This window comes from Citromicrobium bathyomarinum (genome assembly GCF_021021475.1).
GTDB classification, from domain to species: domain Bacteria; phylum Pseudomonadota; class Alphaproteobacteria; order Sphingomonadales; family Sphingomonadaceae; genus Alteriqipengyuania; species Alteriqipengyuania bathyomarina.
On record NZ_JAINWL010000001.1, the window covers coordinates 55,322 to 165,433 of the forward strand.

General features: G+C 65.8%; 117 protein-coding genes, 1 tRNA gene and 1 pseudogene (1 of these 119 running past the window's edge). 46 read left to right on the plus strand and 73 right to left on the minus strand.

Annotated elements, in window-relative coordinates; translation table 11 throughout:
- On the plus strand, positions 1-1,259 hold the 3' portion of the coding sequence (locus K7H93_RS00295) for an ammonium transporter (RefSeq protein ID WP_230781839.1). Its footprint begins 43 nt before the window's first position; 1,259 of the gene's 1,302 nt are visible here — the last part of the coding sequence; its start codon lies off the left edge, out of view; it ends in the stop codon at positions 1,257-1,259.
- On the opposite strand, the gene K7H93_RS00300 is transcribed toward K7H93_RS00295, so the two are convergent.
- The 6 genes from K7H93_RS00300 to K7H93_RS00325 all read right to left on the minus strand — a co-directional run bounded on the left by K7H93_RS00300 (position 1,256) and on the right by K7H93_RS00325 (position 8,884).
- Positions 1,256-1,999, minus strand: a complete 744-nt coding sequence (locus K7H93_RS00300) for a lipase family alpha/beta hydrolase (RefSeq protein WP_230781840.1) — start codon at positions 1,997-1,999, stop codon at positions 1,256-1,258. The genes K7H93_RS00295 and K7H93_RS00300 overlap by 4 nt on opposite strands.
- 4 nt (positions 2,000-2,003) lie before the next feature.
- A complete protein-coding gene (locus K7H93_RS00305) occupies positions 2,004-3,410 on the minus strand; it encodes an NAD(P)H-dependent flavin oxidoreductase (RefSeq protein WP_010237511.1) in 1,407 nt (468 codons plus the stop codon).
- Positions 3,411-3,441: 31 nt separating this feature from the next.
- Positions 3,442-4,203, minus strand: coding sequence for a class I SAM-dependent methyltransferase (locus K7H93_RS00310; RefSeq protein WP_010237509.1), 762 nt, complete (start codon positions 4,201-4,203; stop codon positions 3,442-3,444).
- Positions 4,204-4,252: 49 nt separating this feature from the next.
- Complete coding sequence (gene prfB, locus K7H93_RS00315; RefSeq protein WP_230781843.1) at positions 4,253-5,380, minus strand: peptide chain release factor 2; 1,128 nt, start codon at positions 5,378-5,380, stop codon at positions 4,253-4,255.
- Between the two features lie 68 nt (positions 5,381-5,448).
- A complete protein-coding gene (locus K7H93_RS00320) occupies positions 5,449-7,941 on the minus strand; it encodes a penicillin-binding protein 1A (RefSeq protein ID WP_230781845.1) in 2,493 nt (830 codons plus the stop codon).
- A gap of 73 nt (positions 7,942-8,014) precedes the next feature.
- On the minus strand, positions 8,015-8,884 hold the full coding sequence (locus tag K7H93_RS00325) for an N-acetylmuramoyl-L-alanine amidase family protein (protein WP_230781847.1): 870 nt from the start codon (positions 8,882-8,884) through the stop codon (positions 8,015-8,017).
- A gap of 490 nt (positions 8,885-9,374) precedes the next feature.
- On the opposite strand from K7H93_RS00325, the gene K7H93_RS00330 reads away from it, so the two are divergent.
- Both K7H93_RS00330 and K7H93_RS00335 read left to right on the plus strand, forming a co-directional pair.
- The gene (locus K7H93_RS00330; protein WP_230781848.1) at positions 9,375-12,332 is read left to right on the plus strand and encodes an Rne/Rng family ribonuclease; all 2,958 of its coding nucleotides are present in this window, start codon (positions 9,375-9,377) and stop codon (positions 12,330-12,332) included.
- Between the two features lie 69 nt (positions 12,333-12,401).
- The gene (locus tag K7H93_RS00335) at positions 12,402-13,298 is read left to right on the plus strand and encodes a haloalkane dehalogenase (RefSeq protein WP_230781849.1); all 897 of its coding nucleotides are present in this window, start codon (positions 12,402-12,404) and stop codon (positions 13,296-13,298) included.
- Between the two features lie 131 nt (positions 13,299-13,429).
- Here K7H93_RS00335 and K7H93_RS00340 read toward each other — a convergent pair whose 3' ends face one another.
- Positions 13,430-14,161 carry an SDR family NAD(P)-dependent oxidoreductase gene (locus tag K7H93_RS00340; protein ID WP_230781850.1) on the minus strand — a complete coding sequence of 244 codons (732 nt, stop codon included), beginning with the start codon at positions 14,159-14,161 and terminating at the stop codon, positions 13,430-13,432.
- 178 nt (positions 14,162-14,339) lie between these two features.
- On the opposite strand from K7H93_RS00340, the gene K7H93_RS00345 reads away from it, so the two are divergent.
- Genes K7H93_RS00345 through zapE form a run of 3 tightly spaced genes read left to right on the plus strand, consistent with a single transcriptional unit; the run spans position 14,340 to position 16,714 of the window.
- Positions 14,340-15,125, plus strand: coding sequence for a succinate dehydrogenase iron-sulfur subunit (locus tag K7H93_RS00345; protein ID WP_010237493.1), 786 nt, complete (start codon positions 14,340-14,342; stop codon positions 15,123-15,125).
- Positions 15,126-15,593, plus strand: a complete 468-nt coding sequence (locus tag K7H93_RS00350) for a PaaI family thioesterase (RefSeq protein WP_230781851.1) — start codon at positions 15,126-15,128, stop codon at positions 15,591-15,593.
- 8 nt (positions 15,594-15,601) lie between these two features.
- A complete protein-coding gene (zapE, locus tag K7H93_RS00355) occupies positions 15,602-16,714 on the plus strand; it encodes a cell division protein ZapE (protein WP_054525736.1) in 1,113 nt (370 codons plus the stop codon).
- A 24-nt stretch (positions 16,715-16,738) separates the two neighbouring features.
- On the opposite strand, the gene K7H93_RS00360 is transcribed toward zapE, so the two are convergent.
- The 13 genes from K7H93_RS00360 to K7H93_RS00420 form a co-directional block, all read right to left on the minus strand.
- Positions 16,739-17,662: a crotonase/enoyl-CoA hydratase family protein gene (locus K7H93_RS00360; RefSeq protein ID WP_230781852.1), complete on the minus strand. Its 924-nt coding sequence runs from the start codon at positions 17,660-17,662 to the stop codon at positions 16,739-16,741.
- Between the two features lie 135 nt (positions 17,663-17,797).
- Positions 17,798-19,693, minus strand: coding sequence for an XrtA/PEP-CTERM system amidotransferase (locus K7H93_RS00365; protein ID WP_230781853.1), 1,896 nt, complete (start codon positions 19,691-19,693; stop codon positions 17,798-17,800).
- 10 nt (positions 19,694-19,703) lie between these two features.
- Positions 19,704-21,266: an exosortase A gene (xrtA, locus tag K7H93_RS00370; protein ID WP_230781854.1), complete on the minus strand. Its 1,563-nt coding sequence runs from the start codon at positions 21,264-21,266 to the stop codon at positions 19,704-19,706.
- Positions 21,238-22,464, minus strand: a complete 1,227-nt coding sequence (locus K7H93_RS00375) for a TIGR03087 family PEP-CTERM/XrtA system glycosyltransferase (RefSeq protein ID WP_230781855.1) — start codon at positions 22,462-22,464, stop codon at positions 21,238-21,240. Before K7H93_RS00375 ends, xrtA begins: the two co-directional genes overlap by 29 nt.
- Entirely contained in the window at positions 22,461-23,537 is a 1,077-nt protein-coding gene (locus K7H93_RS00380) for a FemAB family XrtA/PEP-CTERM system-associated protein (RefSeq protein ID WP_230781856.1), read from the minus strand. The genes K7H93_RS00375 and K7H93_RS00380 overlap by 4 nt, the downstream gene beginning before the upstream one ends.
- Positions 23,534-24,427, minus strand: a complete 894-nt coding sequence (locus K7H93_RS00385; protein WP_230781857.1) for an XrtA system polysaccharide deacetylase — start codon at positions 24,425-24,427, stop codon at positions 23,534-23,536. Before K7H93_RS00385 ends, K7H93_RS00380 begins: the two co-directional genes overlap by 4 nt.
- A 1-nt stretch (position 24,428) precedes the next feature.
- Positions 24,429-25,613: an XrtA/PEP-CTERM system-associated ATPase gene (locus K7H93_RS00390; RefSeq protein ID WP_230781858.1), complete on the minus strand. Its 1,185-nt coding sequence runs from the start codon at positions 25,611-25,613 to the stop codon at positions 24,429-24,431.
- A gap of 24 nt (positions 25,614-25,637) precedes the next feature.
- Entirely contained in the window at positions 25,638-27,416 is a 1,779-nt protein-coding gene (locus K7H93_RS00395) for a preprotein translocase subunit YajC (RefSeq protein ID WP_230781859.1), read from the minus strand.
- Positions 27,417-27,427: 11 nt separating this feature from the next.
- On the minus strand, positions 27,428-28,498 hold the full coding sequence (locus K7H93_RS00400; protein WP_230781860.1) for a P-loop NTPase family protein: 1,071 nt from the start codon (positions 28,496-28,498) through the stop codon (positions 27,428-27,430).
- A gap of 10 nt (positions 28,499-28,508) precedes the next feature.
- The gene (locus tag K7H93_RS00405; protein ID WP_230781861.1) at positions 28,509-30,026 is read right to left on the minus strand and encodes an XrtA system polysaccharide chain length determinant; all 1,518 of its coding nucleotides are present in this window, start codon (positions 30,024-30,026) and stop codon (positions 28,509-28,511) included.
- 15 nt (positions 30,027-30,041) lie between these two features.
- Positions 30,042-30,683 carry an XrtA/PEP-CTERM system exopolysaccharide export protein gene (locus tag K7H93_RS00410; RefSeq protein WP_029140449.1) on the minus strand — a complete coding sequence of 214 codons (642 nt, stop codon included), beginning with the start codon at positions 30,681-30,683 and terminating at the stop codon, positions 30,042-30,044.
- 192 nt (positions 30,684-30,875) lie between these two features.
- Positions 30,876-32,138, minus strand: coding sequence for a pyridoxal-dependent decarboxylase, exosortase A system-associated (locus tag K7H93_RS00415; protein WP_230781862.1), 1,263 nt, complete (start codon positions 32,136-32,138; stop codon positions 30,876-30,878).
- Complete coding sequence (locus K7H93_RS00420; RefSeq protein WP_230781863.1) at positions 32,135-33,655, minus strand: acyl-CoA ligase (AMP-forming), exosortase A system-associated; 1,521 nt, start codon at positions 33,653-33,655, stop codon at positions 32,135-32,137. The genes K7H93_RS00415 and K7H93_RS00420 overlap by 4 nt, the downstream gene beginning before the upstream one ends.
- 22 nt (positions 33,656-33,677) lie before the next feature.
- Between K7H93_RS00420 and K7H93_RS00425 the strand changes: the two genes are divergently transcribed.
- Genes K7H93_RS00425 through K7H93_RS00440 form a run of 4 tightly spaced genes read left to right on the plus strand, consistent with a single transcriptional unit; the run spans position 33,678 to position 36,519 of the window.
- Positions 33,678-34,688, plus strand: coding sequence for a GNAT family N-acetyltransferase (locus K7H93_RS00425; protein ID WP_420840369.1), 1,011 nt, complete (start codon positions 33,678-33,680; stop codon positions 34,686-34,688).
- 35 nt (positions 34,689-34,723) lie between these two features.
- Entirely contained in the window at positions 34,724-35,029 is a 306-nt protein-coding gene (locus tag K7H93_RS00430) for an acyl carrier protein (RefSeq protein WP_230781866.1), read from the plus strand.
- A 12-nt stretch (positions 35,030-35,041) separates the two neighbouring features.
- Complete coding sequence (locus tag K7H93_RS00435; RefSeq protein WP_230781868.1) at positions 35,042-35,743, plus strand: alpha/beta hydrolase family protein; 702 nt, start codon at positions 35,042-35,044, stop codon at positions 35,741-35,743.
- Positions 35,740-36,519 (plus strand): hydrolase 1, exosortase A system-associated, encoded by a 780-nt coding sequence (locus K7H93_RS00440; RefSeq protein ID WP_230781870.1) that lies wholly within the window; start codon positions 35,740-35,742, stop codon positions 36,517-36,519. The genes K7H93_RS00435 and K7H93_RS00440 overlap by 4 nt, the downstream gene beginning before the upstream one ends.
- A gap of 48 nt (positions 36,520-36,567) precedes the next feature.
- On the opposite strand, the gene K7H93_RS00445 is transcribed toward K7H93_RS00440, so the two are convergent.
- The 7 genes from K7H93_RS00445 to K7H93_RS00475 all read right to left on the minus strand — a co-directional run bounded on the left by K7H93_RS00445 (position 36,568) and on the right by K7H93_RS00475 (position 43,374).
- A complete protein-coding gene (locus tag K7H93_RS00445) occupies positions 36,568-37,770 on the minus strand; it encodes a class I SAM-dependent RNA methyltransferase (RefSeq protein ID WP_230781872.1) in 1,203 nt (400 codons plus the stop codon).
- The gene (locus tag K7H93_RS00450; protein WP_269060071.1) at positions 37,767-39,152 is read right to left on the minus strand and encodes an NAD(P)H-hydrate dehydratase; all 1,386 of its coding nucleotides are present in this window, start codon (positions 39,150-39,152) and stop codon (positions 37,767-37,769) included. The genes K7H93_RS00445 and K7H93_RS00450 overlap by 4 nt, the downstream gene beginning before the upstream one ends.
- Positions 39,153-39,180: 28 nt before the next feature.
- Entirely contained in the window at positions 39,181-39,621 is a 441-nt protein-coding gene (locus K7H93_RS00455; protein WP_230781874.1) for a hypothetical protein, read from the minus strand.
- Positions 39,622-39,649: 28 nt separating this feature from the next.
- Entirely contained in the window at positions 39,650-40,384 is a 735-nt protein-coding gene (locus tag K7H93_RS00460) for an N-formylglutamate amidohydrolase (RefSeq protein ID WP_230781875.1), read from the minus strand.
- A 5-nt stretch (positions 40,385-40,389) separates the two neighbouring features.
- Positions 40,390-41,196, minus strand: coding sequence for a 4-(cytidine 5'-diphospho)-2-C-methyl-D-erythritol kinase (locus K7H93_RS00465; protein ID WP_230781876.1), 807 nt, complete (start codon positions 41,194-41,196; stop codon positions 40,390-40,392).
- Entirely contained in the window at positions 41,197-41,616 is a 420-nt protein-coding gene (locus K7H93_RS00470) for a hypothetical protein (protein WP_230781877.1), read from the minus strand.
- A 111-nt stretch (positions 41,617-41,727) separates the two neighbouring features.
- Positions 41,728-43,374, minus strand: coding sequence for an electron transfer flavoprotein-ubiquinone oxidoreductase (locus K7H93_RS00475; protein ID WP_230781878.1), 1,647 nt, complete (start codon positions 43,372-43,374; stop codon positions 41,728-41,730).
- 85 nt (positions 43,375-43,459) lie between these two features.
- On the opposite strand from K7H93_RS00475, the gene K7H93_RS00480 reads away from it, so the two are divergent.
- The 4 genes from K7H93_RS00480 to K7H93_RS00495 are packed head-to-tail and all read left to right on the plus strand — an operon-like array spanning position 43,460 to position 47,630.
- Positions 43,460-44,275: a uracil-DNA glycosylase family protein gene (locus tag K7H93_RS00480; RefSeq protein WP_230781879.1), complete on the plus strand. Its 816-nt coding sequence runs from the start codon at positions 43,460-43,462 to the stop codon at positions 44,273-44,275.
- A gap of 11 nt (positions 44,276-44,286) precedes the next feature.
- The gene (locus K7H93_RS00485; protein WP_230781880.1) at positions 44,287-46,038 is read left to right on the plus strand and encodes a lytic transglycosylase domain-containing protein; all 1,752 of its coding nucleotides are present in this window, start codon (positions 44,287-44,289) and stop codon (positions 46,036-46,038) included.
- Complete coding sequence (gene moaB / locus K7H93_RS00490) at positions 46,038-46,565, plus strand: molybdenum cofactor biosynthesis protein B (RefSeq protein WP_226660448.1); 528 nt, start codon at positions 46,038-46,040, stop codon at positions 46,563-46,565. The genes K7H93_RS00485 and moaB overlap by 1 nt, the downstream gene beginning before the upstream one ends.
- A 30-nt stretch (positions 46,566-46,595) precedes the next feature.
- A complete protein-coding gene (locus tag K7H93_RS00495; protein ID WP_230781882.1) occupies positions 46,596-47,630 on the plus strand; it encodes a sodium:calcium antiporter in 1,035 nt (344 codons plus the stop codon).
- A 111-nt stretch (positions 47,631-47,741) separates the two neighbouring features.
- Here the strand turns inward: K7H93_RS00495 and K7H93_RS00500 are convergent, their stop codons facing one another.
- Positions 47,742-48,266 carry a hypothetical protein gene (locus K7H93_RS00500; protein ID WP_230781884.1) on the minus strand — a complete coding sequence of 175 codons (525 nt, stop codon included), beginning with the start codon at positions 48,264-48,266 and terminating at the stop codon, positions 47,742-47,744.
- Positions 48,267-48,426: 160 nt separating this feature from the next.
- On the opposite strand from K7H93_RS00500, the gene K7H93_RS00505 reads away from it, so the two are divergent.
- From K7H93_RS00505 to K7H93_RS00515, 3 genes and pseudogenes are all read left to right on the plus strand, one after another.
- Complete coding sequence (locus K7H93_RS00505) at positions 48,427-49,503, plus strand: PA0069 family radical SAM protein (protein ID WP_230781885.1); 1,077 nt, start codon at positions 48,427-48,429, stop codon at positions 49,501-49,503.
- Positions 49,504-49,560: 57 nt separating this feature from the next.
- A pseudogene (locus tag K7H93_RS00510) lies at positions 49,561-50,124 on the plus strand (DUF1993 domain-containing protein).
- Positions 50,125-50,205: 81 nt separating this feature from the next.
- Positions 50,206-50,703, plus strand: coding sequence for a YbjN domain-containing protein (locus tag K7H93_RS00515; protein WP_054524118.1), 498 nt, complete (start codon positions 50,206-50,208; stop codon positions 50,701-50,703).
- A gap of 188 nt (positions 50,704-50,891) precedes the next feature.
- On the opposite strand, the gene K7H93_RS00520 is transcribed toward K7H93_RS00515, so the two are convergent.
- The 8 genes from K7H93_RS00520 to K7H93_RS00555 all read right to left on the minus strand — a co-directional run bounded on the left by K7H93_RS00520 (position 50,892) and on the right by K7H93_RS00555 (position 59,592).
- Positions 50,892-51,323 (minus strand): DUF1330 domain-containing protein, encoded by a 432-nt coding sequence (locus tag K7H93_RS00520; RefSeq protein ID WP_230781887.1) that lies wholly within the window; start codon positions 51,321-51,323, stop codon positions 50,892-50,894.
- Positions 51,324-51,326: 3 nt separating this feature from the next.
- Positions 51,327-51,533 carry a hypothetical protein gene (locus K7H93_RS00525; RefSeq protein ID WP_010237424.1) on the minus strand — a complete coding sequence of 69 codons (207 nt, stop codon included), beginning with the start codon at positions 51,531-51,533 and terminating at the stop codon, positions 51,327-51,329.
- A 6-nt stretch (positions 51,534-51,539) separates the two neighbouring features.
- Positions 51,540-53,297, minus strand: a complete 1,758-nt coding sequence (locus K7H93_RS00530; protein WP_230781888.1) for a long-chain fatty acid--CoA ligase — start codon at positions 53,295-53,297, stop codon at positions 51,540-51,542.
- A gap of 80 nt (positions 53,298-53,377) precedes the next feature.
- Positions 53,378-56,845: a DNA polymerase III subunit alpha gene (gene dnaE, locus K7H93_RS00535; RefSeq protein WP_230781889.1), complete on the minus strand. Its 3,468-nt coding sequence runs from the start codon at positions 56,843-56,845 to the stop codon at positions 53,378-53,380.
- A 75-nt stretch (positions 56,846-56,920) separates the two neighbouring features.
- Positions 56,921-57,271 carry a hypothetical protein gene (locus tag K7H93_RS00540; protein WP_040379011.1) on the minus strand — a complete coding sequence of 117 codons (351 nt, stop codon included), beginning with the start codon at positions 57,269-57,271 and terminating at the stop codon, positions 56,921-56,923.
- 62 nt (positions 57,272-57,333) lie between these two features.
- The gene (locus K7H93_RS00545; RefSeq protein ID WP_054525764.1) at positions 57,334-57,606 is read right to left on the minus strand and encodes a hypothetical protein; all 273 of its coding nucleotides are present in this window, start codon (positions 57,604-57,606) and stop codon (positions 57,334-57,336) included.
- 65 nt (positions 57,607-57,671) lie between these two features.
- Positions 57,672-58,358 (minus strand): ABC transporter ATP-binding protein, encoded by a 687-nt coding sequence (locus K7H93_RS00550; RefSeq protein WP_230781890.1) that lies wholly within the window; start codon positions 58,356-58,358, stop codon positions 57,672-57,674.
- Positions 58,351-59,592, minus strand: coding sequence for a lipoprotein-releasing ABC transporter permease subunit (locus K7H93_RS00555; RefSeq protein WP_230781891.1), 1,242 nt, complete (start codon positions 59,590-59,592; stop codon positions 58,351-58,353). Before K7H93_RS00555 ends, K7H93_RS00550 begins: the two co-directional genes overlap by 8 nt.
- A 213-nt stretch (positions 59,593-59,805) precedes the next feature.
- Between K7H93_RS00555 and purF the strand changes: the two genes are divergently transcribed.
- The 3 genes from purF to K7H93_RS00570 all read left to right on the plus strand — a co-directional run bounded on the left by purF (position 59,806) and on the right by K7H93_RS00570 (position 62,455).
- Positions 59,806-61,293, plus strand: a complete 1,488-nt coding sequence (gene purF, locus K7H93_RS00560) for an amidophosphoribosyltransferase (RefSeq protein ID WP_010237411.1) — start codon at positions 59,806-59,808, stop codon at positions 61,291-61,293.
- A 1-nt stretch (position 61,294) separates the two neighbouring features.
- A complete protein-coding gene (locus K7H93_RS00565) occupies positions 61,295-62,008 on the plus strand; it encodes an SDR family NAD(P)-dependent oxidoreductase (protein WP_010237409.1) in 714 nt (237 codons plus the stop codon).
- 87 nt (positions 62,009-62,095) lie between these two features.
- Positions 62,096-62,455, plus strand: a complete 360-nt coding sequence (locus K7H93_RS00570) for a PilZ domain-containing protein (RefSeq protein ID WP_010237406.1) — start codon at positions 62,096-62,098, stop codon at positions 62,453-62,455.
- A 4-nt stretch (positions 62,456-62,459) separates the two neighbouring features.
- Here K7H93_RS00570 and K7H93_RS00575 read toward each other — a convergent pair whose 3' ends face one another.
- From K7H93_RS00575 to K7H93_RS00585, 3 genes are read right to left on the minus strand one after another with little or no spacing between them, the layout of a single operon-like run.
- The gene (locus tag K7H93_RS00575; protein ID WP_230781892.1) at positions 62,460-63,629 is read right to left on the minus strand and encodes a serine hydrolase domain-containing protein; all 1,170 of its coding nucleotides are present in this window, start codon (positions 63,627-63,629) and stop codon (positions 62,460-62,462) included.
- Position 63,630: 1 nt separating this feature from the next.
- Complete coding sequence (locus K7H93_RS00580) at positions 63,631-64,887, minus strand: SAM-dependent methyltransferase (RefSeq protein ID WP_230781893.1); 1,257 nt, start codon at positions 64,885-64,887, stop codon at positions 63,631-63,633.
- A gap of 56 nt (positions 64,888-64,943) precedes the next feature.
- Complete coding sequence (locus tag K7H93_RS00585; RefSeq protein ID WP_230781895.1) at positions 64,944-66,347, minus strand: cryptochrome/photolyase family protein; 1,404 nt, start codon at positions 66,345-66,347, stop codon at positions 64,944-64,946.
- Positions 66,348-66,387: 40 nt separating this feature from the next.
- Between K7H93_RS00585 and K7H93_RS00590 the strand changes: the two genes are divergently transcribed.
- Positions 66,388-67,161: a phosphatase PAP2 family protein gene (locus tag K7H93_RS00590; protein ID WP_230781897.1), complete on the plus strand. Its 774-nt coding sequence runs from the start codon at positions 66,388-66,390 to the stop codon at positions 67,159-67,161.
- On the opposite strand, the gene K7H93_RS00595 is transcribed toward K7H93_RS00590, so the two are convergent.
- From K7H93_RS00595 to K7H93_RS00605, 3 genes are read right to left on the minus strand one after another with little or no spacing between them, the layout of a single operon-like run.
- Positions 67,158-68,192 (minus strand): 2-oxoacid:ferredoxin oxidoreductase subunit beta, encoded by a 1,035-nt coding sequence (locus tag K7H93_RS00595; RefSeq protein WP_230781899.1) that lies wholly within the window; start codon positions 68,190-68,192, stop codon positions 67,158-67,160. The two genes, K7H93_RS00590 and K7H93_RS00595, sit on opposite strands and share 4 nt — an antisense overlap.
- On the minus strand, positions 68,189-68,611 hold the full coding sequence (locus K7H93_RS00600) for a hypothetical protein (RefSeq protein WP_230781901.1): 423 nt from the start codon (positions 68,609-68,611) through the stop codon (positions 68,189-68,191). Before K7H93_RS00600 ends, K7H93_RS00595 begins: the two co-directional genes overlap by 4 nt.
- Entirely contained in the window at positions 68,611-70,545 is a 1,935-nt protein-coding gene (locus tag K7H93_RS00605) for a 2-oxoacid:acceptor oxidoreductase subunit alpha (RefSeq protein ID WP_230781903.1), read from the minus strand. The genes K7H93_RS00600 and K7H93_RS00605 overlap by 1 nt, the downstream gene beginning before the upstream one ends.
- 176 nt (positions 70,546-70,721) lie before the next feature.
- Between K7H93_RS00605 and K7H93_RS00610 the strand changes: the two genes are divergently transcribed.
- Together K7H93_RS00610 and K7H93_RS00615 are read left to right on the plus strand one after the other, a co-directional pair.
- Positions 70,722-71,693 (plus strand): alpha/beta hydrolase, encoded by a 972-nt coding sequence (locus tag K7H93_RS00610; protein ID WP_230781905.1) that lies wholly within the window; start codon positions 70,722-70,724, stop codon positions 71,691-71,693.
- Positions 71,690-72,187, plus strand: coding sequence for an RNA pyrophosphohydrolase (locus K7H93_RS00615; RefSeq protein ID WP_010237389.1), 498 nt, complete (start codon positions 71,690-71,692; stop codon positions 72,185-72,187). Before K7H93_RS00610 ends, K7H93_RS00615 begins: the two co-directional genes overlap by 4 nt.
- A 53-nt stretch (positions 72,188-72,240) precedes the next feature.
- Here the strand turns inward: K7H93_RS00615 and K7H93_RS00620 are convergent, their stop codons facing one another.
- The 5 genes from K7H93_RS00620 to pspF all read right to left on the minus strand — a co-directional run bounded on the left by K7H93_RS00620 (position 72,241) and on the right by pspF (position 77,372).
- A complete protein-coding gene (locus tag K7H93_RS00620; RefSeq protein WP_226660464.1) occupies positions 72,241-72,774 on the minus strand; it encodes a tetratricopeptide repeat protein in 534 nt (177 codons plus the stop codon).
- Between the two features lie 62 nt (positions 72,775-72,836).
- The gene (locus K7H93_RS00625; RefSeq protein WP_230781907.1) at positions 72,837-74,027 is read right to left on the minus strand and encodes an RsmB/NOP family class I SAM-dependent RNA methyltransferase; all 1,191 of its coding nucleotides are present in this window, start codon (positions 74,025-74,027) and stop codon (positions 72,837-72,839) included.
- 179 nt (positions 74,028-74,206) lie between these two features.
- Complete coding sequence (locus tag K7H93_RS00630; protein WP_230781909.1) at positions 74,207-74,725, minus strand: DUF6653 family protein; 519 nt, start codon at positions 74,723-74,725, stop codon at positions 74,207-74,209.
- 5 nt (positions 74,726-74,730) lie between these two features.
- On the minus strand, positions 74,731-76,194 hold the full coding sequence (guaB, locus tag K7H93_RS00635; protein ID WP_054525777.1) for an IMP dehydrogenase: 1,464 nt from the start codon (positions 76,192-76,194) through the stop codon (positions 74,731-74,733).
- Positions 76,195-76,343: 149 nt separating this feature from the next.
- Positions 76,344-77,372 (minus strand): phage shock protein operon transcriptional activator, encoded by a 1,029-nt coding sequence (pspF, locus tag K7H93_RS00640; RefSeq protein ID WP_230781911.1) that lies wholly within the window; start codon positions 77,370-77,372, stop codon positions 76,344-76,346.
- A gap of 164 nt (positions 77,373-77,536) precedes the next feature.
- On the opposite strand from pspF, the gene K7H93_RS00645 reads away from it, so the two are divergent.
- The 12 genes from K7H93_RS00645 to K7H93_RS00700 all read left to right on the plus strand — a co-directional run bounded on the left by K7H93_RS00645 (position 77,537) and on the right by K7H93_RS00700 (position 82,102).
- A complete protein-coding gene (locus K7H93_RS00645; protein ID WP_197636074.1) occupies positions 77,537-77,689 on the plus strand; it encodes a hypothetical protein in 153 nt (50 codons plus the stop codon).
- Positions 77,686-78,573, plus strand: coding sequence for a phage shock protein PspA (gene pspA, locus K7H93_RS00650; RefSeq protein ID WP_230781913.1), 888 nt, complete (start codon positions 77,686-77,688; stop codon positions 78,571-78,573). The genes K7H93_RS00645 and pspA overlap by 4 nt, the downstream gene beginning before the upstream one ends.
- 3 nt (positions 78,574-78,576) lie before the next feature.
- The gene (gene pspB, locus K7H93_RS00655) at positions 78,577-78,900 is read left to right on the plus strand and encodes an envelope stress response membrane protein PspB (RefSeq protein WP_230781915.1); all 324 of its coding nucleotides are present in this window, start codon (positions 78,577-78,579) and stop codon (positions 78,898-78,900) included.
- On the plus strand, positions 78,897-79,280 hold the full coding sequence (gene pspC, locus K7H93_RS00660) for an envelope stress response membrane protein PspC (RefSeq protein WP_010237378.1): 384 nt from the start codon (positions 78,897-78,899) through the stop codon (positions 79,278-79,280). Before pspB ends, pspC begins: the two co-directional genes overlap by 4 nt.
- Positions 79,281-79,307: 27 nt before the next feature.
- Complete coding sequence (locus K7H93_RS00665) at positions 79,308-79,619, plus strand: hypothetical protein (protein ID WP_230781917.1); 312 nt, start codon at positions 79,308-79,310, stop codon at positions 79,617-79,619.
- Complete coding sequence (locus tag K7H93_RS00670; RefSeq protein ID WP_054525781.1) at positions 79,619-79,960, plus strand: hypothetical protein; 342 nt, start codon at positions 79,619-79,621, stop codon at positions 79,958-79,960. Before K7H93_RS00665 ends, K7H93_RS00670 begins: the two co-directional genes overlap by 1 nt.
- Positions 79,960-80,265 carry a hypothetical protein gene (locus tag K7H93_RS00675; RefSeq protein ID WP_010237370.1) on the plus strand — a complete coding sequence of 102 codons (306 nt, stop codon included), beginning with the start codon at positions 79,960-79,962 and terminating at the stop codon, positions 80,263-80,265. Before K7H93_RS00670 ends, K7H93_RS00675 begins: the two co-directional genes overlap by 1 nt.
- Entirely contained in the window at positions 80,265-80,561 is a 297-nt protein-coding gene (locus K7H93_RS00680) for a hypothetical protein (RefSeq protein ID WP_230781919.1), read from the plus strand. Before K7H93_RS00675 ends, K7H93_RS00680 begins: the two co-directional genes overlap by 1 nt.
- A 57-nt stretch (positions 80,562-80,618) precedes the next feature.
- On the plus strand, positions 80,619-80,852 hold the full coding sequence (locus tag K7H93_RS00685) for a hypothetical protein (protein ID WP_010237366.1): 234 nt from the start codon (positions 80,619-80,621) through the stop codon (positions 80,850-80,852).
- Positions 80,849-81,025, plus strand: a complete 177-nt coding sequence (locus tag K7H93_RS00690) for a hypothetical protein (RefSeq protein WP_010237364.1) — start codon at positions 80,849-80,851, stop codon at positions 81,023-81,025. Before K7H93_RS00685 ends, K7H93_RS00690 begins: the two co-directional genes overlap by 4 nt.
- Before the next feature lie 190 nt (positions 81,026-81,215).
- Complete coding sequence (locus tag K7H93_RS00695) at positions 81,216-81,623, plus strand: SufE family protein (protein WP_230781922.1); 408 nt, start codon at positions 81,216-81,218, stop codon at positions 81,621-81,623.
- Positions 81,620-82,102 carry a hypothetical protein gene (locus K7H93_RS00700; RefSeq protein ID WP_230781924.1) on the plus strand — a complete coding sequence of 161 codons (483 nt, stop codon included), beginning with the start codon at positions 81,620-81,622 and terminating at the stop codon, positions 82,100-82,102. The genes K7H93_RS00695 and K7H93_RS00700 overlap by 4 nt, the downstream gene beginning before the upstream one ends.
- A 9-nt stretch (positions 82,103-82,111) precedes the next feature.
- Here K7H93_RS00700 and K7H93_RS00705 read toward each other — a convergent pair whose 3' ends face one another.
- From K7H93_RS00705 to K7H93_RS00725, 5 genes are all read right to left on the minus strand, one after another.
- Positions 82,112-82,900 (minus strand): hypothetical protein, encoded by a 789-nt coding sequence (locus K7H93_RS00705; RefSeq protein WP_230781927.1) that lies wholly within the window; start codon positions 82,898-82,900, stop codon positions 82,112-82,114.
- Between the two features lie 155 nt (positions 82,901-83,055).
- Positions 83,056-83,529 carry a hypothetical protein gene (locus K7H93_RS00710; RefSeq protein WP_230781929.1) on the minus strand — a complete coding sequence of 158 codons (474 nt, stop codon included), beginning with the start codon at positions 83,527-83,529 and terminating at the stop codon, positions 83,056-83,058.
- 18 nt (positions 83,530-83,547) lie between these two features.
- The gene (locus K7H93_RS00715) at positions 83,548-84,087 is read right to left on the minus strand and encodes a sterol desaturase family protein (RefSeq protein WP_230781931.1); all 540 of its coding nucleotides are present in this window, start codon (positions 84,085-84,087) and stop codon (positions 83,548-83,550) included.
- 23 nt (positions 84,088-84,110) lie between these two features.
- Positions 84,111-84,938, minus strand: coding sequence for a hypothetical protein (locus K7H93_RS00720; RefSeq protein WP_230781933.1), 828 nt, complete (start codon positions 84,936-84,938; stop codon positions 84,111-84,113).
- A 17-nt stretch (positions 84,939-84,955) separates the two neighbouring features.
- Complete coding sequence (locus tag K7H93_RS00725) at positions 84,956-85,357, minus strand: acyl-CoA thioesterase (RefSeq protein ID WP_054525785.1); 402 nt, start codon at positions 85,355-85,357, stop codon at positions 84,956-84,958.
- Between the two features lie 122 nt (positions 85,358-85,479).
- On the opposite strand from K7H93_RS00725, the gene K7H93_RS00730 reads away from it, so the two are divergent.
- The 6 genes from K7H93_RS00730 to K7H93_RS00755 all read left to right on the plus strand — a co-directional run bounded on the left by K7H93_RS00730 (position 85,480) and on the right by K7H93_RS00755 (position 88,746).
- The gene (locus K7H93_RS00730; RefSeq protein WP_010237325.1) at positions 85,480-85,659 is read left to right on the plus strand and encodes a hypothetical protein; all 180 of its coding nucleotides are present in this window, start codon (positions 85,480-85,482) and stop codon (positions 85,657-85,659) included.
- 38 nt (positions 85,660-85,697) lie between these two features.
- Positions 85,698-86,699, plus strand: a complete 1,002-nt coding sequence (locus tag K7H93_RS00735) for an NADPH:quinone oxidoreductase family protein (RefSeq protein WP_226660477.1) — start codon at positions 85,698-85,700, stop codon at positions 86,697-86,699.
- A gap of 91 nt (positions 86,700-86,790) precedes the next feature.
- Complete coding sequence (locus K7H93_RS00740; RefSeq protein ID WP_010237322.1) at positions 86,791-87,114, plus strand: DUF1476 domain-containing protein; 324 nt, start codon at positions 86,791-86,793, stop codon at positions 87,112-87,114.
- Positions 87,115-87,119: 5 nt separating this feature from the next.
- Complete coding sequence (locus tag K7H93_RS00745) at positions 87,120-87,353, plus strand: BolA/IbaG family iron-sulfur metabolism protein (protein ID WP_010237321.1); 234 nt, start codon at positions 87,120-87,122, stop codon at positions 87,351-87,353.
- Between the two features lie 35 nt (positions 87,354-87,388).
- Positions 87,389-87,718 (plus strand): Grx4 family monothiol glutaredoxin, encoded by a 330-nt coding sequence (gene grxD, locus K7H93_RS00750; protein WP_010237320.1) that lies wholly within the window; start codon positions 87,389-87,391, stop codon positions 87,716-87,718.
- Between the two features lie 242 nt (positions 87,719-87,960).
- The gene (locus K7H93_RS00755; RefSeq protein ID WP_230781935.1) at positions 87,961-88,746 is read left to right on the plus strand and encodes an NUDIX hydrolase; all 786 of its coding nucleotides are present in this window, start codon (positions 87,961-87,963) and stop codon (positions 88,744-88,746) included.
- Between the two features lie 178 nt (positions 88,747-88,924).
- Here the strand turns inward: K7H93_RS00755 and K7H93_RS00760 are convergent.
- Together K7H93_RS00760 and K7H93_RS00765 are read right to left on the minus strand one after the other, a co-directional pair.
- Positions 88,925-89,001, minus strand: a tRNA-Arg gene (locus K7H93_RS00760).
- Positions 89,002-89,085: 84 nt separating this feature from the next.
- Positions 89,086-89,502: a (deoxy)nucleoside triphosphate pyrophosphohydrolase gene (locus tag K7H93_RS00765; protein WP_338080260.1), complete on the minus strand. Its 417-nt coding sequence runs from the start codon at positions 89,500-89,502 to the stop codon at positions 89,086-89,088.
- A 113-nt stretch (positions 89,503-89,615) separates the two neighbouring features.
- Between K7H93_RS00765 and K7H93_RS00770 the strand changes: the two genes are divergently transcribed.
- Both K7H93_RS00770 and K7H93_RS00775 read left to right on the plus strand, forming a co-directional pair.
- Positions 89,616-89,804 (plus strand): Flp family type IVb pilin, encoded by a 189-nt coding sequence (locus tag K7H93_RS00770; RefSeq protein ID WP_010237316.1) that lies wholly within the window; start codon positions 89,616-89,618, stop codon positions 89,802-89,804.
- A gap of 110 nt (positions 89,805-89,914) precedes the next feature.
- Entirely contained in the window at positions 89,915-90,088 is a 174-nt protein-coding gene (locus K7H93_RS00775) for a Flp family type IVb pilin (RefSeq protein ID WP_197636053.1), read from the plus strand.
- A gap of 94 nt (positions 90,089-90,182) precedes the next feature.
- On the opposite strand, the gene K7H93_RS00780 is transcribed toward K7H93_RS00775, so the two are convergent.
- The 5 genes from K7H93_RS00780 to K7H93_RS00800 all read right to left on the minus strand — a co-directional run bounded on the left by K7H93_RS00780 (position 90,183) and on the right by K7H93_RS00800 (position 95,656).
- The gene (locus K7H93_RS00780; protein WP_230781936.1) at positions 90,183-91,661 is read right to left on the minus strand and encodes a M48 family metalloprotease; all 1,479 of its coding nucleotides are present in this window, start codon (positions 91,659-91,661) and stop codon (positions 90,183-90,185) included.
- Positions 91,662-91,790: 129 nt separating this feature from the next.
- Entirely contained in the window at positions 91,791-92,747 is a 957-nt protein-coding gene (locus K7H93_RS00785; protein ID WP_230781937.1) for an acetyl-CoA carboxylase carboxyltransferase subunit alpha, read from the minus strand.
- Positions 92,741-93,655, minus strand: a complete 915-nt coding sequence (locus K7H93_RS00790; protein ID WP_230783135.1) for a tyrosine recombinase — start codon at positions 93,653-93,655, stop codon at positions 92,741-92,743. Before K7H93_RS00790 ends, K7H93_RS00785 begins: the two co-directional genes overlap by 7 nt.
- A gap of 1 nt (position 93,656) precedes the next feature.
- Positions 93,657-95,483, minus strand: a complete 1,827-nt coding sequence (locus tag K7H93_RS00795) for a hypothetical protein (RefSeq protein ID WP_230781939.1) — start codon at positions 95,481-95,483, stop codon at positions 93,657-93,659.
- Positions 95,480-95,656, minus strand: a complete 177-nt coding sequence (locus K7H93_RS00800; RefSeq protein WP_010237299.1) for a hypothetical protein — start codon at positions 95,654-95,656, stop codon at positions 95,480-95,482. Before K7H93_RS00800 ends, K7H93_RS00795 begins: the two co-directional genes overlap by 4 nt.
- A gap of 30 nt (positions 95,657-95,686) precedes the next feature.
- Between K7H93_RS00800 and K7H93_RS00805 the strand changes: the two genes are divergently transcribed.
- Genes K7H93_RS00805 through K7H93_RS00815 form a run of 3 tightly spaced genes read left to right on the plus strand, consistent with a single transcriptional unit; the run spans position 95,687 to position 97,920 of the window.
- Entirely contained in the window at positions 95,687-96,259 is a 573-nt protein-coding gene (locus tag K7H93_RS00805) for a shikimate kinase (RefSeq protein WP_230781941.1), read from the plus strand.
- Positions 96,247-97,365: a 3-dehydroquinate synthase gene (gene aroB, locus K7H93_RS00810; protein WP_230781943.1), complete on the plus strand. Its 1,119-nt coding sequence runs from the start codon at positions 96,247-96,249 to the stop codon at positions 97,363-97,365. Before K7H93_RS00805 ends, aroB begins: the two co-directional genes overlap by 13 nt.
- A 9-nt stretch (positions 97,366-97,374) precedes the next feature.
- Positions 97,375-97,920 carry a chloramphenicol phosphotransferase CPT family protein gene (locus tag K7H93_RS00815; protein WP_230781945.1) on the plus strand — a complete coding sequence of 182 codons (546 nt, stop codon included), beginning with the start codon at positions 97,375-97,377 and terminating at the stop codon, positions 97,918-97,920.
- On the opposite strand, the gene K7H93_RS00820 is transcribed toward K7H93_RS00815, so the two are convergent.
- The 14 genes from K7H93_RS00820 to mce all read right to left on the minus strand — a co-directional run bounded on the left by K7H93_RS00820 (position 97,917) and on the right by mce (position 110,061).
- On the minus strand, positions 97,917-98,288 hold the full coding sequence (locus K7H93_RS00820; protein WP_230781947.1) for a tRNA-binding protein: 372 nt from the start codon (positions 98,286-98,288) through the stop codon (positions 97,917-97,919). The genes K7H93_RS00815 and K7H93_RS00820 overlap by 4 nt on opposite strands.
- On the minus strand, positions 98,288-100,324 hold the full coding sequence (locus tag K7H93_RS00825) for an ATP-binding protein (RefSeq protein ID WP_230781948.1): 2,037 nt from the start codon (positions 100,322-100,324) through the stop codon (positions 98,288-98,290). Before K7H93_RS00825 ends, K7H93_RS00820 begins: the two co-directional genes overlap by 1 nt.
- Entirely contained in the window at positions 100,324-100,710 is a 387-nt protein-coding gene (locus K7H93_RS00830) for a lysozyme inhibitor LprI family protein (RefSeq protein ID WP_230781949.1), read from the minus strand. The genes K7H93_RS00825 and K7H93_RS00830 overlap by 1 nt, the downstream gene beginning before the upstream one ends.
- Complete coding sequence (locus K7H93_RS00835) at positions 100,707-101,507, minus strand: heme-dependent oxidative N-demethylase family protein (RefSeq protein WP_230781950.1); 801 nt, start codon at positions 101,505-101,507, stop codon at positions 100,707-100,709. Before K7H93_RS00835 ends, K7H93_RS00830 begins: the two co-directional genes overlap by 4 nt.
- Entirely contained in the window at positions 101,504-102,355 is an 852-nt protein-coding gene (locus K7H93_RS00840; RefSeq protein ID WP_230781951.1) for an alpha/beta hydrolase, read from the minus strand. Before K7H93_RS00840 ends, K7H93_RS00835 begins: the two co-directional genes overlap by 4 nt.
- Positions 102,352-103,362, minus strand: coding sequence for a biotin synthase BioB (gene bioB, locus K7H93_RS00845; protein WP_230781952.1), 1,011 nt, complete (start codon positions 103,360-103,362; stop codon positions 102,352-102,354). Before bioB ends, K7H93_RS00840 begins: the two co-directional genes overlap by 4 nt.
- A gap of 9 nt (positions 103,363-103,371) precedes the next feature.
- Complete coding sequence (locus tag K7H93_RS00850; protein WP_230781953.1) at positions 103,372-103,761, minus strand: hypothetical protein; 390 nt, start codon at positions 103,759-103,761, stop codon at positions 103,372-103,374.
- 37 nt (positions 103,762-103,798) lie between these two features.
- Positions 103,799-104,263, minus strand: coding sequence for a DMT family transporter (locus K7H93_RS00855; protein ID WP_230781954.1), 465 nt, complete (start codon positions 104,261-104,263; stop codon positions 103,799-103,801).
- Positions 104,264-104,470: 207 nt separating this feature from the next.
- Positions 104,471-104,956 (minus strand): hypothetical protein, encoded by a 486-nt coding sequence (locus tag K7H93_RS00860; RefSeq protein ID WP_230781956.1) that lies wholly within the window; start codon positions 104,954-104,956, stop codon positions 104,471-104,473.
- 11 nt (positions 104,957-104,967) lie between these two features.
- A complete protein-coding gene (locus K7H93_RS00865; RefSeq protein WP_230781958.1) occupies positions 104,968-106,257 on the minus strand; it encodes an O-acetylhomoserine aminocarboxypropyltransferase in 1,290 nt (429 codons plus the stop codon).
- 75 nt (positions 106,258-106,332) lie between these two features.
- Entirely contained in the window at positions 106,333-106,536 is a 204-nt protein-coding gene (locus K7H93_RS00870) for a hypothetical protein (protein ID WP_230781960.1), read from the minus strand.
- Between the two features lie 118 nt (positions 106,537-106,654).
- Complete coding sequence (gene scpA / locus K7H93_RS00875; protein WP_230781962.1) at positions 106,655-108,826, minus strand: methylmalonyl-CoA mutase; 2,172 nt, start codon at positions 108,824-108,826, stop codon at positions 106,655-106,657.
- An 8-nt stretch (positions 108,827-108,834) separates the two neighbouring features.
- Positions 108,835-109,446, minus strand: a complete 612-nt coding sequence (locus K7H93_RS00880; RefSeq protein ID WP_230781964.1) for a glutathione S-transferase family protein — start codon at positions 109,444-109,446, stop codon at positions 108,835-108,837.
- Between the two features lie 159 nt (positions 109,447-109,605).
- Positions 109,606-110,061, minus strand: coding sequence for a methylmalonyl-CoA epimerase (gene mce, locus K7H93_RS00885; protein ID WP_230781967.1), 456 nt, complete (start codon positions 110,059-110,061; stop codon positions 109,606-109,608).
- Positions 110,062-110,112: the final 51 nt, after the last annotated feature.

A 110,112-nucleotide genomic window follows, 5' to 3' on the forward strand; every position in this document is an offset into this window, starting at 1 on the left:
CCAGCCCGGCCTTCGCACAGGACGCGGGCACTCTGGTGGAAAGCGATACCGGCGACACCGCGTGGATCCTTATCTCCTCCGCGCTCGTCCTGCTGATGACGCTGCCCGGCCTCGCGCTGTTCTACGGCGGACGGGTGCGGGCCAAGAACGTGCTGTCGGTCGCGCTGCAATGCGGCGCTGTCGCGGCGGTGATTTCGGTTCTGTGGGTGATGACCGGCTACACGCTCGCCTTCGGCGACATCGGCAATGGCTGGTTCGGCAATGGCCGCGCATGGATGCTGATCGAGCTGACCAATGTGCGTTACGGCACCACCGTGCCCGAAAGCGCCTTCGTGCTGTTCCAGATGGGCTTCGCGATCTTCGCCACCGCGCTGATGGTCGGCGCGTGGGCGGAGCGTGCACGCCTTGGCTGGGTCGTGCTGTTCTGCGCCGCTTGGAGCCTGATCGTCTACGCTCCCGTCGCGCACTGGGTGTGGGGCGGCGGCTGGCTCGTCAGCACTTTCGGCACGATGGATTTTGCAGGCGGACTGGTGGTCCACACCACCGCAGGCGTCTCCGCGCTGGTCGCGGCGGCGCTGATCGGCCCGCGAGAAGGTTTTTCGGACAAGCCCATACTGCCCCACGCCCCCGTGCTGACCATGATCGGCGCCGCCCTGCTGTGGGTCGGCTGGTTCGGCCTCACCGGCGGCTCCGCCCTCTCGGCGACCGACGATGCGTCGAGCGCCATCATCAACACCCATCTCGCAGCCTGTGTTGCGGCGCTGGTGTGGCTGCTGATCGAGCGGATCGCGCTGGGCAAATGCACCACGATTGGCTGGGCGACCGGTGCGGTCGCGGGCCTCGCCACGATCACGCCCGCGGCGGGCTATATCGCACCGGGCGCGGCAATCCTGTTCGGCGCGCTCGCCCCGGTCGTTTGCTACGGCGCGCTGGTGCAGGTGCGAAAGTGGGGCATCGACGATACGCTGAGCGTGTTTGCGGTCCACGGCATGGGCGGAATGCTGGGCACGCTGCTGCTCGGCCTGTTCGTCTCCTACTCGCTCGGCGGCACGGGCTATCCTGCGGGGATGACCCCGGCCACGCAGCTCGGCGCGCAGGCGATCGGGGTAGCTGCGGTCGCGGTGTGGAGCGCGGTGATGACCGGCATTCTCGCGCTGGTCATCGGCATCCTCATCCCCATGCGGGTCAAGCGCAAGCGCGAGATCGAGGGGCTGGACATGACCAGCCATGGCGAGCGCGGCTGGTACTTCGCCGACTAGCGGCTTCGCGGCAGTTCCTCGCCGAGGATATCGAGGATCCGCTCGATCGAGGCGCGGCTGGCGGAAAACTCGAAATGCCGCTCGGGCACTTCGATCGCGCGGTCGCACTCGCCCTCTTCCCCACGTGAACAGGCGGGCGCGATGATCCCGTCGCGCGGCGACCAGATCGCGATCGTGCGCACCGGCGGCTTCTGCCGGGGGTCGTCGGAAATCGGCGGATTGTCGACCTTGTGGTCGTTGAGTGCCTCGTACAGCCGCCACGCGTTATTAGCCCGCCGGTCGCCCGAAAAGGGCGTGCCCAGCGTCATCACCAGCGCGACCTTGTGCGGATGGCGCTGCGCCAGCACGCGGGCATAGAGGCCGCCCAGACTGATCCCGATCAGCGCCACCGGCTGACCGGTTTCGCGCCATATCTGGTCCAGCCGCGCCTCGGCCCGGTCGAAGAAGGCCTGGGTGATGCCGGTCATCATCGCGCTGATCCGCGCAGGGTATGCGTCGTAGCCCGCCGCATCGAGCGTGCGCCGCATCAGCGAAGTCGCGCCGTCGTTCGACATGATCCCGGGGATGACCAGGACGGGAGGACGCGGGCCTTCACGCTCTACCGGTCGCACATGCTCCGGCAGCCGGACCCGGCGCACCGGGCTCGACCATATCTTGGGCAGGTTCGGCAGTTCGCGCAGCCAATAGCCGAAAGGCGGTGCCAGATGGTCGTCTCGCAGCGCGTCTTTCGGCTGGGGCATTGCGTCAGTCTCCGGTCAGAATACGCTCCACCAACTGCTTCACCGACGGGGTGAAGTTGTTGGAATAGAACGGGTCCTGCTTGAAGCGGTACGCGGCGTGACCGGCGAAGGCGAGGTTCTCGTCCGGATCGCCGCCATGCGCGATATCCTGCAGCGTCTTCTGAATGCAGAAGCTGCGCGGATCGGCGAGACGGCCGGTGGTGTGATCGTCGTGATCCTTCCAGCTCGAAAACTGGCAGTGCGACAGGCAGCCCATGCAGCCCTGCTGGTCGGCACGGATCTGCTCGGCGCTTTCGGGGGTCACAAACACCACCGTGTTGTCCGGCGTCTTCAGCGCCTCGGTAAAGCCTTCGTGCATCCACGCCTGCGCCTTGCGCTGGTCGCCGGGGTGGACGAAGAAATACTTGGCCTTGCCGTGATCGGAGAGCGGGATGGTCCCCTCTTCCTCATCACGCTTGAAGATCGGGATCTGCCGTTCGGAGCGGTGCATGAGGTCGTAGAGGAACGGCGTCTTGACCGCGCTGGAATAGAATCCGGTCGGGCTGAACTTGTGCAGCAGCACGTCGCCCGGCTCGATCGTGCGCAGCATGTCTTTCCACACCTGCGGGATCGGGCTTTCTTCGGTCAGCAGCGGGCGCGTGCCGAACTGGAACGCGATCTTGCCCAGCTCGGGATTGTCGATCCACTCTTCCCACTCGCGCAGGAACCACACGCCGCCAGCCATCACGATGGCGGTGTCTTCCGACACGCCTTCCTTGCGCATCGTTTCGCGCAGTGCCTTCACGCGCGGATAGGGATCTTCCGGCTTGGTCGGATCTTCGGCGTTGGACAGGCCGTTGTGCCCGCCCGCCAGCCACGGGTCTTCGTAGACCACCGCCGCCAGCAGGTCCGGCACCTTGGAATAGCTGCGCTTCCACAGCGCGCGGAAGGCCCGCGCGGAGCTGACGATCGGCAGGTAATGCACGTTGTAGCGTGCGGCGATCTCAGCCAGCTTGTAGGGCATGCCCGCACCGCAGGTGACGCCGGTAATCTTGTCGGCGCAATTATCCAGCACGCCTTCCAGCACCTGCTGTGCGCCGCCCTGTTCCCACAGGACGTTGATGTTGATCGCGCCCTTGCCGTCGGCGATTTCGTAAGCACGATTAACCTGCTCGGTCGCACCATCGATGGCGTAGCGGACCAGCTGTTCGAACCGTTCTTTGCGGGTCGCCTGCGGGTAGACCTGCGGGATCGGATTGCCGTCCTCGTCATAGGTATCCGCGTTCACGGCCGACACGGTGCCGATGCCGCCCGCGGCGGCCCATGCGCCCGAGCTTGCGTGATTGGTCGCCGAAACGCCCTTCCCGCCTTCGATCAGCGGCCACACCTCGCGACCGCCGTACTGGATGGGTCGCAGTCCTTTAAATGCCATCAAACTTCCAATTAATCAGCTGGGCGCGCCTTTACCCATTGGCTTGGCCATTATCGGCATCGGACGCGCTTTTCTGCCCGGTACAGGGCACGATGTCCTTTGGGTCGGGCCTTGTAGCGCCGCGAGAGAATTGTGCAAAGTATCCCGCAAGTTCGGGTGCCTGCTCGATCCGGTCGAGCCGGTAGCCGACCCGTTCGAATTCGCAGGCGAGCAAGGCGGGGGGAATGCCGTGGCGGTCGGTCGGGCGGTCGATATCGACCACGATCACCTTGCCGCCGTCTTCGAGCGAGGGCCACAGCCGCCACAGGAAGGCGTAGGGCTCTGCCACCTCGTGATACATGTGGACCATGAAGACGCGGTTGAAGCTGTCTTCGGGCAGGCGCGGATCGTCCTGCGCGCCAGCCTTGATCGAGACATTGTCGAGCCGTTCGCGCTCGACCCGGCGGCCCAGCCGCTCCAGCGCGCCGCGATCGATATCCTGCGCCAGCACGCGGCCATGCTCGCCCACGCGCTCCGCCAGCCGGACCGTGTAATAGCCCTCGCCCGCGCCGATATCGGCCACCGTCATGCCCGGCTCGATCGAGGCCATGTCCATCACCTTGCGCGCCTCGCCCTGGCTGTCTCGCGTTTCCTCATCGGAGAACGCGTTCGCGCCGAGGTTGGAGACGGGGCGATCGGGTAACGGAAAAGCCCGCGCGGTTTCAGGCCGCTGCGCCCCTTCGGAAGAAGAGCCGCAGGCCGCAAGCGCGAGCGTGGTGCATGCCAACAGGGAAAATGCCGTGCGTGCCATCATCGGGCGGCACTTAACCGCGCATGCCAGACTTGGCAAAGCGGCTTTTGCCCTATTCGACGTCTTCCACCTCGACCGCCTCGCCCGTCACCCGCTGCGCGAGCGCGGCAGAGATGAACGGGTCGATCGCGCCGTCGAGCACGTCGCCCGGTGCGGTAGAGGTTTCGCCCGTGCGCAGGTCCTTGACCAGCTGATAGGGCTGGAGGACATAGCTGCGGATCTGGTGGCCCCAGCCGATCTCGGTCTTCTCGGCATATTCGCCCGAGGCCGCCGCCTCGCGCTCGGCCATCTCACGCTCGAACAGGCGCGCCTTGAGCATGCTCATCGCGGTCGCCCGGTTCTTGTGCTGGCTGCGGTCGTTCTGGCTGGCCACGACGATACCGGTCGGCTGGTGGGTGATGCGAACCGCGGAATCAGTCGTGTTGACGTGCTGCCCGCCCGCGCCCGACGCGCGGTAGGTATCGATCTTGAGGTCGCTCTCGTTGATTTCGATCTCGATATCGTCGTCGATCACCGGATAGACCCAGACCGAGCTGAAAGAGGTGTGCCGCCGCGCGCTCGAATCGTAGGGGCTGATCCGCACAAGCCGGTGCACGCCGCTTTCGGTCTTGGCATAGCCATAGGCGTTCTCGCCCTTGATATGCAGCGTGACCGACTTGATCCCGGCCTGCTCGCCCGACTGGTATTCGACAGTCTCGACCTTGAAACCGCGCTTTTCAGCCCAGCGGACATACATCCGCATCAGCATTTCGGCCCAGTCCTGGCTTTCGGTGCCACCGGCCCCGGCGTGAACTTCGAGATAGGCGTCGTTGGCATCCGCCTCGCCCGAGAGCAGCGCCTGAACCTTGTCGGCATCGGCGCGCGCGGCGAGCTTTTCGAGACTGGCGAGCCCCTCGTTCGCGATATCGTCGTCGCCCTCCGCCTCCCCGAGTTCGACGAACTCGATCGCGTCGGCCATTTCGGACGAGATGGTGTTGACCGTGCCGATCGCGCTTTCGAGCCGCTTCTGCTCGCGCATGATCGCCTGTGCCTGCTTGGGATCGTCCCACAGGGTCGGGTCCTCGACCCGCGCGTTCAGCTCGTCCAGTTCGCGCAGCGCGCGCTCCCAGTCGAGCGACTGGCGCACCAGCGCCAGCGCGGCTTCGATCCGGTCGATATGGGCCTGCCCTTCGGCACGCATTGCTTTTTTCTCCACAGAAACGGGCAGGCAGCGCTAGGGACGCGCCGCGCCCATGGCAAGGCGCGGGATCAGTAAATCCCGCCCTGTTCCTCGACGAAGCTCTCTGGCGGCTCCTCGCGCTCGGCCGCCAGCGCGGCTTCGTTCTTCGCCCTGCGGGCGCGGCGGATCAGGTCCAGAAACTCCTGCCGCTGGGCCGCGATTTCGGATGCGCGGGTGGACCGTGGCGGTTCGGTATCGGGCTTGAACGCCTCCCAGATAACCGCTGCGTTATCATCGGTGCTGGCGGGTGCATCGAACACCCGGCCACCGGTGCGCCGCTCGACCCGGACCATCCGCACGCCTGCCGGGGCGACCGGGGGATTGGCGCTCCACCGCTCGCGCGTTTCCTCGATGAAATCCTTCACGATCGGCGCTGCGATGGTGCCACCTTGCGCATAGCCGCCCATATTGCGCGGTCGGTCGAAGCCCAGATAGGTGCCGACCATCAGCTGCTGCGTACCACCGATGAACCACACGTCCTTGGGCCCGGTGGTCGTCCCCGTCTTGCCAAACAGCGGCAGGCCGGTGCCGCGCAGCACCTTGGCGGTGCCGCGGCTAACGACGCCTTCGAGGATGTGGGTGATCTGGAACGCGGTCCGCGCATCCATCACCTGCCGCCCCATCGGGCCGGGCCGGGGCATGGCCGAGCCATCCCACTCGGGCATGTTGCAGCCCTCGCACTCGCGCTGGTCGGCACGCCAGATCACCTTGCCACGACGATCCTGCACGTAATCGATCACGGTCGGATCGTTGAGCCGACCATGATTGGCGAGGGTGGAGAAGGCGTTGGTCATCTTCTCGACCGTCGTCTCGCCCGCGCCCAGCGCGAAAGCGATGTAGGGTTCGTACGATCCAATCCCGACCCGCTCGTAGGTCTTGATCACATTGGGCATGCCCGCCTCGTTGGCGATATTGGCGGTCATCACGTTCTGCGAATTTTCGAGGCCGTAGCGCAGGGTATAGGTCCCCGCGCGCCCACCGCGCACGCATTTCTGGCCGAGCTGTGCGCCCTGATAGGCGCAGAAACTGCTGTTATCGACCTGCGTCGCCGGGGTCATCCCGTTGTCCAGCCCGGTGGCGTAGACGAAGGGCTTTACCGTCGAGCCCGGCTGGCGGTTGGCCTGCGTGGCCCGGTTGAAGCTTTCCAGGCGGCTGTCCCACCCGCCCTGCATCGCCATGATCCGACCGGTCTGCGGGTCTTCGACCACGATCCCGCCCGACGCATCGGGGATAACCGCCACCCGCCAGCCATTGCCCGAGGGGCGCACCGCGAGCACGTCCCCCTCCTTGAGCGAGCTTGGCGCACCGCTCAGCGTGGCGGTCTGCCCGTCGGAGAATACGATCTGGCCAGACCCGGTGAAGGCCGCGACCCGCCAGTCCTTGTAATTGATCCCGATATTCGCGCTTGCGAGCTGGCTGCCCAGATCGCCCTTGCTGGGGTCGAGCGTGGCGACCGGGCCGCTCCATCCGCGGCCGCCGTGATAGCGCAGCATTCCCTTGCGCAGCGCATCGCGCGCGGCCTGCTGGTATTCGAGGTCGAGCGAGGTGCGCACCCACAAGCCGCCTGCATAAACGCTGTTGGGCCCATCATCCGCCGTCTCGCCGAACCGGTCGAGCAGCTGGCGGCGGACCTCTTCGATGAAATAGCCCGCATCGGCATTGCGGATCGAGGCCGCGCCCGAAGTCAGCCCGAGCGGCTTGGCCTTGGCGGCGGCGACATCGGCCTCGCTCGCCCAGCCATTCTCCGCCATCTTGTCGAGCACGTAGTTGCGGCGCGTGATCGCGAGCTCTTCGTACTTGGAGCGCCCGTAGCGTTCGGGCGCCTTGGGCAGGATCGAGAGGAACGCCATCTCATGCAGGTCGAGATCGCCGACATCCTTGTCGAAATAGGCGCGCGCCGCCGCCTGCACGCCGAAGCTGCGCCGGCCGAGCGGAATCTCGTTGAGATAGAGGGTGATGATTTCCTGCTTGGTCAGCGTCTGTTCGATCCGCCGCGCGACCAGCATTTCCTTCAGCTTGCGGGTGATCGAATACTCATCGCTCAGCAGCACGTTCTTGGCGACCTGCTGGGTGATGGTCGACCCGCCGACCGCACGTTCGTCCGTCCCGGCCTTGCGCGCATAGTCGAGCACCGCGTTGAGCGTGCCGGTAATATCGACCCCGTTGTGCCGCCAGAAGGTCTCGTCCTCGGCGGCGAGGAATGCGTTGACCAGCGGACGCGGGAAATCGACGTAATCGAGCTGCACCCGCCGGTCGCGTGCATAGCTGCCAACGATCTCGCCATCGGCACCGCGTACCACGGTGGGCAGCGGCGTCTCGTAATCCTGCAGCGCGCTCGCATCGGGCAGGTCGCGTCCGATCAGGAACCACGCGATCCCGACCAGCGCCAGAAAGGCGATCGTGCCATAGACGATCCAGCGGACCGCCCAGTTGTCCCGCCACGTCTGTTTGAACTCGGCGAAGGCGTCCTGCGATCCACGCTGGATCCGGTAACGGATATGTTCGACTGATAGCTCGGTCATGATGCGGCAGCGCCCTTAGCACGCTCCTCGCGCAGACCGCCATAACCAATGGTGAACATTCGCACGGGGTCGTTTAGCCGACCGACTGGCGGGCGAAGAACACGCGGATCGCGCGGGCAAGAAAACCGGCAAATTCCTCGCGCCCCTCGTCCGACGATAGCCGCGCGGCATCGTCCGGATTGGTCAGGAAGCCGACTTCGAACAGCACTGCGGGCACATCGGGCGCACGCAGCACCGCGAGCGCAGCGGAGCGCTGGGTCTGCGAATGGAAGCGATGCCTGCCCTTCCCCTCACGCTCGATCAGCTCGCCGAACTCGCGGCTGGTTTCCTGCACGCGGCGCTGCGAGAGTTCGACGAGGATGTCGTTCACCGGATCGCTCTGGTTCCTGACCACCACGCCGTTGAGCAGGTCGGCATTGTTCTCGCGATTGGCGAACCGCGCCGCGGCCTCGCTCGATGCTTCGCGCGACAGGGTGTAGACGCTGGCCCCGAACGCGCTTTCGGAATCGCCCGCGCTGTCTGCGTGGAGCGAGATGAACAGGTCGGCATTGAGCCGCCGCGCGATCTCCGGCCGTTCCTGCAGGACAAGGAAAGTATCGTCCTCGCGCGTCAGCGCCACGCGGATGCCGCCTTCCTCGATCAGGCGATCCTTCAGCGCCAGCGCCAGTTCCAGCACCACGTCCTTCTCGTACCGGTCTCCCGAGACGGTGCCCGGGTCCTTCCCGCCGTGACCGGCGTCGATCACAACCAGCGGGCGCGAATTGTCGGGCGGGCCGTAGATTGTCGGAAGATCGACCGGCTGGCCCGCCTTCGGCAGCACCAGGCTGATCACGTAGTCGCGTCCCAGATGCGGCACCGGAATGGTCAGCCCAAGCACATACACCCCGCCGACGATCACCACCGGCAGCAGGAAAATTGCGAGGATCTGAAAAAAGCGGCCCATCCCTGTCCCTAGTAAGATGTCGCGCCTCGCTTGCGCAATAGACGTGGTATGCTTGCGCAATAGAGTTGCCGCGCCCTTCGCGCGATGCTAGCCCCTTCCAGTCTCGAGGCGCGAGCCCCTTTTCGATCAGCGGGTTGTCCGCTTTCGCAGTTGGGCTCGCGATCGGGACGACAGACCGGCCATTCGGATTACACCCTGCATGGCCGACCCCGCAAACTAACAGGTTGATGCGACCAATGCGCACTCCCCACCCGTTCGATCCTGCCACGCCGCAAGGCCGGGTGGGCGGACGCATGGTCGGGGCCGAGCACATGGCAGCCGTCCGCTTGGTCGCAGACGCAGACGCTCCCCATATGCCCCCGATCGGGGCGGTGGCGGAATTCCCATCCCGCCTGGCCCGCGAAGGCCGGCGATTTTTCACGACAGATAGCGCGCCCTGCCGCGACCGCCCCACCAGGCTGACGCAGGCGAAGCGCGTGGAGACACAGACATGGCACAGCGCATGCTTATCGATGCGCGCCACACGGAAGAAACCCGTGTGGCCGTACTTAAAGGCAACCGGATAGAAGAATTCGACTTCGAGTCGGCCGAACACAAGCAGATCAAGGGCAATATCTACCTCGCGAAAGTTACGCGGGTAGAACCCTCGCTGCAGGCGGCCTTCGTCGATTTCGGCGGCAACCGGCACGGGTTCCTCGCCTTCAGCGAAATCCACCCGGACTATTACCAGATTCCCAAGGAAGACCGCGACGCACTGCTCGCCGAAGAGGCGGAAGCCGCCGAAGAGGAAGAGCGTCTGCGGGCCGAGGAAGAAGAAGCCGGGCACATGCCCGGCGATGAGTACGACGCGGAAGACGATGAATCCGCCGAAGCCCTGGCCGAAGACCTCGCCGAAGACGGGCTCGAGGAAATCGACACCTCGGACAAGGACAAGGTCTCCACGATCGAGGAAGGCCAGCTTTCCTCGGACGATGATGACGACGACGATGATGACGACAGCAATGGCGACGATGCCGATGCTTCCGAGGGTGGCAACCGCCGCCGCGGGCGTCGCGGTCGCGGCGGTCCGCGCCGTCAGGGTCAGGGCAAGCCGCGCAGTCGCGCCAAGGAAGTGGACGAGGCACGCGCCCGCCGCCAGGCGCTGCGTCGCCGGTACAAGATTCAGGACGTCATCCAGCGCCGTCAGGTGCTGCTGGTGCAGGTCGTCAAGGAAGAGCGCGGCAACAAGGGTGCGGCGCTGACCACCTATCTCAGCCTCGCGGGCCGCTACACCGTGTTGATGCCGAACTCGTCGCACGGCGGCGGGATCAGCCGCAAGATTTCCTCCGCATCGGACCGCAAGCGTCTCAAGCAGGTCGTCGGCGATCTCAACCTGCCGCGCACCATGGGCCTGATCGTGCGCACCGCAGGGCTCAGCCGCACCAAGACCGAGATCAAGCGCGACTTCGACTATCTCGCCCGCCTGTGGGACGAGATTCGCGAGCGCACGCTGGGCTCCAGCGCGCCATCGCTGATCCATTCGGACAGCGACCTGATCAAACGCGCGATCCGCGACATCTATAATCGCGAGATCGAGGAAGTCGTGGTGGAGGGTGAGGAAGGCTACAAGTCCGCCCGCGCCTTCATGAAATTGCTGATGCCCAGCCATGCACGCCGGGTAAAGGCCTATTCGGACCCGGTCCCGATGTTCCAGCGCTACGGCGCGGAAGACCAGCTGCGCGCGATGTACGAACCGGTCGTGCAGCTCAAATCGGGCGGCTATCTGGTGATCAACCCGACCGAGGCGCTGGTGTCGATCGACATCAACTCGGGCCGCTCCACCAAGGAGCACGGGATCGAGCAGACCGCGACCGCGACCAACCTGGAAGCGGCGAAGGAAATCGCCCGCCAGCTGCGTCTGCGCGACATGGCGGGTCTGGTCGTGATCGACTTCATCGACATGGAGCACAACTCCAACATCCGTAAGGTCGAGCGGACGATGAAGGACGCGCTCAAGAACGACCGCGCGCGGATTCAGGTCGGCCGCATTTCGGGCTTCGGCCTGATGGAAATGAGCCGCCAGCGCCTGCGCACCGGCGTTCTCGAGGCGACCACCCGCGAATGCCCGCACTGCGACGGCACCGGCCTGGTCCGCACCGCATCCAGCGCCGGTCTCTCCGCGCTGCGCCTGATCGAGGACGAGGCGGCCAAGGGCAAGGGCACCACCATCACCCTGTCGGCCAGCACCGAAGCTGCGGTCTATCTGCTCAACGCCAAGCGCGCCGACTTGGTCGAGATCGAAGAACGCTATGGCGTCAAGGTCGAGATCGTGCCCGAAGGTGAGGACGAAGGCGCCAAGATGAGCGTCGCCAGTTCCGGCCCCCGGCCCACCGAGGCGCCCAAGTTCGAGCCGATCGTGATCGACGAAGCCGAGGACGACTTCGAGGACGAGGCGGACGACAGCGACACCGAGGACGAGGATCAGGGCCGCTCGGGCGGCAGGTCTTCCGACGATGGCGACAATGACGACGACCGTCCCAAGAAGAAGCGCCGGCGGCGGCGTGGCGGTCGCGGTCGCAACAAGCGCCGCGATAACGACGGCGAAAACGCCGACGACCGGTCGAACGACCGCTCCGGCGAAGAGCAGTCCGACGATGACCGGGCTGGCGAAGACAGCGCAGACGAATCGTCGAGCGATGACGGCGACGACAAGCCGAAGAAGCGTCGCAGCCGCGGTGGTCGCGGTCGACGCAAGAAGCAGGACGACGCCGGCGAGGCTCAGCAGGACGTATCCGACCATGTCGTGGAAGACATGGCCGTCGTCGCCGGACCGGACGACGCACCGGCCACCGCCGATGCTGCGACCGCCGAGAAGCCCAAGCCCAAGCCCAAGCGCCGCAGCCGCGCCAAGAAGGCCGATGCCGAGCAGCCGACCGAGGCTGGCGACAGTCAGGAAGCGGGCACGGATGCCGTGAAGGATGGGGCCGAAGACAAGCCCGCACCCAAGCGTCGCAGCCGCGCCAAGAAGGCGGACACGCCTTCGCAGGATGCTACCGGTGACGACAAGGCAGAGGAACAGGCCGAGGAAAAGCCTGCACCCAAGCGCCGCAGCCGCGCCAAGAAGCCAGTCGAAGGCGATGAGCAGAGCGACGCGAAGGCCGAACAGGCCGATGCCGGCGAGAAGAAGGCTCCCGCCAGGAAGCCCCGCGCTCGCAAGACGCCTGCCAAACCAGCGGCCAAGAAGGAGACCGAAGCGCAGCTGACCGACGACATCGCGGTCGTTGCCGGGCCGGAAGACACCCCGACCGACCCGCAGGAAGCGGCTGAAAAGTCGCCCTCCCCGGCACCTGCACCCGCACCCGCTCCGGCCCCGGCACCCTCGGCCTCCGCCGATGGTTCGGATGACGGCAACGGCGATGACGACAAGCCGCGTCGCGGCGGCTGGTGGCAGCGGACCTTCGGGGCCTGATCGGCGCCACCTTCGGCGTCCAGCAATGATCGGACGCGTGCGGTAGGATAATCACAAGGATCGACATTGATGAGCCTTGCCTACCGCACGCCCGACAGCCGTTTCGCCAATCTGCCGGACTTCCCGTTCCGGCCCAATTACCACACGCTCAGCGAAGGCCTTCGCGTGCATTATCTGGACGAGGGGCCGCGCGATGCGCCCCCCGTGTTGATGATGCATGGCGAACCGAGCTGGTGCTATCTCTACCGCCACATGATCGGCCCGGTGGTCGAAGCGGGCTATCGCGTGCTCGCGCCCGATCTGATCGGCTTCGGCAAGTCGGACAAGCTGACGAAGAAGAGTGCCTATTCCTACGCCCTTCACGTCGCGTGGATGCGCGACTGGCTCGACGCGCTAGAGCTCGATAACATCGTCCTCGCCTGCCAGGACTGGGGCTCGCTCGTCGGCCTGCGGCTGGTGGCGGACATGCCCGACAGGTTCGCTGCGGTGGTGCTGTCGAACGGCGGCCTGCCCGCAGGGGAACCGGCACCGCCTGCGTTCGACAAGTGGCGCAGGTTCTCCCGCTACAGCCCGGTCTTTCCGATCGGCAAAATCCTGCAAAAGGCAACCGCGCGCACGCTCAGCAAGGCGGAGGTCGCGGCCTACGATGCGCCCTTCCCCACCCGTGGCAGCAAGGCGGGCGCACGCATCTTCCCCTCGCTCGTCCCGCTTGGCCAGAACCCGGCGGTGCCCGATCAGAGGGCGGCGTGGGAAGTGCTCGACCGGTTCGAGAAACCCTTCACCTGCGCCTTTGCCGACAGGGACCCGATCACGCGTGGCGGCGACGCGAAATTCCGGGCGCGCGTCCCCGGTGCCAAGGGCAATCCGTTGCACCGCACGCTGAAGGGCCATCACTTCATTCAGGAAGACGACCCGGAAGGCTTCGCCTCCGCCATCATCGAAACCGCGATGCGCGCGGGGGTTTAGCGCACCTTACTCCCCTCCCCCTGGGGAGGGGCTGGGGGTGGGGGTTCGGCGCTCGCGGCTTGGAGCGGCCTCACCTCAAGCGCCGTACACCCCCACCCAACCTCCCCCTCAAGGGGGAGGAGCCCAGTGGCTCAAAACTCCACCCGCTTGCCAGCCCAGTCGAACAACTGGCCGCTGTCCTGAGGCCCCAACCCGTCGAGCACATCGAGCAGATTGCGCGCGGCCTGCGCAGGCGCAGTCAGCTGACCTTCGGGCAGATTGGCCTGAAACGGCTCCGACAGCGCCGTGTCGACCGTGCCGGGATGCAGCGCGACGCACACCGCCTGGCTGTGCGTACGCCCCAGCTCGATGGCATAATTGCGGATCAGCATGTTCAGCGCCGCCTTGCTCGCGCGGTAAGAATGCCAGCCTCCGATCCGGTTGTCGCCGATCGAGCCGACCCGCGCGGAGAGCGCCGCGAAGAGGCTGCGCCGGTCGCGCGGCAGCAGCGGGAGGAAATGCTTTGCGACCAGCGCGGGGCCGATCGTGTTGAGATGGAACACCCGCGCCATCGCATCAGCGTCGATCTGCTTGTAACTGCGCTCCGGTCCCGTACCGTCGGGCAGGGTCAGCAGGCCGCTGGCAGCGATGGCGCAATCGACCGGCGCGCCGACAGTCTCGGCGGCTGCAGCGATCGTGTCTTCATCGTCCAGATCGAAACGCACCCATTGCGCCCCGTCGGGCAGGTTTTCGGGCCGTGAGCGCGATGCGGCGAACACGGTGCCCGCCTCGCGTGCGATCAGCTCGGCAACCAGACCCGCGCCGATTCCCCCGCTTGCGCCGAAGATGATCGCGCGATCAATGCCCTGTCCTACTCGCTCCAAGTGCCGTAGCCTTTCCTCGATGCCGCCCGATTTTTCCCCGCCCGCCCGGGTCCAACGGCTTTTTCACCCCCTGGACAGTGTGCCAGGTGTGTCAGGGCACACTTTTGTGCCCTTTACGACCCTTGCACCTTGCGCTGCAAACGCTAGGTGAGACGCAAGCAGATTTCAGGACATTGCCATGGCCACCTTCACCCTCCCCAAGAATTCCAAGATCCGTGACAAGGGCGAGGTGCACCGCGCCGCCGAGGGGGCTGGCCGCGTCAAGAAGTTCAAGATCTACCGCTACAACCCGGACAGCGGCAGCAATCCGCATTACGACCGGTTCGAGGTCGATCTGGATGCGTGCGGCCCGATGGTCCTCGACGCGCTGTTCAAGATCAAGAACGAGATCGACCCGACGCTGACCTTCCGCCGTTCCTGCCGCGAAGGCATCTGCGGGTCGTGCGCGATGAACATCAACGGGTCCAACGCGCTCGCCTGCACCACCGCGATCGAAGATCTGAAGGGCGATATCCGCATCACCCCGCTGCCGCACATGGAAGTGGTGAAGGATCTGGTGCCCGATTTCACCCACTTCTACGCGCAATACGCCTCGATCCGCCCCTGGCTGCAGACCGTGACCCCGACGCCGAGCGGCGAGGAACGGCTGCAGAGCCCCGAGCAGCGCGAGCAGCTCGACGGGCTGTACGAGTGCATCCTGTGCGCGTGCTGCTCGACCGCATGCCCGTCCTATTGGTGGAATTCGGACAAGTTCCTCGGCCCGGCGATCCTGCTGCAGGCCTATCGCTGGCTCGCCGACAGCCGCGACGAAATGACCGGCGAACGGCTCGATGCGCTGGAAGACCCGTATCGTCTGTATCGCTGCCACACGATCATGAACTGCGCGAACGTGTGCCCCAAGGGCCTCAGCCCGGCCAAGGCTATCGCCGAAACCAAGAAGATGATGGCCGAGCGCGCGATCTGAATGGAGCGGGTATTCGCGCCGGTCGATTACCACCCGATTCCCGGAGAAGAGGGCTGGTTCAGCTGGAACCTGAAGGACGCGACGCGCTATAACGGCGTGGTTCTCGGGCCGCTGAAGGTTCGCCACGAGCAGGTCGGCGATCGGCGCTATACCCGGCTGCGGATGATTCCGGAGCACAAGCACACCAATATTCAGGACATGGTCCACGGAGCGGCCACTCTGGGCCTGATCGACATCGCCCTGTTTGCCGGCGCGCAGACGCTGGGCCGCGGCCACGACGGCCCGATGGTGACGCTGGAGCTTTCGACGCAGTTCGTTGGCGCAGGCGACAAGACCCGCCCGCTCGACGCAATGACCGAGCTGGTCCGCGAGACGGGCAAGCTCGCCTTCGTGCGCGGCGAAGTGGTGCAGGACGACGATACCGTCGCCGCCTACTCGGGAATTCTGCGCAAACTCTCTCACCGGTGACTTCTGAGATGACCAACGTCGTTGCGCGATACGAAGAGCTGCTTGCGGCGGGCGAACTGCGTGAGGATGCGGACCAGCGCACGGCTGTCGAGCGGCTGGCTCAGGTGCAGGAAGCGCTGGAGGACCACTCCGCCCCCGGCCTGCTCGCCCGGCTGCGCGGTCGCAAGAGCGAGCCGGTGCGCGGGCTCTACATGTGGGGCGGCGTCGGGCGCGGCAAGTCGATGCTGATGGACCTGTTCTTCGAATGCCTCGCGATCGAGCGCAAGCGCCGGGTCCATTTCCACGCCTTCATGCTCGAGGTCGACAAGATGATCGGCGAAGAGCGCAAGAAGCAGCAGGAAGGCCCCGTGCGCCGCGTTGCCGCGCGGATCGCAGAGGATGTCCGCTGCCTCGCCTTCGACGAGATGGTGGTCAACAACACCGCCGATGCGGCGATCATGGCGCGGCTGTTCACCCCGCTGATCGAGGATCACGGCGTCACGATCGTCACCACCAGCAACCGCCCGCCGCACGACCTCTACAAGGACGGGCTCAACCGGTCGCTGTTCATTCCCTTCATCGAGCTGATCGAGCGCAAGCTCGACACGCTCTCGCTCGACGGGCCGACCGACTACCGGCTCGACCGGCTGGCCGGGCTGGAAACCTGGCACACGCCGCTGGGCGATGCCGCCACCGCGCAGGTGCGTGAGGCGTTCTTCCGGCTGACCGATTTCGACCCCGACGATGCCGAGCACGTCCCCAGCGGCGAGCTGGACCTTGGCGGCGGGCGCAGCCTGCACGTGCCCAAGAGCCTCAAAGGCGTGGCGGTGTTCAGCTTCAAGCGGCTGTGCGGCGAAAACCGCGGCGCGGCGGACTACCTGACGATTGCGCGGACCTACCACACGGTGATCGTGGTCGGCATTCCGGTGCTCTCGCCGGAGAACCGCAACGAGGCGATCCGCTTCACCAAGCTGATCGACGCGCTGTACGAGCATAATGTGAAGCTGTTCGCGACCGCTGCGGCCGATCCCGAAGCGCTCTATCCGTCGGGCGAAGGCAGCTTCGAATTCGAACGCACCGTCAGCCGCCTGCGCGAAATGCAGAGCGATGACTATATGGCGCGCGGCCACGGGGTCGAGTGACGCCGGGTCGGCCCCGGCGGTAGATCAGGCGGGAACGGGGGTGCGCCCCGCGCGCCGCTGCTGCGCGACGAGCCGGCCCATCAGCTTGAGATCGCGCTCGGTCAGTTGGAGCGCGGTATCGGCCCACTGCTCGGTAATCTCGTTGAGTTCGGCCAGCGTCAGGTTCCAGGTCCGCTTGGTCGCCTTGCGAGAGCCCAGCAGGCCTGCGTGGCGGCGGCTGTTCTTGGTGATGAAGAGTTGCACCGCAGCCTCACCCTCCCCGTCCGGCACGACCTCGTGCACCAGGCCGAGCGCGTGCATCTCTGCCGCAGTATACGTCCGGGCAGAGGTAATCAGCCGCTCCGCCGCGACGGTGCCGATCATCCGGCTGAGCAGCGCATGCGCACCCATCCCGGGGAACAGGCCGAACATGATCTCCGGCAAGCCAAAGGTCGCGCTTTCTTCCGCAATGATGAAATCGAACGACAGCAATGACTCCAGCCCACCGCCCAGTGCAGCCCCCTGGACCAGGCCGATGGTCAGGATCGGCAGGCCCAGCCCCGCGATGTTGCGGTCGAGAATGCGGCAGCAGCGGTGCCCGTAGCTGACCAGCGACTTGCGGTCGCCTTCGATGATCAGCTGGCGAAACAGTTCAAGGTCGCCGCCGTAGCAGAATACGCCCGGCGCGTGGCTGCCAAGGACGAGGAAACGCAGGTCGTCGGGGCCGAAACTGCCCTCGATCAGATCCTGCCAGTGTTCGAAATCGGCGAGCATCGCGGGGGTGAAGCTGGCCCTGCCCTTTGGCACCATGTTGGTCCACAAGGCCTTGGTATCGGCGTCGTATTCGACCCGCAGCCCCTCCAGCGCAAAAAGCGCGGGTTGAATGTGGGGTGCATCTTCGGCGAGGATCGGATCGCCCGCCTCATCAAGGATGATGTGCCTCTCGAAATTCGTGCTCACGCGATTCATAGAGACCCCCGTTGCCACCATACGGGACGCGACGATCCGACCCGTGCTGCAAGTGCTAACCGATCGGCGGAGTCGCGGGCAACGCTTTATTTACCATACTGGCCCATTTTGAATCACTTTTGCGATGGTCCGAGTCTAATTGTTGCTCAAAAGACTCACGCTTCTCTCCAGCATGAGCAATTGCCAAAGCTCGCGCGCATGATCGCGTCGGCCCGCGATATGATCTTCCGCCAGCTGGGAAAGCGCGGCCGCGTCGAACCATCCGGTGTCGAGCAACCGCTCGCTGCGCGCCGCCGCACGCGCCGCCTCTTTCAGCTCGCTGCGGAACCACTGCGCGATGGGCAGGACGAAGCCCTGCTTGGGCCGGTAAAGGATCTGCTGCGGCAGCGTACCCTCCATCGCCTGCTTGAGCGCGAGCTTGCCCTGCCCTCCGGAAACCCGCCGCGTATCGGGCAGGCGTGCGGCCAGTTCGACCAGATGATGGTCGAGCAGCGGCTCACGTGCCTCCAAGCTCACGGCCATGCTGGTGCGGTCGACCTTGGTCAGGATGTCGCCCGGCAGCCAGAACTTGAGGTCGGCATATTGCGCCCGGTCGAGCCCGCTGCGCGCCGGTGCATTGCGCATCAGCTCGATCAGCGGCTGCTCGGCACGATAGCCGCCCAGCTCGCGCTTCATAGCAGGCGAAAAAATCCGCCCGCGAAGTTCGGGGCTCATCACGCCGAGGGCGCGCGCGTACGCCTCCTCCCCCGAGAGGGCGAGCGACTGGAATGTGGTCTTGGCGCGCAAGGGGCGCGGGGCCCAGTCCGCCTTGGGATAGAGCGTGGCGAGCGGGCCGAACACCGCTCGCCTAAGCGGCAGCGGCAGTGCACCGCGCGCGCGTTCCTCGGCGGCATGGAATACGTGGCGACGATAGCCCGCAAAGGCCTCGTCCGCGCCGTCGCCCGACAACGCCACCGTCACATGCTCACGTGCGAGCGCGCAAACCGCCGCGGTCGGCAAGGCGGAGGCATCGGCGAAGGGCTCGTCGAACATCGCCGCCAGCGCGTCGATCCGGTCGAACATCGCCGGGTCCACGATCCGTTCGTGATGCGCGGAGCCGAATTTTTCGGCGATCAGCCGCGCGTGCGCCGTCTCGTCCAGATCCGCCACGTCGAACCCGATCGAGCAGGTGGTGACCGGCTGGCTCGCGCGATCGGCCATCAGCGCGACCACGGCGGAACTGTCGACCCCGCCGGAGAGGAACGCGCCGATCGGCACGTCACTGACCATGCGCGATGCAACCGCGGTGCCGAGATGCGCCCGCAGCGCCTCTGCTTCCTCCTGAGCCGACATCGTCTCGCGCCGCTCGAAACTGATGTCGTACCAGCACACGGGCGGGTGCGGCGGCTTGCCGTGTTCGACGATGCGGTAGTGGCCGGCGGGCAGCTTATCGACGCCTGCCAGCATCGATCGGTGATCGGGCACGTAGCCCCATGCAAAGTAATCCTCGATCGCCAGCGGATCGATCGTCCGGTCGAGCGCGGGATGCGCCAGCAGGCCCTTAAGCTCCGAGGCAAAGGCAAACGTGCCGTCCGGCAGCAGTGCGGTGAACAGCGGCTTCACGCCGAACCTGTCGCGGGCGAGGAACAGCTGGCGGCGCTCGCGATCGTACAGCGCGAAGGCGAACATGCCGTCGAAACGGGCGAGGCAGTCGGCGCCCCACTGCCGCCACGCGGCAAGGATCACCTCGGTATCGCCTTCGGTCCGGAAGGCATGACCCAGCCCGGCCAGCTCGCTGCGCAGCGCGCGATAATTGTAGATCTCACCGTTGAACACGATTGCCGCGCGTCCATCCGGCGAATGCATCGGCTGTGGCGATCCCTCTACGTCGATCACCGACAGGCGGCGGTGCGCCAGCCCTATGCCATCATCGCACCACAGCCCCGCGCCGTCTGGCCCACGGTGAACCATCCGGTCGCGCATCCGCACCAGCAGATCGCGATCGACCTGGGCATGCGCCTCCCGCGCGAACAGACCGGCGATCCCGCACATGCAACGCTGCCTAGCGGGTCTGGCTGCGCTGGGCCAGCGCGGCAGGGCCGTCGGCGGCGCTGACGAAGGCCTGCAGCGCAGGCGCAGCGCCGGGTTCGGGGGCGGAGACGATCACGATCCAGCGCGGCTCTGCCCGCAAGCGCAGCCGGTCGCCCAGCGTGGAGATGCGGAACAGCAGCGGATTGGCCTGGCTGGTTCCATTGGTGACGAAGCTGGTCCACGCCACACGCCGGTCGCGGCCATAGGCCATGAGCCGATCGCCCCGCATGGCGTCGGGCGCAGGCGCAGCCTCGACATGGCGCCACGGCGTCTCGGGCGGCACCGCGCCCTCTTCGCCCACAGTGGGATCGGCGTCGCCGGTATAGGCGGCGAGGTAGAGGTCCACGAACCGCCCCTCCTGATCGCGATATCGGGTCAGCAGGATCGCGCTCGCCGCCTTCCCCGCCGGACGCCATTCGGGCGTCGCGGGATCGGCGACTTGCGTCCAGCCCGACACCGGCGGCGCGCGCAGCGCGGGCACGTTCGCCGCGCTCGATGTCGCGAGCGCACTCCACAGGCCGACCAGCACGATGGCCGAGATCAGCAGCGGGGCGAGCGTGGTCGCGGAGAGCGAATGATGCTCCAGCTTCGCAACCAGCGGATGGTCCGCGAGCCGCGCGGCGCTGAGCGCCTCGGCATCGGGATCGCGGTCGAACCAGCGCCACGCGAGCGCCAGCACCAGCGCGACGACGACGGCGAAGAAAACCCAGCCATAAATGATATGATCGACCCCGCCCGCACGTTCGGCCCCGATCACCTGCGCGATCGCGATGGTGCCCCAGGCACGCACGCCATTGGCGAGGATCGGCACCACCACGCACAGCGCCATCAGCGCGATCCGGCGCGGCCAGCGGTCCATCCCGATCTTCGCCGCGAGCACGCCCAGCGTGACCATCGCGACCACGAACTGCACGCCCGCGCAGGCCGCCGCGACCTCGAACAGGCCCGCAGGCGTGTCGATGAACACGCCATCGATATGCGCCTCGATCCCGCTCAGATGGGTCAGCGCGATGACAATCTCGGCAGTCAGCATCTGCAACGGGGGGACGATTTCCTCCCCGAACGGAACGAGGAACACCGCGAAGGCGAGCGGAAACAGCAGCACCGCGCCCGCGCGGGGGCCGAGCAGCGTCAGGGTCGCCGCCTGCAACAGCATCACCGCCCCCGCCTGCGCCACGATATTGAGCGAGATCAGCAATCCGACCAGCCACACCGCCAGCGCGCCGATCATCAGGGCGAGGCCCGGCCACCAGCCGCGCGGCTCGATCTGCGTGAGCGCTGCGCGGCGGTTCCACACCAGCCAGCCGATGATCGGCGGCACGAACAGGATGTGCTGATAGGCGGACACGGTCAGCCACTGATGGGCCATTGCGAACCACTGGCCGCCGGTCAGCAGCAAAGCCGCGGCCCACACCAGCGCCAGCCAGCCGAGCGCTTTCGCCCAAGCGGCGGGAACGCGCGACAGGGTGGCGGCGATCGGCGAGTGTCTGGGGTTGCGGATCAGTTCAGGCGGCATCGCGCACCGGGTCCGCATCGGACGGACGCAGCAGCTGAGGCAGCCCGGCGAGCATTGCTGGCCAACTCTGCTCGTTCAGCACGAATTCGCGCGCCGCCGCGCCCATCGCGCGGGCCTTGTCAGGATCATCGATCAGCGCGAGCGCGCGGCCGATCATCATCCGGTCACCCTCGGCGACCGCGAAATGCTTGCCGTCCTCGGCCTCGATCCCCGTCGCCGCCTCGGGCGAGACGAGCACGGGCCTCGCCATCGCCATCGCTTCGAGCACCTTGTTCTGGATGCCGCGGGCGATGGTCAGCGGCGCGCCGACGATGTCCGCTTCGGCGAGGTATGGCCGCACATCGGCGACCTCGCCCCACACGGTCACCCCGGTGTGCTTGCCCAGCGCCTTGACCGCCGGGGTCGGCGCACGGCCGACGATGTGGAACTCTGCACCGGGGTGCACGTCGCGGATGCCGGGCAGAATGCGCTGCACCATGCGCTCCACAGCAGAGACATTGGGCGCGTAGTCCATCTGTCCGGTGAAGACGATGTTCGGCCCCGGCCCATAAAGCGTGGGTTGCGGCGGGCACGCGTCGGGCGCGAAGAACTGCGCGTCGATCCCGTTGCGCATCACCCGCAGATCGATGTGGTTCATGCTCGAGACGCGGGTGCGAAACAGGTTCGCCTCGTTCTCGCTGATCAGCAGAGTGGTGTCCGCCATGCGGGCGAAGCGCTCCTCCGCCGCCGCGAGCAGCCGTGCTTCGCGCGCGTGGACCCAGGCCCTGGGGCCGTGGCCGGCCTCGCCATAGGCTTCGAACTTGGCGCTATCGACGTCGCACAGGTCGAGCACGGTGCGGCCCGGGAAGTGGACCGGGACATATTGCGCCATCTGGCCGGAAAAGACGTAGATCGCGTCGATCGGCCGGTAATGCAGCACCTGCGCAACCCACTGGCGCAGGCCTTCGTTCGCAAAGGCGGAGAGGCTGACCGGGTGCCCCTTCGCCATCGCCTCTGCCGCGGCGAGCATGTCGTGCTTGCGCCGGGGGACGAGGTGATGACTGGCCGCAATGCCGGAGAGGAACTGGTCGCCATAGCCCGAACCATCGTCGAACGTGCCGACATGCACGGGGCCGAGCGCAGCCAGCGCGCGCAGCACATTGTGCGAGCGGATCTTGTCGCCCCGATCGGGCGGAAACGGCACGCGATGCGCCAGAAACAGGGTTTCACCCGTCATGCCAGCCCCCTTGCGATGACCGGGCCGATGGCGTTGGCGATCGGCAACGGCAGCTTCTTCCACAGGTCGATCTTGCGGCTGTAGGCATCGCTGGTCGGGTCCACATCGCGCGGCGCCGCGCCCGGTGCGCTCCACCGCGCATAGGTGATCGGCTCGGGCGTGAAGCCCCAGTTCTTCTTGTAATTCCACGGCCCGCTACCGGTCTTGGAGCGTCCGAAGTCGAACCGGATGCAGGCTTTTGTCCTGCGCGCATGGCACATCAGCGCGTAGTACATCCGCTCGTTCGCGCGCGCCGCGCGAGCGCGCCACACACCCCCGCCCCAGAAGGGGTAGGCGATGCGCTGGTGGTAGAGCGTCAGCACGCTGGCGAGCGGCGCATCCCCGTCCCACACTGTCAAAATGTCGGCGCTCTCGCCAAACCCGTCCAGCACCGCGTCGAACAGGCTGCGCGGAAAGACCGGGGTGCCGAGATTGTGAACGCTGGCAGCGTAGCACGCGTAATGCGCCGCGCGGTCGGGTTCGTCCGACCCCACGGTGACGTGCAGCTCGCCCTGAAGGCTCTTGCGGACCTCTGCCCGCTGCTTGCGCGGGATCGCGAGCAGTTGCGCTTCGTCGTCTTCCGCCAGATCGCACACGAAGCCCGAATGCTTGCCGGTCACCGCATCCCATCCGCTGGGCACGTTGCCGCCGCGCAGCTCGACCTCTTCGCAGCACAACCGCTCGGCCAGCTCGCCAGCTGCGTGCGCCAACCGCGCCTCGCTGCCGGCATCGGTGGAGAGGATACCGCCATCGACCGCGAAGCCACTGGAGATCAGCGCACGGCCGAACAGCGGTGAACGCAATATCGTCAGCGGCAGCCAGCCGATGATCCGCCCCGCCCGCTCTGCCAGCAGACCGCAGGCCTTCTGGCCCGTTCCACGCTCGACTGCATTCAGCCAGGTGGGCAGATGGAACGGACTGCCGCCCTGCTCTTCCACGAAAGCGGCGATCCGCCGCGCTTCGTCGGCATTGTGCAGGTCGACCCGGGTGACCGTGTCGGCTGCGCGAGCGTCGGGAGCGAAGGGCGCGTTCATGCCGCTTCCTGCGCGTTTTCCAGCTGCACGACCTCGTCCACCCGGCCCCATGCGAAGTCGCGCAGCAGGCGTTCGAGCTTGGCCTCCATCCGGGTAAGATTGGTGTAGTGCCGCAGGCGCGAGCGCAGCGGGGCATCGGCCACGCGCGGCTGGCCGGGATCGACCTCCCACGGGTGGAAATAGAATACGGCCGGGCGCGCATCCTCACGGTTGACCTGCGCGATCGCCCAGCGGGAGAAGCCATAGGGCAGCGTACGGAAGAACCCGCCCCCGCCTGCCGCCAGCCTCCGCTTGCCGAGCATCGCGGTGGTCACCGGCAATTCGATCATCGCGGCCCCCGCAACCGGGCGGAACGCGAAGCGCGGCGCATCGCGCCAGCCGTAATGGTCGTGCGCAATCGGCGCGACGCTGGAGGAGTAGATATAGCCCTGCGCGGCCAGTTCCTCATGCGCCCAGGGATTGCGTGCATCGATCGAGAAGCTGGGCGCGCGATAGCCGGTCACTTTCGTGCCGCTGGTATCTTCCAGGATCGCCCGCGACTTCTTCAGGTCTTCCGCGAACTCCTCGCGGGAGAAGGTGAAGACCCGCTGGTGGTCGTAACCATGGCTGGCGACTTCGTGCCCGGCATCGGCAATCGCGCGGATCGCGTGCGGCACGCGCTCGGCCACCCAGCCCAGCGTGAAGAACGTCGCCTTGACCCCCGCGCGATCGAACAGCGCGAGCACCCGCTCGACATTGCGCTCCACGCGCAGCTCGCAGCCGTCCCAGTCGCCGCGCGCGATCGTGTTCTCGAACGCGCCGACCTGGAACCAGTCCTCGACATCGACCGACAGGCCGTTGACGATCCGGTCCGGCGCAGGCTGCGGATGCCGGGCGGGCGCGAGGTCCATCCTAGGCGGCCTTTCTGCCGTCCTTGTCGAGCCATTCGATCAGCAGCTGGAGGAGGTAGCGGACGCTCTGCTCCTGCTCTTCGAGCCGCGCCTCGAGTGCCTCGACCCGCTTGGCGAGATCGCCTTCGGTGCTGGCCGATCCTTCGATCGCGCGCGAGAGCATCGCGATCGCCGCCCGCAGGTCGGACTTCTCGTCTTCGTGCTCCGGGCGCTCGGTCGAAGCGGTGGGCGAAGGTGCCGGTGTCGGTGCTGGTGTCGGAGCGGGTGCTGGCGAATGCTCGGGCGGCCGCTGTGTCGGAGGTGGAGGCGGGGCGGAAAGCTCCGCCGCGGGATTGGCGAAAAGACGCTGGCCGGTTTCTGCCAGGTCCGGGCGGTTGTCGCGCGCCATCTCCTCGACCACCTGATCCAGCATCGCGCAATCGATCTGGCTGCGCTGCTCGACCGCGCCCATCAGCAGCAGGCGGGTGGCGATCTGGTTGACCCGGCGCGGAATCCCGCCGCTCGCCTCGTGGATCTTCGCGAAGATCTTGGGGTCGAAGGAAGGGTAACCCGTCCAGTTCACCAGCGACAGGCGATGCTCGATATAGGGCGCGACCTCGTGCACCTCCATCGGGGTCAGGTGATGCGCCGCGATCACGCGCTGGCGCAGCTGTTCCAGCCGGTCGTGCTGGGCGAGCGTCTGCTTGAATTCGGGCTGGCCGAGCAGCAGCTGCTGCAGCAGCGGGTGCGAGCCCAGCTGGAAGTTGGACATCATCCGCAGCTCTTCGAGCGCTTCGAAACTGAGGTTCTGCGCCTCGTCCACGATCAGCAGGCAGCGACGGCCATCGCGCGCTTCCTCGTGCAGGAAAGACTCGATCGAACCGAGCGCACTGGCCTTGTCCTGCCCTGCGACGTCGAGCCCGAAGCTCTGCGCCACCAGATGGACCAGTTCGGAGCCATCGAGGTTACTGGTGACGACCTGGCCGACGGTCATCTGGTCGGGATCGACCTTCTTCATCAGGTGGGCGACCATCGTCGACTTGCCCGCCCCGATCTCGCCGGTGATGACGATGAAGCCCTCGCCCTGCGCCATCCCGTAACCGAGATAGCTCAGCGCCTTGCGATGCGTGATGCTCTCGAAATAGAACGCGGGGTCGGGCGTGAGCTGGAATGGTCGCCCTGAGAAACCGTAATACTGGTCGAACATGATGTGGTGCGGTCCCTTGGGTAACTAGAAGTCGTAACGCAGGCCCAGCAGGGCCGACGCGTTGGTTTCGTTGAGCAGGTCGCTGTCGACCGTGTCGACAGAGACCGCAGCGCGCGCAGACAGGTTGCGCCACAGCGTGCGGCTGTAGGCCGCCGATGCGCCAAGCAGAAGCGCGTCGTTCAGCTCGCTCGTCCCCTCGTCGAGGTAACTCGCGTAACCGGCCACGCTAAACGCGGCAAACGGGCCGAGCGGCGCGCCGATGCTGACATTGGCGTAATAGCTCTGGTCGACGATATCGTTCGCCGCCGCCAGCACGGTGCCTTCCGCACCGAAATAGGTCCGCCGGTCGTATCCGATGCTCATCGCGGTGGTGATCCGGCCCTGCGTGGTCGAATAGCCCAGGTTGACGCCCCGATTGCGGAAGATCGCGCTGCGCACCGAGGAGAGCGCACCGCCGAGGCAGTTGGCCGATCCGTCAGCCCCGCTGCCGGTGACGCAGCCGGTGAAATTGCCGGTCAGCGGATTGCGCGTGGCGACGAAGCCGCTCGGCAGATTGGCCAGCGAATTGGTGATCGCGCCGCCGAAACCGCTGATCGTGTTGTAGACATTCGCGCTCACCGCAGTACGCGACGAAGGCTGCCAGCTGAACGTGCCGTAATAGGTGTCGCTGTCGTAGCGGCGGCCATAATGCGCCTCCAGCTGGGTCCGGCGCGAAGGCTTCCACACCACGCCGACATCCCAGATCAGGCCTTCGGTCTCGAACGCGATCCTGCGCGAGCCGCTGGTGTCGGTTTCGAACCGGCCATCCTCGCCGACCACCGGATCGCCGTTGGCATCGCGCACGACATCGCGGTTGGCGACCTGGACATATTCGTAGCCGACCCCGCCGACGACGGCGAGACCGGGCGCGAGCGGCACGGTGACATCGCCACGCCCATAGAAGTCGCGCACGCGCTGGTCGGAATTGGAGACCTCTTCCTGATAGGCGCCCCCGCCCACTGCCACGCCGACCGGCAACACGGTGCGCGGGGCAACGCCGACGCGGGCATTGGCGGAGTGGACGATGCTTTCCTGCGCAACGTCGATCGGGGTGACGGTCGCATCGACCACGCCCACTCCGGGCTCTTCCACCCGGTTGTAACCGAAGCGATAATTGGCCGACACGTCGGCCACGCCCACCTTCGTCGACACGTTCGGCCCGGCATAAACGGAATAGACCCGCGATTCGCTGTCCGGGTCGATCGGCTGGCCGCTGGCGATCGCCGCGCCGCCGCCGCCTTCCACGCGGCTGCGCGCGGCAAGCCCGCCCGCCTCAAGCGTAATACCGGGCGCTGCCGCAACGTACCCGCGCGCCACGCCGGTGACGCTGTCGCCGCCCGACACATCGCCCGACAGATCGTCGCCATAGCTGATCACCCGGTCATACCGCAGCGAGACGGAGCCGCCCGCGCGGCGTCCCTGCACCGACGCATCGACCCCGGCGGCAACCCCGCCATACACGGCCGTTTCGCTGTCCGGCTTGATCCGCTGGGTAACGATCTGGTTGGCTTCGATATAGGGCTCGATCCGCAGGCGCTGACGTTCGGGCGCACCGCTGGGGCGCGCGCTGCCGCGATCGCCATCGACATCCTGTGCCTCGACATCGCCGGCATAGCCATCCGGATAGGCGGGTGCGGGCTGCAATTCGCCGGCGCCGCTGCTGCTGGTGACTTCGTCGTCGCTCCAGCCATATTGCGCCAGCGCGGGCGCAGGCAGCGTCGCGCCGGCGCACAGCAGTGCGGCCATGGCGGAGATGCGGTTCATGGGGGAATACCTCATCCGTAGTAACTCCCGAAACGGCGACCGCTTGGGCTGAAATTGGCACCATTGAGCACCAGCTTGATGTCCGGGCAGGCCGACAGCAGCTGCGCTGCATCTTCCAGCGCGGTCTTGCCGGTGCGGTCCGCGCGGGCGACCAGGATCGTCTGGCCGACATGCTTGGCGATTTCGGCAGCGGGTGAGGCGGCGAGCGCGGGCGGGCTGTCGACCAGCACGATCCGGTTGGGCGCCTGCGCGGTCAGCCGTTCGAACACCTCGGCGGTGCGGCGGCTCGACAGGGCCTCACTCGCGTGGCTGGACTGGCGGCCCGGGGGCAGCACCCACAGGCCGTCGATATCGGTTCGCAGCACGTGGCTTTCGACGCGCGCCTGATCATCTGCGAGCACGTCCATAAGCCCGGCACGTTCGGGCAGCCCGAGCACGCGCTTGACCGAAGGATTGGCCAGATCGGCGTCGATCAGAACCACTTCGAGATCGCGCTCTGCCGCCAGCGACAGCGCCAGATTGACCGCGCAGAAGGTCTTACCCTCGTTCTCGTGCGGCGAGGTGATCAGGATGCGGCGCGCGGCTGCGGTGCCTGCCAGCCGGATCGCGTCGAGGATCTGGCGCTTCACGATGCGGAATTCCTCCGCCAGCGCGGATGCCTGCCCCTCGGGATCGATAAATCCGGCCTTGCGCAGCGATGCGAAGTCGACCTCTACCCGCTCGCCCGCAAGCGCGATCGGGTTGGCGGTGCCATCGATCACCGCAGGCGGCGGTGCGGACGGCTGTGCCGGGACCGGCAGACTCGCCTCTTCACGCGCCGCTTCGACCGACATCTCGACCGGTGCGGGTGCAGGTGCGGGAACGGGCGCGGGTGTCGCCTCGGGCGCAGGCGCGGGTGTGGGTGCACCCGTCTTGCGCAGCGGACGCGCGCGCTTCATCGGCACGTCGTCGAAGCTGCGCGGCATCGGGGCTGCGCCCAGATTGCTCAGGCCGAACGCGCCGCTTGCGCGCTCCAGCAGCGAGCTCTTCTCTTCCTCGCCACCCTCGGGCTTGGGCGGTTTGATTGGATTATGCTCGGTCATCGGCGGGTCCTCATGCGATCACCTGACCGACTTGAATGAATTCGATCCCCAGCAGGACCACCAGCAGCCCCGCGAGCGCGCCCGAACCTGCGTAGAACAGACGCATGCGGCGATCCTCGACCGCCTTGCGTTCGGGCGGCACGATGTTCGAGATCGTCCCGAGCACCGGCAGGCCGAGCGATTTCTTGAGTCCGTCGGCGGTCGAGAAGGTCGAGCGCAGCAGGGTCAGCAGGATCGCACTGCCCAGCCCCGCGCCCACGCCCAGCACCATCACCGCGACCAGCAGGATCGGGCGATTGGGCGCGGCCGGCTTGGTCGAGATGCCCGGCGCATCGATGATGTCAAAGCGGAACGAGCTACGCTCGCTCTCTACCTGACTGCGCAGTTCCATCTCCTCGCGGTCCTGCAGCAATTCGTCGTATTTGTTCTTCAGCACCTCGTAATCGCGGCCGACCCGCTGCGCTTCGGCAGCCAGGCCCGGCTCGCTGATCTGATCGGCCATCGTCATCGAGATGTCGGCCTGCAACGCGGCCTTGCGCGCCAGCAGTGCCTGCACATTGGCCTGCCGCTCCGCCCGGATGGAGACGAGCGAGCTGTAGGCCGGGTTCGGCATGCCGCCCGCGGTGGCCGCATCGCCGCCCATCTGGCGCAGCAGCTGCAACTGACGCAGCGCGGTCTGCATGTCGGGATGATCGTTCTTGAGGCCCCGCGCGCGCAGCTGCGCAACCTGCGTTTCGGCCTGCTGCAATGCGCTGCCGCCACCATTCACACCGCCGCCCGAAATCGTCTTCGGCGTGCTCGCCAGCTGGCCGGTGATCGCCGCGAGCGCGCTCTGCGCCGCTGCCAGATCGGCGTCGACCCCGCGCATTTCGGTGCGCGCGTTCTGCAACCTGCCGGAGATCGCAGCAGATCCGCCGATCAGCTCGGGATGCTGGGCCTCGAACTCGGTTCGCCGCGCCTCGGCCTTTTCCAGTTCCTTGGCGCGCTGGTCGAGCTGCTGGTCGAGCAGCGCGACCGCGTCGCTCACTTCGCCGCGCGTGCCCTCGACATTGGCCTGGCGGAAGATCTCGAGCATCTTGACCACGACGTCCTGCGCGAGCTTGGCGTTCTCGGCATCGGTGTAATCGCTACGGCCCATGGCCGCGGTGATTTCGAACAGGTTGTCTTCCTGGCTGCGCACCTGGACCCGCTGGGCAAGGCTCCCAATCGCATTTTCCATGTCGCGCGGGGTGCGCACGTTCTCGCCCAGTTTGGTCGATTTGATCACTTCACCCAGCGTCGATGCACTGGCGATGCGCTGCTTGACCCGTGCAATATCGGTCATGTCGCTGCCCGCAATGCCGATCTGTTTGGACAGCACATCGTCCAGCTGGACGAAGATCTTCGCATGGCTTTCATAGGTGTTGGGGATCGAGGCGACGAACAGCCAGCCCGCCAGGCACACCGCCCAGGCCACGCCCAGCGCCAGCCATTTCCGGCTCCAGGCCGAATAGAGCGCCGAGCGCACTTCGTCGAAGAGATCGTTCACGTCGCGTCAGCCTCTTCAGAACATGCTTTCGGGAATGATGATCACGTCACCGGGCGCGAGCATGACGTTGGCCTTGCTGTCGCCGCGCCGCAGCAGATCGGACAGGCGCAGCGCATATTCGCGCTGGCGCCCGATGCGCGGATCGAAGCGGATCAGCTTGGCCTTGTTGCCCGCCGCGAATTCGCTGAGGCCGCCGACCGCGATCATCGCGTCGAGCACGGTCATGTTGGCGCGGTAGGGGATCGAGGCGGGTTTTTCGGTCGCGCCGATAATCCGCACCTGCTGGCTGAACGTGCCTGCGAACTTGTTCACGATGACCGAGACGATCGGCTGTTCGATGAACTGCGACAGGTGCAGGCGGATATCCTCCTGCAGCATGGCCGGGGTCTTGCCCACGGCAGGCATGTCGGTGACCAGCGGGATCGAGATACGCCCGTCGGGACGGACCTGGATGTTCTGCGCGCTGAGTTCGGGATTGCGCCAGACATTGATCGAAAGCTCGTCCAGCGGCCCGATCACATATTCCTGGCTCGGCCCTTCCTGCGTGGCGACGAAGGCTGCCGGGGGCAGCTGCGGGCCGCCGCTGCTCATGCAGGCGGAGAGAGCAAAAAGCCCCAGAAAGAGCGCTGTTAGTCGGGCAATCGCGCGAGAGCGCATGGGATCGATCCTTCCATTCGTGTCTGCCGGACGGCACGCCCGCGAAGCGCGCCGCCACAACTGGCCGACGATTTGGGATCGTTCCTCGCCAAAAAGGGTGAATATCCCGTTAGCTAAGGGATCTGATCGCACCCGATCCCGATCTGGGACGCCGGGTTAGCGAGAGGTAAACGCCGCGCGCTGGCGCAGCCGTCAGACCAGTATCTCCAGCGCAGGCCCTTGGCCGAGAAAGTACATCGGCGAAGCGGACGCCCCATAGGCCCCGGCGCAGAACACCGCGACCAGATCGCCGACCTCGGCACGCGGCAGCTCTGCCTTGTCGGCCAGCCGATCCAGCGGGGTGCACAGGCACCCGACGACATTCGCGACCTCGACGGCAGGAGCGTCGAACTTCGTCGCGATGGCGAGCGGATAATTGCGCCGGACAACCGCCCCGAAATTGCCAGATGCGGCCAGCTGATGGTGCAATCCGCCGTCGGTAATCAGGAAAATCTCGCCCTGGCTTTCCTTCCGGTCGACGATCTGGGTGAGGTAAACCCCCGCCTCGCCGACCAGATAGCGGCCCAGCTCGATCGCCATCTCGGTGTCGGCCAGTTCTTCGGGCAAATTCGCGAAACGATCGCCCAGCGCCGCGCCGATCGCGCCGATGTCGAGTGGTTCGTTGCCCGCAAAATAGGGGATGCCGAAACCGCCGCCCAGATTAAGCGCGGGGCATGGTTGGCCCACCTCGCGCGCGATCCGGGCTGCGAGGTCGAGCACATGGCCCTGCGTTTCGATCACCGCATCGGCCTCCAAAGTCTGGCTGCCGGTGTAGATATGCAGGCCGCGCCACTGCGCCCCGCCATCGATCAGATGGCGGATCAGCGCCGGAACGCGCTGCGCATCCAGCCCGAACTGCTTGGCCCCGCCGCCCATCTTCATGCCCGATCCGCGCATGTCGAAATCGGGGTTCACCCGCACCGCGACCTTCGGCTGAATGCCCAGATCCCGCCCGATTTCGAGGGCACGCTCAGCCTCGGTCTCGCTTTCGCAGTTGAGCGTCACGCCCGCTTCGATCGCCGCGCGAATCTCGCGCGGGCGCTTGCCCGGCCCGGCAAAACTGATGTGCGCCCCGTCGATCCCGACGCCTTGCAGGATCGCCAGCTCCCCGCCCGAGGCGAGATCGAACCCGTCGACCAGCCCGGCCATGTGGGCGATCACATCGGGGTGCGGGTTGGCTTTGACCGCGTAATGAATCGCGAGGCTTTCCGGCATGGCCGCGCGCAAGGCCGCCATGCGCGCGTCGAGCATATCGCGCGAATAGACGAACAGCGGCGTGTCGCCCGCTTCGGCGACGAGATCGCTCGCCTTGCGCCCGCCGATCGCCAGTTCGCCGTCGATCGCCTCGAACCCCTGCGGGATCGGGCCGAGCGGCTTGGCCGCATTGGGATCGCGCCTGCGACGTTCGATGCTCATGCGGCGAGCCTTTCGCTGACTTCACGAAACAGCGCAGGCCGGTCGATCTTGCCATTGGGGTTGAGCGGCAGGTCCTCGCGCCATTCGATTGCGTGAGGCTGCATGAAACTGGGCAGATCGCGTTTGAGCGCGGCTTTCAATGCATCGACCTCGCCCGCACCGCGCACCACCAGATGAACCGCCTGGCCAAGCTTCGCATCAGCCACGCCGAACGCCACCGCATCCGCGACCAGCCCGGTGGCGAGTGCCGCGTCCTCGATCTCCTGCGGGCTGATCCGGTTGCCCGCGCTCTTGATCATCGCGTCGCGCCGTCCGACGAAATAGAGCAGGCCATCCGCATCGCGCTTCACATAGTCGCCCGACCACACGGCCATTCCGCCATATTCGGAGTGTGCGGGGGCCGGCCTGTATCGCTCCGCCGTCCGCTCGGGGTCCTGCCAGTACCCTTCTGCGACCAGAGGCCCGCAATGGACCAGTTCGCCCTCTTCGCCCGGCGCGGCGGGGCCGCCCGCCGCGTTCACCACCAGCACCTCGGCAAAGGGCACCGCCTTGCCCATCGAGGTGGGGTGCGTCGCGACCAGGTCGGGATCGAGGAAGGTGGAACGGAACGCCTCGGTCAGGCCGTACATCGGGTAGATATCGGCAGCGGGCCAGGTCGCGCGCATCGCGTCGATCAGATCGGGCGTCAGCGCGCCGCCCGAATTGGTCAGGCGCTTGAGGCTGTCGCCAGCGCCCTCTTCCCACTTCGCTTCGACCAGTTGGCGCCAGAGCGGCGGCACGGCGGCGAGCGTAGTGGCGCGATGTTTCGCCACCGCCTTGGTCACATCGCGCGGCATCAGATAGTCGAGCGGGGCGACACAGCCGCCCGCGCGCCACGTCGAAAGCAGCTGGTTCTGCCCGTAATCGAACGCCAGCGGCAGCACCGCGAGCGTCACGTCGTCGCTGTGCAGCCTGAGGTAATGCGCCACGCTGACCGCGCCCAACCACAGGTTTGCGTGGCTCAGCACCACCCCCTTGGGCTTGCCGGTCGACCCGCTGGTATAGAGAATCGCGGCGATGGTCTGCGGATCGGCGGCGGATTTGGGCAGCGAATCGCAGGCCTGCGCCGCCTCCAGCGCCGCGCTTTCCTCTACCTGCGCGCATCCGGCGGGCAGATCGCCCTGCTCCAGCGTGGAAAGCCGCGCGGGCGTGCCGATCAGCATGGCAGCGCCGCTGTCCGCCAGAATATGCGCCACCTGCGCGCGCTTGAGCATCGGGTTGATCGGCACATGGACCAGCCCGGCACGCGGCGCGGCCAGCGGCAGCAGGCAGGTCAGCTCGCCCTTGGCGGACCAGCTCGCGATCCGCGCGCCCGTTTCCGGAATCTGCGATTTCAGCCACGCCGCCAACCGACCGACACGGGTTCTTAAGTCGGAATAGCTAAGGGTGCCGTCGCGCAGAGCCAGCGCCGGGTCCGCATCACCGCCGTGTTCGATAACATGGTCGATCGGGAAAGGGGTCGGGTCGGGCTGGGTCATGGAGATAGGAGTACAACGCCTCGTGAACGCGGAAACAGGTGGCTATCACAAGGAGGTTACCATTGTGCAAGCAACACCGCAGCAAGCCTGTGGGTGCGCCTGCCCGTCTCCGTTCGAGCGGCCCGAGTGGTACGCCCTGCTCGCCGATTCGCGCCCGCACGCCTTTTTCAAGCGGGTCGAGACGGGCCGCAGCCACGCAACCATCGCGCTCAACCGCACCGACGGACGTATCGAGGCGCTACGCAACTGGTACGCCTTCACCTGGCGTCCGGTGGTGCCTGCCGGAGAGGCAGGCGATGCAATGCTGGAGGCGCTGGCACGCGATTTGAAGCACGAGGAGCCGCGCGTGACGCTCTGGCCGCTGCCCGACGAAGACGGCTCCGCCACCCGCCTCGCCGCCGCATTCCGCAAGGTCGGCTGGCAGGTCTCGCTGACCCAGTGCGACGAGAACCATGTGCTGCCGGTCGCGGGCCGCAGCTTCGCCGAATACTGGGCGACCCGCCCCGGTCGCCTGCGCACCACGCTGAAGCGCAAGGCCAAGAAGGTCGAGGTCGAAATCGTCGAGCATTTCGACGCAAAGCTCTGGTCTGATTACGAAACGATCTACGCCGAGAGCTGGAAGCCGAGCGAGGACGAACCCGATCTGCTGCGCCGCTTCGCGCAGGACGAAGGCGCGGCGGGGCGCATCCGGCTGGGCATCGCGCGCGCCGATGGCGTGGCCGTCGCGGCGCAATTCTGGACCGTGGAAAACGGCATCGCCTACATCCACAAGCTCGCCCATCTGGAAAGCGCCAAGCCGATTTCGCCCGGCACCACGCTGTCGGCTGCGCTGTTCGAGCATGTGATCGACCGTGATAATGTCACACTGGTGGACTTCGGCACAGGCTCCGATTCCTACAAGGCGGACTGGATGGAACAGGTGCGTCCGCGCTTCCTGCTCGATGCGCTGGACCCGGCGCAGCCCGCCGCTTGGGCCCCGCTCGCAAAACGCGCAGCACGCGCGATCCTTGCAAGAGGGAACACCCCCCGCTAGGCAACCGCGACTTTTACGGCAGCTTAACGGTATCTATGACCGCCCAGACTTCAGCGCCTGCGGACCCGGCCGGGCCCGCCCGCAGCAAGATCGACGAGACCCTGCGCGCAATCCTGCGCGACGTACTCGGCCTGTCGGACGAACGCGCCGCCGACCTGACGCCCGATAGCGGCCTGTTCGGCCATCTGCCCGAACTCGACAGCCAGGCGGTCGCCGACCTGCTGACCGAGATGGAAGACCGCTTCGACATCATTATCGAAGATGACGAGGTCGATGGCGACCATCTGGAAACCTATGGCGGGCTGCTCGCCCTTGCCGAGGCCAAGACCGCCAGCAACTGACATGCTGCTGGCGTGACAACCCCATTCCAGTTCGTCGAATGGCCGTGTCCTGCCGCTGACGGTGAGACGCGCAGCGAAGCCGCGCTCGTGTTCAACCGCGCGCGCGACGCACGCCTGCTGGTCATCCCGCCGCTGTTCGAGGAAGCGAACAAGCTGCGCCGGCAGATCGTGGAGATCATGCGCCGGCTCGACGATGCGGGCATCGACAGCATGCTGCCCGACCTGCCCGGCTGCAACGAAAGCCGCGCGTTGCTCGCGCAGCAGACTCTAGAAGGCTGGCGCGCAGGCGCTGCCGCAGCGGTGGAGCATTTCGGCGCGACTCACGTGCTGAGCCTGCGCGGCGGCGCATTGCTGCGGCCTGCCGGGTTGCCCGGATGGGACTACGCCCCGCAGGACGGGCCGAAGATCCTGCGCGCGATGGTTCGCGCGCGGATCATCTCGACCAAAGAGGCCGGCGCGCCCGAAACGCGCGAGGAGATCGAGGCGACGGGCCGCAGCGAGGGCGTCCAGCTCGCCGGATGGTCGATCGGCCCCGCGCTGTTCGCTGCGCTGGAGAGCGCCGAGGTGCCTGCGCGCGATGATCGCGTCACCCTGATCGACCACGAAACGCTCGGCGGACGGCCCCTGTGGCTGCGCGCCGAACCCGATTTCGATGCGGCGCAGGCCGACGCGCTCGCCACGACGATCTCGGTCGCGATGAGGGACGTGGGATGAGCCGCCGCCTGCACCTGACCTTCAATTGCGAGGGATCGACCCTCGCCGGCACGCTCGACACCGCGCCGCTAACCACCGGCCTGCTGCTGGTGAGCGGGGGCAACGAGCTGCGCAGCGGCGCGTTTCGCGGGCAGGCGCGGCTGGCGCAGACGATCGCCAAGCGCGGCTTCCCCGTGTTCCGGTACGACCGCCGCGGGGTCGGCGACAGTGAGGGCGAGAACCTGGGCTTCACCCAGTCCAAACCGGATATTCGCGCCGCGATCGAGGCGTTTCGCGCGATCGCTCCGCAGGTGAAGCGGATCGTGGCCTATGGCAATTGCGACGCGGCGAGCGCGCTGATGCTGGCGGGCGGCGCGGGCTGCGACGCACTAGTGCTGAGCAACCCCTGGACGATCGAGGACGAGGACGACGACACCCCGCCCCCGCAGGCGATCCGCGCGCGCTATCTGCAAAAGCTGGGCAACCCGTCTGAAGTGGCGCGCCTGCTGCGCGGCGGCGTGAACCTGCGCAAGCTGGCGGGCGGTCTGATCCGCGCCGCGCGCCCCGCCCCTGCGGCGAGCGATCTGGCAGGCCGGATGCGCAAGGGGCTGGCGACGTTCGACGGACCGGTGAGCATCCTGCTCGCCAGTGCAGACCGCACCGCACAGGTGTTCGACGGAATCTGGGAGAAGGACGATGTCCGCGTGGCGCGCTGCGAAGGCGCGAGCCATGCCTTCGTGGAACCGCGCGCGCGCGAATGGCTCGACGCGAAGATCGTGGACATGCTGCGGGGCTAGCCCCCTTCTCTCCTCCCCTCTGCAAGCGGCAGGGGAAAACCGCGCCGACTAATCCCGCACGAACAGGCTCGCCAGCTCGACATGGGTCGACCAGCGGAACTGGCCCACCGGGCGCAGCTCTGCGAGGCGAAAGCCGCCATCGGCCAGCCGCCGCGCATCGCGCGCCCAGCTTTGCGGATTGCAGCTGATATAGACGACGCGCGCCACGCTGCTCTGAGCAATCATGTCCGCCTGATTGCGCGCGCCTGCACGCGGCGGGTCGAGCAGCACGCAATCGAAGCGGGAGATTTCGTCAGCGGTGAGCGGATCGCGGAACAGGTCACGGTGCAGCGAATGGACCGGTGTGCCCGACGCGCGCGCCGCCGCCTGACAGGCGAGATGCGCCGCGCGGTCCGCCTCCGCCGCCAGCACCTTGGCCGGGCCGGCCAGTGCGAAGGCGAAGGTGCCCAGCCCCGAAAACAGGTCTGCAATGGTCGCAGCATCGCCGCACCATTCCTTCGCAGCAGTCAGCAGCGCGGCTTCGCCATCGGGGGTTGGCTGGAGGAACGCGCCATGCGGCACGGAGACCGGCACGCCGCCCAGCGTGACCGTCACCGGCTCAGGCTCCCACACGGGCTCCGGGCCGTAGCCGTCGTCGATCGAGAGGCGCGCGAGGCCCTGCTCGCGGGCGAAATCGGACAGTGCTTCGGTCTGGGCGAGGTTCTCGGGCGAGATACCCCGGATTTCCGCCGTCACGCCCTGATCCGCCAGCGTCAGCGAAATATCCACCGCCAGCTTGCCCGGCCAATGGGCCAGCAGCGCGCGCAGCGGATCGACCAGCGCGAACAATGCGGGCGCGAGGATGTGGCATTCGGCCATATCGACGATCTGGTGCGATCCCCGCTCGCGAAAGCCGATCACCACTTTCTTGCCCGCGCGCCGCGCATGCAATGTCGCGCGCCTGCGGCTGCGCGGCGGCGAGAGATGCGGCGCGGTGAGCGTGTCCGGCACCAGCTCCTGCGATTCGGCAGCGAACGCGACCCGCTGGCCGACGAACTCGGCCAGCGCCGCCTCGTCCGCCTGCTGCAACTCGCACCCGCCGCAGCGCGGGAAATGGCGGCAGGGCGGGTCGATATGGTGGGGACCATGCTCGACGAGCCCGTCGGCGCCCACCATGTCGCCGGGCACTGTGCCCTTCACATGGCGACCGCTCGCGGTCACGCCATCGCCCTTGGCGGCGATACGGATGATCTGCTCCACGGCCTCGCTCACAGCATGTCCTCCAGCGCGGGATGGACCGCTTCGGCGAGCAGCGTGGCAGTGAAGCCCGCACCTGCATGACGCGCCGCGCGGCCATGCAGGTGGACCGCCTCGCATGCGGCCTGCATTGCATCTCCGGTCGCCGCCAAACGCGCGGCGCAGATTCCGGCCAGCACATCGCCGCTGCCCGCGACCGACAGCCAGCGCGAGGCGGGCGGGAAGAAGCGCACGTCTTCGCCCGATGCCAGCAGCGTGTCGGCACCCTTGGCGAGTACGGCGCAGCCGGTCGCCTGCGACAGCGCGAGGGCACGCTCCCGCTTTGTCTCGCCCGCGACGTCGAAGGCATCGCACAGGTGCGACAGTTCGCCCTCGTGCGGGGTCAGCAGGATTGGCGCATCGCCCTTCGCGGCGAGTATCTCGGCCGTCAGCAGGACCAGCGCATCGGCGTCGAGCACCAGCGGATGGCCGCTGCGCACCGCCGTCTCAAGCCGTTCGTGCGCGGCATCGTCGCGGCCCAGCCCCGGCCCGATGAGCACAGCGCCGATCCTCTCGTCCCCCAGCGCGTCGGCCAGCGGCGCATCGTCCTTGACCAGATCGGGCGGGTGGCCGGGATGGCCATGCTCGCTCAGCCATTTGACGTAGCCAGCCCCCGCCAGCGCGGCGGCGCGCGACGCCATCAGGCTGGCGCCCGCCATCGCCCCGCCGACCACAGCGACCAGGCCACGGGTGTATTTGTGCGCGTCGAAAGCGGGCGGCGCGATTCGCTCGGGCAGAGACAGGCGCATCGGCCCGCCGCGATCGGGCACGCCGATATCGACCAGCCGCGCCGCACCGATGCTCGCCAGCGCGGGGCCGCTGAAATGCGCAGGCTTCCACGCGCCGAACGCCAGCGTCAGGGCATAGCGGGGCACATTATCGCCCTCGCCGCCAACCACATCGCCAGTGTCGGAATCCACCTCGCTGGGCACATCGAGCGCGACCGCGCGGTCATGCGAGGCGTGCAGATCGCGGATCAGCGCGCGATGCTCGTCCGAGAGCGGGCGCGACAGGCCGATGCCGAACATCGCATCGACGAACACCGTCCCCTTCAATCCCTCGCCGTCGGACAGAACCTCGCCTTCGAACGTGCTCGCGGCATGGCGGGCAAGATCGGTCTGGGGAGAAATCGGCGCGACCACCCTCACCGTCAGCCCGCGCGCCTTGAGCGCAGCCGCCGCGACATAGCCGTCGCCGCCATTATGGCCCGGCCCGCACAGCACGGTGACAGGTCCGCCGGCCGCAAGCCGCGCGATCCACTCCGCTGCGCCCTGACCGGCTCGGCTCATCAGCGCCCATTCCTCCACGCCCGCATCGAACAGCGCCGCCTCTGCAGCGCGCATCTGGTCGGTCGTCAGGATTTGCGCGCGTCGCTGCGCGTCATGCTCACCGAGTGGTGGCGGGGAAACGGTATCGGTTTCCGGCGAGGGATACTTCGAGGATGTCACCCGACAGCGTTTGCGTCACCGCGTCCGCTCCTGCAACCGCTGCGACGCCGGAACCGTCGGGCAATTGCTCGAACCGGCGGAATCCGCCGTCGGGATGGAAGACGGTGAGCAGGATTTTGCCCTCCACCTCGACCCGCTCGACCGAACAGGTCGCATCGAAGCTCTGCGCGCCATCGGGGGCGCAGGCGATGGTGGTGCCGGTGGAAGAGCTCGGTGCAGGCGTGGGATCGGCCGTGCCGGTATCGCCACTGGCGGCCGAGGCGGGCCCGTCGCCGCCACACGCGACCAGGGCAAAGGCCAGGCCGGCAACGGCGAGTGCTCCAGCGATCCGCATCCGCTTCACCTTTCGATCGTCTCCTGCGACCCGGAGAAGCGCCATTCCTACCCGCAATTGGTAAGCAATGCGTTTACTCTGCCGTCCGGCTGGCGAGCGCGGCGAGCACTTCCTGCGCGACCTGCGCGATCCGATCCGCCCACACCGCCTGGTGGCTCTTGCGTGCGACGAGATCCTGCCGCAGCTCGATGGTCAGGTAGGGAATTCCGTTACCCTCGGCATGGCGATCCATCGTCGCGTTCAATTGCTTGCCCGAATAGGGCTCATTGTCGCCCACGGTGAAGCCCATCCCGGTGAAGGCATCTATCGCGATTCGCGCTGCGCTGTCCTCCTGGTTGTAGAGCAGGCCGACATCCCACGGGCGCTCTTCCCCGGTCGATCCCATGACGGGCGTGAAGCTGTGGATGGCGAGGATCAGCGATGGCTGCGCTTCGGCGACCATCGCCGCGAAAGCCTCGTGATAGGGGCGATGATACTCGGCGATCCGCCGGTCGATATCGGCCCCGATATTGCCGGGGATCGTGTGCCCGTCGCTCGACGTGACTACCAGTGCGTCGTCGCCCTCGTTGCGGTGCAGGTCGATCACCAGCCGGCTGACATTGGCGACCTGCGCCGCGACGCCATGCTTGCGCGCGAGCCGCTCCGCGATCCCGGCGGTGCCGATATCGATCGCGATGTGCTGTTCCATCAGTTCGGCGGGAATGCCGAGTTCGATGCCGTCGGGCACGCGGTTGCTGGCATGGTCGGCGACGGCGATGATCCCGCCGCGTTGCGGGGTGCCGTATTGTAGGAAAGGTGCGTCGGTCATGGCGGCTATCTAAGGGCGGTGGCCATCCGCCACCAGTCCGGATGCGTCTTCGCAATGGTTTCGGCTGCCCCATCGCGCGCGTTCGCGTCGCGATAAAGCGCGAAACAGGTCGCGCCCGAGCCGGACATGCGGGCGAGTATCGGAGCGGTTTCGCGCAGCGCGTCGAGCACAGTGGCGATGACCGGACAGATCGCAATGGCGGGCGCTTCGAGATCGTTGCGGCCGCCCAGCGCTATCTCGCGCGCCGCGCCTTCCGGCAACGCACCGCGATCCTCGCCATCCCACGCCTTGAACACCGGACCGGTCGAAAGCGCGACGCGTGGGTTGACCAGCAGCACCGGTGTCCCGCTCAGGTCGTTATCAAGCGGTGCGAGCTTCTCCCCCATCCCGCGCCCGACCGCCATTTCGCTGCGGACACAGGCCGGCACATCCGCACCAAGCTTCAGCGCGCGCTCCTGCCAGTCGCCGGGCAGAGCGTGCATGCGTTCGACAACGCGGAACACTGCCCCTGCATCGGCCGAACCGCCGCCCAGCCCCGCCGCGACGGGGAGATTCTTTTCGAGCGTGATCGCAAGGCCGCCGGAATGCGGCAACGCATTGAGGGCGCGCGCGACGAGGTTGTCGCCCGGATCGCCGACACCGCCCGCGAACTCGCCGACGGTGCGCAGCTCGTCCCGGCTGGCAGACGACGCGCTCAGCACATCGCCATGCTCGCAAAAGGCGAACAGCGTCTCGAGTTCATGATAGCCATCCTCGCGCCGCTGGCGGACATGCAGCGCGAGGTTGAGCTTGGCGTAGGCGGTTTCGCGCATTTAAGGCTCGTCGATCCGTGCGAGATGCAAAAGTTCGCCTCGTTTTTCGAATATGGCGAGGGCTTCGCCAGCGGCGTCGATCAATTCCTGCCAGATTGCAGTTCCGAGCAAGTCATCAATGTCTGGAGGCATGGGATCGGGGGCTCCTTCCGCCACCTTATCCCAAACTCGATGAAAGTTGAGCGCCGCCCGCTGTTCGTCGCCAGAGAATACTGGCTCGCTATACCAATCCGCATCCTCAATTTGGAAAACGTCTTCCCACCGGCAGATCATTTCCGTTGGTACGCACCCCGGACTTCGGGCATCGCGCAAGCCTTTCTGGTACTTCCGCTGCAATTTAGGCGATGCAGCGGTGGCCAGATATTGGATAATCCCGAGGCGCATCCGATACTTGAGCGTCGTTTCAGAGGGCTCGCCCATCTCGATTACCTCGTCATCGCGAGCGAAGCGAAGCGATCCAGGGTGGCTCGCATCAGGCCCTGGATTGCTTCGTCGCCACGCTCCTCGCAAAGACGAAGCTACTGAGGCCCGCTACATATTCGGATAGTTCGGCCCGCCGCCGCCTTCGGGCACCGTCCAGACGATGTTCTGGTTCGGGTCCTTGATGTCGCAGGTCTTGCAGTGGACGCAGTTTTGCGAGTTGATGACGAAGTTCATCTCCCCGGAATCCTCGTCCTCGACCCATTCGTACACGCCTGCCGGGCAATAGCGCTGCGAGAGGCCGGCGTATTCCTTCAGCTCGCTTTCCTTCTGCAGCTCCATGTCCTTCACCTTCAGGTGGCAGGGCTGGTCTTCCGCGTGGTTGGTGAAGCTGTAGGCAACGCTGGTCAGCTTGTCGAAGCTGATCACGCCGTCGGGCTTGGGGTAGATGATCGGGTCGAACAGGTCGGCGCGCTTGGTGTGCGTGTAGTCGGGCGTGTGCTTCAGCGTGAACGGCAGCCCGATCTTGAGCGTGCGCATCCACATGTCGATGCCCGCCAGCACGGTGCCGAAATCGCCGCCCAGCTTCGCGATCGCGGGCTGCGCGTTCTTCACCTTCTTGAGCTCGGTCGCGATCCAGCTTTCGCGCACGGCTTCGTCGTATTCGCTCAGCTGGGTGTGTTCCTTGCCCGCAGCGATCGCCGCCGCGACGCTTTCGGCGGCCAGCATCCCGCTCTTCATCGCGGTGTGGCTGCCCTTGATCCGGGGCACGTTGACGAAGCCTGCCGAGCAGCCGACCAGCGCCCCGCCGGGGAACGCCAGCTGCGGCACGCTCTGCCAGCCGCCTTCGTTGATCACGCGCGCGCCGTAGGCGACGCGCTTCCCGCCCTCGATAATGTCGAGGATATCGGGGTGGTGCTTCCAGCGCTGGAATTCCTGATAGGGCGACAGATAGGGGTTGGCGTAATCGAGCGCGGTCACGAAGCCGAGCGCAACCTGATTGTCGCCGATGTGATAGAGGAAGCCGCCGCCCCAGCTATCGTTGTCGAGCGGCCAGCCCTGCGTGTGGATCACCCGGCCCGGCACGTGCTTGGCGGGGTCGATTTCCCACAATTCCTTGATGCCCAGGCCATAGGTCTGCGGCTCGCAATCCTTCTCAAGGTCGAACTTCGCCTTGAGCTGCTTGGTCAGGCTGCCGCGCGCGCCCTCTGCAAACAAAGTGTACTTGGCGTGGATTTCCATGCCCGGCTGGAAATCGGGCTTTTGCGAACCATCCGCCGCGATGCCCATGTCCTGCGTGATGACGCCCGCGACCGCGCCGTCATCGCCGTAGATCACTTCGGCGGCGGGGAATCCGGGGAAAACCATCACGCCGAGCCCTTCGGCCTGTTCGCCCAGCCAGCGGGTCAGATTGGCGAGGCTGCCGGTGTAGTTGCCCTTGTTGCTCATCAGCGGGGGCATGAAGAGGTGCGGCATGGGGAACTTGCCGTTCTTGCGCAGCACCCAGTGCCAGTTGTCGGTCACCGGAACGTCGCCGATCGGGCAGTCCATGTCCTGCCAGTCGGGGAACAGCTCGTTCAGCGCCTTCGGGTCGTGGACAACGCCCGAAAGAATATGCGCGCCGATCTCCGACCCTTTTTCGAGGACGACGACTTCAAGCTCTTCATTGATCTGCTTCAGGCGGATGGCTGCGGCGAGCCCGGCGGGGCCTCCACCGACCACCAGCACATCGCACGGCATGGATTCACGTTCGATCATAATATCCTCGAAGCTCTTTTCGGGCCGAATTAGCGTTGCTTCCGGCTTGATTGCCTGCGCGCCACAGGTCAAGACCCTGTGCGAAATGGCCGACCATTCCTTCCACCCCGAAAATTTGCGCGAAGCATTCGCCGCCAGCCTCGACTGGTGGGCCGATGCCGGGGTGCTGGAGCATGTCGAGGATGCGCCGTCCGCGTGGTTGAAAGAGGCCGACGGCAAGGGCGATGCGCAGGCTGCGCAGAGCGATCGGGCGACGGATGCGCCCTCTGCACCGCCGCCACCTCCGCCGCCACCGCCCAACCGCACGGCGCTGAGCCGCTTCATCGCCAGCGGCAGCGACGGTGCTGCGCACCCGGGCGATCCGGCGCAGTGGCCCGACGATCTCGACGCATTCCGCGCCTGGTGGATGGAGAGCGACGCGCTCGACCCGCCCGGCTCCTACCCCCGCGTGGCCCCGCGCGGCCCCGCGCAGGCGCAGGTCATGCTGCTGGTCGACCAGCCTGTGGGCGAGGATCTGCTTGGCGAGCCTGCTGCAATGCTCGCCGCAAACATGCTGCGCGCGATGGGCTATGCCAGCGATGCGGCCTATTTCGCCAGCGTGCTGCCGCGCCACACCCTGCGGCCCGAATGGGATGCGGTCGGGCGCGCAGGCTATGGCAAGCTGGCGCAGCACCACGTCGCGCTGGTGCGCCCGGCGCAGGTGATCGTGCTGGGCGAACGCGTCTGGTCGCTTCTTGCGCACGAGATGGCGCAGGAAGACAAAGCGTTAACCACAATTTCGCACGGCGGTGGTAAAGCGCCTGTCTTCGCGATGCCGGATTTCGCGAGCCTGCTCCGCAGCCCGGCAAAGCGCGCACAGACATGGACCCGATGGCTCAACCGGAGCGCCCCCGCCCAATGAGACAACCGACGATGAAACGCATTCTCCTCCCCCTCGCCGCCACGCTGGCCGCGCTGCCCGTGGCCGCGCCCGCGATGGCCCAGTCGCAGAGCGCGGCGGAATATTTCCGCGAACGCGCGGCCAACCCCAATATCCCGCAGGTGCTCAGCGAAGCCGACCGGCAGTTCTACACCCGCGTGTTCGCCGCGCTGGATAATGGCAACTGGAGCGAGGTCGAAAGCCTGCTCGCCCAGCGGGGCGACGAACCGCTCAAGCTGATTGCGCAGGCCGAGTATTACCTCGACGCGAACAGCCCGCGGATCGAACTGCCCGCGCTGCAGGAATGGCTCGCCAAGGGCAGCCGCCTGCCGCAGGCGCAGCAGATCACCGACCTCGCGTCCAAGCGCGGATTGATGAGCGCGCCCTACCTGCCGCCCGAACAGAGCTTCCTGCCGCAGGGCTACGCCAGCAAGCGGATCCTGCCGCGCGACACCAATGACGGCACCATGCCGGGCGACATCAAGGCGGCGATCCTCGACCGGATCAGCAATGACGATCCCGATGGCGCGCGCCTGCTTCTCGATGGGGTGGATGCCGGGCTCAGCAGCGAAGCGCGCGCCGAATGGCGCCGCCGCGTCGCGTGGAGCTATTACATCGAGAACAACGATGCCGCCGCGCTCGCGATGGCGCGCACGGTGCGCGATGGCAGCGGGGCTTGGGTGCCCGAAGGCGACTGGGTGGTCGGCATTGCCGCATGGCGGATGGGCGACTGCGCGACCGCTGCCGACGGCTTCGACCGCGCGGCCGCAACCGCGATCAACCCCGAACTCTCGGCGGCCGCCTATTACTGGGCCAGCCGGTCCTACATCCGCTGTCGCCAGCCGGAAAAGGCGGCGGAAAAGCTGCGCGGCGCGGCGATGATGGACGAGACGCTGTATGGCATGCTCGCCCGCGAGCAGTTGGGCCAGCACCTGCCGCGTGCAGGCCAGACGCCCGATCTCAGCCCCGCCGACTGGCAGCAGCTGAGCCGCGAGGAGAATGTCCGCGTCGCAGTCGCTCTGGCCGAGCTGGGCCATGACGAGCTGGCCGACGAAGTGCTGCGCCACCAGGCACGGATCGGCGACCCGTCCGAGTTCACCGCACTCTCGCGCCTCGCGCGGGAGCTTGGCCTTCCCTCGACCCAGCTGTGGATGGCGCACAACGCCCCGCGTGGCGGCACGCCCGACCCGGCGCTGCGCTTCCCCGTCGCGCGGTGGGAGCCGGTGACCGGATGGCAGGTCGACCCCGCACTCGCCTATGCGCACGCCTTGCAGGAATCCAACTTCCGCGCCGCGGTGGTCAGCCCCGCGGGTGCGCGCGGGCTGATGCAGATCATGCCCGCCGCCGCGCAGGACCATGCCGGTTCGCTGGGCGTCAGTGGCAATCCCCGCTCGCTCAACCAGCCGAGCGTCAACCTCGCCTTCGGCCAGCGGCACCTGCAGATGCTGCGCGATCATCCCGCGACGCAGGGCAAGCTGCCCAAGATCATGGCCGCCTATAACGCCGGCCTGACCCCGGTGGGCCGCTGGAATACCGAGGTCAACGACCAGGGCGACCCGCTGCTCTACATGGAGTCGATCCCCTATTGGGAAACGCGCGGCTATGTCGCGATCGTCACCCGCAATTACTGGATGTACGAGCGGCAGGCCGCCGCGCCCTCGCCCAGCAGGCAGGCGCTGGCGATGAACCGCTGGCCCGCCTTCCCCGAGGCGGGGCAACCGACGCAGCGTTTTACCCGCCGCTGATGGCGATCGACGAAACCCGCACCTTCCAGCCGATCGGGATCGCGCTGGTCACCGTATCGGACACGCGCGATCCGTCGACCGACAGCTCGGGCGACCTGCTGGAGGCACGGGTACGCGAGGCCGGGCACACCCTCGTCGAACGCACCATCTGCCCCGACGATGCCGCCGAGATCTACGACGTGCTGCGCCGCTTCATCGCGAGCAAGGATGTCGACGCGGTGATCACCACCGGCGGCACCGGGCTGACCGGGCGCGACGTGACCCCCGAAGCGCTCGACCGGGTGAAGGACAAGGACATCCCCGGCTTCGGCGAGCTGTTCCGCTGGATCAGCTACGAAAGCATCGGCACCTCCACGATCCAGAGCCGCGCCTGCGCGGTGCTGGCGGGCGATACCTTCGTCTTCGCCCTGCCCGGATCGAACGGCGCGGTGAAGGACGGGTGGGACAAGATCCTCAAGGACCAGCTCGACAGCCGCCACCGGCCCTGCAACTTCGTCGAACTGATGCCGCGCCTATTGGAACGATAGCCGGTCGGGGCCGCTCTTCCAGCAAGCCCCATGCCCGATATCCAGTCCCTCCCCCTCCCCTGGCTGGCCGCGCTGTTCATCGCGAGCGCGCTGCTGATCGCTTTTTTCGGCAGCAAGATGGCCGCCATCGCGGACGTGCTGGCCGACCGAACGGGCCTCGGCGAAGCGCTGATCGGCGCGGTCCTGCTGGGCGCGGGTACGAGCATTTCGGGCATCGTCACCTCGATCACCACCGCCGCCAGCGGCGCGCCGGAGCTTGCGGTGTCCAACGCCATGGGCGGGATCGCGGCGCAGACGATGTTCCTCGCTCTGGCGGACATCTTCTACCGCAAGGTCAACCTGGAGCACGCGGGCGCGAGCACGGTGAACTTGGGCCAGGCGACCGTGCTCATCATCCTCTCGGTCATGCCGATCATGGCCTACGCCGCGCCGCAGATCGCGTTTTTCGGCGTCCACCCGGTCAGCCCGATCATGATCGCGGTCTATCTGATCGGCCTGCACAACGCGCATTCCATCCGGCAGGAGCCGATGTGGCAGCCCAAGGAAACGCCGGGCCTGCGCGTCGAGGCCGACGATATCGAAAACGACCCGCGCTCCACCCCGCTGCTCGCGAGCCTGTTCGCCGGGCTGGTGCTGATCGTCGGCGCGTGCGGCTGGGTGGTCGGCGAAAGCGGCCTGGCGCTGAGCGGCGAGCTCGGCATTTCGCAAGGTGTGGTCGGTGCGCTGGGCACCGCAATCGTCACCTCGCTGCCCGAACTCGTGACCACCATCGCAGCCGTCCGGCGCGGCGCGCTGCAACTGGCGATCGGCGGGATCATCGGCGGCAACATGTTCGATGCGCTGTTCGTTTCGGCGAGCGACATCGCCTACCGCGACGGCTCGATCTATCACGCAATCGGAGAGCGCACGCTGTTCTGGATGGCGCTGGTGTGCCTGATGACCGGCGTACTGCTCCTCGGCCTGCTGCGGCGCGAGAAGCAGGGGCCCGGCGGGATCGGCTGGGAATCGGTCATCCTGCTCGCGCTATGGCTGGGGGCGGCGGTCCTGCAGGTGGCGCTGGGGTGAGTCGGCCAAAACGGTGGGGACTTGCAGGCGTTTTCAGATAGGCTGGTTCAAGTTCGCTAACCCCCGAATGCCGCAATTCCGCTTTCGACCCCGTTGCGGACATGGAACAGATCAAATCACTTCCGCATCGGGGCAAACCATTTTGATTTGCCGCTCGTGAGCTTCAAACATTGTCTTGTTGAAATCGGTCGCGAATGATCGTGCGTTTGGTGGCTCCGGAGGATTGGGGGCACTCCCCTCGCTCCAAGCAAGTTCAGGAATATCCTCGAAGCTCACGACGTCATCTGACCACGGCTGACAATAGGCGATCCCCGGCGTTGCCCAGCCCGGCGCATATCCATTGAAAACATGCATATAGAGCTTCGGTGGATTTCCGGCTGCAATGGATTCGCGGGCCTCAGCGATGCCATCTCGCCCAAAGAATCTGTTTGGATCTGGGGCCGCACGTTCACCGGCTTCGCGGGCCCTAGCGATACCATCTCGCCCGCCGAATCTGTCTGGACCTGGGGCCGCGCTTTCATCGAATGCTTGTTGTGCCGATTCCGCGGGCTGCAGTTCCGGCTGTGGTATTTGCTCTTGATTGCAGCCAGCACAGCAAAAACAAGCAAACAGACCGCTCGTAATCGCTCTCCACATTCCTTTTTTCTAATCTCGTCTACGTCCGCTGCCCACCCCATTTGAGACATTGATCCGAATTTCGCGAAAGCCTGAGAGCGGACGACTGAAGAGGTGATCGGTAACGCGGCCAAAAAAATCCGCATCGACTCTTATCCATGTTCGCTCTATGTTCCGCGCCATGGAACGGGTCAAAGGCAGAGGAGCGCAGAGCGGCGACGTATCCACGCGCTTCGGCCTCGCCACGCATGAAGCCGATGGCGACTGGCGGGACGAGCGCGAGGCCATCGACGGCCCCGCCCCCAAGCTGCGCACCGAAGTGACCGTCGAGCATCCGCGCTCGATCCTCAGCTTCAACCAGTCGCCCGACATCGGCTTCGACCGTTCGGTCAACGCGTACCGGGGGTGCGAGCATGGCTGCATCTACTGCTTCGCGCGTCCCACACATGCGTATCTGGACCTCTCCCCCGGCCTCGATTTCGAAAGCAAGCTCTTCGCCAAGCCCGACGCGGCGAAGCTGCTTGCCGAGACGCTGGCCAAGCCCGGCTACCAACCGCGCCCGATCGCGATGGGGACCAACACCGATCCCTATCAGCCAATCGAAGGACGGTATCGCATCACCCGCGCGATGCTGGAGGTGTGCCTCGATGCGCGCCATCCAGTGACCATCACCACCAAGTCCGACCGGGTGCTTGCCGATCTCGACATCCTCGAAGAGATGGCCCGTAAAGACCTGATCGCGGTGGCGATTTCGGTCACCTCGCTCGACCCGGCCCTGTCGCGTCTGGTCGAACCGCGCGCGCCCTCCCCCATCAAACGGCTCGCGGCGCTGGGCACGCTGACCAAGGCGGGCGTACCCACCCACTGCTCGATCGCGCCGGTCATCCCCGCGATCACCGATGACGCGATGGAAGGCATCGTCGCGCGCGCGGCGGAATTGGGCGTGACCTCCGCCGGATGGATCCCGCTGCGCCTGCCGCACGAGGTCGCTCCGCTGTTCCGCGAATGGCTGGAAACGCATTTTCCGGACCGCAAGGACAAGGTGATGGGAATCGTCCGATCGATCCGCAACGGGCGAGACAACGACCCCGATTTCTTCAGCCGATTGAAACCGCAAGGCGTGTGGGCCGACCTCTTCCGCGCCCGCTTCCGCGTCGCCTGCAGGCGCGCCGGGATAGGCGATGGCAAAGCGAAGTTCGCGCTCGATTGCTCACGCTTCCGCGCGCCCACCACCGGCGGGCAGTTGCGGCTCTTGTAGCGGGGAGACAGAGCAGCCTACTGGTGGATGGCCTCAGCCATCAGGAGTGAAAAGTCGATGAGCCCCAGCGATGTACTCGCCCCAACCTATATCCAGATGCTCGGCGCCCTGTCACAGTGGCTCGACAAGGCATCTGCGCAGCTTGGAGCATCCGATGCCGAGGCGCTGCTGCCCGCGCGGCTGGCACCGGACATGTTTCCGCTTGCGACCCAGCTCCGCTTCGCTTGCGTGCAGGCGATCGAAGGCATGCACCGCCTGCGCGACGAAGCCTTCCCGCCGGTGATCGACGACCTGCTCGACGAAGGGCGCAATGCTGGCGAGGTGCCCGGATCGCTTGATGATGCGCAGGCGCGGCTGGAACAGACCATCGCAATGGTCCGCTCGCTCGCGGAAGGCGCAGAACAGACAGATGCGGACCGGATGATCGCGCATGCATTACCCACAGGCATGATCTTCGATCTGACGGTGGACCAGTAGGCGCGCGACTGGGCGCTGGCGCAGTTCTATTTTCACCTGATGGCCGCCTATGCGATCCTGCGCAGCAAGGGCGTCGATCTGGGCAAGGCCGACTATGTGGCGCATATGTTCGGCTATCTGCGCCCCGGCACCATGCCCGCCTAGGCAGCAAGCAGTCCGGCCTTGCACATCGTCGCTTGCGCGATAGGGTCGCAGCAAGTTCTAGACCGAATGGGGGGAATTTCGATGAAGGCTTTCGTTCTTGGCGCAGTGCTGGCCTGCGGGATGGTTTCCGGCGCGAATGCACAGGCAAACTCGTCCGATCGGCCAATGACGCAGTTTACCCGCAGCGCGCTGCTCTCGGCGCTGTCGGGCATCGATGCAGAGACCGAAGAGCAGTCTGGAAAGCCCAATATCTCGGTCACTTTCGACAATGGCCTGATGGGAGATGCGCTGCTGATGGCGTGTGAGGATCAGCAGACCTCGCGCAATTGCCTGGGCACCTCGATCCTCGTGACCTACGAGACGCCGGACGACGCCACGCCCGCCAAGGTTCGCGAGGCGATCAACGAATATAATTATCGCCAGAATTTCGGCCGGGCCTATCTCGACCCGGACGGGCAGATCACCCTGCGCATGTACATCATCGCCGATGGCGGGATCACCATGGCGAACTACAAGCGGCAGCTCGCCCTCTTCTCGCTGAGCGCGGCGAAACTTCCGGACTACGTCTACGGCGAGTGAGATCGCGCCGCCGCTGCTCCAAGCGATACAGGGCGCTGTCCTACAGGCGCGCGCGGGACTAGAAGGCGGGCAGCTCTTTGCCATTGTCGACATGCGGCCCGCGCCACCAATCGCATCACTCGATCAGTGACGTTTCGCTGATCGAGTGAGTTTCAAGCCCTGGACTGTGTGTCAGGTGTGTCAGGCCCTCAGCCGAAGGTATCGCCACCTTCGCCGGGTGCGAACCGCATCAGCCGGCTGTCGAGCAGCGCGGCGGTGCGGTTGACCACGGCCTGCTGATAGGCCGGGTCCTTGATCATCTCGAAGAAGGCGCCCGCATTGGGATAGTGCGCGACGAAGCCGTCGTGCCAGTGCCGTTCGGCGGGACCGGTCACCATCGTCTCGAAGGTGCCGCGCCACACGATGGAGCCGCCCACGCGGGCGAATATCGGCCCGCTGGTGTCGCCGTATTCCTCGTAGGCGCGGCGACCGCTCCACCCCTTGCCCGCATGCTCGTGCCCTTCGGGATACTCCGCCTGGTCGCGATAGAGCAGCAGGTTGAGCATCTGGATCGGCGTGTCACGCGGCAGCGCCTTGAACGCCTCGAAAGTCTCCCGGCTGGGGTCGATATAGGGGGTCACTGCCTACTCCTTGTCGGGGACGATCCGCTTGGCGATCGCCCATGATGGCCGCGCGACCACCAGCAGGCAGCCGACGCCGATCAGCGTCATCGCCTGCGGGGTGAGGAACTCCTCCCCGCGCGCGGCCCGCAGCGCCAGCGCCAGGACCAGAAACGCGACCATCGCGAGGCCCAGCCCGATCATGATCGCAAATCCGGTCCTGATCGACATGCGCGCCTAGTCCTTGCCCAGCATGCGCGAGAAGATGCCGCGCTTCTGGCTATCGCCACCGTCTGGCACATCGCCGTTCTGGACCTCGGTCGCCGGGCTCGGGCTGGCATCGGCCATCGCAGGCTCGGCCGCTCCGGATTCGGGAGTGGCCGCAGCCTTCGCTTCGGGCAACTGGTAGTCGGCGAAGCGGTCGCGCAGGTCCTTCTTGCTGATCTTGCCGGTGGCGGTGTGCGGGATGTCGTCGACGAACTCGACCGCATCGGGCAGCCACCACTTGGCGACGTGATCCTTGAGGAAGTCGATCAGCTCCTCACCCGTGACCTGCTGGCCTTCCTTGCGGATGCAGAACAGCACCGGGCGCTCGTCCCACTTGGGATGGTACATGCCGATCGCGGCGGCTTCGGCGATGGCAGGATGGCCGGCGGCGGCGTTCTCCAGCTCGACCGAGCTGATCCACTCGCCGCCCGACTTGATCACGTCCTTGGTCCGGTCGGTGATCTGCATCGTGCCGTCGGGGTGCAGGATCGCGACGTCGCCGGTGTCGAACCAGCCGTCCGGGGTCAGCGCGTCCTCGTCCGCCTTGAAGTAGCGGCGGATCACCCACGGGCCGCGGATCTGAAGCGCGCCCGAAGCTTCGCCATCGCGCGGCAGGACCTTGCTCGGATCGTCGAGATCGACCGTGCGCAGTTCCACGCCGAAGACCGGGCGGCCCTGCATCGCCGCCTTGTCGACCTTCTGGTCAAGCGTAAGCTGGTCCCAGTCCCAGGTCGGCCCGCCGACCGTGCCCAGCGGAGAGGTTTCGGTCATCCCCCAGGCGTGCTGGACGCGAATCCCCGCCTCCATCAGGCGCCGGATCATAAACTTGGGCGCAGCCGATCCGCCGATGGTCGCGGCCCGCAGCTTGGGCAGCGGCCTGTCGTTGGCATCACAATATTGGAAGGTTGCGAGCCACACGGTCGGCACGCCCGCGCTGTCGGTCACGTTCTCGCGCTCCATCAGGTCGCACAGCACCGCCGGCTCGTTCACTGCGGAGAAGACGAACTTGATCCCAGCCATCGCGCCCGCAAACGGCAGGCCCCAACTCGCCGCGTGGAACATCGGCACCACCGGCAGCATGACCGAGGAGGCATCGAAGGCGAACGCGGCAGGCTGGATCGCGGCGAGCGCGTGCAGCACGGTAGAGCGGTGTTCGTACAGCACGCCCTTCGGATTGCCGGTGGTCCCGCTGGTGTAGCACAGCATGCACGGATCGCGCTCGTCGATCGTCGCCCAATGGTAGTCGCCATCCTGCGCGCCGATCCATTCCTCGAAACCGAGCGCATCGGAGCCTTCGGGCGGATCGTAGCAGATGTAATGCTCGATACTGGTCCACTTGGAGCGCATCTTGTCGACGATAGGCTGGAACGCCGCGTCGTAGAGCAGCACGCGGTCTTCCGCATGGTTCGCGATGTATTCCAGCTGATCCTCGAACAGTCGCGGATTGATGGTGTGCAGCACCCCGCCCATCCCGGCTACACCGTACCAGCTGACCAGGTGGCGCGCATGGTTCATCGCGAGGCTGGCGACCCGGTCACCCTTCTTGATGCCGAGCGCTTCCAGCGCCTGCGCCATCTTGAGCGCATCGCGACGGATACCCGTCCAGTCGGTGCGGGTCTCGCTGCCATCGGCCCAATGCGTCACAATCTCGCGGGTAGGTGCTTCGCGCTCCGCGTGGTCGATCACGTTGGTGACCAGCAGGTCCCAGTCTTGCATCTTGCCCAGCATCTTATTGTCCTCTCATGCCCTGTTTTGCAGGAGAGAATGCGCAAGGCAGCGCCCGCCCGCAAGAGCGCAGGCACGAAAAATCAGGCCGCGCGGTGCAGTTTGGGGCCCGTCTTGGGGACGAGAGTGATGTTCGAGATACCCTCGATCCGCTCCAGCGCATCGGCGAGCTTGCCGTCGACCTTGTAATCGTGCCCCAGCCGCATCACCGGACGCTCCCCCTGACCGAGGTCGAGCGCGATCTGCACCTCGCCATGCCCCGGCGGCCCAGGCTGGAGCGCGAGCGCCAGTTCACCCAGCGCCGCCTCGCTCGACACCTCCAGCGTCAGCAGCATCCGCTGGCCGCCCGCGACCTCGGCCAGCGGGCGGGCACCGCGTATGGTCACGCGCGGCGGCTCGTCCGGAGAGGGGCTGTCGAGTTCGACCGTCAGCAGAATGCAGGTGCTTTCCTGGGCCCACTTGGTGAACTGCGGCACCAGACCTTCCTCGAAGCAGGCAGCGCTGAACTGACCGGTGGAATCGGAGAAATCGGCACGGATGAAGTCCTTGCCCCGCCGCGTCTGGCCGCGCTTCGCGCCCTCGACCATCGCCGCGATCACCGCACGACCACGCGCTTCGCCCGGAGGCCCGCCGGCCATCAGCGAGGAATAGCTGCGCGCACCATTGGCGCTGGCAACGTCGCGGAACTGCTCGATCGGGTGGGCTGAGAAGTAGAACCCGAAGGTCTCGCGCTCCTTGGCCATGCGCTCGGCACGGGACCAGTCCTCCGCATCCTTCATGCGCAGGCCTTGGTTGGCGCTGTCCTCGTTGCCGAACAGCCCTTCCTGACCGCTCGACCGCTCGCGGATCGCCGCGTCAGCGACCGCCAACAGCAGGTCGACATTGGCAGTCAGCTGACCGCGATTGGGTTCCAGATGATCGAACGCCCCCGCCGCGATCAGCGCCTCCAGCTGGCGCGAGTTCATCGCCCCCTTGGGCAGGCGAGAGAAGAAATCGTCGAGGCTTTCGAACCAGCCATGCGCCTCACGCTCGGCAACGATCGCATCCATCGCCTTCTCGCCGACATTGCGCAGCCCGGCGAGGCCATAGCGCACGGCGTAACCGTCATCGGTCCGTTCGACCGAGAATTCGGCTTCGGAGCGGTTGAGGTCGGGCGCAGCCACCTCGATCCCGTTGCGCCGCGCATCGTCCACGAACACCGCCAGCTTTTCCGACTGGTCCATGTCGAAGCACATCGCAGCGGCGTAGAATTCCTCGGGGTAATGCGCCTTGAGCCATGCGGTCTGATAGGCGAGCAACGCGTAGGCGGCGGCGTGCGACTTGTTGAAGCCGTAGCCTGCAAACTTGTCGATCAAGTCGAACAGGGCGGAGGCTTCGTTCGCCTCGATGTCGGAGACCTTCTTGCACCCGTCGATGAATCGCTGGCGCTGCTTGTCCATCTCCGCCTGGTTCTTCTTGCCCATCGCGCGGCGCAAAAGGTCCGCGTCGCCGAGCGAATAGCCCGCGAGGATCTGCGCGGCCTGCATCACCTGTTCCTGATAGACGAAGATCCCGTAGGTTTCCTTCAGGATCCCTTCGAGCTTGGCGTGCGGGTATTCGATCGGCTCGACCCCCGCCTTGCGCTTCCCGAACAGCGGGATGTTGTCCATCGGGCCGGGCCGATAGAGCGAGACCAGCGCGATGATATCCTCGAACTTGGTCGGCTTCACCGCGGTCAGCGTGCGGCGCATGCCTTCGGATTCCAGCTGGAACACTCCGACCGTGTCGCCGCGCTGCATCAGGTCGTAAACCGCCTGATCGTCCCACGAGACAGTGCCCAGATCGCACTCGATCCCGCGCCGTTTCAGCAGATCGACCGCCTTTTGCAGCACCGACAGGGTTTTCAGGCCGAGGAAGTCGAACTTCACCAGCCCCGCCCCCTCGACCACCTTCATGTCGAACTGGGTCACCGGCATGTCCGACCGGGGATCACGGTACAGCGGCACCAGTTCGGCCAGCGGACGGTCGCCGATCACCACGCCGGCGGCATGGGTGGAGGAATTGCGCGGCAGGCCTTCGAGTTGCATCGCAAGATCGACCAGCGTGCGCACTTCGTTGTCGTTGTCGTATTCGCCCTTGAACTCCGCCGCGCCGTTGAGCGCGCGGGGCAGGCTCCACGGGTCGGTCGGGTGGTTGGGCACCATCTTGCACAGCCGGTCGACCTGGCCGTAGCTCATATCGAGGATGCGCCCGCAATCGCGCAGCACCGCGCGCGCCTTCATCTTGCCGAAGGTGATGATCTGGGCGACCTTGTCCGCCCCGTATTTCTCCTGAACGTAGCGGATCACCTCGCCACGCCGGGTTTCGCAGAAGTCGATGTCGAAGTCGGGCATCGACACGCGTTCGGGGTTGAGGAAGCGTTCGAACAGCAGGCCCAGCCGGATCGGATCGAGATCGGTGATGGTCAGCGACCATGCGACCAGGCTGCCTGCGCCCGAGCCGCGCCCCGGCCCCACGGGGATATTGTGGTCCTTCGCCCATTTGATGAAGTCGGCAACGATCAGGAAGTAGCCGGGGAAACCCATGTTGTGGATGATCCCGACTTCGTAATCGAGCCGCTCGTAATAGGTCTGCCGTTCCTCGTCGGAGAGGTCTTCATAGATCGCGAGGCGTGCATCGAGACCCCGCCGCGCATCCTCGGCCAGCATCTTCGCCTCGCCCTCCAGATCGCCTGCAAGGCTGGGCAGGATCGGCGCCCGCTGCGGCGGGGCGAAGGCGCACCGCTGCGCGATGGTAAGCGTATTCGCCAGAGCTTCGGGCAGGTCTGCGAACAGCTCCTGCATCATCGGCGCGGATTTGACGTAGGCCGCCTTGGCCGAGCGCGGGCGATCCTCCTCCCACAATTTGCGGCTGTTCGCGATGCACAGCATAGCATCGTGCGCCTTGTAGAAATGGGGCTCGGCGAAATTGGCGGGATTGGTCGCGACCAGCGGCAGATCCCGCGCATAGGCAAGGTCGAGCAGCGCCTCTTCTGCGGCCACTTCGGTCGGCTCGCCCCGCCGTGCGAGCTCGATATAGAGCCGCTGCGGAAACAGCGCCTCGAGCCGGTCGAGATAGCGCGCGGCGTGATCGCCCTGCCCTTGCGCCAGCAACCGGGTGACCGCCCCCTCGCTCGCCCCGGTCAGCGCGATCAGCCCGTCGGTATACCCTTCCAGCGCAGCCAGTTGGACGTGCGGCACCTGCTCCAGTGGACGTTCGAGGTGCGCCGCGCTGACGAGCCTGCACAGGTTGAGCCACCCGGCATCGTCCTGCACGTAAAGCGGCAGGTGATCGATCTGATCGCTGTCAGGACGCGCCACGCCGAGCAGCGCGCCGACGATCGGCTGCACACCGTTCTCGATACAGGCCTGCGCGAAGGGTACGCTGCCATACAGGCCATTGCGATCGCACATCGCGATTGCGGGAAAGCCGCGCTCGGTCGCCAGCTTGGCGATCGCCTTGGGCTCGATCGCGCCTTCGAGCATGGAGAAGGCGGAGAGCACGCGAAGAGGGACGAAGGGAGCGAAGGCCATCAGGCTAAGCTAACGACGCGCATCGCCCGTTCAAGCGAGCACGCGCATGCTGACGGGGAAAAGCGGTGGACGGTTTCAGACCGCCGGGGGAGCGCCGGATTCCGCTTTCGCCGCGGCGATCTTGCGCCGCGTTTCGCGGACCTGCGACCAGGTGCCGTAGGCAATCAGTGCGGCGAGGAAGATCCACACCCACAACGGAATATCCTGCCCGAAAATGGCGAGATAGAGATAGGCAGAAACGAAGAAGAACCCCGCCAGCATCGTCGGCAAAACGGTTGAGCGACCGGCCCGCGCGCGCTTCACCAGCCACGCGATGGAAGCAAGGAAAAAGGGGATCGCGCCGACATAGATCGCGACGAATATGTACGGATTGACGTTGTACTGCGCGCCCTGCGCGAGAATCCAGTCGTTGATCGATTCGAGCATCGGTGCGCCTCCCCTGTTGCCGGTTGCGACGCCCGCCATGGTGGCGAGCGTCGGATGGGCGGTTAGCCGGGGTAGTCGCCCCGGGCGGCGATCGCTTCGACTTCGCCCGCATCATACATGCGGTCGCCCAGCTTCTGGATCACATGTCCGCGCCGCTCTTCGGGTGCCATCGACATCATCAGCTTGACCATTTCTAGGAAGCTGCCGTCGTGAAGCCCCTTGGCCCCATCGAGCAGGCCCTGCCCGTCGTCTTTCCGATGAATTTCCGCCCGGTCGTCCCATGCGATGCCGCCCTCGGCAGCTTCCGCGTTATAGGTTGTGGGATGATCGCTCATTGCTGTTGCCTCCTTGTTGTTCTGATCAACGCGGGGGTGGCCCCGCGGGTCCGGACCGATCGATCCTAGGCGAGCACGCCGTCATGCAGACGGACCACGCGGTCCATCTTCGCTGCCAGCCGTTCGTTATGCGTGGCGACCAGCGCTGCACTACCCTGCCCGCGAACCAGTTCGAGGAACTGGGCGAGCACCTTTTCCGAGGTCGCCTCGTCCAGATTGCCGGTCGGCTCGTCCGCCAGCACCAGCTTGGGCTGGTTGGCGAGAGCGCGGGCGACTGCAACGCGCTGCTGCTCGCCACCCGAAAGCTGGCTGGGCCGGTGCTCCAGCCGCTCGGCCAAACCAAGCGCGCTGAGCAGATCCTTCGCCCGCGTCTCTGCCTCCGCGCGCGGGACACCGCCGACGAGCTGGGGAAGGACCACGTTCTCGACCGCGTTGAAATCGGGCAGCAGGTGATGAAACTGGTAAACGAAGCCCAGATGCTCACGACGCAGTGCGGTGCGCTGCTGGCTGTCCGATTTCTCCGCCGCCTGGCCCGCGATCACGATCGTGCCGCCGAAGCCGCCTTCCAACAGGCCGACCGCCTGCAGCATGGTCGACTTGCCCGAGCCGGAGGGCCCCAGCAGCGCGACGATTTCGCCCGGCATGACCTTCAGGTCGACACCGCGCAGCACGTCGATCCGCACGCCGCCCTGCTCGAAACTGCGGGTCACGCGGCGGAGTTCGACCACCGGTTGCATAATGGCATTACTCATAGCGCAGCACCTGCACGGGGTCCGTGTTTGCAGCCTTGAACGCGGGATAGAGCGTCGCAAGGAAGCTCAGCACCAGCGCCAGCGACACGATGCCGAACACCTCCCACGGGTCGGTCCGGGCGGGCAGCGTGGTCAGGAAGCGGATCGATGGATCCCACAGATTCTGCCCCGTGACGATCTCGATCCCGTGGACGATCGGCTGGCGGAAAATCAGCACCAGCGCGCCCAGCGCAAGGCCGGCCGCAGTCCCGATCGCACCCACGGTAAAGCCGGTCGTGACGAAGATCTTCAGGATCGACTGCCTGCTCGCCCCCATGGTTCGCATGATTGCGATGTCGCGGGTCTTCGAGCGGACCAGCATCACCAGGCTGGAGAGAATGTTGAACGCGGCGACCACCACCATAAAGCTGAGCGCGAAGAACATCGCGACCCGCTCCACCTGCAACGCCTCGAAGATCGAACTGTTGATCTGCTGCCAGGTGCGCACGATCGCGATACCCTGAAGCCGCTGCTCGATCGGGGCCATAATCTCGGTGACACGGTCGGCATCCTCGGTCGTCACCTCGATCATCCCGATCGTGTCGCCGGTCAGCAGCAGGGTCTGCGCCTGCGGGATCGGCATGATGATGAAGGCACCGTCGTAATCGTACAGGCCAACCTCGAAGATCGCACCGACCTCGTAGCCGACCTGGCGCGGCACCGTACCGAAGGGGGTGGAGCGCCCGGCGGGATTGATCACCGTGATGACATCGCCGACCCGTGCGCCGATATTTTCCGCCAGCCGCGATCCGATCGCGACCTTGTCCGCGCCCGGCTTGATCTCAGCCATGCTGCCCATCAGCGTCTTGTCCTGCAGCGCGTCGATATCTTCCTGCGTGTTGCCGCGCACCAGCACAGCCTCGACCCGGCCATCGAAGGTCACCAGCAGCGGCTGTTCGATCAGCGGCGAGGCGCTGACCACGCCCTCGCTCTCGCGAATATCGGCCAGCACGCTCTTCCAGTCGTCCAGCCGCCCGCCATAGGCCTGTACGATGGCATGGCCGTTGAGACCCACGATCTTGTCGAGCAGTTCGGCCCGAAAACCGTTCATCACACTCATCACGATGACCAGCATCGCGACCGACAGCATCACCACGCCGATCGAAATTCCGGCGACCAGCTTGATGAACCCCTCGCCCTTGCCGGGCCAGAGGTAACGCTTGGCGATGGTCCATTCGAATGGGTTGAGAAACAAGGAGCAGTCCGTTTTTGTAATCCCGGCCCCGGGCGTTAGGGGGCCGCGCCTTTCTGCGCAATGAAAACGGCGCGGCTTTGTGCACGGGGATGAACGTGGGCACGATTTCGGACTGCGGCTCCGGAGGCAAACCGACCCCACAAGCCTTGTAATTCATCCGTCACATCGCCAATGGAGCGGGCGACCTATCGAGGCAATCGGGCGCCCCCACCCATGGACCTGCAACACCCCTTCCACGACGAGAACGGCGACAGCCTGCATGAAGAATGCGGGGTGTTCGGCGCGATCAATGCCGGCAGCGAGGCTGCGACCACCACCGCACTGGGCCTCCACGCCCTGCAGCACCGCGGTCAGGAGGCCGCCGGGATCAGCAGTTTCGACGGCACGCACTTCTACACCCGGCGCGGGCTCGGCCATGTGGCGGAGAATTTCTCGAGCGCGGAATCGATTGCCGAACTGCCCGGTTTCATGGCCGTCGGCCACGTCCGCTATTCGACCACCGGCGGCGCCGGGCTGCGCAACGTCCAGCCCCTATACGCCGATCTCGCGAGCGGCGGCTTCGCCATCGCGCATAACGGCAACATCTCCAACGCGGCGACGCTGCGCGAGGAACTGGTCGGCAAGGGCGCGATCTTCCAGTCGACCAGCGATACCGAGGTGATCATCCACCTCGTCGCGACCAGCCGTTACCCCACCATGCTCGACAAGCTGACCGACGCGCTGCGGCTGGTTGAAGGCGCCTATGCGCTGATCGTGGCGACCCCGCGCGGAATGGCGGCGTGCCGCGACCCGCTGGGCATCCGTCCGTTGCAGATGGGCCGGATGGGGGATGCGGTGGTGTTTGCCAGCGAGACCGTCGCCTTCGACGTGGTCGGCGCTAAATTCGAACGTGAGGTCGAGCCGGGCGAACTGATCGAAGTCGATTTCGACGGCACGATCCGCTCGCATCGCCCCTTCGGCGACAACCCGCCCCGCCCGTGCATTTTCGAGCACGTCTATTTCAGCCGGCCCGATTCGATCTTCGCCGGGCGCTCGGTTTACGAGGCGCGCAAGGCAATCGGCTCGGAGCTGGCCAACGAAGCCCCATGCGAAGCGGACCTGGTAGTGCCGGTGCCCGATTCGGGCGTGCCCGCCGCGATCGGTTACGCCCAGCAATCGGGCCTCCCGTTCGAACTCGGGATCATCCGCAGCCACTATGTCGGCAGGACCTTCATCCAGCCCTCCGATGGCGCGCGTCATTCGGGCGTACGGCGCAAGCACAATGCCAATCGCGGGCTCGTAGAGGGCAAGCGGATCGTGCTGATCGACGATTCGATCGTGCGCGGCACGACCAGCATGAAGATCGTCGAGATGATGCGCGATGCGGGCGCGACGGAGGTTCACTTCCGCGTCGCCAGCCCGCCGACCGCGCACAGCTGCTATTACGGGGTCGACACGCCCGAGCGCAGCAAGCTGCTCGCCGCACGGATGGAGCTTGAGCCGATGCGCGAGTTCATCAAGGCGGACAGCCTCGCGTTTATTTCGATCGACGGCCTCTACCGCGCCGTCGGGCGCGAATCGCGCGACAAGGCGTGCCCGCAGTTCTGCGATGCCTGCTTCACGGGCGATTACCCCACCCGGTTGACCGACTTTACGCGCAACCAGCAGGGCGCAGCGCAGCTTTCCTTCCCTGAAAACAAGCCAGCCAACAAGGTCGCCTGACATGGCAGAGAACAAGCCGTTCGAGGGGCGCGTTGCGCTCGTCACCGGAGCATCGCGCGGAATCGGCGCTGCCACCGCCCAAGCGCTCGCCGCTAAAGGCGCGCACGTCATCCTGACCGCGCGCGACGATGCCGCGCTTGAGCGGGTCGAGGATGCGATCCACAATGACGGCGGCACTGCCACGATCGCGCCCGTCGATCTGACCGAGAACGATGGCGTTGCGCGACTCGCCCAGGCGATCTCCAGCCGCTGGGACGCGCTCGACATGCTGGTGATCAGCGCGGCCTACCTGCCCACCCTGACTCCCGTGACGCAGATCGAGCCGAAGCAGTTCAACAATGCGATCACGGTCAACCTGCTCGCCACGCAGGCGCTGCTCGCCGGGCTGCACCCGATGCTCAAGCGCGCCGACGCCGGCCGCGTGATCGGCCTGACCAGCAGCGTGGGCGCAACCCCGCGCGCCTACTGGTCTGCCTACGGATCGACCAAGGCCGCGTTCGACAACCTGCTGGAATGCTACGCGCAGGAAGTCGCCAACACAGGCGCGATCCGCGTCGCGCTGGTCGATCCGGGTGCCACCCGAACCGCCATGCGCGAGAAAGCCTATCCAGGCGAAGACCCGCAAACGGTCAAGCCGCCCGAGGAAGTGGCCAGCCGGATCGCGGAGCTTTTCGAAGGCGATTTCGAGACCGGTCACCGGGAAAGAGTTGGTTAAGGCGGTTTAGCCAACCCTCATCATATTCGCGCAAGCAGGTCTGCGCGAAACCCGTCTAGGGAAAAATACTAGGACGGGTGAATCGAGATGGTTGCGTTGAAGCACGGCTATGCCGACGCGGTGCAGGAAGACCGGTGCGCGCCGCGCACGAAGCTTGCAATACCGGCGCAATTGCGCGTCAGCGGGGGCGGCACTTTCCGCACGGTAGTCCACGATCTGTCGATCGCTGGCTTCAGCGCATCATCGATCGGGCGGCTGCATCCCGAACAGGCCTGCTGGCTGACACTGCCGAGCCTCCAGCCGATCGAGGCGCGGGTCGTCTGGTGGAACCACTCGATTGCGGGGGCCGCCTTCGAAAACATGCTCGCCGCCGAAGTACTCGACGATCTGCTGTCCGTCTGGCGGGCCCCGAAAGGTGGCGGAGTGACCCGATCCTGCCTGTTCTGAGCGGCTAGAGTCCCGCCCCGATCGTCGCCATGAGCTTGGCGCGTTCGGCGGAGAGGTCCTTGCCGGTCGCGGCCGGCCAGTTGGATACAATCGCGATCACCACCCGGCTGGCGGGGAGGATCGTGATCGACTGGCCGAATATCCCCTGCGCGCCGAAATTGTCGCCGGGATAGGTCCACCACTGATAGCCGTAGCCATAGCCGTTGCCGAAATCGACGTGCGGCGATCCCGCTTCGGCGAACCAGCCATCAGGCACCACGCCATCCCCGCCTTCCAGCGCGAACTGGCCCATCCGCGCATAATCGCTGAGCGCGGCCGACAGGCAGCAGCCGCCAACGCTGCGGCCCGACAGATCGGTCTGCCAGAACAGCGGGTGCGCAAAGCCGGCCGGGTCGACGATCTTGCGCTTGGCATATTCGGCCAGCGTCTCGCCCACCGCGTTTTCCACCAGCACGCCGATCAGGTTGGTCTCGCCGGTCTTGTAGACCCACTTTTCCCCCGCTGGTGTCTCTCGCGGCAGGGTCTTCATATATTCGACCACCTGGTCCTGACCCGGCTTGGGGGTGACGTTGAACATTTTCGCGACGTCGGAATTGGGATCGGTGTAGTCCTCGTTCCACTTCACGCCCGAGGTCATCGTGGCGAGCTGTTCGACCGTCACATCGTCGTAAGCGCTGCCCTTCAGCCCGGGAATGTACTGCGACACGGGATCGCTCAGGCTGGCGATGAAACCGTCCTTCAGCGCCGCGCCCAGCAGGGTCGAGGTAAAGCTCTTGGCGACCGAGAAGCTGGTCCAGCGATCATCGGGACCAAAGCCGAGGCCATAGTCGACAAAGCGGACCTTGCCGTCCTGCAGCACCATCACCCCGGCTGCGTTCTGGCTGGCCATATAGGCGCGGATCGCGGCCTGTGTCTTGGCGGGCAGTGCCTCGCCCTGCGGAAGCGCCCGGGGCGTCGCGGGCAGAGCGACCTCCTGACCCGGGAAGAAGGTTTCCATCGAGCGGAAGCGGGCCGAGCGCGTGGCATCGTCCCAGAACAGCACCTCTGCTCCCACCACTGGCAGCGGGTCCGAGGGCATGCTCGCGGTGACGCCGCGCGCGGTATCGACCGGAGCGGTCGCGCATCCGGCGAGCGGCAGGGCGAGCGCCCCGATCAGCGCGAGGTACTTGGTCATCTCATCTCTCCTTAACCAGGGTCACCTGGTACACATCGATCCCGCCACCGCGGAAACCGCCTTCGCAATACATCAGGTAATAGCGCCACAGGGCGCGGAAGCGTTCGTCAAAGCCTTCGGGCAATAGCGACTCCGCCGCCGCCCGATCGAACGCCTCGCGCCAGATCCGCAACGTTTCGGCGTAGTCGATCCCGAAGCGCTTCTCGTCCGTCCAGCGCAGCCCGCGTTCCTCGCCGAGCGCGCGGAATTCGGACGCGCGGATCAGCAGGCCGCCGGGGAAGATATAGGCCTGGATGAAGTCCGCGCTGGCGGCGTAGGAATCGAACAGCGCATCGTCGATCGCGATGAACTGGATCGCGGCGCGCCCGCCCGGTTTCAGGTTCCGCGCAACGCAATCCATGAAGGTCGGCCAATATTCGCGGCCCAGCGCTTCGACCATCTCGACGCTGGCGATCGCGTCGTACTGGCCGTTGGTGTCGCGGTAATCCTGATACAGGAAGCGCGCATCGCCGACGCTTTGCCGCCGGGCCCAGGCAAGCTGCTCTTCCGACAGGCTGATCGCGTCGACCTTCGCCCCGCGATCCGCCGCCGCGCGTGCCAGAGTGCCCCAGCCACATCCGATTTCGAGCAGTGTTTCCCCGGGCTTGAGCGCTACGCGGTCGAGGATCGCATCGATCTTCGCCCGCTGCGCCATATTGAGCGTCTGGGGCGCGCTGCCTTCATCGAACAGCGCGGCCGAATAGGTCATCGTCTCGCCCAGCCATGCGGCGTAGAAATCATTGCCGAGGTCGTAGTGCGCGGAGATGTTCTTCTCCGCCCCTTTGCGGGTGTTACGCTGCTTGCCATGCGCGCTGCGCAGCGCGCGCTTCCATCCGCCCTTGGCGCGGGCGGTATCGCCCAACGTAGCCGCGTTTTGCATGAACAGAGCGAACAGCGGCACCGGATCGGGGCTCGACCATTCGCCCGCCTCCCACGCCTGATACCAGCCCACCGAACCGCCGGTCGCGACCCTCACCAGCGCGCGCCAGTTGTGGATCGTCACCTCCGCCTCGAAACCCGGTGAGCGGCCGCCGAGCAGCCGCGTGCTGCCATCGGGCAAGCGCCCAAGCACCGCGCCACGTGCGATGCCTTCGTCCATCTTGTCGAGCAGCTTGTGAAATCCGGGGGCGAGCAGGCGGGCGAAGATGCCCGGCTTCCGTTCGAAGCGTTGCGATGCGGCGAGCAAATCGCCCCCGCGCTGGTTTTCGCTTACCCCCATTGAGGCCCGCTTATGCCCCGCAGCCCCGTGGGCGACAACCCGTCATGCGCGCGCCATCAATCGTCCTTCATCGCGCGGTAGGCTTCCAGCGCCCGTTCGCGCGCCTCCTTGTGGCCGATGATCTTTGCCGGGTAGTCGCTGGGGCGGCATTTGTCCGAGGGATCGTGGATTTCGCTGTCGGGCAGGTCCGCCAGTTCGGGCACCCATTCGCGGATATAGCCGGCCGCATCGAACTTCTCGCTCTGGCTTAGGGGGGCCATGATCCGCGGGAACATGTTGCTGTCCACACCGGTGCCCGCGACCCACTGCCAGTTGGTGCCGTTGCTGGCGTAGTCGGCATCGACCAGCGTGTCCCAGAACCAGCGCTCGCCGTGGCGCCAGTCGATCAGCAGGTGCTTGATGAGGAAGCTGGCCGCGATCATCCGCACGCGGTTGTGCATCCAGCCGATCGCCCACAGCTGGCGCATCCCGGCATCGACGATGGGGTAGCCGGTACGGCCCTGCTGCCAGGCCTCCAGCTCTTCTTGAATCACGTGCCCGCGATTGGGATTGCGCCAGAGCTTGGCGTCGTCGATCGCGTCGCGGTAGCTCTCTTCGGGGTAGCGCGGGAACTGGCACAGGATGTTCTGCGCATAATCGCGCCAGATCAGCTCGCTCTCGTAAGTCCGCCAGCCGTCGCTGCGCTTGTCCTTCATCCGATGCCAGATCTGGACCGGGGAAATCTCGCCCCAGTGCAGGTGCGGCGACATCTGGCTGGTCTGATCGACCGATGGCAGGTTACGGCCTTCGTCGTACTCGCCGACATGATCGGCCCACCAGTCGAGCCGTTCGTGCGCGGCGTCTTCGCCGATCGACCAGAACTTCGCCATCTGCGTGGACCAGTCGGGATTGGTTGGGAGCAGGCTCCAATCCGCCAGATCGTCGCTCGGCGGCAGGTCCCTGGGCTGGGAAATCGTCTCCGGCGCAGGCAGGTCGTCGCGCGGCGGCATCAGGTCGCGCATCGTTCGGGAAAATGGGGTGTATATCTTGTAGGGGTCACCTGAGCCCGTGGTCGCGGTGCCAGGTGGCATCAGGTAATTCCCGTCGTGCAGTTCTAAGTCGCACCCCTCGGGCAGCGCCGTCTTCAGATCGCCCTGTGCCTTACGCCACCACGGTTCGTAATGGCGGTTGGCGTGGATCGCACTCGCCCCGGTCTTCGCCGCGAGGTCTGCGAGGATGTCCACGCTGTCGCCACGCCGCAGGATCAGCGACGCGTTGTGCCGTCCGAAACTCTTCGCCAGACTCTCCAGCGAATGGTGCAACCACCAGCGCGAGGCACCGCCGTATTTTCGATCCCCCGTCCGCTCGTCGTCGAGCACGAAGACCGGGATGATCGGCCCGGCCTGGGCCGCTGCGTAGAGCGCGGGATTGTCTGCGAGCCGCAGGTCGCGCCGCAGCCAGACGATTTGAGGAGAAGCCATGCGAGAGGAACCTCGCACCAAACAGGCTGTTCCTGCTCGCATGGATCATATCCACATCGGACACGGACACGAGCCCCAGGCGACTCTCCCCGCCGAGACCGTTGCGCTTCCCGAGCGTGGCTTCACGATCAACCGCAGCAAGGCACTGATTGCCGCGGGCGTGCTGTGGGCGATCTGGGGCTTGATGATCTGGCTGGTCACACAGGGCCGCACTGCCGACTTCGACCATTCGGGGCTGATGCTCTATCGCGCGGGCATCGATCTCCAGCCGCTGGGCGGCAACATGCTGCAAGAGGCGGTGCGCGATATCACCGCGCTGGGCGGGCTCCTCCTCTCAACCCTCGCGGCGGGGGCAGCGGCGATCGCCCTTCTTTTCCTGCGGATGCGGCGCGAGGCGATGCTGTTTACGCTTACCGTCGTCCTAGGCTGGGGGCTCAACGCACTCATGAAAACGCTTGTCGGGCGGGAGCGCCCCACCCTCGTCCCGCATCTGACCGAGGCGGCGGGCTACAGCTTCCCGAGCGGACACAGCTTTACCTCGGCGATGATCTATATCGGCATGGCGCTGGCCTTCGCCTCGTTCAGCGGCAGGCACTCGGTGCGCTATACGCTGATCGGAAGCGCGATGGTGATCTCCGCGATGATCGCGTGGAGCCGGGTGATGTTGGGCGTGCACTTCCCCAGCGACGTGATCGCCGGATGGTCCGGCGGCGCGGCGTGGGCCTTCACCGCCGCCGCGCTGCTATACGAACCGGCCAAGCGCGCTGCCGACAGCGCGGCAGCGCACGGGCTCGATCCGCTGGGTCACCGCTAAACCGGGTCCTGTGCCGTCCCGTCGACGGTCCAGGTCTGGCCGCCGCTGAGCAGCTTGGCGAGGTTGGCTTCCTTGCCGCTGACCGAAGCTTCGCGCTCCGCAATCACCGCACTTTCGTAAGTCGGTGCAGGATCGTCGTAGAGCACGCCCAGCGGCATGGGGAATTCGCCGAAGGGCAGTTCTGCCAGCATGTGCGCCATTACGCGGTTCTTCACGTTGTGGACGCGCACGCCTGCAGCCTGCCAGTCGCCATCGACGACATCGACCACGGTGAAGTGAAGGTTCTCGGCATCGAAGGCGAGGCCCTTCGCACCCTTGTCGAACAGCATCGGCTCACCGTCGGCCAGCCACAGCTGCTGGCCCTCGGCACCCTTGGGGGCGGCGAAGGCATCGAACACATCCTTGTTGTAGACGATGCAGTTCTGGAAGATCTCGACGAAGGCCGCGCCCTGATGAGCGTGTGCGGCCTTGAGCACATCGGGCAGGTTCTTCGACACGTCGATCCCGCGCCCGACGAACCGCGCGCCGCTGCCCAGCGCGAAGGCGCAAGGGTTGGCGGGATGATCGACCGAGCCGATCGGGCTGGTCGGCGAGCGCGTGCCTTCGCGGCTGGTGGGCGAGTACTGGCCTTTGGTGAGGCCATAAATCTCGTTGTTGAACAGCATGATCTGCATGTTCACGTTGCGTCGAAGCACATGCATCATGTGGTTGCCGCCGATCGACAGGCCATCGCCATCGCCGGTCACCAGCCAGACATCGAGGTCCGGATTGGCGAGCTTCACACCCGTCGCCACCGCAGGCGCGCGGCCGTGGATCGTGTGGAAGCCGTAGCTCTCGATGTAATAGGGAAAGCGGCTGGAGCAGCCGATGCCCGAGATGAACACGGTGTTCGCCGGATCGCAGCCAAGCTGCGGCAGCGTGCGCTGCACGGCCTTGAGGATCGCATAGTCCCCGCAACCCGGGCACCAGCGGACCTCCTGGTCGGTTTCCCAGTCCTTGAGCGTGGTTTCGATTTTAACGGGTGCATTCATGTGGTCACACCTTCGCGCTTAATGCTGCGCAATTTGCTGAGAACATTTACTAAATGAGGGAGCATGAGGCCACCTAAGGAGGCACCGGCCATCCGACCGCCCTCGAGAGGCAGGAGGATCATCGCGGCCACTAGCCCAATGCAGAACAGCACCCCAACGCAGGTCGTCACGAGCCCCATCGCAACGCGCTTTTCGGCGTCATATTGAGCAAAACCGATATGGAGATCGTCGTACATCTCGTCGCGCGTATAACCGACGACGGGGATGATTGCCGCTCCGAGCAACATGCCGGTTAGCGATGCGACAAGTACATTATCGGTGAGCATGCCCGCGCTGCTGGCCAGAATCCACGCCAAACAAAAAATGGCAAACTGGACCAAATGTCGCCGCTTTACACCCTGCCCTTTGGAGCGGCCCATCACTCGCTCTCCACCGGGCTCGGCAGCTGCTGGTCGTTCGCCGCGACCTCGCCGCCCTCGTTACCCTCGATGTCATCGAAATAGGCGCAGATCGCCTCTTCAAGTTCGGCGATCTGGAACGGCTGGCCGCTGGTCTTGGTCAGGCTTTCGGCATCGACCAGTAGCTGGTCGCGCAGCACCGTCTTGAACTGGCCGGTGTTCATTTCGGGCACCAGAACGCGCTCGAACCCGCTGAGCAGCTCGCCGAGGTTCGCAGGCAGCGGCCAGATGTGGCGCACGTGGATGTGCGAAACCGAGCAGCCCTTCTCGATGCTGCGGCGCACCGCCTGCTTGATCGGGCCGTAGGTGCTGCCCCAGCCGACGACCGCCAGCTTGCCGGTCGTCTCGCCGAACGCGACTTCCTGATCGGGCACGGGGATGTTCGCGATCTTGTCGCGCCGCGTGTCGGTCATCAGCTGGTGGTTGGCCGGATCGTAGGAGATGTTGCCGGTGGTGGCGTCCTTCTCGATCCCGCCGATGCGGTGCATCATGTGCGGAGTGCCGGGCTTGATCCACGGGCGCGAACCGTTTTCGTTGCGCTTGTAGGGCTCCAGCACATCGCCGCGCGGTTCGGTCAGGAACGTGGCTGGGAACGGCTCGAAGCTGCTCGGATCGGGCACCTTCCACGGCTCGGCTGCATTGGCGATGTAGCCATCGGTCAGCAACATCACCGGGGTCATGTATTTAACCGCCAGTCGGCAGGCCTCGATCGCGACCTCGAAGGCATCGCCGGGGCTGCGCGCGGCGATCACCGGCATCGGCGCATCGCCGTTGCGGCCATAGACGGCCTGATAGAGGTCGCTCTGCTCGGTCTTGGTCGGCAGGCCCGTCGACGGCCCGCCGCGCTGAGAATTGACCACCACCAGCGGCAGCTCGGTCATGATTCCCAGGCCTAGCGCCTCGGTCTTGAGCGCGATGCCAGGCCCGGAGGACGAGGTGACGCCCAGCTGGCCGGCATAGCTCGCGCCGATGGCTGCGCACACGGCGGCAATCTCGTCTTCCGCCTGGAAGGTGGTGACGCCGTATTCCTTCAGCCGCGCGAGGTGATGCAAGATCGCTGAGGCGGGCGTGATCGGGTAGCCGCCGAAGAACATCGGCAGCTCGGCCAGCTGTGCGCCGGCCACGAGGCCGAGCGAGACCGCTTCCGCGCCCGTAATCGTGCGATAAAGCCCCGGCTCCGAAGGCGCGGGCGGCAGGTGGACCTGCTTGAGCGGCGCGGAAAGCTCCGCCGTCTCGCCATAGGCGTGCCCTGCGTCGAGGGCGGCGATGTTGGCAGCGGCGATATCCGGCGCCTTGGCGAACTTCTTGTTCAGCCAGTCATGCAGCGGTTCGCGCGGACGGTCGAACATCCACAACGCAAGGCCCAGCGTCCACATGTTCTTGCAGCGCAGGCCATCTTTCTTGCCAAGGCCGAAGGGCTCCACGGCTTCCAGCGTGCGCGCGGAAATGTCGAATGCGAGCACATCGAACGGCGCAAGCGTATCGTCGTCGAGCGGGCTCGCGTCGTACTTCGCCTTGTCGAGGTTGCGCTTGGTGAACTCGCCCGTGTCGACGATCACCAGCCCACCGGGCTTGAGCGCGGGCAAGTTCACCTTCAGCGCCGCCGGGTTCATCGCCACCAGCACATCGGGCGCATCGCCCGCAGTGTTGATCGCCCTCGATCCGAAATTGATCTGGAAGGCGGAGACGCCGAACAGCGTGCCCTGCGGCGCGCGGATCTCCGCCGGGAAGTCCGGGAAGGTCGCAAGGTCGTTGCCCGCCAGCGCGGTCGACAGCGTGAACTGCCCGCCGGTGAGCTGCATGCCGTCGCCGGAGTCGCCGGCGAAGCGGACCACGATCGCATCGGGAACGTCGGTTTGCGTAGTGGTGGAAGCGGGAGGCGCTTGAGTCGCCATTTTCTAACTATCCTTCGGGTCTTCGTGGCGCTTTGGAGACGCGCCTTGAACCGCCGCCTACGTGGCCGTCCGCAGCCGAGCAATCAAGTTTTTCTAATCCGGGGTAAGCAGATCGGTGGACAGGTTCATGTGCGAAAGCCTATCCAGCCCGGCCCGATTGATCGAAGGATACGACCATGGCCGACGTCTCCAGCACCAATGTCGATGGCGAACCTTTCGTGCGGCCCGACACGCGCGCCCTGCTCGATATGCTCAAGGCGATGAACCGCCCTCCGGTGGAGGAAGCGGGCGCAGTCGCAGGACGCGAAGGCATGCGCGCGATGGCGCAGATCGGCGAGGCTCCGGCGCGCGACATGGCGGTGGTGAAGGACGTCGCCGTCCCCGGCCCGGCAGGCGATATCCCCTGCCGCTTTTACGATACCCGCGAGTCGCGCGAAGCCGGACCGGTGGTGCTGTTCCTTCATGGCGGTGGCTTCGTGATCGGCGATCTGGAAGTCTACAATGCCCTGTGTACCGAGTTTGCCGCGCGGCTCGACCTGCCGGTGCTCTCGGTCGATTACCGACTCGCACCCGAACACCCCTTCCCCGCGGCGCCCGACGATTGCGAGGCTGCGGCGCGCTGGCTGGCCTCCTCGCCAGAAGAGCTTGGCCGCGAGATCACCGGGCTGGTCATCACTGGCGACAGTGCGGGCGGAAACCTGACGATCGTCACCACCAATGCGCTGCGCGACAAGCCGGCGGATGTGCCCGTGCTGGTCCAAGCGCCGATCTATCCGGTCGCGGACGAGGCCGGACAGCACGAGAGCTTCCGCCTCTTCAGCGACGGATACTTCCTCACCGGCGCGACCATGGCCTGGTTCACCAAGTGCTATGCCGCCGATCCTCAGAGCCCGCGCAATCTGCCCATGCTGGGCGATTGCAGCGATGCCCCGGCAACCGTGCTGTGCACCGCCGGGCTCGATCCGCTGCGCGATTCGGGTCGGAGCTATGCGGCCTCTATATTGAAGAATGGGACCGAGGTTACCTATCTGGAGTTTCCCGGCATCATCCACGGATTCTTCACCATGAGAAAGGCAATCCCCAGCGGCCAGGCCGACGTCGAGGCCTTTATCGATGCGGTTGGCGCAGCACTGGAACGACGCAAATGACCATGACTCAGGACCGCGACATCAACCAGCTCGGCTATCGCCTCTGCGTAGGGGTGATGCTGGTCAATTCAGCAGGCGACGCCTTTGTCGGCCGGCGGATCGACACCAAGGAAGGCGACTTCTGGCAGATGCCGCAGGGCGGCGTCGACGAGGGTGAAGACCTGCGCGAAGCCGCATTGCGCGAGCTGTGGGAAGAGACCGGCGTCATCGCGGACAAGATCGCAATCATCGGCCAGACCCGCGAACCTTTGCGTTACGACCTGCCGGACGAGCTGATCGGCAAGCTTTGGGGCGGCCTTTATCGCGGGCAGGAGCAGCACTGGTTCCTCGCCCGGTTCGAAGGGACCGACGACGATGTCGATCTGGAAGCGCACGAAACCCCGGAATTCTGCGAGTTCCGCTGGGTGCCCGCATCCACGCTTCCCGACCTGATCGTACCCTTCAAGAAGCGCGTCTACCGCGCCATCGTGACCGAGTTCGCGGACCTGATCTGAGCGCCCTTCCCGCTCCGCCTTGGCGGGACGGGAGGTCCGAGCCTTACAGGCCCCTACCGCGCGCCGCCGTCCGGCTTGGCGAGGTTCTGCGTTACCACCGCATCGGGCATCACCGCCTCGGCAGTCAGCACCTTGCTACTGCGTGGACCCTGCGCAATCGCGGTGGCGAGCGCGCGGGTCTCGGGGCAGCTGCCGCCACACAGCGATTCGAGCTGCGCGAGATTGCGCTGTGCCCGCTCGATCGCGCCCTTTTCCACCATCGCCGCACCTTCGCCCGCGATCGCGGCGTAATTGCCCGGATCGCGGGTCAGCGCTTCGCGGTAATAGCGGATCGCCTTACCCTGCAGCCCTTCACGACGCGCGGCCTCGGCCAGCGAGAGCAGGATCGGGGTGTATTGCGGATCGACCGCGAAGGCGGCCTCCAGCAGGTCGACCGCGCGCTGCGGCTGGCCGTCTTCCAGCGCGGTCTGCGCCTGAGCGATCAGCATGCCCGCACGCGGATCGACCTGAGCCTCTTTGGCCGAGCCAACACTCGCGGTCACCGCGACCAGCAGCGAAAGGGCGGCGGCGGCGGGTGCGAAACGCATGGCGGTCTCCTTCAGGGATGCCGGAAAAGTGGGCGACGGTTCGTCCATAGAACCGCAGGCTATCACGGCAAACGGCCCCTTGCGACGAAAAATCCGTCCGTGCCGTCGTGGAACGGGGACAGGCGGATTCCCTGCGCATTCTCGCCCCCGCGCGGCCTCCCCAGAGGCAGCGGCGGGAGGTCCGCACGCCAGCCATTATGTCTATCCAGAAAGCGCGCGAATCGATCCGCCCCCTCTTCGTCCAGCAGCGAGCAGGTGATGAACACCAGCCGCCCGCCCGGCTTCACCAGCTTCGCCCCCAACGCCAGCAGCGCGTCCTGAGTCGCAGAGAAGCGCGCCAGCCGGTCGGGCGTCAGCCGCCACTTGGCCTCCGGCTTGCGCCGCCAGGTGCCGGTGCCAGAGCATGGCGCGTCGATCAGCACGCAGTCGGCCTGCCCTGCCAGATCGGCCAGCGCCTCCATCTCCCTGCCCGGATCGAGCAGGCGCTGTTCCACATTGCTCGCCCCGGCACGCTCTGCACGCGGTCCGAGCTGCGAGAGACGGCGCTTGTCCGTGTCCGACGCGATCAGCCGACCGCGGTTCTCCATCGCCGCAGCAAGCGCCAGCGTCTTGCCGCCCGCGCCTGCGCACAGATCGATCACCGTTTCGCCCGCGCGCGCCTCTGCCGCGAGGCAGGCGATCTGGCTGCCGTGGTCCTGCACCTCGATCCGCCCTTCGCGATAGGCGGGCCACTGCTCGATCTGCGTGCCAGCCTCGAACCTGAGCGCGTGCGGCGCGGCGAGCGGCTCGCCCGGCTCGGGCAGGTCGATCGACGCGCGATCTGCCTTCAGCGTATTGACCCGCACGTCCAGCGGCGCACGGCCCATCAGCGCGGCCCCTTCCGCGCCCTTCACATCCGAGGCGGAGAGGCGTTTGGATAACCAGGCCGGTGCGAACCCGCTCTTGGCCACAGGCTCCTCGGGCTGGATCGCTGCGGGGCCATATTGCGACCCGTCGAACAGTGCGGAGATCGTGGTGTCCCGCTTCGCCAGCGCAAGCATCGCTGCGCGCCCGCTTTCGGGCACCGGGCCGCAATGGCGGATCGCGTCATAGACCAGCTCGCGCACCGCGCGGCGGTCCTTCGATCCGGCATAGCGGTTGGCCTTGGCCCAGTCGGCCACGATCCGGTCGGCCGGAGCGCCCTGCCCCTTTGCCGCGTCAATCACCTTGTCGAGGATGTCGATTGCCGCTTTTACGCGTGCAGCGGGCGTCATCGCCCGGTTTCCCGTTGCCCTGACACACCTGACACAGTGTCCAGAGGAGAAATATCTGGCTGCCCGGAGAAAGGTGAAAAGACGGTGTGGCGGGCGAAGGAATGGACCAGGCTCATGCGCCGTCCATGGCACGCTTGAGTGTCTTTAGGAAAGCGCAACTTGCCTCGCCAAAAACGGGATTAGGATCGCTCCCAGCCCCGATAGGCCAGTTCGGGGTGCGCGACCTTCAGCCGATCGTACAACCGCACCATCTCTCCGATGAAGAACATCTTCCCAGCCACGCTGATGCTCGCACCTGCGATGGTGGCGACCGGGTCGAGCATCCACAGACCGTAAGCCAGCGGGATTAGACCGAGGCCCGCGACGATATTGAAGCCATTGGCGCGCCGGATCGAGATGAGATCATTCGCCAGGTCACGATGCTCGACCAGGGCGCGCTCTCCGAAAACGCCGCGCGACATCCAGCCGCGATCGTCATCGACTGGTGGGAAAAGGCGCGGATTGAGCCACAGCCAAAGCGCTACGGCCGCAAAGGCGAGCACGGCCCACCAACCGATCCACTCCCGGCTCCAGATCGCGACGATGGGCATCGGTATCCCGGTCGCGAAGCGCGACCACGCGCTCCAGGGATTGGCATGACGCGCCCAGCCTTCCTCGTCGAGGCGAAAGGCGTCGGCGACATGCTTTTCGATGGCCATCGCCCCTACCGCGTCGGGTAGTTCGGCGCCTCGCGGGTGATCGCGACGTCGTGGACGTGGCTTTCGGTCAGGCCGGCATTGGTGATCTGGACGAACTGGGCACCCTTGCGCAGATCCTCGATCGTGCGGCTGCCGGTATAGCCCATCGCCGCCTTGATCCCGCCGACCAGCTGGTGAATCACCGCGCTGGCCGGGCCCTTGTACGGCACCTGCCCCTCGATCCCTTCGGGGACCAGCTTCATCGCGGAGACGTCCTGCTGGAAATAGCGGTCGGCGCTGCCGCGCGCCATCGCGCTGACCGAGCCCATGCCGCGATAGCTCTTGAAGCTGCGACCCTGGTATATGAAGGTTTCGCCCGGCGCCTCTTCGGTGCCCGCCAGCATCGAGCCGACCATCACGCAGCTCGCCCCCGCGGCCAGCGCCTTGGCCGCATCGCCGCTGGTGCGCAGGCCACCATCGCCGATCACCGGAACGCCCGATTTCTCGGCTTCCTCGGCAGCGTCCATGATCGCGGTCAGCTGCGGCACGCCCACGCCCGCGACGACGCGCGTGGTGCAGATGGAGCCCGGCCCGATGCCGACCTTTACCGCATCCGCGCCCGCATCGATCAGCGCGCGCGTCGCCTCGGCGGTCGCGACATTGCCCGCGATGATCTGGACCGAGTTGGATATGGTCTTGGCCCGTTCCACCGCCTTGAGCACGTCGCGATTATGGCCGTGCGCGGTGTCGATGATGATGACGTCGACTTCCGCATCGACCAGCGCCTGCGACCGTTCGAAACCCTTGTCGCCGGTGGTGGTCGCCGCGGCGACACGCAGGCGGCCCGCCGCGTCCTTGGTCGCGTTGGGATAGGTCACCGCCTTTTCGATGTCCTTGACCGTGATCAGGCCGATGCAGCGATATTCGTCGTCGACCACGATCAGCTTTTCGATCCGCCGCTGGTGCAGCGTGCGCCGCGCCTCCTCCTGTCCGGTGCCCAGCGGCACGGTGGCAAGGTTGTCGGTGGTCATCAGTTCGCGGATCGGCTGCGCGGGGTTTTCCGCGAAGCGCACGTCGCGGTTGGTCAGGATGCCGACCAGCTTGCCGCCGCGATCGGTCACCGGGATGCCGCTGATGCGATTGGCGCTCATGATCGCCTGCGCTTCGCCCAGAGTCGCGTCGGGATGAATCGTGATCGGGTTGACCACCATCCCGCTTTCGAACCGCTTGACCGCGCGCACCGCAGCGACCTGTTCCTCGATATCGAGATTGCGGTGGAGCACGCCCATCCCGCCCAGCTGGGCCATCGCGATCGCCATGTCCGCCTCGGTCACGGTGTCCATCGCGGAGGAGATGACCGGGATGTTGAGCGCGATCTCGCGCGTCAGCCGGGTGCGCGTGTCGGCCATGCTGGGCAGCACCTCGCTCGCGGCGGGGCGCAGCAGCACGTCATCGAAGGTCAGGGCGAGGGGGATTTCCTTGAAGGCCACGGGGGGGCACCTTTCGCAAGCTGGTCTGCGATTTCGAGCCCCGGCCTATTGGCGGGCGACTCGGAGAATCGCGGGAGGTTCAAACCACTGTCTTGCAGGCGGCCCTTAGCGAGCCTGTCGGCAATCCGCCAGTGGGCGCAGAGCAACTATCAGCCGCCCTCTTCCATCAACCCGTGCTTCTTGATGCAATGGCGCAGCTGATCGTAGCTGAGCCCCAGCGCCTTGGCGGTCTGCCGCTGGTTCCAGCGATGCTTGCCCAGCGCATGTTCCACGATCGCGCGTTCGTGGCTGTCGACCGCGGCGCGCAGGTCCGCAATATCGTCGAAATCGAGGCGCTGCGCGGGTTGTGGCGCGGCCCCGGCACCATCCTCGCGGCGGGCGGGTGCGGGCGTGGAGGCCGGCTTCCACGGGCTGTCGAACGGATCGTACACGATATGGGCGACCGGGCGTTCGGGATCGTCCCAGCGATAGATCGCGCGTTCGACCACGTTGCGAAGTTCGCGCACATTGCCGGGCCAGGCGTATTCCTCCAGCTCTGCCTGGACATGCTCGGCATAGCCCGGCCACGCGCTCCACCCCAGCTCGGCCGCCATGCGCCGCCCGAAATAGTCGGCCAGCACCAGCACATCGCCCTCGCGCGCGCGCAGCGGCGGCAGGGTGATCACCTCGAAACTGAGCCTGTCGAGCAGGTCGGCGCGAAACTCGCCCCGCTCCGCCTTCGCGGGCAGATCCTCGTTGGTCGCGGCGACGATCCGGCAATCGACCCTGATCGGGCGGCTGGAGCCGATCCGGGTGACCTCACCATATTCGACCGCACGCAGCAGCCGCTCCTGTGCGGCCATCGAGAGCGTCGCGAGTTCGTCGAGGAACAGCGTGCCGCCGTCGGCCTCCTCGAACCGGCCCTGGCGGGTGCGGGTTGCGCCGGTGAAAGCGCCCGCTTCGTGGCCGAACAGCTCGGCCTCGATCAGCGTTTCGGGCAGTGCGGCGCAGTTCATGGTAATCAGCGGCTCGCCCCAGCGCGGGGACAGGCGGTGGAGACGCTCGGCAATCAGTTCCTTGCCCGTGCCGCGTTCGCCGATGACCAGCACCGGGCGCTGCAGCGCGGCCGCGCGGCTGGTCCGCTCGACCGCATCGAGGAAGGCGAGCGATTGCCCGACGAACTGGTTCTCCCGCTCCATACGCCGCAATATAGTGCCACAGCCCAAGCCTTGGCAATTATTCCCAACATGCTGTTCGTCGAATTTCGCGAGATCGTCGGAAAACCGCGCTTTTCCAAACTTGGCACGCCGGTTGCAAAGTATCGGGCAACAGATCGAAACCAACCCGGCAGGAGGCCACTGACATGCCCGACCAGACCCAATCGCAGCGCCACATCGGCAAGGCCGTGCTGGTCACCATCCTCGGCATCGGGGCGCTCGTCCTGCTGAATCCGCAGTCCAACGATGCGCCGCACGTGGGCAGCGGGTATGTGGTACAGGTGGTGGAAATCGCATGACCGACCACACCGATCCCCCCGGCCGCGACCGCCGCCTCTCGCGCCTCGACGCCGAGATGGAGCAGTTGCGCCGCAGCCCGACCCCGACGCAGGGCGGCCGGTCGAGCGCCGAACGCGCTGCCGACTGGACAAACCCGGACAAGGTCAACGAGAAGCTCAACACCTTCATCTCATACGGAGCACCCTTCATGGGCATCTTCAGCCGCACCCGCGACATCATCGCGGCCAATTTCAACGAAATGCTGGATAAGGCAGACGACCCGTCGAAGATGATCCGGATGATCATCCTCGAAATGGAGGAAACCCTGGTCGAGGTCCGCGCCAGTGCTGCGCGCACCATCGCCGACCAGAAGGAAATGCACCGCCATACGGTCAAGCTGGACAAGCTGCAGGCCGACTGGGGCGAGAAGGCGCAGCTCGCGCTGAGCAAGGATCGCGAAGACCTCGCCCGCGCCGCGCTGGTCGAGCGCAAGAAGGCCGCCGACATGAGCGAACAGCTCAAGGCGGAAATCAGCGTGCTCGACGACTCGCTGCGGGCTTACGAGGAAGACATCCATAAGCTGCAGAGCCGCCTGCGCGAAGCGCGCAGCCGCCAGTCGCAGATCGCGGCCCGGCTCGAAAGCGCGGAAAACCGCGTGAAGCTGCGCAGCCTGATGACGACCGAGCGGGTCGACGAGGCGCTGACCCGCTTCGACGCGCTCGAGCGCCGGGTCGATTACGCGGAAGGCCGCGCCGACCAGCTCAAGATGGAAAGCGAGAGCGGCAAGCTGTCGCTGTCCGACGAAATCGCCGCCCTCGAAGGATCGGACAAGGTCGACGAGGAACTGGAAGAAATGAAACGCGCGCTCGGCAAGGGAGCCGACGACGCGAAGAAGGGGAATTGAGCCATGGAAGGGATCTTTTTGCCGATCATCATCTGCAGCATTCTCTTTATCGGGCTGCCGTGGCTGATCTTCCACTACATCACCAAGTGGAAGACCGCCGGAGGCGGCATCACCACCGATGACGAGGCCCTGCTGGAAGAGCTCTACGCGCTCACCAAGCGGCTCGACGACCGGATGGATACGGTCGAGCGACTGGTCGCCCACGACCACGCCGACTTCAAGCCCGCCCGCCTGATCGCCGACAACAAGGCCGACAACGAGGAACTCGACGAACTGGAAGCGCTGCTCGCCCGCAAGCGCGCCGAACACAGGGAGACCCGCGCATGAACACGTCCCGCACCACGCTCTACAAGGACAAGCACAACGCCAAGCTGATGGGCGTCTGCGCAGGGCTCGCCGACTATACCGGGATCGATGCGCTGTGGTGGCGGCTCGCCTGGGCGGTTTCGACCATCGCCGGTGCCGCCCCGGTTACCCTGCCCGCCTACCTCATCATGGGCCTGCTGCTGAACCACAAGCCCGAGCAGTTCTACACCGCCGACCGGCAGGAGCAGAAATATTGGCAGGGCGTGCGTGCCAATCCGAAGCGCACCGCGCGGGAAATCCGCGGCAAGCTGCGCGAGATCGACCGTCGCCTGGCGAATGTGGAGGAGCACTATGTGAGCTCCAACCCGCGCCTCGACGCCGAGATCGAACGCCTGCGCTGACACCAACCGAATTAGGGGAGATTACCAATGGGAGAACTGATCGGCCTTGCTGCGGTCGTACTGATCTTCGGCATCCCACTGCTCGCGATATGGACGTCGCACCAGCAAAAGATCGCCAAGATGCAGGTCGAATCCACCGCCGAGACCACCGCGGAAAAGGCCGCGCAATACGCGACCCAGATCCAGCGGCTCGAAGACCGGGTCCAGGTGCTCGAACGGATCGTGACCGATCGCGGATACGACGTCGCCACCCAGATCGAAGCGCTGCGTGACAGCCGCTCGGTCGAAGATCGCGACAGCGGCGTGCCGCTGACCTCCGGTTCGCGGGAGCGTGCGTGATGGGTGATTTCTTCAGCGGCCCGGGCATGATCGTCGCCATCATCGCGCTGACCACCGGCGGATGGCTGATCAACAACTGGATTCGCGCCAAGCATGGCTACGATCTGGAAGACGAATGGGGCGGCAAGACCTCCCGCGCGGACAGGTCCGCCGAACTGGACGGACTGCGCGGCGAAAACGCCAAGCTGGTCGAGCGCCTCAATGCGCACGAAGACCGGCTCAAGGTGCTCGAACGCATCGTGACCGACCGCGGCTATTCGCTGTCCGACGAGATCGAAGCCCTGCGCCATGATGACAGCAGCGGAGTGCCGCTGAACACCGGCAAGAAGGAACGCGTCTGATGCCTTTCGAAGTGACCGATGAAGTAATCGTCCTGGTCGGCATGGCCGTTGTCGCAGCCTGGGTGCTGACCACCTGGATGCGGATCAAGCACGGCTATCCGCTCGAAAACAGCTGGGGCAAGGCGGTCTATCCCAAGGACAGCGAAGAGCGCGTGAAGCTGCTGACGCAGGAAAACGCCCAGCTGCGCGCCGAACTGGGATCGATCAAGGACCGGCTCGGCAATGTCGAGCGGATCGTGACCGATAGCGGCTATCACCTGACCCACGAGATCGAGACGCTGCGCGAGAAGCAGGAGACCAACTGATGAGTTTCTGGAGCGCCGTCGTCCTGATCGTGCTGATCGGTGCGGTCGCCAGTGTCCTGCGATCGCGGAACAATGCCGCAAACGGCATTACGGAGGACATGATGGGCAATCAGTCGATCACTCACCGGCCCGATCCCGCACCGCAGGCCGACGAGGAGGCCCAGCGCGAGATTTCCGCGCTGAAGGAGCGGATCGCGGTGCTCGAACGCATTGCCTACGACAAGAACACCAGTACCGCGCGCGAGCGGGAGCGGATTTCCGCCGAGATCGACGCGCTGCGCGACAACCAGGACTGACGCCGCCCCTGATTTTACCGGGCGCCCCAACGAGAGCACGACAGGAGGATTGAAGTTATGGAGCCGACACTCGTCATTGCCGCCACCTCGCTTCTCGGCCTCGGGCTGGTCGCTGCCGCGCTGCTGCGCGCATGGGAAGGCTGGCTGGCGCTCAAGCGCCGCGAGCTGGACGCGATCGCCGCCGGACACGACGCGGGCGAGGAGACGCGCGGCGCGGGCCGCATCGCGCTCGCCGACCTGCGCGAACGCATCCGCAAGCTGGAAGCCATCGCGAACGGAATGGACCTGTGAGCGGCGCGAAAAGCCAGGCCGCACAGGCCGGCATCGGCCTCGGCAGCGCGATCGCGGTCGCAATCTCGTGGTCGCTCCACAAGTCGATCGTATGGGCGATCATCCACGGCTTTCTCAGCTGGTTCTACGTGATCTACTACGCGCTCACCCGGCCCGGCGGGCTGAGCGGATAATATCCCTCTCCCCGTTCGGGGAGAGGATAGCGCAGATTGCTCCGCAAGGAGCTAGCGAAGCTTGGAGAGGGGCCCTGCCCCTCGCCAACACGGCACCCCCCTCTCCAACTGCGACCGCGACGCCTTACGGCGCCGGGTCTGCGTATCCTCTCCCCTTGAGGGGAGAGGGTTTATCGCTACATGCGACCGCATGCGCAGCCTCGACGACATCCGCGAAGAATACGAATTTCTCGAAGGGGACGAACGCTATCGTCTGCTGATCGAGCTGGGCCGCGATCTGGAAGAGATGCCCGCCGCGCTCAAGACCGACGCCACGCTGGTGCGGGGCTGTTCTGCGGCGGTATGGGTCTATCCCACAGGGGAAGGCGACAAGCTGCATTTTCTGGCGGACAGCAACGCAGCGATCACCAAGGGGATCGTCGCGCTGGTGATCGCCGCCGTGCAGGACCGCCCGGCCGCCGAAGTTGCGCAGATGGACGTGACCGCCGCGCTCGAACCCTTCGATCTGAAAAACCAGCTTTCCAGCAACCGGACGCAAGGGGTGCCCAACATGATCGCGCTGGTTCAGGAACACGCACAAAGGATTGCCGCGCAATGACCCGCATGCTGTTCGCCATTGCCGGGGCCCTCGCGCTGGCCGCGTGCGGCTCTGGCCAGGATGCCTATTCCCCCTCCCCCGGCAGCGATTCGGGCGACGGTTCCGCCGCCGGCGAGACCGCGCAGCAATTGCCCTTCGGCTTCAGGCTGTTCCCCGACGCGCGCGTGCTCAACAGTTTCCAGCAGGGGCTGACCGTCACCATTGGCTCCGACGCAAGCCAGCAGGAAATCGCCGAGTTCTACGAAAGCGAACTCGAACGGCTCGGCTGGAGCGAGGTGTCGCAAAGGGGCGGCGAGGAAAGCGCGACCATCATGCTGGAAGGCCGCGACCCGACCCGGCCCGGCAAGGTGCTGGGCGTAGGGATCACCCGCAGCGGCGAAGGTGCGGACCAGACCGCGCTCAGCTTCATCGAATCCGATGTGCCGGTTGCCCCCGAGCCGCCGCCGGAAGAGCCGCTCGACCCGCTGGCGGAAGGCTAGCGCGCCGGCTTAGCGCCGATCGGTATAGTCGATCCGGATACGCACCCAGCTGCCGACCAGCGACTTGCCGCCGCGCCGTGGCGGGCGCACGCGGAACTGCCATGCAGCGGCCAGGACGGCACGGTTGATCATCGATCCTTGCGGATATTCGCTGAGCGGTACGCAGTCGACCACGCGGAATTCGGGCGCGGTCTTGCACGCGATCAGGCCCCAGCCTGGGCCGGATGCGGTGGAGAGATAGCCCGCCAGCTCGCTGTCGTCCGGCTCGCGATACCAGCGCGCTGCGTAGAGCGGCTGCCCATCGGGCGCGGTGCCGACCACTTCGGAATCCGCGACGCCCGACCGCGAACCAGTGTCGACCGGCCCATACACCTGCTTGGGCGCAGCGGGCTGCGCCGGGCGCGCAGGTTGGCTGGGCGTTGGTAGCTGGAACGGGCTTGGAATGACGGGCTGCGGCACCGGCTGGGTCGGCGGCACGACATCGGGCTGCACCGCCTCGGGTCGCTCGATTTGCGGGTCCGAAGGCTCGGTGCGCTGCTCGAACTGCGGGGCGCTCTCGCTCGGCTTTTGCTCGGCCTGTTCGCTCTCATCCGGGGAATCGTCCTGCGCCTTCAGGTCGACCACGGTGAGGCTGCCCGGCGCCGCGTCCGGCTCGTCGTGAATATTCAGGGTAAGCAGGACGATCAGCAGGATCGCCTCGATCAGCAACGCGGCGATCAGCCCAACCACCCGCCGCCCACGCTCGCTGCGCAAGGGCTCGAACAGCGGGTGGTCGCGAAGGGACTGTGCTTGGGGCAACGGGCCTCGGGGGAAGGAGCCGGGCGAAAGTCGCAGGCCGGGGCGACTGGATAGGTTTCCTGCGCCGGAGGGGCAAGCGCGTAAGCGTGTTCGATATGGCTCCGAGGCGAGAGCACGCTGCGCGAATTCCGTAGGGTCAATCTACGGATTGCGAGCTACTCCGAGGTCAACAAGGAATTAGCAGATGGTTGAATTTTGTACCGTCTCAAGAGTTGCTCTAAAGAGTAGCAATAATCTGGATTCCTATGAATTTCCCGCAAGACCAGAAGCATACGAAACAGATCGGGGCCAATCTTTCGCACCGTATCTCCATGCAGACCCTCGAGGAGCCGATACATTTTTCGCCCGAATATCGGAATCTTGGCGTGAGCAATGATGTAAAACGACACCCGGTCATATCCTACGCACAAGCGAGCTGCGTCGGTCTTTTCAATGACACCCTTCTCATAAAACTGGCGCCTGATACGGCGCACATCTTCAGCTCCGATCTCCTCGATAATGCTTTTAAATAGAGTGATCTGATACTGACGCGCAGTTACGTATAATGCGCTGCTTGCAATCAGTATTGTAACCCAGGGTGCTGCCGCCCCCAATCCTGAAAAAAGCCAAAGAAACTCTGTGAGTTGCAAATCCGCCACCTCAAGGAGTTAGCCCCCAGCGCTCTCGCGCACCACCGCCTCGCCCGCTTCGCGCTGGCGTTTGAGTTCCGCCTTCAGCTTGGCCGGGTCCTGCGGCCAGACGAAGCCGAAGCTCACCCCGCCCTCCTTGCCGATGGTCGCGTGGTGCAGCTTGTGCGCCTGCACCAGCCGCTTGGCGTAGCCGCGCTTGGGCACGTATTTGAAGTAGCGCTGGTGGACGAGCCCGTCGTGCACCAGCGTGTAGATGATCCCGTAGCCAAGGATGCCGAGCCCGATCCACGTCGCGGGCGGCCAGGCATAGTCACCCGCAACCAGCGGGCTGCCGAGCATGAACATCGAAATGCTCATCCCCGCGCCGACCACGCCATACAGGTCGTTCTTCTCGAAGCGGTTATTATGCGGCTCGTGATGGTCGCGATGCCAGCCCCAGCCCCAGCCGTGCATGATGTACTTGTGGCTCGCCCACGCGACCCATTCCATGAAGGCGATGGTCGCGATGACGATTGCGATGGGGATCAGCACCTGCATGGGACCGATGTAGTCCAGCATTTATCGAAATGCGAGCGCGAGGCTCACTCCTCCGGATCGATCAACCGAGCGCGCGGCTGTCCGCCGCTGACTTCCACCGCCCAGGTACGCTTCGGTTCGATCGTGCTCACGAAGATCGGCAGACCGCCAGCGAACACTGAAAACACGTGAATCTCGGTCGGCACGGGGTCGAGAATGTGGACGATCCCCACAGCTGCGGGCGTCTTCCCGTCAGCGCCGCCCTGCGCCGTCGGCAGATCGATGCAGCTTTTCGAGAACGCCCGCTGGTCCACCAGTTCACCGCCGCGAACCTCGTACCGGTAATGGCCACCCAGCGGCATGGCGGAGAGCGATTCCTGCGGGGTCAGCCAGTAGACATAGACGCTGCTGTCACCCTTCCCGGTGGGCATCACCACCGAGTTGAAAGGCTTGGCGCTGCACCGGTCGACGTCCTTGGGAAATGCAATCTGGCGCGCCTTCACAAGCGCGGACTGCGCCTGGTCGAGTGCAGGCGCATTGTCGGGGTGAAGCGTGCGCGAAGACACGCCATCTGCGGAATAATCGGCCGAATAGACCGGGAAGAACGCATCCGCGCGCTGCCGCCAATAGATGACGCGCAAACCGTCCCCGACCGGCTCGACGATCCACCCGCCGATCGTGCGGAGCCGATCCTCGGGCACGTCTTCCAGCATCGTGTCGGTGGTATGCCACGCCGCCCGATCATACTGGTACAGCGTCAGGCCGCGATTGAGAGCGCCTTGCAGCGCCTCGCGTTCCGCATCCGAAACCCCCGGCATTGCGGGCTCTTGAGCGGCCAGTGGTGAGAGCGTCGCTGCGAACAGAAGCACAGCCGCGAAAACGAACCGCATCATGCTCCCCCGGCTACAACCTATTCCGAAGGCGGGAAAAAGTGACGGGCGATCTCTTCGCCGATGCGTGCGGGGCGCAGGCTCTTGGCGTCGATGCAGCACCAGCTGGACTTGACCTCGGCCAGCACTTCCCCACCCCGTTCGATCACGGTGTGGTAGAATGCGCGGGCACCGCGCGTGCTTTCCAGCACGGTGCGCGCGATCACGTCATCTTCGAGGAAGGCGGGCTTGCGGTAAGTTATCTCGTGCTTGAGCGCGACCCACGCACGCTCCGCCACGGCTTCCGCAGGCGCGAATTTCTGCCAGTGCGCCAGAACGGCGTCCTGCACCCAGCCGAGATAGCGCGCGTTGTTCACGTGCCCCATGAAGTCGATATCGGAGGGCTGGATATCGATAGGATGAGCATATGGCTTTGCTGACATAACTGTAAGTTAGCCCCTAATGCCTTACATTACCATGACCGGAGCGTGCTTTCGGCAGGATTTTTTCCAGCCCGTGCCCGCGCGGCTTGCAACGATTTGGCGGCCCATGCACTAGGACAGGCATGAGCAAGAGCAACAAGAGCCTGACCGGCGTCGCCATCGCGACCGGTGCCGCCATCGGATCCGCCGCTATCGCCGCCGCCCTGCTATACGCGGGCAAGCGCCGCAAATCGGGCGATGGAGAGGCTGAGCCCAAGCAGCTGCCGCCGATCCCCTCGGGCGAAGATCCGCAGACAGACTGATCCAACGCAATTAGCCAGAAACTGGGAGGAGAGACCCGATGAAAGCCGTGCTTACCAAGGAAGTGGGCGGGCCCGAAACGCTCGTCGTGGAACAGATCGATGCAGTGCAGCCCGGCAAGGGCGAGGTGCTGGTCGATATTGCCGCGTGCGCGATCAATTTCCCCGACACGCTGATGATCCGCGACATGTACCAGTTCAAGCCGGAGCGCCCCTATTCGCCAGGCGGCGAGATTTCGGGCACGATTTCCGCCGTGGGTGACGGCGTTGACGGCTGGCAGGTCGGCGACCGCGTGCTCGCAGGTATCGGCAGCGGCGGCCTGCGCGAACAGGTCGCGATCGACGCCGCCAAGCTGTTCAAGGTGCCCGAAGGGGTCGATCTGGTCGAAGCCTCCGCGCTGCTGATGACCTACGGCACCATGATCCACGCGCTCAAGGATCGCGGCGACATCAAGCCCGGCGATACCGTGCTGGTGCTCGGCGCGGCAGGCGGCGTTGGCCTTGCCTCGATCGAGCTGGCCAAGGCCTATGGTGCGCGGGTGGTCGCGGCAGTTTCGAGCGATGAGAAAGCCAAGGTCGCCAAGGATGCAGGCGCGGACGAAACCGTGGTCTATCCGCGCGCGCCGTTCGACAAGGACCAGTCCAAGGCGCTAGCTGGCGCGTTCAAGGAAGCGGTCGGTGCGAATGGCGCCGACATCGTGGTCGATATCGTCGGCGGCGACTATTCCGAACCCGCGCTGCGCTCCATCGCCTGGGAAGGCCGCTTCCTGGTGATCGGCTTCCCCGCAGGGATCGCGAAAATGCCGCTCAACCTAACCCTGCTCAAGAGTTGTGACATTCGCGGTGTCTTCTGGGGTGCGTTCGCCGCGCGCGAACCGCAGCGCAATGCGCAGAACATCGCCGAGCTGTTCGAGATGTGGAAGGACGGCAAGATCGCCCCTCAGGTGAGCGAGACCTTCAGCCTCGACGATGCGGCCCGTGCGATCGAGAAGCTCGAGAACCGGCAGGCCATCGGCAAGCTGGTGGTGGTAATGGACAAATAGCAGCTCGCTTGCGGCTTCGGTCGCCCGCGACTATCTGCGAGACAAGATCTCCGGCCCCTGAGGGGGCGCTTATCAACAGGCAACGACACACATGACCAGCTTCAAGGATCGGGAACGCGGCGAGGAAGCCAAGTACGCGTTCGATGAGGAAACCTCTTTCAAGATCGCCGCGCGGCGCAACCGGCTGCTCGGCGAGTGGGCCGCCGACCTCATGAATCTGACCGAGGAAGAGGCCGACAGCTACAAGAAGGCTGTCGTTCAGGCCGATTTCGAGGAAGCGGGCGAAGAAGACGTGATCCGCAAGGTTCTCGGCGATCTCACCGCAGCCAGCTGCGATGTCGACGAAGCCGCAGTGCGCGCCAAGCTCGCCGAGTGCGAAGTCGAGGCACGCCGCCAGCTGATCAGCGGGACGTAAGCGTCATGCCGATGGCAGCCGACGAAATCGAAGCGATGATCAAGGACGCGCTGCCCGGTGCCGAGGTCGAGATGCGAGACCTTGCCGGGGATAACGACCATTGGGCAGCCAAGGTCGTCGCGCCCCAATTCGCGGGGAAAAGCCGCGTTCAGCAGCATAAGCTGGTGTACGAGGCGCTCGACGGGAAGATGGGCGGCGTGCTCCACGCCTTGCAACTGACCACCGAGCCTCCCAAGTGACCCCCAAGAGCTAAAGCAAACGGCGGTTTACAATCATGGCAGATACCAAAGAACGCATCTCCGGCATTGTCGGTGAAAACGAGGTCGTCCTCTTCATGAAGGGCACGCCTCTGTTCCCCCAGTGCGGCTTTTCCAGCCGCGCGGTTCACATCCTCGATCATTGCGGCGTGACGTATGAAAGCGTCGACGTGCTGCAGGACATGGAAATCCGCCAGGGGATCAAGGCCTATTCCGACTGGCCGACCATCCCCCAGCTTTATGTGAAGGGCGAGTTCGTGGGCGGCAGCGACATCATGACCGAGATGTTCGAAGCCGGCGAACTCCAGCAGATGTTCACCGACAAGGGCGTGAAGACGGCCGATTGAGCCGGCATGACCTGCCATTCGGCGGGCCGCGCCTGTCGGCGCACCATATGGAAAACTTCGGGGAGGCGGGGCCGGGAGACCATCGGCCCCGCCTCTTGTACGAAGTACAGGGACGCATATTCCTATGCACCTCCCGTGCCAGTTTTACCCGATGCAGCCCGCCTGCGGCATGCGGTGGTTAACGCATTTGGCACCACCAGGGGGATTGTAAGAAATCCCGACAGCAGGTTAGGCAACGGATCATGGCTGGCAGCGTAGAACAAGATGCCCCGCGCGATGGCATCCCCGCCGCAACGGTGGTGATCTTCCGCCATGCGCCCGATGGCGGCGCGCCGCAGATCCTGATGCAGGTTCGCTCGCGCTCGCTCGCCTTTGCGGGCGGCATGGCGGTGTTTCCCGGCGGCCGCGTCGACCCCAGCGATTACGACCTCGCGCGTGAGGCCGGCTACGTCGACATCGATGAAGCCGCGCACCAGATCGCCGCGATCCGCGAAACGCTGGAGGAAACCGGCCTTGCACTGGGCCTGCGCGGCACGATCGACGCACAATCCGCTGCCGAGGCGCGCGCAATCCTGCTGGAAGAGAAAAGCCTCCTTGCGGTGCTGGAGCGCATGGGCTGGAGCATCGCGCTCAACGATCTCGTCCCCTTCGCGCGCTGGTTTCCAAAGAACGAGCGCCTGCCCCGCATTTTCGACACGCGCTTCTATATCGCCGATCTGGGCACCGGCGCGGTCGATATCGCGGTCGATGCGCAGGAGAACACTCGCCTGTTCTGGACCAGCGCGCGCGATGCGCTGGCAGGTGCCGATCGCGGCGAGATCGACGTCATCTTTCCCACCCGCCGCAACCTTGAGCGGCTGGCGCAGTTCGACGATTTCGGTCAGGCTAGGGAGCACGCACAGACGACGCCGCTCCCCACGATCGTCCCATGGATCGAAGAACGGCCGGAAGGCCGCAGCCTGTGCATTCCAGAGGGTTGCGGCTATCCCGTGACCTCCGTTCCGCTGGACGACGCCAAACGGGGCTGAGGCTCGTTAGAGCGCGGGCCCTCACGCTCTTACAGAACATTCCTGAAAGCTTGCCGCAGGCCTGCGGTTGCCGGCGCACCCTGCGCAGCGGCTAACGGTGCCATGCCGCGCAGCGCAGCCTCAATCGGCACCAATCAAAAAAGGCCCAGTTCCGGTGAAGGAACTGGGCCTTTTTTAATGGCGCGCCCGAAAGGATTCGAACCTCTGACCCCCAGATTCGTAGTCTGGTGCTCTATCCAGCTGAGCTACGGGCGCCCGTGAGGCGCCGCACATAGCAGGGCAGACCGGCTTGGCAATGGTTTTGTGACGAAAATCCGGAATGTTTTCCCACAGGGCGGGTCAGACGAACAATTGCGCGGCGAGAACCCGGTCGAGAGGCGGCATGGCGAGCCCCTCGATCTCGCCCCGTGTACACCAGCGCCACTGCCCTCCTTCGCGCGAGGTGGCCTCCCCCGTCCACGCAGGACAGCGGAACAGCAGCAGGAGGATCGGGCGGCCACCGTCGCACTGCGCAGGGTCCTGAGCGGCAAAGCCCGCCTCGACCATCTGCGCCGGATCGACCTCCAGCCCGCACTCCTCTGCAATCTCGCGCACCAGCGCCGCACGGGCGCCCTCGCCCGCCTCGATCTTGCCGCCGGGAAATTCCCACAGGCCGCCATGCGCCTTGTCCTCGGGCCGACGGTGCATCAGCCACCGACCCTCCTGCGGACCGATCGCGGCAGCCACTACGGGCAGGTATGTCGGAATATTTGCCACCTTGGTGCCCTGCTTTACGGTGCCTTAACCCTGGTGCGCCATGAATGCGCCTATTCTCGGCTCAATGCGAGCGGAGGGTGTGCTCGAAAGCACATATTCGTGGGGGCTGCACAATGAACCGCTTCTGGTACCGGCTGACCCGCGACGAACGTGGCGCAACCGCAGTGGAATACGGCCTGATCCTCGCACTCGTGTTCCTCGCGATGGTCGGCGCGATCGGCACCTTTTCCGACGGTGTAATCGGCACGTGGGACACCGTGCGCACGACCTCGGCCGACGCGGTCGCCCGCAGCGACAGCTAAACCGCGCGCTCTTAGCTCTTTTTCAACGAATGATCCCTAGACCGGCACCTGCTCTTTCCAAGGGGACGTGGGCAGAGCCGGGTAACGAAGACGATAACAGGAGACCGATCATGAAATTCTTCCGTGAACTGATGAATGACGACCAGGGCGCGACCGCCATCGAATATGGCCTTATCGCAGCCCTTATCGCCGTCGCCGCGATCACCGCGATGGGCAGCCTCGGCAACCAGCTGAGCAACACCTTCACGACCGTGTCGACCGACATGGCGCCGAAGGCCAACTAAGCCTTCTTGCGAAAGCGAACAGACAAAGGAAACGGCGGGGAGCGATCCCCGCCGTTTTCTTTTGTGCGCTGCATATCTGCGGCCACGGACTCGCTCAGCGCCCGCGCACCACCAGCTTGACCTGCTGCCCGGCCTGCAGCCCTTCATTGCTATCCAGCGCATTGAGCACCCGGAAGCGCGCCTCCTGCCCGGTGCTGTAAGCCATCCGGCGCGAGAGCGAGGCAACCGTATCGCCACGCTGCACGGTGACCACATCGATCACCCGCGGGACCACCTGGTTCGCCTCTGCCGTGCTGATCCGGCGGAAGGATTCGAACATCGGGGTAAACACGCCCGACCGGCCCGCCGGCGCGATCGCCTGGTAATAGTAGGTCTGCCCGCCGCCCATGTCGTAGGCAAACACCATAACATCCAGCTGGTTGCCGCCCGAATTGGCGCGCGCGATCCCGTAGGCTGCAGGCAACCCGTTGACCGTGGTGGTCTGGATCTGCGGACTGATCGACTGGCCCTGCCCGGCGAGCGACTGGAACGCGCGGCTGACGAACTGCGTCAGACTGCCGCTCGACTGCGCGACCCGCAGCTCCGCCTGGCCCGACTGGCCGTTGATCGAGACCGAGTCCGACCCGTTGACCAGATAGAAGCCCTGCGGCGCGGTGAAGGCGAAGCGCAGGTCGGGATGGATGAACTCGCGCCCTTCGACCACGCCCTGCGACGGGTCGTCGCCATAGGTCAGCCCGTCGATATTGCGCAGGAAGACATCGCGGTTGAGCGTGGTGCCCGGCAGGCCCGCCGCCATCGTCGCCGCATCGCGCACGCGCGACGCAGGGTCCGGGTGGGTGGAGGCCCATTCGGGCAGGTTGGCATTATCGCGCCCTTGCAACTGCGCATCGAGCGCGGACTGACGCGCAAGGCTTTCGAGCACGGTGCTCATCGCCATCGGATCATAGCCCGCCTGCGAGAGGTAGCGCACGCCGAGCTGGTCCGCCTGTTCTTCCTGCGAGCGCGAGAAGCTGAGCGTCAGCAGCTGCGAGCCCTGCAAGGCCGCGCGCCCCAGCGTGGAGCCGAGCTGGCTGTCGCCGAGCAGGATCCCAGAGAGGATCGCCCCCGCCGCGCCGAGCAGCGTGTTCTGCTGCTGCGTCTGCTGGCGGCGCTGCGCATGGCGCGCGGCAACGTGGCCGACCTCGTGCCCCATCACGCCCGCCAGCTCCGCCTCGTTGTTCATCAGCGTGACCAGCTGGCGGGTGGTGTAGACATAGCCGCCGGTGGTCGCGAAGGCATTGTTGACCGAACTGTTGAGCAGGGTGACGGTGAACGCGTCCGGCGTGCGCGCCAGACCCGATTCTACCGCGATCCGCTGGCCAACGCCGCGCACGTAATTGGCGGTGTTGCCCTGCATCGCGCCGCCGAATTCCTGCAGGATCTGCGTATGATATTCACGCCCCTGCTGCGCCTCGCTCTGCGTGATCGGGGTGTTGGCAGAAGGGATGTTGCCCCCGCCAACGCCAGCGCAGCCGGACAGGCCGAACGCAATGGCAATGGGCGAAACGAGTGCGAGCGTCTTGCGGCGGATCATGCGGTATTCTCTCCCCTGTCGGTGGCATGTCGCGCGTGCGCTGGGTGCGCTCACGCGAGTTAACTGCCTCAACTTTCAGGGTTGCCGCACGGTTCCCGGTCGCCCGCTGGCCAACCAGACCCGTCCGCGTCAGGTACCGATGGCGAGGAAGCGGTCCGCGCGCCGTTCCTGCAGATAGGTGACGTCCTGCCGCGCAAGTGTGGTCAGTTCGTCGTCGATCGTGTCGGCAAGATTGCGGATCGCGGTTTTGGGGTCGCGATGCGCGCCGCCGACCGGTTCGGGCACGATCCGGTCGATCACCCCCAGTTCCTTCAGATCCTGCGCGGTCACCTTCATCGCCTCGGCAGCGTCGGCAGCCTTTTCGGCGGTGCGCCACAGGATCGAGGCGCAGCCTTCGGGCGAGATCACGGAATAGATCGCATGTTCGAACATCAGCACCCGTTCCGCGCTGGCCAGCGCCACCGCGCCGCCGGAGCCGCCCTCGCCCACGATCGTCGCGACCATCGGCACCGGCAGCGCAAGGCACGCCTCGGTCGAACGGGCGATCGCTTCGGCCTGGCCGCGCTCTTCCGCCTCGATCCCCGGGAACGCGCCCGAGGTATCGACCAGCGTGACCACCGGCAGGCCGAATCGCCCGGCAAGGTCCATCAGGCGGATCGCCTTGCGATAGCCTTCCGGCTTGCCCATCCCGAAATTGTGCTTGATCCGGCTCTGCGTGTCGTGGCCCTTCTCGTGCCCGATCAGCATCACCGAGCGCCCGCGCAGAGTCGCGAAGCCGCCGATGATCGCGTGATCCTCACCGAAATAGCGATCTCCGCCGAGCGGCATGAAGTCGGTGAAGGCGTGTTCCACATAGTTGCGGAAATGCGGGCGCTGCGGGTGGCGCGCGACCTGCGTCTTCTGCCACGGGCTGAGCGAGGCGTAGAGCCCCTTGAGCATGTCCGCGCTCTTCGCCTCGAGCTTGGCAAGCTCGTCGCCCATGTCGATCTGATCGCCCCCGTCGGCACCCTGATTGGCGGCGCGAAGTTCGGCGATCTGCGCCTGCAGCTGGGCCACAGGCTTCTCGAAATCCAGAAAAGTCAGCATTCGCGGCTGCTATCCCCCTGTCGCCCGCCGCGCAAGCGCCCTTGATCGGCAAGCGGGTGCCTTTCGTTCACCAGCGCGACCAGCCGGGCGGATTCGACATGGGTATAAATCTGCGTGGTCGCGATGTCCGCATGGCCCAATAGCGTCTGCAAAGCGCGCAAATCCGCCCCACCCTCGAGCAGGTGCGTGGCAAAGGCATGGCGCAGCACGTGCGGGCTGATCTTCGCGGGGTCGATTCCCGACCGCTCGGCAAGCGCCTTGAGCAATTGATACAGGCGGATGCGGGTGAGGTGCTTGCCGCGCGAGGGGAACAGCCATGGCGACCCTTCGGGGCGCACCGCCAACCAGCGCGACAGCACGGCGCGCGCGCGGGTGCCCAGCGGCACCAGCCGTTCCTTGCCGCCCTTGCCGGTGATGGTCAGAAAAGGCGCATCGCGCGGCACCGCGGAGAGCGGCAGGGTGACCAGCTCGCTCGCGCGCAGGCCCGATCCATAGAGCAGTTCGATCATCGCCAGCAGGCGCAGCGCGGCCGGATCGCCCTCCTCCGCCTCGCGCTCGGCCTGCGCGAACAGCGCCTCGACCTGCGAATGGCCGAGTATCTTGGGGAGCGAGCGGCGCTTCGTCGGGCTCGGCAGTGCGGCGGAAGGGTTGTCGTTTCGCAGCCCCTCGTCTTCCAGAAAGCCGAAGAACTGGCGCAGCGCCGAAGCTTTGCGCGCTACGGTCGCGGGCGCGAGATCGGCCCAGGCCGCGCCCAGCCGGCCAAGGTCGGTGCGGGTGGCATCCTCCAGCGGGCCGACGATCCCCGCCGCGCCTTCCAGATCGCGGCGATAGGCGGCCAGCGTGTTGGCCGCCGCGCCGCGATCGACCGCCAGTGCGGCAAGGAAATCCTCTATCGCCCGCGCGCCCATGTCAGGTGCGCGCAAGCGCCTCCGCCGCGATCATCCGCGCTTCGGCTTCCATCCCGCTGCGGCGCAATGCGGAGACGATGTGGTAGAGGTGGCGCGGGGTCATCCGGCTCCAGTCGTCGCCCTGCATCCCCACGCCCATCAGCATGGCGACGAGCGCGGCATTGCGCACCTCGCCCGCGCGGTCGATCAGCGCGCTCCAGCGGGTTTCGCGGCCCAGCTCCAGGTCCAGATCGCGATTCCACGCATTGCGCGTGCCGTCGGAAATCCGGCCCAGCCCGGCGAGCCCGGCAACCAGCATCCGCGTGCGGCGCGTGCCCGTGGTGGGGTCATTGTCGCGATAGGAATCGATTTCGCCGCTGGAAACCTGCCCGCTATTGCCCGGCAGGCCGACGGCAAGCAGCCCCCAGCCCGCATCGCCTTCATCGACGATCTCGCGCCAGCGCGCGGCATCGCGATCGAGCCCGGCGGTAAGCATCGAGGCGATCAGCGGCCCGGCGTCGGCGGCGAAACCATCGTTCGCCGGGATGCGTGCGGCGGCATAGGCGGTCAGCACCTGCCGGTCGTAGGGAATCGTATCCGCATCGCCCCACAGGGTCCGGATCGCGGTCACCCGCGCGGCCGGATCGGGGTCGACATAGGCCGCGCGCAGCAGCGCCGCATCGGTGCCCAGCGGGCCCTCCTCGCGGCTGGCGGCGTAGCCCTGCGCATAGACATCGATCAAAGCGGAGGAGGAGAAAATGCCCTCACGAGCGGCGCGCCGGACACCCTCGACCCGCTGCGACAGCGGCAATGCGGGGAGCGAGGCGGAGACGCGCTGATAATAGGGCCCGGCATCGTCGATCAGACGGTCGGGGATGTCGATCCCCAGCGCCGCGGCGAGGCCGTGCCGCCACGGGGTCAGCTCGTCGACATCGTCCCATTCGATGGTGACCGCGCTGTTGCCCAGCCCCGCCGCGCCGGCGAAGCGCTGCGCCAGCAGCACGTCGATCACGTTGCCATCTTCGCCGCTCTGGCGATCGCGCAGCCGCAGCAGATTGTTGCGCGCCCGCGCTGCTTCGCCGGCATAGGCGCTGCAGATGGAGCGCAGCATCTGCCACTCGACATCGTCGCGATATCCCGCGCGTAGCATGGTCAGCGGACACGCCCCCACGATATCGCCGGTCGCGATATAGGCGTCGATCGCGGCGTTGGAGAGCCGCGCGTTCCACACATCGACATCGACATCCTGCGCGATCGCGCGGGCCACACCGAACTCGCCCATACGGTTGAGCAGCTGGGCACGCAGGCCGGCGAATTCGACCCCGCTCATGCCTTCGGGCGCTGCCAGACGGCTGGCGAGCGCGCGGCGCAGCGCAATATGGCCCCAGCGCGAGACGAGCCGCCCCTGCGTCCCCGTCAGCGCAGCGCGGACGATCGATTGCGGTTGCCGCGCCAGCGAGGTCGCGGGCAGTCCGCCCTCGTCCTCGGCCAGAATGCCGACGCGGGTCGTCGCGCGGCGCTGCGCGTTCGGGATGTCATAGGTGGGCCTGAGGCCGAACAGCTCGTCCAGCTCGTCGGTATCGAGGGCTTCGAGCTCTTCCAGCGTGGGCAGACGGCGGCTGTCGGAGCTGCTGGAGGAGCCCGCCTCGCTATCCGCGTCCGCTCCATCGCTGGCACTTTCCCCCGCAGGCGCAGCGGTTTCTGCCGGTGCGGGTACAGCAGTGGGTGCGGGAGCGGGCGCGACGGGCGCAACCACCGCTGCCGGATTGGCTGCGACCAGTGCGATCGGTGCCGCGAGCACGAGCAGGCCCGCGCCAGCCAGCAAGGCAGCCTTGCGTTGCAGCATCATTGCGCGGTCCCCGGGAGTTCTATGGTTTGCGTGATCGGCCGCATCGGCTGTTCGCCGCCATCCCACCAGGCCCAGGCGAGAATCGCGATGATCGCCAGCGCACCCACGCCGATACGCCGCCGTGCGGTCTGCGAAATGTCTATCTGCACGCGTCCGATACCCTTTGTTGCCATCGCCCTAGCCCATCTCTACGCCACCGGGCAATGGACCGAGTGCCTTCCCCTGCCGACCGGGCGCGGATCCGCGCGCTTAAGGAACGCCTCGACCGGCCGATCACCCTGGTGGGGTTGATGGGCGCGGGCAAATCGACCGTGGGCCGGCGGCTGGCGACCCTGCTGGAATGCAATTTCGTCGATGCGGACGACGCGATCGAGGATGCCGCCCGGCTCTCCATCGCAGAGATCTTCAGCGAATTCGGCGAAGACTATTTCCGCGATGGAGAGCGCCGGGTGATCGCCCGTCTGATCGAGGAAGGGCACGGCGTGATCGCGACCGGCGGCGGGGCTTTCGTCAATGCGGAAACGCGCGCGCTGGTGCTGGAAAAGGCGGTCGCGGTGTGGATCGATTGCGACATCGCCACGCTGGTCGAGCGGACCGGACGCCGCAACACGCGCCCGCTGCTGCGCGACGGCGATCCCGAGGCTATCCTCAAACGCTTGCTGGCCGAACGCGCACCGCATTATGCGCAGGCGCAGATCCGCGTCGAGGGCCAGCAAGGCCCGCACACCCGCACCGCGTGGACGATTATCGAGGAGCTTGAGAAGTGGCTGTCGTAAATGTCGCGCTCGCCGGGCGCAGCTACGAGGTACGGGTTGGCGCCGGGCTGCTCGACGACGCGATCGTTCAGGCACGCGACTTCATCGCGCCATGGTCAGGCCGCAAGGTGCCGGTCGTTGCCGACGCCAATGCCCGTCGGTTGCACGGCGAACGGCTGGCGCATTCGCTCGAGTCAGATGGCTACCAGATCGACTGGTACGAGGTCTCGCCCGGCGAAGGCTCGAAGAGCTGGGCCGAGCTGGAGCGGCTGACCGACTGGCTGCTGGCGCGCGGCGTCACCCGGTCCGATCATGTCTTCGCGCTGGGCGGCGGAGTGGTCGGCGACCTCGTCGGCTTCGCCTGCGCGATCCTGAAGCGCGGCTGCGGTTTCGTGCAATTGCCGACCACGCTGCTGGCGCAGGTCGATTCGAGCGTCGGCGGCAAGACCGCGATCAACGCCAGCGCGGGCAAGAACCTAATCGGCGCGTTCCACCAGCCCTCGCTGGTGCTCGCCGACACAGCCTGCCTCGCCACCCTCCCCCAGCGCGAAATGCGCGCCGGGCTGGCCGAGGTGTTCAAATACGGGCTGCTTGGCGATGCGGAATTCTTCGCGCGCATCGATAGCGAGAGCGCCGCGATCCTCGCCTGCGACAACGCGGTGCTGGAAGCGACGATCGCGCATTGCGTGGACATGAAAGCGCGGATCGTCGCGGAGGACGAGCGCGAGACGAAGGACGCCCGCGCGCTCCTGAACCTCGGCCACACCTTCGGTCATGCGCTTGAAGCGGTGACGGGCTTCGGCGACAGACTGCTGCATGGCGAGGCGGTGGCGCTCGGCATGGTGCTGGCAGCGCGATTCTCCGCCCGGCGCGATCTGATCTCGCTGGCAGACGCGGAAAGTGTGGCCGATGCGCTGGCCCGTGCAGGCCTGCCGACCGAGATTTCCGCGCTGGGGCTCGACTGCGACGGCACAGTGCTGGGCGATCATATGCGGCACGACAAGAAGGCGGGCGGCGGCACCGTCCCCTTCATCCTGCTGCGCGCTCTCGGAGAGGCCTATGTCGCGCGCGATATAGAGCTGGCGGACGTGGCCGCCTTCATGGACGAGCAGCTACAGGCGCATTGATACATTCCCATGGCCCGCGTCATCATCCTCAACGGCGTTAGCAGCGCGGGTAAGACAACAATCGCGAAGGCCATCCAACAGCTTGCCGATCGGGATTTCCTGCATGTCTCGATGGACGTTTTTATCGCGATGCTACCCGATGGACGAGAGTTCAATGCGGAGTGGTTTCCAGTCGAAACGGTAGCGAGCGATCACGGGCCCCTGACGCGGATCGGCAACGGCCCAATGGGCGAGCGCCTTCTCCTTCAAATGCGCGCGTTCGTCGCCGAACTGGCCGATAGCGGCTTCGATGTGATCGTCGATGAGGTCTGCAGATCTCGTGGTATTGACGCTTATCGGACACTTCTGGACGGCCACCGGCTGCAAATCGTCCAAGTCACAGGTGACCTTGGCAAGATCGAACAACGAGAGCGCGAACGCGGTGACCGGCTGGTTGGTCTGGCGCGCGCGCAGGCGATGAACCTGCACGACGATATCGCGTACGATCAGGATATGGACACGACTGCAGCCTCACCCGAGGAATGCGCAAAGTATATTCTCGACGCGCTGGCCTAGAACAGCCGCGAACCGTCGGGCACTGCCTTATCGGGCGAGAACAGCACGACGTCGCCCGCCTCGTCCGCGAAGCCGAGCGTCAGCACTTCGGACATGACCGGCCCGATCTGCCGCGGCGGGAAGTTGACGACCGCCGCGACCTGCCGCCCGACCAGTTCCTCGCGCGCGTAGTTCGCGGTGATCTGCGCGCTGGTCTTCTTGACGCCGATCGCCGGCCCGAAGTCGATTTCCAGCCGGTAGGCAGGCTTGCGCGCCTCGGGGAATTCATGCGCGGCGACCACCGTGCCGATGCGGATATCGACCTTCAGGAAGTCGTCGAACGCAATCTCCTCACCCGCAGGGGCATCGGGTTCGTGCGAGAGGTGCACTACTCCAGCTCCAGGATCACCTCGTCGACCGCGAGGCTGTCGCCCTCTGCGGCGTTGATGGAGGAGATGGTGCCTTCCTTCTCGGCGCGCAGGATGTTTTCCATCTTCATCGCCTCGACCGTGGCGAGCGGCTGGCCCGGCTGGACCTCGTCACCCTCGGCCACGTGCAGCTTCACCAGCAGGCCGGGCATCGGGCAGATGAGCATCTTGGAAAGATCGGGCGGCTCCTTCTCGATCATGTGATCGAGCAGCGGGGCGAGCCGTGCGGGCACGGCAAGGCCCTTGTGCGTCTTGCCGCGCGTGGTCAGCGCCCAGATCGCGCTGCTTTTGCGCCGCAGCTGGATCGCCAGGTTCTCGCCATTGCCGTTGGCCGCGGCGAGGACCATGCCCGGCTGCCAGTCGGTCGTGCCGGTGATCCACTCGCCATCGACCGTGGCCCCGCCTTCGCCCAGAACGACGTCGAACTGGCGACCGTCGATCTTCACCACCCAGTCGGACGGCACCTTGGGCGCGCCATCGAGGCGGCCAGAGATCTGCCCTTCGTGCGCCATGACCGAACATTGCGCCCCGGCAATCAGCGCCGCGACCAGCTTCAGCCTCGGCTCGTCCACCGCTGCGCCCTGGAAGCCTTCGGGATATTCCTCGGCGATGAAGCCGGTGGTCAGCTCGCCCGAGCGGAAGCGCGGGTGCTGCATGATCGCGCTGAGGAAATCGATATTGTGCCCCGGGCCTTCGACCCGGAAGGCGTCGAGAGCTTCGACCTGCAGGTCCGCCGCGGCATCGCGGGTAGGGCCCCAGGTGATCAGCTTGGCGATCATCGGGTCGTAGAAGATCGAGACTTCGCCGCCTTCGAACACGCCGTCATCCACGCGGATGCCGCCGCCGCCCATCTCGTGCCCGCGCCGCCCGGCGGGGCCGCTTGCGCCCGTCCAGCCCGGCACCGGCGGTTCGTAACGGACCAGCCGCCCGATGCTCGGCAGGAAGTTGCGATAGGGGTCTTCGGCATAGACGCGCGTTTCGATCGACCAGCCGTCGATTTTGATATCGTCTTGCTTGAAGGGCAGTTCCTCGCCGGCCGCCACGCGGATCATCCATTCGACCAGATCGACGCCGGTGATCGCCTCGGTCACCGGGTGTTCGACCTGCAGGCGCGTGTTCATTTCGAGGAAGTAGAAGCTCTCCCCCGTCTTGTCCGCGCCGCTGACGATCAGTTCGACCGTCCCGGCGGAGAAATAGCCAACCGCTTTCGACAGCGCGACCGCCTGCTCGCCCATCGCCTTGCGCATTTCGGGCGTTACGAAGGGCGATGGCGCTTCCTCGACCACCTTCTGGTGGCGGCGCTGAATGCTGCACTCACGCTCGTTCAGGTAGAGCGTGTTGCCCTGCCGGTCGGCCAGGATCTGGATCTCGATATGGCGCGGGTCTTCGATGAACTTCTCGATAAACACGCGGTCGTCGCCAAAGGAGTTGAGGCCTTCGCGCTTGGTCGCCTCGAAGCCTTCCTCGACATCCTTGTCGTTCCAGGCGAGGCGCATGCCCTTGCCGCCGCCGCCTGCCGACGCCTTCATCATCACCGGATAGCCGATCTCGTTCGAGATCTTGAGCGCTTCCTCGGTGGTGTCGATCGCGTCCTTGGAGCCGGGCACGGTGTTGACGCCGGCTTCCTTGGCCAGCTTCTTCGATTCGATCTTGTCGCCCATCGCGGCGATCGCCTTGGCCGGCGGGCCGATGAAGACAATGCCTTCCTTGTCGAGCGCTTCGACGAAGCTCGCCCGTTCGGACAGGAAGCCATAGCCCGGGTGGACTGCTTCGGCCCCGGTCTGCTTGCACGCCTCGATGATCTTGTCCGCCAGCAGGTAGGATTCGGCTGCGGGAGCGGCACCGATATGGACCGCCTCGTCCGCCATCTTCACGAAGGGCGCGCGCGCATCGGCATCGGAATAGACCGCCACGGTGGCGATCCCCATCCGCTTGCACGTCTGGATCACGCGGCAGGCAATCTCACCGCGGTTCGCAATCAGGATTTTGGAAAACACTAGCCCGGAAACTCCAGATATTCACGTAGTTGCTTGGTGCGCGCCTCGGTCAGCGCGGTGAGGCAGGTCGAGCGGATCAGCGGCATGATCGAACCGCCGCGGTACTGGTTCGCCTCGAACGAACATTGTGCGTCGCGAAAGGTCAGCCAGGCACGCTGCGCGGCCAGCAGCTCGCGATGCTGGGTGCCGTCGCCGACATCCTTGTCGACCGACTTGGCGCGCTGCGACGCTTTCTTCCACACCGCGTTGAGCTCGCGGTCGGCGGCCTGATACTCCCGCCCTGCGCAGATGTTCATCTCCATCTGCGTCATCGCGTTTTCGCAATCGACCTGCGGCTGCGCGGCTTGCGCGCTCGCCTGCATCAGCAGCAATGCGGTCAGGATCATGCGTCCGTCTCCTCTTCTCGTGCCTTCGCATAGCCGATAAGTGCCCTAGCGTAAGCCCCCACGCCCCTGCGCTCCACCTCACCATTGAGCAAGGTTGTCAGCCCGCCCGCCAGCCTGCCGACATTGGCGGTCGAAAGCTGGCCCAGCGGGGCGACGTAGATGCCGATGGTGAACAGGATCGCGCCAGTGCGCGGCAGGCGACGCAGCGTCTGCCGTTCGGAGCGCACGAACAGCGTGCTCCCGGCGTTCTCAGCCGTCACATGCGCGAAGGCACGCTCGGGCGGCTCCGCGACCCAGCGCATGTCGGGCGTGGCGGCGATGAACCAGTTGGCGCGGCCATAGATCGGGCCGGGTCGCAGCTTTTCCATGAAGCGGTCGACCCCGGTGGCGAGCTGTTCCTCATAGCCCTGAATCGGCGCGTGGAGCGCACGCAACGGCAGCCCCATCTTGTCCGCAGGCGTCCAGTCGGATGGCCACGCGACTGCCGCCCCGACGAGGCGATAGTGCTCCTCGTCATCGCGGCGGGTGAGCAGGCACATATCCTCGTGATGCGCATGGGCCGCTTCGGCCAGCCCGCTCGACACGCCAAGCCCGGTGGCAAGCTCGCGCCCCGCCGCCTCCCCCTCGGGCGTCAGTTGGATGCCCTCGGGGAATTGCGCAAAACCCTCCGCACGCGCGGCCAGGTCGGGATCGGACTGCAGCCACTCGTTCCCGCCCAGCTTGACCAGCCCCATCTTGAGCTGCCCGCCACCGCGCGCACGGGGCAGCAACTCGTCGACGGAGAAGCCGAGGCTCACTGCGCGGAAAGCGCCGGCCCACCCCGGTCGCAGCGAAGGCCCAGCCCGTATTCCTCCAGCCAGTCCGCATCGGTCGGCAGGAGATATTGCAGCGCCTCGGGCATCAGAGCGTGCAGGCTGTTGGAGTGATGCAGGTCGGCGCGCCGGTCCGAGAAGCAGTAGGCCTGCCCCTCCCCCAGCTTGCCGAGCAGCGCCAACATGCCCTGCTCGGTCTCGCCACCCTCGTCGGCGAGCGACAGGTAAAGCGGCGGACGCCCTGCCACAGGGGCGCTCGCGGTCAGGGCAAGCGACTGGCCATCCCACTGAAGGCTGGGGGAAATTGCCGCATAGCCGCTGAAAAGATCAGGCCGCTCCAGCCAGGTTTCGACCACGAAATGCCCCGCCGCGCTCTCGCCCAGCAGGATGATCGTACCATCATTGCGATAGCGCTCACGCAGGAGCGGGAGAACTGTGTCCGCCAGCCATTTACGAAAGGCCTCGCTCTCGCCTGCGGTGGGATATTCCGCTTTTTCACCCGCAATAGACGTAGCGGGTAACAGCTCGCGCTGGCGATCCACGGTCTGGATGCCGACCAGGATTGCAGGCTGGCTGCGGCCCCACAGGCGGTTCCATTTCTCCAGCCCGTTGCCCAGGAACAGGTCCTGATCCGCTCCGCCGTCGAGCTGAACCACAATCGGCCAGCTTGTGTCGGGCTGGTCAGAGTAATCGGGCGGAAGGATGACGTTGACCGCGCGGTCCGCACCCAATGCCTCGAGCGTATAGCTCTCGCCCACCACGATGGGCTCGGGCTCCGGCACAGCCGCAGGCTGGCCCGAGGCGAGCAGCAGCGCGGCGAGCGCGCCGATCACTCGGCCGCCTCCGCCACCTTGCAGGCGCGTGCGGGCTCTTCCTGCATCAGCGGGGTGAGCCCCAGCTTGGCGAACAGCGCGCCATCGCTGTCGTCGCCCGCATTGGGCGCGGTCAGCAGCTTGTCGCCGGTGAAGATCGAGTTCGCGCCGGCGAGGAAGCACAGCGCCTGCGTCGCCTCGGACATTGACTCGCGGCCTGCGGAGAGCCGCACCATGCTCATCGGCATGCAGATGCGCGCGACCGCGACGGTGCGGACGAATTCGATATCGTCGATCTTGGCGAGCGGCGTGTCGGCCAGCATGTCGCCCAACACCGTGCCCTTGACCGGGACCAGCGCGTTGACCGGCACGCTCTCGGGATGCCGCTCCAGCGTGGCGAGCGTGTGGACGAAGCCGACGCGGTCCTCGCGCGTCTCGCCCATCCCCACGATCCCGCCGGAGCACACGTTGATCCCCGCATCGCGCACGTTCTGCAGCGTATCGAGCCGGTCCTGATAATTGCGGGTCGAGATCACCCGCTCGTAATATTCGGGCCCGGTGTCGACATTGTGGTTGTAGTAGTCGAGGCCCGCCTCTTTCAGCATGTCCGCCTGTTTGGGCGTGAGCATGCCCAGCGTCATGCAGGTCTCCAGCCCCATGTCACGCACGCCCTTCACGATCTCGATGATCGCGGCCATGTCGCGGTCCTTGGGGTTGCGCCACGCGGCACCCATGCAGAACCGCTGGCTGCCCGCATCCTTCGCCTGCGCCGCGGTTTGCAGCACAGCGCGCACATCCATCAGCTTGGTCGCCTCGACGCCGCTATCGGCCTTCACCGACTGCGAGCAATAACCGCAATCCTCCGGACACCCGCCGGTCTTGATGCTGAGCAGCGTGCACAGCTGGACCTGCTCGGGCGGATGGTTCTCGCGGTGGACGCTCGCGGCGCGGAACAGCAGCTCGGTGAAGGGAAGGTCGAACAGCCCTGCGATTTCCTCGCGGGTCCAATCGGTGCGGATTTGGGTCACTTCAAAGGCTCACTTTCCTTGAGAGGCAAGGCTCTCGAACTTTTCATTGAAGCGCTCTTCAGAGAACGAAAGATCGGGCACGTTTTCTTCGATCCAGTCGCGAACACATGCCCTCGACTCATTAGTGGCATCGACTATGTCATAGACCGCAAGGTCCATACCTCCGACGCCATCGATACGGTTCGATAATCCGCAATGTTGCGTCATCTCTCGGATCCGCTTCATTTCAGCCACTGAACCGACCGCGACGCTCTCGAAACTGTAGATCGTAATGTCTGGTCCCGAGTAGAGGGGTTCGCAGACCTGAGGATCGCGCACGGGTGAATCTGCTTCACATCCGGCAGGCACGCTTGCCGGTTCGACCGCCAAGGCCAACAGGGCCATCGCCAGGACGCTCACTCAACCACCTCCTCAACTTCATCGGTGCGGATTTGAGTCATACGGGTTTCCTGGCGAGATAGAGGCCCACGGCCATCACGGCGATGCCCAGGATGCGCTTTGGCGTCAGCGAAGTCTGGATCACGCCGAGCAGGCCGAAATGGTCGATGGTGGCAGCCGCGATGAGCTGGCCGGTGAGGACGAAGAAGATCGCGTTGCCGAGCCCGATCTTGGGCGCGGAGAACGCGATCGCGGTCGCGTAGAACAGCATGAAGACCGACGCGCCATAGAGCCAGGGCCTGTCGAGGGTGAAGTCCGACGCGCTCGGGAAGCCGACGAAGGCGAGGACGGTCGTCGAGATAACCAGACCGATGCCGAAGGTGACGGCAGTGGCGGCAATGGGGCTGCCGAGCTGCTGGTTCAGCCCGGCATTGAGCGAGGCGAAGACGGGAATGCCCAGCCCCGCCGCGAACATCATCGCGGCGATGGGCAGGAAGCTTGCGCCGCTTTGGGGGGCGCTCACTTTGTGGCCTCGCAGGTCGAGTGGGTGCGGATGTGGGACAACTCGATACCTCGAATATGGAGTGAACTCGTTTCGTCACCCCCGCGCAGGCGGGGGCCCCGCTTCTTTACGAGTGGTACCAAAGAAGAAGCGGGACCCCGGATCAAGTCCGGGGTGACGGAAAGAGGTGAAATCACGTTTTACCTGATCGGCTTGCCCAGCCTGTTGTCAGTTCGCCGCTTCCCGCTCGTCGCCGCAGAACCGGTAGTGGGCGACGACGAACAGCTCGTATGGAGGGCTCTCGCCCATCAGCGCATCCAGCTCGCCATTCATCCATGCCTGCCTTTGCGAATAATCGATCGTGGTCACCCGTTTCGCTGCCGGATCGCCGAACTCGCCCCAGCCATACTCGACGATCCCGATGGTCGGATCGCCATTCGTATCGTCGGCAAAGCACTGAAAACTGAGGATCCCTTTCGCGACATATTTCTCCGAGGTTTCGAAGTAGATGTCGCGCCAGTTGCCCTCGCGCTTCTCCTCCCTGCCCAGCCAGGTGGTGCTGTAAACGCCCTCGATGTCCTGATTGTACAGGAATTCGACCGTTACATCGGGCCGAAACTCACTGGGAGCGACGCGCACTTCGGCATGCACTGCGCTGCCGAAGCCCGCGATCAGAAGCCCGACATGCAGAAGGGTGAAACGGATCGGGCTCACCTGACAGCCCCTCAGCCCGCCGCGAGCGCCTGGTCCAGGTCGGCCTTGATATCCTCGATATTCTCGATCCCGACAGAGACGCGGACCACGTCCGGCCCCGCGCCCGCCGCGATCAGCTCGGTTTCGCCCAGCTGGCTGTGCGTGGTCGACGCGGGGTGGATGATGAGTGAGCGGGTGTCGCCGATATTGGCGAGGTGGCTCAACAGCTTGACGTTGGAGACCAGCGCCCGGCCCGCCTCATAGCCGCCCTTGAGGCCGAAGGTGAACACCGCGCCGCCGCGCCCGCCAAGGTATTTGTTGGCGAGGCTGTGATAATCGCTGTCCCGCAGCCCGGCGTAGGAAACCCAGGCGACCTTCTCGTGCCCCTTGAGCCATTCGGCCAGCTCCAGCGCGTTGTCGCAATGCCGGTCCATCCGCAGGTGCAGCGTTTCCATGCCGGTCAGCGCGAGGAAGGCGTTCATCGGCGCGAGCGCGGGGCCGAGATCGCGCAGGCCCAGTACGCGGCAGGCGATGATGAAGGCGATCGGGCCGACCGGCTCCAGCGCGTCGACCAGCACCGCACCGTGGTACGATCCGTTGGGCCGGGTGAGCGAGGCGAACTTGTCGCCTTGCGCCTTCCAGTCGAACTTGCCGCTGTCGACGATCACGCCGCCGACCGCATTGCCATGCCCGTTGAGGAACTTGGTGGTCGAGTGGGTGACGATGTCCGCACCGAAATCGAACGGCCTGCACAGCGCAGGCGTCGCCATGGTGTTGTCCACGATCAGCGGCACGCCGCCCGCGTGGGCGACGTCCGCAATCGCGGAAATATCGCTGACCACGCCGCCGGGATTGGCGAGGCTTTCGATGAAGACGCAGCGCGTCTTGTCGTCCATCGCGGCGCGGATGTTCTCGGGGTCGTCGGCATCGACGAAGCGGGTTTCCCAACCGAACTTGAGGAACGCCTCGCCCATCTGGTTGAGCGATCCGCCATACAGCTTCCTCGCCGCCACGATGTTGCAGCCCGGTTCCATCAGGGTGTGGAACGCGATCAGCTGTGCCGCATGGCCCGACGCGACGCCCAGCGCACCGACACCACCCTCCAGCGCCGCGACCTTCTTCTCCAGCGCGTCGTTGGTGGGGTTCATGATGCGCGAATAGATGTTCCCGAATTCGGAGAGCGAGAACAGGTTGGCCGCGTGATCCGGGCTGTCGAACACGTAGCTCGCCGTCTGGTAGATCGGCGTAATCCGCGCATTGGTGGTCGGATCGGGCTCGCACCCGGCGTGGACGGCGAGGGTTTCTGGGTGGAGATCGGTCATGGAGGGGTTCCGTTTCGGTCGGGGTGGTCGGGTTGGACGGCAGCGCCTTAGGGGATCAGTTTTTGGACGGTTGGATCATCTTTGAAGTCTCCCAGACCGCCGATTTGATTGGAAGGTCGAGATCATCATTCCGATACCAAAGGCGATTCCGAGGAAAGCAATTGTGCCGCCAATTTTCCAGGCGATGTCAACATCGGCGGTCAAAAGGAGTATCAGTGGCAAATTGAGCAGCGCCAAAAGCGCGCCCTTGAAAAGATTTCGCAACGCCGAAAAAATCACGCCGTTATCGCCTTCACTTCGTCACCCCCGCGAAGGCGGGGGCCCCGCTTTCCTTCAAACAGCACCGAAGGAGAAGCGGGACCCCGGATCAAGTCCGGGGTGACGAGGGAGGCAAACGTCACTCCGCCGCCTCGTCGATCTCCTCATCGGCAGGCGGCATGTTGTGGCCGAGCAGGCGGAGCATGTCCGCCGCGCATTCGACCACGTTGCTGCCGGGGCCGTAGATGCCCTGCACGCCTGCATCGCGCAGGAACTGGTAGTCGCTCTGCGGGATCACGCCGCCGGCGGTCACCTTGATATCGGCGCGGCCTGCGTCCTTGAGCAGACGGATCAGTTCGGGGATCAGCGTCTTGTGGCCCGCAGCGAGGCTCGACGCGCCGATTGCGTCGACGCCCTCGGCAAGCGCCATCTCCAACGTTTCCTGAGGCGTCTGGAACAGCGGGCCGGAGACGACGTCGAAGCCCATGTCGGCGAAGGCACTCGCGATGACGTTGGCGCCGCGATCGTGGCCGTCCTGGCCCATCTTGGCGATCATGATCTTCGGCTTGCGGCCGAGCCGCTGCTCCACCGCATCGACGCCCTGCACGACCTGCTGGTAGCGGCTATCCGCAGCATAGGCCTTGGCATAGACGCCCTTCACCGGGGTCGGCTTGGTGTCGTAGCGGCCGAAGACATCTTCCATCGCGCTGGAAATCTCCCCCAGCGTCGCGTCGTGGCGCGCGGCCTCCACGGCCAGCGCGAGCAGGTTGCCTTCCTTCTGCGCCGCGCCGCGCGCCAGCGCATCGAGCGCGGCCTGGCAGGCAATGTCATCGCGCTGTGAACGAACCTTCTCGATCCGCGCGATCTGCGACTGGCGGACCTTGTGGTTGTCGATATCGAGCGTGTCGATCTCGTCCTCGGTCTCGCGCCGGTACTTGTTCACGCCGACGATCACCGTCTCGCCGCGGTCGACATTGGTCTGCTTCTCGGCAGCCGCCTGTTCGATCCGCCGCTTGGGCTCCCCGGTCGCGACGAACTTCGTCATCCCGCCCGCCGCATCGACCTCGTCGATGATCTTCTTGGCTTCCTCGACCAGCTTGGCGGTCAGCGCCTCGACATAATACGAGCCGCCCAGCGGATCGGCGACATTGGTGATGCCGGTCTCTTCCTCCAGCACCAGCTGCGTGTTGCGCGCGATGCGGGCGGAGAAGTCGGTCGGCAGCGCGATCGCTTCATCCAGCGCATTGGTGTGGAGCGACTGGGTACCGCCGAGCACCGCCGCCATCGCCTCGATCGTGGTGCGTATCACGTTGTTGTAGGGGTCCTGCTCCTGCAGGGACACGCCGCTGGTCTGGCAGTGCGTGCGCAGCATCTTGGACTTGGGGTCTTTCGCGCCCAGCCCTTCCATCACGTCGTGCCACAGATGGCGCGCGGCGCGCATCTTGGCGATCTCCATGAAGAAGTTCATCCCGATGCCCCAGAAGAACGAAAGGCGCGGGGCGAAGGCGTCGATATCGAGCCCGGTATCCATCGCGCGCTGGGCATATTCCTTGCCGTCGGCGATGGTGAAGGCGAGCTCCTGCACCGCCGTCGCGCCCGCTTCGTGCATGTGATAGCCGCTGATCGAAATCGAGTTGAAGCGCGGCATGTGGTCGGAGGTGTAAGCGATGATGTCGCTCACGATCCGCATGCTCGGCTCGGGCGGGTAGATATACGTGTTGCGGACCATGAACTCCTTGAGGATGTCGTTCTGGATGGTCCCGGAAAGCTTGTCCTGCGACACGCCCGACCGCTCCGCCGCGACGATGTAGAACGCCAGCACGGGGATCACCGCGCCGTTCATCGTCATCGAAACGCTCATCGTGTCGAGCGGGATCTGATCGAACAGGATCTGCATGTCCGCCACGGTGTCGATCGCGACGCCCGCCTTGCCGACATCGCCGACCACGCGCGGGTGGTCCGAGTCGTACCCACGGTGGGTGGCGAGATCGAACGCAACGCTCAGCCCCTTCTGCCCGGCGGCGAGGTTGCGGCGGTAAAAGGCGTTGGATTCTTCGGCGGTGGAGAAGCCCGCATACTGGCGGATCGTCCACGGGCGGCCGGTGTACATGCTCGCATAGGGCCCGCGCGTGAACGGTTCGAAACCGGGCAGGCCGGGGTCGATGCCCTTGGTATCCTCGGCGGTGTAGAGCGGCTTTATGTCGAAGCCTTCCAGCGTGTGCCAGGTGAGGTCGCGGCCCTTCACTTCCTTGTCGGCCTTGGCCTGCCAGTCTGCGTAGGTTGCCGCGGGGGTCGGGGTCTTGTCGGTCATAATTCCACTCAGGCTTGTGCACTTGGTCGGGCGGACACACGCTGGTGCCAGTCACGCAGGTTTTCGCAATCCTGCGGCATTCCACAACCTATGAATTCTGCGAAATCGGCGGTGGTCAGCAGCAGTATGTCGGCCACGCTGTAACCATCCGTGGCGAGGAAGTCCCGCCCTGCGAGCGACTGGTCGAAGAAACGGAACGCGTCGGCGACGCGGGGCCGGTTGGCCTCGCCCCACGCCTCGTTCCGGCCGGGCAGCGCGGCGGTGAAGCGATGCGTGTGGACCCACACCGCGCCCACTGCGGTCATCAGGATCATCTCGACCCGGCGGCTCCACATCTCGACCTGCGCGCTTTCCAGCGGGGTCGTGCCGAACAGCGGCGGTTCTGGATGAAGCCCTTCCAGATAGCGCATGATCGCGACGCTTTCGGCGATCACCGTGCCATCATCGAGTTCGAGGATCGGGGTCTGCCCGCGCGGATTCTTGGCGAGATAGTCGGGCGCCTTCTGCTCGCGCTGCGGGATCGAAACCTGCGTGGAGGGCAGCTCGATACCCTTCTCGGCGGCGAAGATGCGCACGCGGCGCGGATTGGGTGCGGGCATGGCGCTGTCGTAAAAAAGCATCGCGATTTCCTCTCTCTTATCCCTCTCCCCGTGCGGGGAGAGGATAGCATAGCCTGGTCGCGAAGCGGCCTGGCGGAGCTTGGAGAGGGGCTTACAGCCTTCGCTGCGTCGAACTCCCCTCTCCCAACCCTCTCCCCACATGGGGAGAGGGCTACCGGGTCAGTTCGACCAGTGCGCGCCGTCCTTCGGCGTTTCCATGATCTCGGTTAGCTGGCCCATCATGTCCTTGGGGTGGAGGAAGAAGATCGGCGTGCCGTGCGCGCCGATGCGCGTGGGGCCGAGGATGCGCTTGCCCTTCCCCTCGAACCACTCGCGCGCCGCCTCGATGTCCTCCACCTCGTAGCAGACATGGTGCTGGCCCCCGGCGGGGTTCTTGGCGAGGAAGCCGTTGATCGGGCTCGCCTCGTCGAACGGCTCGATCAGCTCGATCTGCGTGCCCTTGCCGACTTCGCCTGTGCTGTCGGGCGTATCGACGAAGCAGACCTTCACGCCCTGTTCGGGCAGGTCGAACGGCTCGTTGATCCGCACCGCGCCCATCGTGTCGCGGTAGTAGCGAATAGAGTCCGCGATCGAAGGCGTCGCGACGCCGATATGGTTGAGACGGCCGAGTTTCATGCGTCTGCTCCTGTCAATTCGTCATGCTGAACTTGTTTCAGCATCCAGTCT

What these genes read in the sequence shown, in the direction of transcription:
- mce (WP_230781967.1), bottom strand. Translation starts at nt 110,061, where the DNA reads ATGAAACTCGGCCGTCTCAACCATATCGGCGTCGCGACGCCTTCGATC.
- K7H93_RS00460 (WP_230781875.1), bottom strand. Translation starts at nt 40,384, where the DNA reads ATGACCGACGCACCTTTCCTACAATACGGCACCCCGCAACGCGGCGGG.
- grxD (WP_010237320.1), top strand. Translation starts at nt 87,389, where the DNA reads ATGGCAGATACCAAAGAACGCATCTCCGGCATTGTCGGTGAAAACGAG.
- K7H93_RS00365 (WP_230781853.1), bottom strand. Translation starts at nt 19,693, where the DNA reads ATGTGCGGGATCGCCGGTCTGTTCGCGCGGGAGGCGCATGCCCAGGTC.
- K7H93_RS00575 (WP_230781892.1), bottom strand. Translation starts at nt 63,629, where the DNA reads ATGACCAAGTACCTCGCGCTGATCGGGGCGCTCGCCCTGCCGCTCGCC.
- K7H93_RS00740 (WP_010237322.1), top strand. Translation starts at nt 86,791, where the DNA reads ATGACCAGCTTCAAGGATCGGGAACGCGGCGAGGAAGCCAAGTACGCG.
- K7H93_RS00565 (WP_010237409.1), top strand. Translation starts at nt 61,295, where the DNA reads ATGGCAGAGAACAAGCCGTTCGAGGGGCGCGTTGCGCTCGTCACCGGA.
- K7H93_RS00595 (WP_230781899.1), bottom strand. Translation starts at nt 68,192, where the DNA reads ATGAATGCACCCGTTAAAATCGAAACCACGCTCAAGGACTGGGAAACC.
- K7H93_RS00475 (WP_230781878.1), bottom strand. Translation starts at nt 43,374, where the DNA reads ATGATCGAACGTGAATCCATGCCGTGCGATGTGCTGGTGGTCGGTGGA.
- K7H93_RS00715 (WP_230781931.1), bottom strand. Translation starts at nt 84,087, where the DNA reads ATGCTGGACTACATCGGTCCCATGCAGGTGCTGATCCCCATCGCAATC.
- K7H93_RS00615 (WP_010237389.1), top strand. Translation starts at nt 71,690, where the DNA reads ATGACCATGACTCAGGACCGCGACATCAACCAGCTCGGCTATCGCCTC.
- K7H93_RS00625 (WP_230781907.1), bottom strand. Translation starts at nt 74,027, where the DNA reads ATGACGCCCGCTGCACGCGTAAAAGCGGCAATCGACATCCTCGACAAG.
- K7H93_RS00310 (WP_010237509.1), bottom strand. Translation starts at nt 4,203, where the DNA reads ATGATGGCACGCACGGCATTTTCCCTGTTGGCATGCACCACGCTCGCG.
- K7H93_RS00770 (WP_010237316.1), top strand. Translation starts at nt 89,616, where the DNA reads ATGAACCGCTTCTGGTACCGGCTGACCCGCGACGAACGTGGCGCAACC.
- K7H93_RS00505 (WP_230781885.1), top strand. Translation starts at nt 48,427, where the DNA reads ATGGAACGGGTCAAAGGCAGAGGAGCGCAGAGCGGCGACGTATCCACG.
- K7H93_RS00680 (WP_230781919.1), top strand. Translation starts at nt 80,265, where the DNA reads ATGAGTTTCTGGAGCGCCGTCGTCCTGATCGTGCTGATCGGTGCGGTC.
- K7H93_RS00525 (WP_010237424.1), bottom strand. Translation starts at nt 51,533, where the DNA reads ATGTCGATCAGGACCGGATTTGCGATCATGATCGGGCTGGGCCTCGCG.
- K7H93_RS00325 (WP_230781847.1), bottom strand. Translation starts at nt 8,884, where the DNA reads ATGGGCCGCTTTTTTCAGATCCTCGCAATTTTCCTGCTGCCGGTGGTG.
- dnaE (WP_230781889.1), bottom strand. Translation starts at nt 56,845, where the DNA reads ATGGCCTTCGCTCCCTTCGTCCCTCTTCGCGTGCTCTCCGCCTTCTCC.
- K7H93_RS00350 (WP_230781851.1), top strand. Translation starts at nt 15,126, where the DNA reads ATGGAGCGGGTATTCGCGCCGGTCGATTACCACCCGATTCCCGGAGAA.
- K7H93_RS00420 (WP_230781863.1), bottom strand. Translation starts at nt 33,655, where the DNA reads ATGACCCAGCCCGACCCGACCCCTTTCCCGATCGACCATGTTATCGAA.
- prfB (WP_230781843.1), bottom strand. Translation starts at nt 5,380, where the DNA reads ATGCGTGCCGAAGGGCAGGCCCATATCGACCGGATCGAAGCCGCGCTG.
- K7H93_RS00675 (WP_010237370.1), top strand. Translation starts at nt 79,960, where the DNA reads ATGCCTTTCGAAGTGACCGATGAAGTAATCGTCCTGGTCGGCATGGCC.
- scpA (WP_230781962.1), bottom strand. Translation starts at nt 108,826, where the DNA reads ATGACCGACAAGACCCCGACCCCCGCGGCAACCTACGCAGACTGGCAG.
- moaB (WP_226660448.1), top strand. Translation starts at nt 46,038, where the DNA reads ATGGCGATCGACGAAACCCGCACCTTCCAGCCGATCGGGATCGCGCTG.
- K7H93_RS00345 (WP_010237493.1), top strand. Translation starts at nt 14,340, where the DNA reads ATGGCCACCTTCACCCTCCCCAAGAATTCCAAGATCCGTGACAAGGGC.
- zapE (WP_054525736.1), top strand. Translation starts at nt 15,602, where the DNA reads ATGACCAACGTCGTTGCGCGATACGAAGAGCTGCTTGCGGCGGGCGAA.
- K7H93_RS00390 (WP_230781858.1), bottom strand. Translation starts at nt 25,613, where the DNA reads ATGTTCGACCAGTATTACGGTTTCTCAGGGCGACCATTCCAGCTCACG.
- K7H93_RS00480 (WP_230781879.1), top strand. Translation starts at nt 43,460, where the DNA reads ATGGCCGACCATTCCTTCCACCCCGAAAATTTGCGCGAAGCATTCGCC.
- K7H93_RS00335 (WP_230781849.1), top strand. Translation starts at nt 12,402, where the DNA reads ATGAGCCTTGCCTACCGCACGCCCGACAGCCGTTTCGCCAATCTGCCG.
- pspA (WP_230781913.1), top strand. Translation starts at nt 77,686, where the DNA reads ATGACCGACCACACCGATCCCCCCGGCCGCGACCGCCGCCTCTCGCGC.
- K7H93_RS00400 (WP_230781860.1), bottom strand. Translation starts at nt 28,498, where the DNA reads ATGACCGAGCATAATCCAATCAAACCGCCCAAGCCCGAGGGTGGCGAG.
- K7H93_RS00590 (WP_230781897.1), top strand. Translation starts at nt 66,388, where the DNA reads ATGGATCATATCCACATCGGACACGGACACGAGCCCCAGGCGACTCTC.
- K7H93_RS00515 (WP_054524118.1), top strand. Translation starts at nt 50,206, where the DNA reads ATGAAGGCTTTCGTTCTTGGCGCAGTGCTGGCCTGCGGGATGGTTTCC.
- K7H93_RS00790 (WP_230783135.1), bottom strand. Translation starts at nt 93,655, where the DNA reads ATGGGCGCGCGGGCGATAGAGGATTTCCTTGCCGCACTGGCGGTCGAT.
- K7H93_RS00380 (WP_230781856.1), bottom strand. Translation starts at nt 23,537, where the DNA reads ATGAACGCGCCCTTCGCTCCCGACGCTCGCGCAGCCGACACGGTCACC.
- K7H93_RS00305 (WP_010237511.1), bottom strand. Translation starts at nt 3,410, where the DNA reads ATGGCATTTAAAGGACTGCGACCCATCCAGTACGGCGGTCGCGAGGTG.
- K7H93_RS00700 (WP_230781924.1), top strand. Translation starts at nt 81,620, where the DNA reads ATGACCCGCATGCTGTTCGCCATTGCCGGGGCCCTCGCGCTGGCCGCG.
- K7H93_RS00375 (WP_230781855.1), bottom strand. Translation starts at nt 22,464, where the DNA reads ATGACGGGTGAAACCCTGTTTCTGGCGCATCGCGTGCCGTTTCCGCCC.
- K7H93_RS00745 (WP_010237321.1), top strand. Translation starts at nt 87,120, where the DNA reads ATGCCGATGGCAGCCGACGAAATCGAAGCGATGATCAAGGACGCGCTG.
- K7H93_RS00755 (WP_230781935.1), top strand. Translation starts at nt 87,961, where the DNA reads ATGGCTGGCAGCGTAGAACAAGATGCCCCGCGCGATGGCATCCCCGCC.
- K7H93_RS00530 (WP_230781888.1), bottom strand. Translation starts at nt 53,297, where the DNA reads ATGCTGGGCAAGATGCAAGACTGGGACCTGCTGGTCACCAACGTGATC.
- K7H93_RS00695 (WP_230781922.1), top strand. Translation starts at nt 81,216, where the DNA reads ATGCGCAGCCTCGACGACATCCGCGAAGAATACGAATTTCTCGAAGGG.
- K7H93_RS00725 (WP_054525785.1), bottom strand. Translation starts at nt 85,357, where the DNA reads ATGTCAGCAAAGCCATATGCTCATCCTATCGATATCCAGCCCTCCGAT.
- purF (WP_010237411.1), top strand. Translation starts at nt 59,806, where the DNA reads ATGGACCTGCAACACCCCTTCCACGACGAGAACGGCGACAGCCTGCAT.
- K7H93_RS00720 (WP_230781933.1), bottom strand. Translation starts at nt 84,938, where the DNA reads ATGATGCGGTTCGTTTTCGCGGCTGTGCTTCTGTTCGCAGCGACGCTC.
- K7H93_RS00735 (WP_226660477.1), top strand. Translation starts at nt 85,698, where the DNA reads ATGAAAGCCGTGCTTACCAAGGAAGTGGGCGGGCCCGAAACGCTCGTC.
- K7H93_RS00665 (WP_230781917.1), top strand. Translation starts at nt 79,308, where the DNA reads ATGGGAGAACTGATCGGCCTTGCTGCGGTCGTACTGATCTTCGGCATC.
- K7H93_RS00330 (WP_230781848.1), top strand. Translation starts at nt 9,375, where the DNA reads ATGGCACAGCGCATGCTTATCGATGCGCGCCACACGGAAGAAACCCGT.
- K7H93_RS00410 (WP_029140449.1), bottom strand. Translation starts at nt 30,683, where the DNA reads ATGCGCTCTCGCGCGATTGCCCGACTAACAGCGCTCTTTCTGGGGCTT.
- K7H93_RS00470 (WP_230781877.1), bottom strand. Translation starts at nt 41,616, where the DNA reads ATGGGCGAGCCCTCTGAAACGACGCTCAAGTATCGGATGCGCCTCGGG.
- K7H93_RS00580 (WP_230781893.1), bottom strand. Translation starts at nt 64,887, where the DNA reads ATGGGGGTAAGCGAAAACCAGCGCGGGGGCGATTTGCTCGCCGCATCG.
- K7H93_RS00585 (WP_230781895.1), bottom strand. Translation starts at nt 66,347, where the DNA reads ATGGCTTCTCCTCAAATCGTCTGGCTGCGGCGCGACCTGCGGCTCGCA.
- K7H93_RS00775 (WP_197636053.1), top strand. Translation starts at nt 89,915, where the DNA reads ATGAAATTCTTCCGTGAACTGATGAATGACGACCAGGGCGCGACCGCC.
- K7H93_RS00620 (WP_226660464.1), bottom strand. Translation starts at nt 72,774, where the DNA reads ATGCGTTTCGCACCCGCCGCCGCCGCCCTTTCGCTGCTGGTCGCGGTG.
- pspF (WP_230781911.1), bottom strand. Translation starts at nt 77,372, where the DNA reads ATGGAGCGGGAGAACCAGTTCGTCGGGCAATCGCTCGCCTTCCTCGAT.
- K7H93_RS00780 (WP_230781936.1), bottom strand. Translation starts at nt 91,661, where the DNA reads ATGATCCGCCGCAAGACGCTCGCACTCGTTTCGCCCATTGCCATTGCG.
- K7H93_RS00730 (WP_010237325.1), top strand. Translation starts at nt 85,480, where the DNA reads ATGAGCAAGAGCAACAAGAGCCTGACCGGCGTCGCCATCGCGACCGGT.
- K7H93_RS00495 (WP_230781882.1), top strand. Translation starts at nt 46,596, where the DNA reads ATGCCCGATATCCAGTCCCTCCCCCTCCCCTGGCTGGCCGCGCTGTTC.
- K7H93_RS00645 (WP_197636074.1), top strand. Translation starts at nt 77,537, where the DNA reads ATGCCCGACCAGACCCAATCGCAGCGCCACATCGGCAAGGCCGTGCTG.
- K7H93_RS00415 (WP_230781862.1), bottom strand. Translation starts at nt 32,138, where the DNA reads ATGAGCATCGAACGTCGCAGGCGCGATCCCAATGCGGCCAAGCCGCTC.
- K7H93_RS00815 (WP_230781945.1), top strand. Translation starts at nt 97,375, where the DNA reads ATGGCCCGCGTCATCATCCTCAACGGCGTTAGCAGCGCGGGTAAGACA.
- K7H93_RS00300 (WP_230781840.1), bottom strand. Translation starts at nt 1,999, where the DNA reads ATGCCCCAGCCGAAAGACGCGCTGCGAGACGACCATCTGGCACCGCCT.
- K7H93_RS00880 (WP_230781964.1), bottom strand. Translation starts at nt 109,446, where the DNA reads ATGCTTTTTTACGACAGCGCCATGCCCGCACCCAATCCGCGCCGCGTG.
- K7H93_RS00385 (WP_230781857.1), bottom strand. Translation starts at nt 24,427, where the DNA reads ATGGACCTCGCGCCCGCCCGGCATCCGCAGCCTGCGCCGGACCGGATC.
- K7H93_RS00395 (WP_230781859.1), bottom strand. Translation starts at nt 27,416, where the DNA reads ATGAACCGCATCTCCGCCATGGCCGCACTGCTGTGCGCCGGCGCGACG.
- K7H93_RS00630 (WP_230781909.1), bottom strand. Translation starts at nt 74,725, where the DNA reads ATGGCCATCGAAAAGCATGTCGCCGACGCCTTTCGCCTCGACGAGGAA.
- K7H93_RS00430 (WP_230781866.1), top strand. Translation starts at nt 34,724, where the DNA reads ATGACCGCCCAGACTTCAGCGCCTGCGGACCCGGCCGGGCCCGCCCGC.
- pspC (WP_010237378.1), top strand. Translation starts at nt 78,897, where the DNA reads ATGAACACGTCCCGCACCACGCTCTACAAGGACAAGCACAACGCCAAG.
- K7H93_RS00545 (WP_054525764.1), bottom strand. Translation starts at nt 57,606, where the DNA reads ATGAGCGATCATCCCACAACCTATAACGCGGAAGCTGCCGAGGGCGGC.
- K7H93_RS00800 (WP_010237299.1), bottom strand. Translation starts at nt 95,656, where the DNA reads ATGGCAACAAAGGGTATCGGACGCGTGCAGATAGACATTTCGCAGACC.
- K7H93_RS00795 (WP_230781939.1), bottom strand. Translation starts at nt 95,483, where the DNA reads ATGATGCTGCAACGCAAGGCTGCCTTGCTGGCTGGCGCGGGCCTGCTC.
- K7H93_RS00570 (WP_010237406.1), top strand. Translation starts at nt 62,096, where the DNA reads ATGGTTGCGTTGAAGCACGGCTATGCCGACGCGGTGCAGGAAGACCGG.
- K7H93_RS00440 (WP_230781870.1), top strand. Translation starts at nt 35,740, where the DNA reads ATGAGCCGCCGCCTGCACCTGACCTTCAATTGCGAGGGATCGACCCTC.
- K7H93_RS00685 (WP_010237366.1), top strand. Translation starts at nt 80,619, where the DNA reads ATGGAGCCGACACTCGTCATTGCCGCCACCTCGCTTCTCGGCCTCGGG.
- K7H93_RS00600 (WP_230781901.1), bottom strand. Translation starts at nt 68,611, where the DNA reads ATGGGCCGCTCCAAAGGGCAGGGTGTAAAGCGGCGACATTTGGTCCAG.
- K7H93_RS00540 (WP_040379011.1), bottom strand. Translation starts at nt 57,271, where the DNA reads ATGCTCGAATCGATCAACGACTGGATTCTCGCGCAGGGCGCGCAGTAC.
- pspB (WP_230781915.1), top strand. Translation starts at nt 78,577, where the DNA reads ATGGAAGGGATCTTTTTGCCGATCATCATCTGCAGCATTCTCTTTATC.
- K7H93_RS00605 (WP_230781903.1), bottom strand. Translation starts at nt 70,545, where the DNA reads ATGGCGACTCAAGCGCCTCCCGCTTCCACCACTACGCAAACCGACGTT.
- K7H93_RS00485 (WP_230781880.1), top strand. Translation starts at nt 44,287, where the DNA reads ATGAAACGCATTCTCCTCCCCCTCGCCGCCACGCTGGCCGCGCTGCCC.
- K7H93_RS00500 (WP_230781884.1), bottom strand. Translation starts at nt 48,266, where the DNA reads ATGTGGAGAGCGATTACGAGCGGTCTGTTTGCTTGTTTTTGCTGTGCT.
- K7H93_RS00830 (WP_230781949.1), bottom strand. Translation starts at nt 100,710, where the DNA reads ATGATCCTGACCGCATTGCTGCTGATGCAGGCGAGCGCGCAAGCCGCG.
- K7H93_RS00865 (WP_230781958.1), bottom strand. Translation starts at nt 106,257, where the DNA reads ATGACCGATCTCCACCCAGAAACCCTCGCCGTCCACGCCGGGTGCGAG.
- xrtA (WP_230781854.1), bottom strand. Translation starts at nt 21,266, where the DNA reads ATGCGGACCCGGTGCGCGATGCCGCCTGAACTGATCCGCAACCCCAGA.
- K7H93_RS00320 (WP_230781845.1), bottom strand. Translation starts at nt 7,941, where the DNA reads ATGACCGAGCTATCAGTCGAACATATCCGTTACCGGATCCAGCGTGGA.
- K7H93_RS00455 (WP_230781874.1), bottom strand. Translation starts at nt 39,621, where the DNA reads ATGGCGCTTCTCCGGGTCGCAGGAGACGATCGAAAGGTGAAGCGGATG.
- K7H93_RS00785 (WP_230781937.1), bottom strand. Translation starts at nt 92,747, where the DNA reads ATGCTGACTTTTCTGGATTTCGAGAAGCCTGTGGCCCAGCTGCAGGCG.
- K7H93_RS00670 (WP_054525781.1), top strand. Translation starts at nt 79,619, where the DNA reads ATGGGTGATTTCTTCAGCGGCCCGGGCATGATCGTCGCCATCATCGCG.
- K7H93_RS00805 (WP_230781941.1), top strand. Translation starts at nt 95,687, where the DNA reads ATGGACCGAGTGCCTTCCCCTGCCGACCGGGCGCGGATCCGCGCGCTT.
- K7H93_RS00465 (WP_230781876.1), bottom strand. Translation starts at nt 41,196, where the DNA reads ATGCGCGAAACCGCCTACGCCAAGCTCAACCTCGCGCTGCATGTCCGC.
- K7H93_RS00610 (WP_230781905.1), top strand. Translation starts at nt 70,722, where the DNA reads ATGGCCGACGTCTCCAGCACCAATGTCGATGGCGAACCTTTCGTGCGG.
- K7H93_RS00360 (WP_230781852.1), bottom strand. Translation starts at nt 17,662, where the DNA reads ATGAATCGCGTGAGCACGAATTTCGAGAGGCACATCATCCTTGATGAG.
- K7H93_RS00550 (WP_230781890.1), bottom strand. Translation starts at nt 58,358, where the DNA reads ATGAGTAATGCCATTATGCAACCGGTGGTCGAACTCCGCCGCGTGACC.